This is a genomic window from Arthrobacter sp. PM3, from assembly GCF_003352915.1.
In the GTDB taxonomy this organism is placed as follows: Bacteria; Actinomycetota; Actinomycetes; order Actinomycetales; family Micrococcaceae; genus Arthrobacter.
In genome coordinates, this window is the sequence record NZ_CP022314.1 from 1,433,999 (window position 1) to 1,549,341 (window position 115,343).

Annotated in this window: 102 protein-coding genes, 5 tRNA genes and 1 riboswitch (2 of these 108 running past the window's edge); of the genes, 46 read left to right on the top strand and 61 right to left on the bottom strand. The window is 66.4% G+C overall.

Annotation, left to right across the window (positions count from 1 at the left end):
• The 3 genes in view from yidD to rpmH are tightly spaced (at most 41 nt apart) and all read right to left on the bottom strand, a layout consistent with a single transcriptional unit that may run on beyond the window.
• Positions 1–304, bottom strand: the 5' portion of a protein-coding gene (gene yidD / locus CFN17_RS06605) for a membrane protein insertion efficiency factor YidD (protein ID WP_395926454.1). 107 nt of this gene lie to the left of the window's left edge; the window shows 304 of its 411 coding nt (coding positions 1–304); its start codon is at positions 302–304; its stop codon lies beyond the left edge, outside the window.
• Complete coding sequence (gene rnpA / locus CFN17_RS06610) at positions 297–707, bottom strand: ribonuclease P protein component (protein ID WP_208750603.1); 411 nt, start codon at positions 705–707, stop codon at positions 297–299. The genes yidD and rnpA overlap by 8 nt, the downstream gene beginning before the upstream one ends.
• A 41-nt stretch (positions 708–748) precedes the next feature.
• Positions 749–886: a 50S ribosomal protein L34 gene (gene rpmH, locus CFN17_RS06615; RefSeq protein WP_003800212.1), complete on the bottom strand. Its 138-nt coding sequence runs from the start codon at positions 884–886 to the stop codon at positions 749–751.
• 448 nt (positions 887–1,334) lie between these two features.
• Here rpmH and dnaA point away from each other — a divergent pair, with 448 nt between their 5' ends.
• The 11 genes from dnaA to CFN17_RS06665 all read left to right on the top strand — a co-directional run bounded on the left by dnaA (position 1,335) and on the right by CFN17_RS06665 (position 13,751).
• Entirely contained in the window at positions 1,335–2,756 is a 1,422-nt protein-coding gene (gene dnaA / locus CFN17_RS06620; protein ID WP_208750604.1) for a chromosomal replication initiator protein DnaA, read from the top strand.
• Between the two features lie 607 nt (positions 2,757–3,363).
• Positions 3,364–4,488: a DNA polymerase III subunit beta gene (dnaN, locus tag CFN17_RS06625; RefSeq protein ID WP_208750607.1), complete on the top strand. Its 1,125-nt coding sequence runs from the start codon at positions 3,364–3,366 to the stop codon at positions 4,486–4,488.
• A gap of 102 nt (positions 4,489–4,590) precedes the next feature.
• The gene (gene gnd, locus CFN17_RS06630; RefSeq protein ID WP_208750609.1) at positions 4,591–5,475 is read left to right on the top strand and encodes a phosphogluconate dehydrogenase (NAD(+)-dependent, decarboxylating); all 885 of its coding nucleotides are present in this window, start codon (positions 4,591–4,593) and stop codon (positions 5,473–5,475) included.
• 26 nt (positions 5,476–5,501) lie between these two features.
• Positions 5,502–6,707 (top strand): DNA replication/repair protein RecF, encoded by a 1,206-nt coding sequence (gene recF, locus CFN17_RS06635; RefSeq protein WP_208750611.1) that lies wholly within the window; start codon positions 5,502–5,504, stop codon positions 6,705–6,707.
• A complete protein-coding gene (locus CFN17_RS06640) occupies positions 6,704–7,264 on the top strand; it encodes a DUF721 domain-containing protein (protein WP_208750613.1) in 561 nt (186 codons plus the stop codon). Before recF ends, CFN17_RS06640 begins: the two co-directional genes overlap by 4 nt.
• A 449-nt stretch (positions 7,265–7,713) precedes the next feature.
• Positions 7,714–9,801 (top strand): DNA topoisomerase (ATP-hydrolyzing) subunit B, encoded by a 2,088-nt coding sequence (gyrB, locus tag CFN17_RS06645; protein WP_208750615.1) that lies wholly within the window; start codon positions 7,714–7,716, stop codon positions 9,799–9,801.
• A 59-nt stretch (positions 9,802–9,860) separates the two neighbouring features.
• The gene (gene gyrA, locus CFN17_RS06650) at positions 9,861–12,608 is read left to right on the top strand and encodes a DNA gyrase subunit A (RefSeq protein WP_208750617.1); all 2,748 of its coding nucleotides are present in this window, start codon (positions 9,861–9,863) and stop codon (positions 12,606–12,608) included.
• Entirely contained in the window at positions 12,605–13,237 is a 633-nt protein-coding gene (locus tag CFN17_RS06655; RefSeq protein ID WP_208750618.1) for a DUF3566 domain-containing protein, read from the top strand. Before gyrA ends, CFN17_RS06655 begins: the two co-directional genes overlap by 4 nt.
• A gap of 108 nt (positions 13,238–13,345) precedes the next feature.
• Positions 13,346–13,419, top strand: a tRNA-Ile gene (locus CFN17_RS06660).
• A 68-nt stretch (positions 13,420–13,487) separates the two neighbouring features.
• Positions 13,488–13,604 (top strand): DLW-39 family protein, encoded by a 117-nt coding sequence (locus CFN17_RS19805; protein ID WP_222612663.1) that lies wholly within the window; start codon positions 13,488–13,490, stop codon positions 13,602–13,604.
• Between the two features lie 71 nt (positions 13,605–13,675).
• Positions 13,676–13,751, top strand: a tRNA-Ala gene (locus tag CFN17_RS06665).
• A 42-nt stretch (positions 13,752–13,793) separates the two neighbouring features.
• Here the strand turns inward: CFN17_RS06665 and CFN17_RS06670 are convergent.
• Entirely contained in the window at positions 13,794–14,162 is a 369-nt protein-coding gene (locus tag CFN17_RS06670; protein ID WP_208750625.1) for a cupin domain-containing protein, read from the bottom strand.
• 129 nt (positions 14,163–14,291) lie between these two features.
• Here CFN17_RS06670 and CFN17_RS06675 point away from each other — a divergent pair, with 129 nt between their 5' ends.
• Entirely contained in the window at positions 14,292–15,236 is a 945-nt protein-coding gene (locus CFN17_RS06675) for a DMT family transporter (protein WP_208750632.1), read from the top strand.
• 24 nt (positions 15,237–15,260) lie between these two features.
• On the opposite strand, the gene CFN17_RS06680 is transcribed toward CFN17_RS06675, so the two are convergent.
• Together CFN17_RS06680 and CFN17_RS06685 are read right to left on the bottom strand one after the other, a co-directional pair.
• Positions 15,261–16,133 carry a glycosyltransferase family 2 protein gene (locus CFN17_RS06680; protein WP_208750633.1) on the bottom strand — a complete coding sequence of 291 codons (873 nt, stop codon included), beginning with the start codon at positions 16,131–16,133 and terminating at the stop codon, positions 15,261–15,263.
• A 211-nt stretch (positions 16,134–16,344) separates the two neighbouring features.
• The gene (locus tag CFN17_RS06685) at positions 16,345–17,295 is read right to left on the bottom strand and encodes a hypothetical protein (protein WP_208750634.1); all 951 of its coding nucleotides are present in this window, start codon (positions 17,293–17,295) and stop codon (positions 16,345–16,347) included.
• A gap of 154 nt (positions 17,296–17,449) precedes the next feature.
• Here CFN17_RS06685 and CFN17_RS06690 point away from each other — a divergent pair, with 154 nt between their 5' ends.
• Both CFN17_RS06690 and CFN17_RS06695 read left to right on the top strand, forming a co-directional pair.
• On the top strand, positions 17,450–17,995 hold the full coding sequence (locus tag CFN17_RS06690) for a peptidylprolyl isomerase (RefSeq protein ID WP_208750635.1): 546 nt from the start codon (positions 17,450–17,452) through the stop codon (positions 17,993–17,995).
• Positions 17,996–18,004: 9 nt separating this feature from the next.
• Complete coding sequence (locus CFN17_RS06695) at positions 18,005–18,871, top strand: rhomboid family intramembrane serine protease (RefSeq protein WP_208750637.1); 867 nt, start codon at positions 18,005–18,007, stop codon at positions 18,869–18,871.
• 1,038 nt (positions 18,872–19,909) lie between these two features.
• Here CFN17_RS06695 and CFN17_RS06700 read toward each other — a convergent pair.
• From CFN17_RS06700 to CFN17_RS06710, 3 genes are all read right to left on the bottom strand, one after another.
• A complete protein-coding gene (locus tag CFN17_RS06700; RefSeq protein WP_395926467.1) occupies positions 19,910–20,839 on the bottom strand; it encodes an NAD-dependent epimerase/dehydratase family protein in 930 nt (309 codons plus the stop codon).
• Positions 20,840–20,914: 75 nt separating this feature from the next.
• Entirely contained in the window at positions 20,915–21,520 is a 606-nt protein-coding gene (locus CFN17_RS06705; protein WP_208750640.1) for a DNA-3-methyladenine glycosylase I, read from the bottom strand.
• Between the two features lie 19 nt (positions 21,521–21,539).
• Positions 21,540–21,791, bottom strand: a complete 252-nt coding sequence (locus CFN17_RS06710) for a cell division protein CrgA (protein WP_208750641.1) — start codon at positions 21,789–21,791, stop codon at positions 21,540–21,542.
• A 69-nt stretch (positions 21,792–21,860) separates the two neighbouring features.
• Here CFN17_RS06710 and CFN17_RS06715 point away from each other — a divergent pair, with 69 nt between their 5' ends.
• Together CFN17_RS06715 and CFN17_RS06720 are read left to right on the top strand one after the other, a co-directional pair.
• Positions 21,861–22,721, top strand: a complete 861-nt coding sequence (locus CFN17_RS06715) for a class E sortase (protein WP_208750642.1) — start codon at positions 21,861–21,863, stop codon at positions 22,719–22,721.
• 173 nt (positions 22,722–22,894) lie between these two features.
• Entirely contained in the window at positions 22,895–23,536 is a 642-nt protein-coding gene (locus CFN17_RS06720) for an aminodeoxychorismate/anthranilate synthase component II (protein ID WP_208750643.1), read from the top strand.
• Between the two features lie 67 nt (positions 23,537–23,603).
• Here CFN17_RS06720 and pknB read toward each other — a convergent pair whose 3' ends face one another.
• The 7 genes from pknB to CFN17_RS06755 are packed head-to-tail and all read right to left on the bottom strand — an operon-like array spanning position 23,604 to position 33,366.
• Entirely contained in the window at positions 23,604–25,595 is a 1,992-nt protein-coding gene (gene pknB, locus CFN17_RS06725) for a Stk1 family PASTA domain-containing Ser/Thr kinase (RefSeq protein ID WP_208750644.1), read from the bottom strand.
• A 6-nt stretch (positions 25,596–25,601) separates the two neighbouring features.
• Positions 25,602–27,437, bottom strand: a complete 1,836-nt coding sequence (locus CFN17_RS06730) for a protein kinase domain-containing protein (protein ID WP_208750645.1) — start codon at positions 27,435–27,437, stop codon at positions 25,602–25,604.
• A complete protein-coding gene (locus tag CFN17_RS06735) occupies positions 27,434–28,891 on the bottom strand; it encodes a penicillin-binding protein 2 (RefSeq protein WP_208750646.1) in 1,458 nt (485 codons plus the stop codon). The genes CFN17_RS06730 and CFN17_RS06735 overlap by 4 nt, the downstream gene beginning before the upstream one ends.
• Positions 28,888–30,327, bottom strand: coding sequence for an FtsW/RodA/SpoVE family cell cycle protein (locus tag CFN17_RS06740; RefSeq protein ID WP_208750647.1), 1,440 nt, complete (start codon positions 30,325–30,327; stop codon positions 28,888–28,890). Before CFN17_RS06740 ends, CFN17_RS06735 begins: the two co-directional genes overlap by 4 nt.
• The gene (locus CFN17_RS06745; RefSeq protein ID WP_208750648.1) at positions 30,324–32,135 is read right to left on the bottom strand and encodes a PP2C family serine/threonine-protein phosphatase; all 1,812 of its coding nucleotides are present in this window, start codon (positions 32,133–32,135) and stop codon (positions 30,324–30,326) included. Before CFN17_RS06745 ends, CFN17_RS06740 begins: the two co-directional genes overlap by 4 nt.
• A 2-nt stretch (positions 32,136–32,137) precedes the next feature.
• Positions 32,138–32,620: an FHA domain-containing protein gene (locus CFN17_RS06750; RefSeq protein WP_208750650.1), complete on the bottom strand. Its 483-nt coding sequence runs from the start codon at positions 32,618–32,620 to the stop codon at positions 32,138–32,140.
• Complete coding sequence (locus tag CFN17_RS06755; RefSeq protein WP_208750651.1) at positions 32,617–33,366, bottom strand: DUF3662 and FHA domain-containing protein; 750 nt, start codon at positions 33,364–33,366, stop codon at positions 32,617–32,619. Before CFN17_RS06755 ends, CFN17_RS06750 begins: the two co-directional genes overlap by 4 nt.
• 383 nt (positions 33,367–33,749) lie before the next feature.
• On the opposite strand from CFN17_RS06755, the gene CFN17_RS06760 reads away from it, so the two are divergent.
• The 5 genes from CFN17_RS06760 (at position 33,750) to CFN17_RS06780 (ending at position 37,620) form a co-directional block, all read left to right on the top strand.
• A tRNA-Leu gene (locus CFN17_RS06760) sits at positions 33,750–33,832 on the top strand.
• A 196-nt stretch (positions 33,833–34,028) separates the two neighbouring features.
• A complete protein-coding gene (locus CFN17_RS06765) occupies positions 34,029–35,105 on the top strand; it encodes an ABC transporter substrate-binding protein (protein ID WP_208750653.1) in 1,077 nt (358 codons plus the stop codon).
• A 25-nt stretch (positions 35,106–35,130) separates the two neighbouring features.
• Positions 35,131–35,973, top strand: coding sequence for an ABC transporter ATP-binding protein (locus tag CFN17_RS06770; RefSeq protein WP_208750655.1), 843 nt, complete (start codon positions 35,131–35,133; stop codon positions 35,971–35,973).
• Positions 35,960–36,805: an ABC transporter permease gene (locus CFN17_RS06775; RefSeq protein ID WP_261792394.1), complete on the top strand. Its 846-nt coding sequence runs from the start codon at positions 35,960–35,962 to the stop codon at positions 36,803–36,805. The genes CFN17_RS06770 and CFN17_RS06775 overlap by 14 nt, the downstream gene beginning before the upstream one ends.
• Positions 36,802–37,620 carry an ABC transporter permease gene (locus tag CFN17_RS06780; protein WP_208750659.1) on the top strand — a complete coding sequence of 273 codons (819 nt, stop codon included), beginning with the start codon at positions 36,802–36,804 and terminating at the stop codon, positions 37,618–37,620. The genes CFN17_RS06775 and CFN17_RS06780 overlap by 4 nt, the downstream gene beginning before the upstream one ends.
• 11 nt (positions 37,621–37,631) lie before the next feature.
• On the opposite strand, the gene CFN17_RS06785 is transcribed toward CFN17_RS06780, so the two are convergent.
• Positions 37,632–38,324, bottom strand: a complete 693-nt coding sequence (locus CFN17_RS06785; protein ID WP_208750661.1) for a TetR/AcrR family transcriptional regulator — start codon at positions 38,322–38,324, stop codon at positions 37,632–37,634.
• 179 nt (positions 38,325–38,503) lie between these two features.
• Between CFN17_RS06785 and CFN17_RS06790 the strand changes: the two genes are divergently transcribed.
• The 4 genes from CFN17_RS06790 to CFN17_RS06805 all read left to right on the top strand — a co-directional run bounded on the left by CFN17_RS06790 (position 38,504) and on the right by CFN17_RS06805 (position 43,036).
• Positions 38,504–39,892 carry an NAD(P)/FAD-dependent oxidoreductase gene (locus CFN17_RS06790; RefSeq protein WP_208750663.1) on the top strand — a complete coding sequence of 463 codons (1,389 nt, stop codon included), beginning with the start codon at positions 38,504–38,506 and terminating at the stop codon, positions 39,890–39,892.
• Between the two features lie 58 nt (positions 39,893–39,950).
• Positions 39,951–40,889, top strand: coding sequence for a universal stress protein (locus CFN17_RS06795; protein WP_208750664.1), 939 nt, complete (start codon positions 39,951–39,953; stop codon positions 40,887–40,889).
• A gap of 14 nt (positions 40,890–40,903) precedes the next feature.
• Positions 40,904–42,436, top strand: a complete 1,533-nt coding sequence (locus CFN17_RS06800) for an APC family permease (protein WP_208751377.1) — start codon at positions 40,904–40,906, stop codon at positions 42,434–42,436.
• Between the two features lie 117 nt (positions 42,437–42,553).
• A complete protein-coding gene (locus CFN17_RS06805; protein WP_208750665.1) occupies positions 42,554–43,036 on the top strand; it encodes a pyridoxamine 5'-phosphate oxidase family protein in 483 nt (160 codons plus the stop codon).
• Here CFN17_RS06805 and CFN17_RS06810 read toward each other — a convergent pair whose 3' ends face one another.
• Together CFN17_RS06810 and CFN17_RS06815 are read right to left on the bottom strand one after the other, a co-directional pair.
• Positions 43,037–43,675, bottom strand: coding sequence for an NADPH-dependent F420 reductase (locus tag CFN17_RS06810; RefSeq protein ID WP_208750666.1), 639 nt, complete (start codon positions 43,673–43,675; stop codon positions 43,037–43,039).
• 48 nt (positions 43,676–43,723) lie between these two features.
• Entirely contained in the window at positions 43,724–44,359 is a 636-nt protein-coding gene (locus CFN17_RS06815) for a hypothetical protein (RefSeq protein WP_208750667.1), read from the bottom strand.
• A 141-nt stretch (positions 44,360–44,500) separates the two neighbouring features.
• Between CFN17_RS06815 and CFN17_RS06820 the strand changes: the two genes are divergently transcribed.
• The 7 genes from CFN17_RS06820 to CFN17_RS06850 all read left to right on the top strand — a co-directional run bounded on the left by CFN17_RS06820 (position 44,501) and on the right by CFN17_RS06850 (position 53,935).
• Complete coding sequence (locus tag CFN17_RS06820; RefSeq protein WP_208750668.1) at positions 44,501–44,878, top strand: VOC family protein; 378 nt, start codon at positions 44,501–44,503, stop codon at positions 44,876–44,878.
• A gap of 58 nt (positions 44,879–44,936) precedes the next feature.
• Positions 44,937–46,433, top strand: coding sequence for a class I SAM-dependent DNA methyltransferase (locus CFN17_RS06825; RefSeq protein WP_208750670.1), 1,497 nt, complete (start codon positions 44,937–44,939; stop codon positions 46,431–46,433).
• Complete coding sequence (locus CFN17_RS06830; RefSeq protein ID WP_208750672.1) at positions 46,430–47,596, top strand: restriction endonuclease subunit S; 1,167 nt, start codon at positions 46,430–46,432, stop codon at positions 47,594–47,596. Before CFN17_RS06825 ends, CFN17_RS06830 begins: the two co-directional genes overlap by 4 nt.
• Positions 47,596–48,531 (top strand): restriction endonuclease, encoded by a 936-nt coding sequence (locus CFN17_RS06835; protein ID WP_208750673.1) that lies wholly within the window; start codon positions 47,596–47,598, stop codon positions 48,529–48,531. Before CFN17_RS06830 ends, CFN17_RS06835 begins: the two co-directional genes overlap by 1 nt.
• 3 nt (positions 48,532–48,534) lie before the next feature.
• The gene (locus CFN17_RS06840; protein WP_208750674.1) at positions 48,535–49,422 is read left to right on the top strand and encodes a HipA domain-containing protein; all 888 of its coding nucleotides are present in this window, start codon (positions 48,535–48,537) and stop codon (positions 49,420–49,422) included.
• 239 nt (positions 49,423–49,661) lie between these two features.
• Complete coding sequence (locus CFN17_RS06845; protein ID WP_208750675.1) at positions 49,662–50,132, top strand: HIRAN domain-containing protein; 471 nt, start codon at positions 49,662–49,664, stop codon at positions 50,130–50,132.
• A gap of 401 nt (positions 50,133–50,533) precedes the next feature.
• Complete coding sequence (locus CFN17_RS06850; protein WP_208750677.1) at positions 50,534–53,935, top strand: DEAD/DEAH box helicase family protein; 3,402 nt, start codon at positions 50,534–50,536, stop codon at positions 53,933–53,935.
• 53 nt (positions 53,936–53,988) lie between these two features.
• On the opposite strand, the gene CFN17_RS06855 is transcribed toward CFN17_RS06850, so the two are convergent.
• Positions 53,989–54,393 (bottom strand): DUF5997 family protein, encoded by a 405-nt coding sequence (locus tag CFN17_RS06855; protein WP_208750679.1) that lies wholly within the window; start codon positions 54,391–54,393, stop codon positions 53,989–53,991.
• A 90-nt stretch (positions 54,394–54,483) separates the two neighbouring features.
• Here CFN17_RS06855 and CFN17_RS06860 point away from each other — a divergent pair, with 90 nt between their 5' ends.
• Positions 54,484–55,224, top strand: coding sequence for a LysR family transcriptional regulator substrate-binding protein (locus CFN17_RS06860; RefSeq protein WP_208750681.1), 741 nt, complete (start codon positions 54,484–54,486; stop codon positions 55,222–55,224).
• A gap of 228 nt (positions 55,225–55,452) precedes the next feature.
• Positions 55,453–57,159, top strand: a complete 1,707-nt coding sequence (locus CFN17_RS06865; RefSeq protein WP_208750683.1) for an HNH endonuclease signature motif containing protein — start codon at positions 55,453–55,455, stop codon at positions 57,157–57,159.
• Positions 57,160–57,210: 51 nt separating this feature from the next.
• Here CFN17_RS06865 and CFN17_RS06870 read toward each other — a convergent pair whose 3' ends face one another.
• On the bottom strand, positions 57,211–58,101 hold the full coding sequence (locus CFN17_RS06870) for a helix-turn-helix transcriptional regulator (protein WP_208750685.1): 891 nt from the start codon (positions 58,099–58,101) through the stop codon (positions 57,211–57,213).
• A gap of 134 nt (positions 58,102–58,235) precedes the next feature.
• On the opposite strand from CFN17_RS06870, the gene CFN17_RS06875 reads away from it, so the two are divergent.
• From CFN17_RS06875 to CFN17_RS06890, 4 genes are all read left to right on the top strand, one after another.
• The gene (locus CFN17_RS06875; protein WP_208750686.1) at positions 58,236–59,480 is read left to right on the top strand and encodes an MFS transporter; all 1,245 of its coding nucleotides are present in this window, start codon (positions 58,236–58,238) and stop codon (positions 59,478–59,480) included.
• Positions 59,481–59,587: 107 nt separating this feature from the next.
• Positions 59,588–60,106, top strand: a complete 519-nt coding sequence (locus tag CFN17_RS06880) for a DUF2087 domain-containing protein (RefSeq protein WP_208750687.1) — start codon at positions 59,588–59,590, stop codon at positions 60,104–60,106.
• 301 nt (positions 60,107–60,407) lie between these two features.
• The gene (locus CFN17_RS06885) at positions 60,408–61,166 is read left to right on the top strand and encodes a cutinase family protein (RefSeq protein WP_208750688.1); all 759 of its coding nucleotides are present in this window, start codon (positions 60,408–60,410) and stop codon (positions 61,164–61,166) included.
• 134 nt (positions 61,167–61,300) lie between these two features.
• Entirely contained in the window at positions 61,301–62,113 is an 813-nt protein-coding gene (locus tag CFN17_RS06890; RefSeq protein WP_208750689.1) for a hypothetical protein, read from the top strand.
• A gap of 180 nt (positions 62,114–62,293) precedes the next feature.
• On the opposite strand, the gene nrdF is transcribed toward CFN17_RS06890, so the two are convergent.
• From nrdF to CFN17_RS06935, 9 genes are all read right to left on the bottom strand, one after another.
• Positions 62,294–63,268, bottom strand: a complete 975-nt coding sequence (gene nrdF / locus CFN17_RS06895; RefSeq protein ID WP_018761532.1) for a class 1b ribonucleoside-diphosphate reductase subunit beta — start codon at positions 63,266–63,268, stop codon at positions 62,294–62,296.
• A 91-nt stretch (positions 63,269–63,359) separates the two neighbouring features.
• Positions 63,360–65,480, bottom strand: coding sequence for a class 1b ribonucleoside-diphosphate reductase subunit alpha (gene nrdE, locus CFN17_RS06900; RefSeq protein ID WP_208751378.1), 2,121 nt, complete (start codon positions 65,478–65,480; stop codon positions 63,360–63,362).
• A 68-nt stretch (positions 65,481–65,548) separates the two neighbouring features.
• Complete coding sequence (gene nrdI / locus CFN17_RS06905) at positions 65,549–65,956, bottom strand: class Ib ribonucleoside-diphosphate reductase assembly flavoprotein NrdI (RefSeq protein WP_261792445.1); 408 nt, start codon at positions 65,954–65,956, stop codon at positions 65,549–65,551.
• A 234-nt stretch (positions 65,957–66,190) separates the two neighbouring features.
• Positions 66,191–66,436 carry a glutaredoxin-like protein NrdH gene (gene nrdH / locus CFN17_RS06910; RefSeq protein WP_018773329.1) on the bottom strand — a complete coding sequence of 82 codons (246 nt, stop codon included), beginning with the start codon at positions 66,434–66,436 and terminating at the stop codon, positions 66,191–66,193.
• Between the two features lie 423 nt (positions 66,437–66,859).
• The gene (locus CFN17_RS06915) at positions 66,860–68,083 is read right to left on the bottom strand and encodes a cyclopropane-fatty-acyl-phospholipid synthase family protein (protein WP_222612679.1); all 1,224 of its coding nucleotides are present in this window, start codon (positions 68,081–68,083) and stop codon (positions 66,860–66,862) included.
• A gap of 95 nt (positions 68,084–68,178) precedes the next feature.
• Positions 68,179–69,678 (bottom strand): class I SAM-dependent methyltransferase, encoded by a 1,500-nt coding sequence (locus tag CFN17_RS06920; RefSeq protein WP_395926490.1) that lies wholly within the window; start codon positions 69,676–69,678, stop codon positions 68,179–68,181.
• Positions 69,675–70,421 carry a DUF1365 domain-containing protein gene (locus CFN17_RS06925; RefSeq protein ID WP_208750692.1) on the bottom strand — a complete coding sequence of 249 codons (747 nt, stop codon included), beginning with the start codon at positions 70,419–70,421 and terminating at the stop codon, positions 69,675–69,677. The genes CFN17_RS06920 and CFN17_RS06925 overlap by 4 nt, the downstream gene beginning before the upstream one ends.
• Positions 70,418–71,788: an NAD(P)/FAD-dependent oxidoreductase gene (locus tag CFN17_RS06930; protein ID WP_261792395.1), complete on the bottom strand. Its 1,371-nt coding sequence runs from the start codon at positions 71,786–71,788 to the stop codon at positions 70,418–70,420. The genes CFN17_RS06925 and CFN17_RS06930 overlap by 4 nt, the downstream gene beginning before the upstream one ends.
• A gap of 198 nt (positions 71,789–71,986) precedes the next feature.
• Positions 71,987–72,556: a dihydrofolate reductase family protein gene (locus tag CFN17_RS06935; protein WP_208750695.1), complete on the bottom strand. Its 570-nt coding sequence runs from the start codon at positions 72,554–72,556 to the stop codon at positions 71,987–71,989.
• A gap of 206 nt (positions 72,557–72,762) precedes the next feature.
• Here CFN17_RS06935 and CFN17_RS06940 point away from each other — a divergent pair, with 206 nt between their 5' ends.
• Positions 72,763–73,683, top strand: coding sequence for a LysR family transcriptional regulator (locus tag CFN17_RS06940; RefSeq protein ID WP_208750696.1), 921 nt, complete (start codon positions 72,763–72,765; stop codon positions 73,681–73,683).
• 50 nt (positions 73,684–73,733) lie between these two features.
• The gene (locus CFN17_RS06945; RefSeq protein ID WP_208750697.1) at positions 73,734–73,955 is read left to right on the top strand and encodes a hypothetical protein; all 222 of its coding nucleotides are present in this window, start codon (positions 73,734–73,736) and stop codon (positions 73,953–73,955) included.
• A gap of 26 nt (positions 73,956–73,981) precedes the next feature.
• Here the strand turns inward: CFN17_RS06945 and CFN17_RS06950 are convergent, their stop codons facing one another.
• Positions 73,982–75,391 (bottom strand): aldehyde dehydrogenase family protein, encoded by a 1,410-nt coding sequence (locus CFN17_RS06950; RefSeq protein WP_208750698.1) that lies wholly within the window; start codon positions 75,389–75,391, stop codon positions 73,982–73,984.
• A gap of 98 nt (positions 75,392–75,489) precedes the next feature.
• Here CFN17_RS06950 and CFN17_RS06955 point away from each other — a divergent pair, with 98 nt between their 5' ends.
• The gene (locus CFN17_RS06955) at positions 75,490–75,996 is read left to right on the top strand and encodes a DUF2004 domain-containing protein (RefSeq protein ID WP_208750700.1); all 507 of its coding nucleotides are present in this window, start codon (positions 75,490–75,492) and stop codon (positions 75,994–75,996) included.
• Positions 75,997–76,104: 108 nt separating this feature from the next.
• Here CFN17_RS06955 and metE read toward each other — a convergent pair whose 3' ends face one another.
• Positions 76,105–78,450, bottom strand: a complete 2,346-nt coding sequence (gene metE, locus CFN17_RS06960) for a 5-methyltetrahydropteroyltriglutamate--homocysteine S-methyltransferase (protein WP_208750703.1) — start codon at positions 78,448–78,450, stop codon at positions 76,105–76,107.
• A gap of 61 nt (positions 78,451–78,511) precedes the next feature.
• Complete coding sequence (locus CFN17_RS06965) at positions 78,512–79,489, bottom strand: methylenetetrahydrofolate reductase (protein WP_208750704.1); 978 nt, start codon at positions 79,487–79,489, stop codon at positions 78,512–78,514.
• A gap of 427 nt (positions 79,490–79,916) precedes the next feature.
• On the opposite strand from CFN17_RS06965, the gene CFN17_RS06970 reads away from it, so the two are divergent.
• Complete coding sequence (locus tag CFN17_RS06970) at positions 79,917–80,120, top strand: hypothetical protein (protein WP_208750707.1); 204 nt, start codon at positions 79,917–79,919, stop codon at positions 80,118–80,120.
• A gap of 41 nt (positions 80,121–80,161) precedes the next feature.
• Here the strand turns inward: CFN17_RS06970 and CFN17_RS06975 are convergent, their stop codons facing one another.
• From CFN17_RS06975 to CFN17_RS07070, 20 genes are all read right to left on the bottom strand, one after another.
• Positions 80,162–81,364, bottom strand: a complete 1,203-nt coding sequence (locus CFN17_RS06975; protein WP_208750709.1) for an ROK family transcriptional regulator — start codon at positions 81,362–81,364, stop codon at positions 80,162–80,164.
• 163 nt (positions 81,365–81,527) lie between these two features.
• Positions 81,528–82,730 carry a class I SAM-dependent methyltransferase gene (locus CFN17_RS06980; protein WP_208750711.1) on the bottom strand — a complete coding sequence of 401 codons (1,203 nt, stop codon included), beginning with the start codon at positions 82,728–82,730 and terminating at the stop codon, positions 81,528–81,530.
• A 58-nt stretch (positions 82,731–82,788) separates the two neighbouring features.
• On the bottom strand, positions 82,789–83,880 hold the full coding sequence (locus CFN17_RS06985) for an NAD(P)/FAD-dependent oxidoreductase (protein ID WP_261792396.1): 1,092 nt from the start codon (positions 83,878–83,880) through the stop codon (positions 82,789–82,791).
• A 50-nt stretch (positions 83,881–83,930) separates the two neighbouring features.
• Entirely contained in the window at positions 83,931–84,284 is a 354-nt protein-coding gene (locus CFN17_RS06990) for a zinc ribbon domain-containing protein YjdM (RefSeq protein ID WP_208750714.1), read from the bottom strand.
• An 80-nt stretch (positions 84,285–84,364) separates the two neighbouring features.
• Positions 84,365–85,159 (bottom strand): amino acid ABC transporter ATP-binding protein, encoded by a 795-nt coding sequence (locus tag CFN17_RS06995; protein WP_315968661.1) that lies wholly within the window; start codon positions 85,157–85,159, stop codon positions 84,365–84,367.
• A complete protein-coding gene (locus CFN17_RS07000) occupies positions 85,146–85,811 on the bottom strand; it encodes an amino acid ABC transporter permease (protein WP_208750715.1) in 666 nt (221 codons plus the stop codon). Before CFN17_RS07000 ends, CFN17_RS06995 begins: the two co-directional genes overlap by 14 nt.
• A gap of 36 nt (positions 85,812–85,847) precedes the next feature.
• Positions 85,848–86,669 (bottom strand): amino acid ABC transporter substrate-binding protein, encoded by an 822-nt coding sequence (locus tag CFN17_RS07005; protein WP_208750716.1) that lies wholly within the window; start codon positions 86,667–86,669, stop codon positions 85,848–85,850.
• A gap of 239 nt (positions 86,670–86,908) precedes the next feature.
• A tRNA-Ala gene (locus CFN17_RS07010) sits at positions 86,909–86,984 on the bottom strand.
• 209 nt (positions 86,985–87,193) lie between these two features.
• A tRNA-Ala gene (locus CFN17_RS07015) sits at positions 87,194–87,266 on the bottom strand.
• 162 nt (positions 87,267–87,428) lie between these two features.
• Positions 87,429–87,830 (bottom strand): ribosome silencing factor, encoded by a 402-nt coding sequence (gene rsfS, locus CFN17_RS07020; protein ID WP_208750717.1) that lies wholly within the window; start codon positions 87,828–87,830, stop codon positions 87,429–87,431.
• Between the two features lie 126 nt (positions 87,831–87,956).
• Positions 87,957–89,165, bottom strand: coding sequence for a hypothetical protein (locus CFN17_RS07025; RefSeq protein ID WP_208750718.1), 1,209 nt, complete (start codon positions 89,163–89,165; stop codon positions 87,957–87,959).
• A gap of 7 nt (positions 89,166–89,172) precedes the next feature.
• The gene (nadD, locus tag CFN17_RS07030; protein WP_261792446.1) at positions 89,173–89,811 is read right to left on the bottom strand and encodes a nicotinate-nucleotide adenylyltransferase; all 639 of its coding nucleotides are present in this window, start codon (positions 89,809–89,811) and stop codon (positions 89,173–89,175) included.
• A gap of 41 nt (positions 89,812–89,852) precedes the next feature.
• Positions 89,853–90,092: a hypothetical protein gene (locus tag CFN17_RS07035; RefSeq protein ID WP_208750720.1), complete on the bottom strand. Its 240-nt coding sequence runs from the start codon at positions 90,090–90,092 to the stop codon at positions 89,853–89,855.
• An 80-nt stretch (positions 90,093–90,172) separates the two neighbouring features.
• Positions 90,173–91,558 (bottom strand): glutamate-5-semialdehyde dehydrogenase, encoded by a 1,386-nt coding sequence (locus CFN17_RS07040; RefSeq protein ID WP_208750721.1) that lies wholly within the window; start codon positions 91,556–91,558, stop codon positions 90,173–90,175.
• 26 nt (positions 91,559–91,584) lie between these two features.
• A complete protein-coding gene (proB, locus tag CFN17_RS07045) occupies positions 91,585–92,772 on the bottom strand; it encodes a glutamate 5-kinase (RefSeq protein ID WP_261792397.1) in 1,188 nt (395 codons plus the stop codon).
• On the bottom strand, positions 92,762–94,351 hold the full coding sequence (gene obgE / locus CFN17_RS07050) for a GTPase ObgE (protein ID WP_208750722.1): 1,590 nt from the start codon (positions 94,349–94,351) through the stop codon (positions 92,762–92,764). Before obgE ends, proB begins: the two co-directional genes overlap by 11 nt.
• Before the next feature lie 116 nt (positions 94,352–94,467).
• Complete coding sequence (gene rpmA / locus CFN17_RS07055) at positions 94,468–94,731, bottom strand: 50S ribosomal protein L27 (RefSeq protein WP_009372867.1); 264 nt, start codon at positions 94,729–94,731, stop codon at positions 94,468–94,470.
• Between the two features lie 60 nt (positions 94,732–94,791).
• Positions 94,792–95,100 (bottom strand): 50S ribosomal protein L21, encoded by a 309-nt coding sequence (gene rplU / locus CFN17_RS07060; protein ID WP_090953333.1) that lies wholly within the window; start codon positions 95,098–95,100, stop codon positions 94,792–94,794.
• Between the two features lie 386 nt (positions 95,101–95,486).
• Positions 95,487–97,109, bottom strand: coding sequence for a bifunctional hydroxymethylpyrimidine kinase/phosphomethylpyrimidine kinase (locus CFN17_RS07065; protein ID WP_395926508.1), 1,623 nt, complete (start codon positions 97,107–97,109; stop codon positions 95,487–95,489).
• Positions 97,101–97,198: riboswitch (TPP riboswitch) on the bottom strand. (Overlaps the previous gene by 9 nt.)
• A 114-nt stretch (positions 97,199–97,312) precedes the next feature.
• Positions 97,313–100,576, bottom strand: a complete 3,264-nt coding sequence (locus CFN17_RS07070; protein WP_208750724.1) for an Rne/Rng family ribonuclease — start codon at positions 100,574–100,576, stop codon at positions 97,313–97,315.
• 477 nt (positions 100,577–101,053) lie between these two features.
• Between CFN17_RS07070 and CFN17_RS07075 the strand changes: the two genes are divergently transcribed.
• Complete coding sequence (locus CFN17_RS07075; RefSeq protein WP_208750725.1) at positions 101,054–101,725, top strand: vitamin K epoxide reductase family protein; 672 nt, start codon at positions 101,054–101,056, stop codon at positions 101,723–101,725.
• Positions 101,726–101,815: 90 nt separating this feature from the next.
• Here the strand turns inward: CFN17_RS07075 and ndk are convergent, their stop codons facing one another.
• From ndk to ileS, 4 genes are read right to left on the bottom strand one after another with little or no spacing between them, the layout of a single operon-like run.
• Positions 101,816–102,229 carry a nucleoside-diphosphate kinase gene (ndk, locus tag CFN17_RS07080; RefSeq protein ID WP_208750726.1) on the bottom strand — a complete coding sequence of 138 codons (414 nt, stop codon included), beginning with the start codon at positions 102,227–102,229 and terminating at the stop codon, positions 101,816–101,818.
• Between the two features lie 38 nt (positions 102,230–102,267).
• Positions 102,268–102,711, bottom strand: coding sequence for a DUF4233 domain-containing protein (locus CFN17_RS07085; RefSeq protein WP_208750727.1), 444 nt, complete (start codon positions 102,709–102,711; stop codon positions 102,268–102,270).
• 3 nt (positions 102,712–102,714) lie between these two features.
• Entirely contained in the window at positions 102,715–104,085 is a 1,371-nt protein-coding gene (locus CFN17_RS07090) for a folylpolyglutamate synthase/dihydrofolate synthase family protein (RefSeq protein WP_208750728.1), read from the bottom strand.
• A gap of 3 nt (positions 104,086–104,088) precedes the next feature.
• Positions 104,089–107,454, bottom strand: coding sequence for an isoleucine--tRNA ligase (gene ileS, locus CFN17_RS07095; RefSeq protein WP_208750729.1), 3,366 nt, complete (start codon positions 107,452–107,454; stop codon positions 104,089–104,091).
• Between the two features lie 353 nt (positions 107,455–107,807).
• Here ileS and CFN17_RS07100 point away from each other — a divergent pair, with 353 nt between their 5' ends.
• Positions 107,808–108,836: an endonuclease/exonuclease/phosphatase family protein gene (locus CFN17_RS07100; RefSeq protein ID WP_208750730.1), complete on the top strand. Its 1,029-nt coding sequence runs from the start codon at positions 107,808–107,810 to the stop codon at positions 108,834–108,836.
• Here CFN17_RS07100 and CFN17_RS07105 read toward each other — a convergent pair.
• Positions 108,833–109,621: an SDR family oxidoreductase gene (locus CFN17_RS07105; RefSeq protein WP_208750731.1), complete on the bottom strand. Its 789-nt coding sequence runs from the start codon at positions 109,619–109,621 to the stop codon at positions 108,833–108,835. The genes CFN17_RS07100 and CFN17_RS07105 overlap by 4 nt on opposite strands.
• A gap of 201 nt (positions 109,622–109,822) precedes the next feature.
• On the opposite strand from CFN17_RS07105, the gene valS reads away from it, so the two are divergent.
• Positions 109,823–112,441, top strand: coding sequence for a valine--tRNA ligase (gene valS / locus CFN17_RS07110; protein ID WP_208750732.1), 2,619 nt, complete (start codon positions 109,823–109,825; stop codon positions 112,439–112,441).
• 92 nt (positions 112,442–112,533) lie between these two features.
• On the opposite strand, the gene CFN17_RS07115 is transcribed toward valS, so the two are convergent.
• On the bottom strand, positions 112,534–112,827 hold the full coding sequence (locus CFN17_RS07115) for a putative quinol monooxygenase (protein ID WP_208750733.1): 294 nt from the start codon (positions 112,825–112,827) through the stop codon (positions 112,534–112,536).
• 256 nt (positions 112,828–113,083) lie between these two features.
• Between CFN17_RS07115 and CFN17_RS07120 the strand changes: the two genes are divergently transcribed.
• On the top strand, positions 113,084–113,557 hold the full coding sequence (locus CFN17_RS07120) for a DUF6325 family protein (protein ID WP_208750734.1): 474 nt from the start codon (positions 113,084–113,086) through the stop codon (positions 113,555–113,557).
• A 613-nt stretch (positions 113,558–114,170) separates the two neighbouring features.
• Here the strand turns inward: CFN17_RS07120 and CFN17_RS07125 are convergent.
• Together CFN17_RS07125 and clpX are read right to left on the bottom strand one after the other, a co-directional pair.
• Complete coding sequence (locus CFN17_RS07125; RefSeq protein ID WP_261792398.1) at positions 114,171–114,788, bottom strand: DsbA family protein; 618 nt, start codon at positions 114,786–114,788, stop codon at positions 114,171–114,173.
• A gap of 84 nt (positions 114,789–114,872) precedes the next feature.
• Positions 114,873–115,343 carry the 3' end of an ATP-dependent Clp protease ATP-binding subunit ClpX gene (clpX, locus tag CFN17_RS07130; protein ID WP_208750736.1) on the bottom strand. The gene runs 819 nt beyond the window's last position, so 471 of the gene's 1,290 nt are visible here — the last part of the coding sequence; its start codon lies off the right edge, out of view; the stop codon is at positions 114,873–114,875.

Consider the following 115,343-nt stretch of genomic DNA (forward strand, 5'->3'; position numbering starts at 1 on the left):
CGGCGGGGACATGGTCCACTCCGCCGGCATTCCATGGGTGGCAGTGCAACAGGCGCCTGACAGCCAGCCAGCTTCCCTTCACGGCACCATGTACTGTTATCGCCTCCAGGGCGTAAGCCGAACAGCTGGGGAAAAAGCGGCACACCTGGCCGTAAAGCGGCGAGACCACCTTGCGGTAGGCCATCAGCAGCACAATGAGGATATTGCGGGGCAGGTTCCAGACCACGCTGCCCAGCCGGCGCAGGGCCGGCCCGAGAGCCTCAATGCTCAGGCGGGGGACGACGGCGGCAGTTGAGTTACGCACGCGGGGTCCCTTCCTGTGTTGTCTCGTTAGAACCTGGTGAAGCAGCCGGGGGAAGTCGATTGCCCAGCCGCTTCATGGTTGCCTCCAAAGCGGCATCGTAGTCGGCAAGCAACTGCTCCCAGCTGGCCCCTGCGGCAGCGGGCAAGGCCCGGACCACGATAGCGAACCCGAGGCCGTATTTCTGCAACGACAATGCACCGGCTTCTCTCAGTCTCCTCTTAACGAGGTTCCTGACAACAGCGTTCCCTACACTTTTGGAAACGATGAATCCGATCCGGCTTGGTTCATCGGCAGCGAGAGCTGCCGTATATAACACTACGTTCCGGCGTCCATTGCGGACACCGGAACGTACAGTTGTTGAAAAATCGGTTGATGTCCGCAGACGGTTCCTGGTGGCTAGCACCGCTAAACTCGCACAGGGATTTGAACCGACGAGTCAGTTATTTAGGCCGACAGTTCGGTGCGGCCCTTGCCACGACGGGCTGCCAGGATGGCGCGGCCGGCACGGGTACGCATACGAAGGCGGAAGCCGTGCTTCTTGGCTCGACGGCGGTTATTCGGCTGAAAAGTCCGCTTGCTCACGTTAGTTACTCCAGTGGATCAAAGGTGCGCCCACCCGATCAAGGGGAAGAACTGGCCGACGCTAAGTTTTGTGTGTGCCGCTGCTCCGACCCGCACGACGCGGGGCATCGGGGGGTTCAAATGAAAGCGAAAAGCGGACACAAAGGACTTCACAACGTTAGGCCAAATCCGCCATGTGAGTCAAACCGGCGGGCTTTCCCCAGCTGTGGCTAACCTGCCCGCCGGCCTGTGGATGAGCCCGGTCACAGGGCCCGTTTGAGAACCACAACGGTGTAATTATCCACAGGACTCAACCCAGCTATCTTCTGGCGTTTTCATCCCCTACAGTGTCTCAGTAACCCCTTATCCACGGACTGTGCATAACCCTGTGGATTGAGCCGGTCCGATGCGCTGCTCCGGACCGCCAGGATGCACGTAATGCAGGCCAGCAAGTTTGAGGAACCGATTGATGACAGTAGACGAAGCCAACCAAGCCAACACTGTCGGAAGTTCCTGGCGGCGGGTAGTGAGCCTTCTGGAGAACGACCACCGTGTTTCTCCCCGGCAGCGCGGCTTCGTCATCCTTGCTCAGGCGCAGGGCCTGATCGGTTCGACCCTTCTGGTGGCAGTCCCCAACGAGCTCACCCGCGAAGTCCTGCAGACCCAGGTCAAGGAAGCCCTTGACGACGCCCTGCGGAGTGTTTTCTCCGACGAGATCCGCTGCGCGATCGACGTCGACACCGATCTGGTGCCGCTGCACACCGAGCCCGAGCCCGCCGTCGAACTTTCGCTTGCCGCCGATCCTGCCGTGGAATCCAAGCCCCAGCCGATGCTGCCGAGCACCTCGCACGAATTTGGCCGCCTCAACCCGAAGTACGTCTTCGACACCTTCGTGATCGGTTCCTCCAACCGGTTCGCCCATGCGGCAGCCGTAGCTGTGGCAGAGGCGCCGGCGAAGGCGTACAACCCGCTGTTCATCTACGGTGACTCCGGCCTGGGCAAGACCCACCTGCTCCACGCGATCGGCCACTACGCACGCCGGCTCTACAGCGGAATCCGGGTCCGGTACGTCAATTCCGAAGAATTCACCAACGACTTCATCAACTCCATCCGCGACGATGAAGGCACCAGCTTCAAGACCACGTACCGCAACGTGGACGTGCTGCTGATTGACGACATCCAGTTCCTGGCGGGCAAGGACCGCACGCTGGAGGAGTTCTTCCACACGTTCAATGCCCTGCACAACAACAACAAGCAGGTGGTCATCACCTCGGACCAGCCGCCGAAGCTGCTCGCGGGTTTCGAGGACCGGATGAAGTCGCGCTTCGAGTGGGGGCTGCTGACGGACATCCAGCCGCCCGAACTGGAAACCCGTATCGCCATCCTCCGGAAGAAGGCCCTCAGCGAAGGGCTTTCCGCCCCGGACGATGCCCTCGAATACATCGCCTCAAAAATTTCCAGCAACATCCGCGAACTTGAGGGTGCCCTCATCCGCGTCACGGCCTTCGCCAGCCTGAACCGGCAGCCGGTGGATGTGGCCCTGGCGGAGATGGTGCTCAAGGACCTCATCACCGACGACGGCGCCCAGGAAATCACGTCGGCCCAGATCCTCACGCAGACGGCCGATTACTTCAAGCTCAGCATGGAAGAGCTCTGCAGCAAGTCGCGCACCCGCACGCTCGTGACCGCACGGCAGATCGCGATGTACCTGTGCCGGGAGCTCACGGACATGTCGCTGCCGAAGATCGGCCAGGAACTGGGCGGCCGCGATCACACCACGGTGATCCACGCTGACCGCAAGATCCGCGAACTCATGGCCGAGCGCCGGGTCATCTACAACCAGGTGACCGAGCTGACCAACCGGATCAAGCAGCAGCAGCGCAATTCCTGAGCTGATTCCTGGGCTGATTCCTGTCCCGACCGTCGCGCACTCTTACCTTATTAACAGGGGCCTGTGGACAAGCCTGTGGATACTTAAGGGGACAACCGCGGTTAATGGGCTTAAAACCCTTAAGCCGCCTGTGGATCGGCGAAAACGCCGAAAATGTTGTCCCCATCCACACCCTGTTTAAAACCTGCGCCGCCCACAGTCCATGAACAGGGCTTAACCGCGGAATCGCACCGCAGGAGCGAGTTATCCACAGTTTCCACAGCAGTTATTAACACTACTAATCCCAAAAAATGAAAATCCCTCAAACAACAATCTCCCTCCCGCGTCCAGCCAGCCCCTGGCCCGTTCCGGGCCGGCGCCGGAGAACGGGCGGGCAAACCACACTCGTGTAAGCCGGGGATGGGAGAAATACTCACCTTGGGGCTAAGCTGTCTGCAGTGCGTCCGTCCCGGACATCTTTTGTGGTTCCCACCGGGCCACGGGCCCGGGGTGGGCGGGCGATTTCCCTGTTGACGGAGTCCGGCAGCTATGCCGGGGTCCGCGCCAGCTTGGGAAATTTTCAGCGATTTTCAGCACAGACAGCAGCAATGAAAGGCGGCACCCTTCCGTGAAGTTCAGAGTCGAACGGGACGTCCTGGCAGAAGCCGTGACATGGACCGCCCGGTCGTTGTCTCCGCGGCCGCCCGTTCCCGTCCTTTCAGGCCTGCTCCTGAAGGCTGAAGCCGGTACCGTCAGCCTGTCGAGTTTTGATTACGAGACCTCCGCCAGGCTTGAAATCCCTGCCGACATCAGCGCCGAGGGCACCATCCTGGTCTCGGGGCGCCTCCTCGCGGACATCTGCCGCAGCCTGCCTTCGGCCCCTGTCGAGGTTGAAACCGACGGCAACAAGGTGACTCTCACCTGCCGCCGAAGCAGCTTCCACCTGGCCACGATGCCCGAGGCCGAATACCCGCCCCTGCCTGCCCTGCCCACCATCAGCGGCACAGTTCCCGGCGATTCCTTCGCCCAGGCGGTGTCCCAGGTGATCATCGCGGCCAGCAAGGACGACACCCTGCCGATCCTCACCGGCGTGCGCATGGAGATCGAAGACGATCTCATCACCCTCCTCGCCACCGACCGCTACCGCCTCGCCATGCGCGAAGTCCCCTGGAAGCCCGCCACTCCGGGCATCTCCACCAGCGCCTTGGTCAAGGCCAAGACACTCAACGAGGTTGCGAAAACCCTCGGCAGCAGCGGCGACATCAACATCGCCCTCGCCGACGACGACAGCCGGCTTATCGGATTCGAGAGCGGTGGCAGGACCACCACCTCCCTGCTGGTGGACGGCGACTACCCCAAGATCCGCTCGCTGTTCCCGGACTCAACCCCGATCCACGCCACCGTGCAGACCCAGGAGCTGGTCGAGGCCGTACGCCGCGTCTCGCTCGTGGCCGAACGGAACACCCCGGTCCGGCTCGCCTTCACCCAGGGCCAGCTGCACCTGGATGCCGGCACCGGCGAGGACGCCCAGGCCTCCGAAGAGCTCGAAGCCCAGCTCTCCGGCGAGGACATCACCGTCGCCTTCAACCCGCACTACCTGATCGAGGGCCTGAGCGTGATCGAAACCAAGTTTGTGCGCTTCTCGTTCACCACCGCGCCCAAGCCGGCCATGATCACGGCCCAGCAGGACGCCGACGGCGAGGACAAGGGCGACTACCGCTACCTCGTCATGCCCGTCCGGCTGCCCAACTAGCCAGCAGCTAAGGCCGTTCCCAGTCCTGGGGACGGCCCCGGCCGCCAGCCGGTTGGGTGGGGCCACCCCGGAAGCATCCCAGCGCAGAAAAGAGTTCATACCGTGCACATCGGACTGATCGGCCTTGGAAAAATGGGCTTCAACATGCGTGAACGCCTGCGCAACGGCGGGATCGAGGTCACCGGTTTCGACCGCAACCCGGACGTCACCGACGTCGCGACCGTGGACGAACTCATCTCCGCCGTCCCGGCACCGCGGATCATCTGGGTCATGGTCCCCGCCGGTGACATCACCGATGCCGTGGTCACCGAGCTCGGCAACAAGCTCGACGCCGGTGACCTCGTGATCGACGGCGGCAACTCGCGGTTCACCGAAGACCAGAAGCATGGCGCCGCGCTGGCCGAGAAGGGCATCCGGTTCGCCGATTGCGGCGTCTCCGGCGGGGTCTGGGGCCTGCAGAACGGCTACGGCCTCATGGCAGGCGGCGCAGCCGCGGACATCGAACGTGCCCTCCCTGTTTTCGACGCGCTCCGTCCCGCCGGCGAACGTGCCGACAGTTTCGTGCACGTGGGCGGTATCGGCGCAGGGCACTACGCCAAGATGGTGCACAACGGGATCGAATACGGCCTGATGCAGGCCTACGCGGAAGGCTACGAACTCCTGGCCGCGAAGGACATCGTCGCCGATCTTCCCGGAACGTTCCGCGCCTGGCAGAAGGGCACCGTCGTCCGCTCCTGGCTCCTGGACCTCATGGTGAAGGCCCTCGACGAGGATCCCGGACTTGAGTCGATCTCCGACTACGTCGAGGACTCGGGTGAAGGCCGCTGGACCGTGGAAGAAGCGATCGCAAACGCCGTACCCGCGCCGGCCATCACCGCGGCCCTCTTCGCCAGGTTCTCCTCCCGCGAGGACAACTCCCCGGCCATGAAGATGGTGTCCGCGCTGCGCCACCAGTTCGGCGGCCACGCGACCCGGCCGGCCAAGTAATCCTGCCCTGAGGTCCTGAATCCCGCGTGTACCTAGAAAAGCTTTCGCTCACTGATTTCCGCAGTTATGCCCAGGTCGACCTGAACTTTGAGCCCGGCGTCACCGTCCTGGTGGGGTCCAACGGGATCGGCAAAACCAACCTGATGGAAGCGATCGGGTACCTGGCAACGCTGAGCTCGCACCGGGTCAGCACGGACGCGCCGCTGTTGCGCTTCGGCACCGAACGGGCGATGATCCGGGCCAGGCTGGTCCGCGGCGAGCAGGCCACTGTTCTTGAACTGGAAATCAACGCGGGCAGGGCCAACCGCGGACGGATCAACCGCAGCAATCCGGTCCGGGCCCGGGACCTGCTCGGTATCTGCCAGACCGTCCTGTTCGCACCGGAGGATCTGGCCCTGGTCAAGGGCGACCCGTCCAACCGCCGCCGCTTCCTGGACGAACTCCTGGTCAGCCTCATGCCGCGCCATGCCGCGACCCGGAGCGATTACGACCGCGTCCTGAAGCAGCGCAACGCCCTGCTCAAGTCGGGTCGGGCCGGAAAATTCAGCGCCGGCCATGAGGCGACGCTCGATGTCTGGGACCAGCACATGGCGCGGGCCGGAGCCGAACTGCTGCACGCGCGGCTGGAACTTGTGGAGCTCCTGCAGCCGCACCTGAAAAACGCCTATGCCCAGCTCACCGACGGCTCCAAGGAGGCCCGCGCGGTGTACCGGTCCACGCTGCAGGACATCCTCGACGACGACGGCGCCAGCACCGGCGCCGGCACCGGCGTCAGCACGGCGGTCCCGTCCGAGGACCTGCGCGCGCTTTCAGTGGAGCAGCTCACCGACCGGTACATCCAGGCCTTTGCCGCGGCGCGCCGCAAGGAACTGGAACGGGGCATCTCCCTGGTGGGCCCGCACCGTGACGAACTGGAGCTCGTGCTCGGGTCGGCCCCGGCCAAGGGCTACGCCTCGCACGGGGAGACGTGGTCCATGTGCCTGTCCCTGCGGCTGGCGTCCTACTACGTCATGCTCGACGACGCCCGCACCGGCGGCTCCCCGCCGATCCTGATCCTGGACGACGTCTTTGCCGAGCTTGACGTGCAGCGGCGGCGTAAACTGGCCGCAATAGTATCCGGCGCCGAGCAAGTGCTGGTCACTGCCGCCGTCGAGGAAGACATCCCGGCGGAACTGACCGGACGGCGGGTGAAGGTCATCCCGGGAGGAATCGATGAGCAGGACAATCGATGAATGAGGAGACCGGCGGCGGCCTGCAGCCGGGCCGCGAGCCCGACGAGATCGATGCGGCCCAGGCCGCCCTCAACCGGATGCGCGAGGCGGCAGCGGCCCGCGGCGAGATCCGGCGCGCGGTCCCGCGGTCCGGAACCGGCGCCCGGAAACCCGCCGGCAGCGCACGGGGAACCCGCGGGTTCTCGCAATTCCACGGCACCGGCAGGGATCCGCTGGGCCTGGGCAAGGTGGTGGGGCGCCTGGTGGCCGAACGCGGCTGGACCTCGCCCGTCGCCGTCGGCTCCGTCATGGCCCAGTGGCCGGCCCTGGTGGGACCGGAAATCTCCGCCCACTGCACGCCTGAGAGTTTCACGGACACCACCTTGCATGTCCGGACGGATTCGACGGCGTGGGCGACCCAGTTGCGGTTGCTCAGCGGCAGCCTGCTGGAAAAGTTCCGCACCGAACTCGGTGACGGCGTTGTCACCAGCATCCAGGTGCTCGGGCCGGCCGCCCCGAGCTGGCGCAAGGGCCTCCGGACAGTCAACGGCCGCGGGCCGCGGGACACCTACGGGTAGCCCCGGCATACCCGCCGGCCCCGCGCCCGCCCGGCTCCAGCAGCCATAACGGCGCACCGGATATGAAGCAGTTCTTGCAAAAACCCTTGAAAATTCCGCAAGCGGCGTGTAGGGCGCTTGAACGCCCGGGAGCCGTATAGGCACCCTAGGGCTGGGCCCCGAAAGCCTTGCAGGGGGAGCCAGCGGCCTCCCAGCGGCAGTTTCCGGCGCGTTTGGCCGCGGGGAATGCGGGTTTGGGTCCGCTAACACGATAGAATTGTGGTAGATAACTGGGCGCCGGTGAAACGTTGACTGAGTCCGTTTCCGACGCCATTCGGGCGTGCGGCGGACGGAGTCCCGCAGTCAGCGGCGAAACCGGCGCCGCCAGTGACGTGCCTGTTGGCAGGAGCCCTTTCCACGGAAGAGGCAAGGGCCGGCCTTCAACGAACATAGAGGAGTCGAAAGCGCCTGTGGCTAACGACAATGCAGAGATCCCGGCAGTGGAAGACGACACGGTAGGGGCGCCCGAAACGGCCCCGTCCGGGACGCCGACACCGCGCGAATACGGCGCCAGCGACATCACGGTCCTCGAAGGCCTTGAAGCGGTTCGGAAGCGACCGGGCATGTACATCGGTTCCACCGGACCCCGCGGTCTCCACCATCTCGTCTATGAAGTGGTGGACAACTCTGTCGACGAGGCTCTGGCAGGGTACTGCACCCACATCGAAATCGTGCTGCAGGCCGATGGCGGCGTCAAAGTGGTGGACAACGGCCGCGGCATTCCGGTCGACATGCACCCGACGGAGCACAAACCCACGGTCGAGGTCGTCATGACCATCCTGCACGCCGGCGGCAAGTTCGGCGGCGGCGGCTACGCGGTCTCCGGCGGCCTGCACGGCGTCGGCATCTCCGTGGTCAATGCGCTCTCCAGCAGGGTCGAGACCGAGGTCCGCCGGCAGGGCCACGTCTGGCGGATGTCTTTCGCCGACGGGGGCAAGCCGCAGGGCAGCCTGGTCCAGGGCGAGGAAACCACGGAGACCGGCACCACCCAGACGTTTTACCCGGACGGCAGCATCTTCGAGACCACGGAGTTCGACTTCGAGACGCTCCGGGCCCGCTTCCAGCAGATGGCGTTCCTGAACAAGGGCCTGCGCATCACGCTGACCGATGAGCGCCACTCCGCGGCGGAGGCGTCCGAAGACGCCGACCTCGACCTCGATGCGGTGGTAACCGAGGGCGAAGTCCCCGCCGAATTCCACACCGTGGTTTACCAGTACGACGATGGCCTGCTGGACTACGTCCGGCACCTGAACTCCGGCAAAAAGGTCGATGTGGTCCACGAGGACGTCATCGCCTTCGAAACCGAGGACACGGAGCGGCACATTGCCCTGGAAATGGCGATGCAGTGGACCAACGCCTATTCCGAGAGCGTGCACACGTACGCCAACACCATCAACACGCATGAGGGCGGCACCCACGAAGAAGGCTTCCGCGCCGCGATGACGTCGCTGATCAACCGCTACGCGCGGGAGAAGAACATCATCAAGGAAAAGGACGACAACCTCACCGGTGACGACATCCGCGAAGGCCTGACGGCCGTCATTTCCGTCAAACTCTCCGAACCCCAGTTCGAGGGCCAGACCAAGACCAAGCTGGGGAACTCCGAGGTCAAGGGCTTTGTCCAGCGCGTTGTCACCGACGGCCTGGGCGACTGGCTCGAGCGTAACCCCGGACCTGCCAGGGACGTGATCCGCAAAGCCATTTCTGCCGCCCAGGCCCGCATGGCCGCGCGGAAAGCCCGCGACAACGCCCGCCGCAAGAGCCCGCTCGAGTCCTTCGGCATGCCCGGCAAGCTCTCCGACTGCTCCTCCAAGAACCCGGAGAAGTGCGAGGTCTACATCGTGGAGGGTGACTCGGCCGGCGGCTCGGCCAAGCGCGGCCGCAACCCCGAGACCCAAGCCATCCTGCCGCTCCGCGGCAAGATCCTGAACGTGGAACGGGCACGCCTGGACAAGGCCCTCGGCAACGCAGAGGTCCAGTCCATGATCACGGCCTTCGGCACCGGCATCGGCGAGGACTTCGACCTCGCCAAACTGCGGTACCACAAGATCGTCCTCATGGCCGACGCCGACGTCGACGGCCAGCACATCACCACCCTGCTGATGACGCTGCTGTTCCGCTACATGCGGCCGCTGATCGAAAACGGCTTCGTGTACCTCGCCCAGCCGCCGCTGTACCGGATCAAGTGGTCCAACGCCCCGCACGACTACGTCTACAGCGACCGTGAACGCGACGCAAAGCTGCTCTCCGGCCAGGCCGCCGGCCGCCGGATCCCGAAGGACAACGGCATCCAGCGCTACAAGGGCCTCGGCGAGATGGACTACACCGAACTGTGGGACACCACCATGGACCCCGAACACCGGACCCTCCTGCAGGTCACGATGGACGACGCCCTGGCGGCGGACCAGATCTTCTCCGTCCTGATGGGCGAGGACGTCGAATCGCGCCGAAACTTCATTCAACAGAACGCCAAGGACGTGCGGTTCCTGGATATCTAGCGGCAAACGCCCCCTAATATTCCAGAGCTGATATATACCTGAAACGGAAAATATAGACTATGAGTGACGAAACACCCGAGGTGCCGGCCGGCTCCGAGCCCGTCCTTGAAGGCGAAATCCTGGACACCGACGTGCTGACCGACCGGGTCGAGCAGGTGGACCTGCAGACCGAAATGCAGCGCTCCTACCTCGACTACGCCATGGCCGTGATCGTCGGCCGTGCCCTGCCGGACGTCCGCGACGGCCTCAAGCCGGTCCACCGCCGAGTGCTGTACGCGATGTTCGACGGCGGCTACCGCCCGGACCGCTCGTTCAACAAGTGCGCCCGCGTGGTGGGCGAGGTCATGGGCCAGTACCACCCGCACGGCGACACCGCGATCTACGACGCTCTGGTCCGCCTCATCCAGGACTGGACCATGCGCTACCCGCTGGCGCTCGGCCAGGGCAACTTCGGCTCGCCCGGCAACGACGGTGCCGCCGCCCCGCGGTACACCGAAACCAAGATGGCGCCGCTGGCCATGGAAATGGTCCGGGACATCGACGAGGAAACGGTCGATTTCCAGGACAACTACGACGGCAAGAACCAGGAGCCGACCATCCTGCCGGCCAGGTTCCCCAACCTGCTGGTCAACGGTTCCTCGGGCATCGCCGTCGGCATGGCCACCAACATCCCGCCGCACAACCTCCGCGAAGTCGCCGACGGCGTTCAGTGGTACCTCGCGAACCCGACGGCCAGCCGCGAGGAGTTGCTCGAGGAGCTCCTGCTGCGGATCAAGGGACCCGATTTCCCGACCGGCGCCACCATCCTTGGCCACAAGGGAATCGAAGACGCCTACCGCACCGGCCGCGGCTCCATCACAATGCGTGCGGTGGTCAATGTCGAGGAACTCCAGGGCCGGACGTGCCTGGTGGTCACAGAACTGCCGTACCAGGCCAACCCGGACAACCTGGCGATCAAGATCGCCGAGCTCGTCCGCGATGGCAAGATTTCCGGCATCGCCGACCTCCGCGACGAGACCTCGGGCCGCACCGGCCAGCGCCTGGTGATCGTGCTCAAGCGCGACGCTGTGGCCAAGGTGGTGCTCAACAACCTCTACAAGCACACCCAGCTGCAGGACAACTTCGCTGCCAACATGCTCGCGATCGTCGACGGCGTGCCGCGCACGCTCAGCCTCGACGCGTTCATCCGCCACTGGGTCACGCACCAGATGGACGTCATCGCCCGGCGCACACGCTACCGCCTGCGCAAGGCCGAGGAAGAAGCACACATCCTCCGCGCCCTCCTGAAGGCCCTGGACATGCTCGATGAGGTCATCGCCCTCATCCGCGCGTCCAGCACCACGGAGGCCGCCCGCGACGGCCTCATGGAGCTGCTGGACATCGATGAGGGGCAGGCCCGGGCCATCCTGGACATGCAGCTGCGCCGGCTCGCTGCACTGGAACGCCAGAAGATCCAGGACCGGCATGCCGAACTTGAGGCACTGATCGCCGAATACAACGCCATCTTGGCTTCAGAGCAGCGCCAGCGCGAGATCATCAGCACCGAGCTGGGCGAAATCGTGGCCAAGCACGGGGATGACCGGCGCACCAAGATCCTCATGGGCTTCGATGCGGACATGTCCATCGAAGACCTGATCCCCGAAGAGGAAATGGTCGTCACCATCACCCGCGGCGGCTACGTCAAGCGGACCCGCAGCGACAACTACCGTTCCCAGCAGCGCGGCGGCAAGGGCATCAAGGGTGCCCAGCTGCGCGGGGATGACGTTGTGGAGCACTTCTTCGTCACCACCACGCACCACTGGCTCCTGTTCTTCACCAACCTTGGACGCGTGTACCGGGCCAAGGCCTACGAGCTCGCCGAGGCCGGACGGGACGCCAAGGGCCAGCACGTGGCCAACCTGCTGGCCTTCCAGCCGGATGAACACATTGCCCAGGTGCTGGACCTGCGGGACTACCAGCATGCGCCGTATCTGGTGCTGGCCACCAAGCGCGGCCTGGTCAAGAAGACCCGGCTGGAGGACTACGACACCAACCGGTCCGCCGGCGTGATCGCCATCAACCTGCGCGACGGCGACGAACTCGTCTCCGCCCAGCTGGTCTCCGAAACCGATGACCTCATGCTGGTTTCCCGCAAGGGCCAGTCCGTGCGCTTTACCGCCACCGACGATGCCTTGCGCCCCATGGGCCGCGCCACTTCGGGCGTGACCGGCATGAAGTTCCGTGAAGACGACGAGCTGCTCGCCGCCGACGTCGTGAAGGAAGGCTCGTTCGTCTTCATCGTCACCGAAGGCGGTTTCGCCAAACGGACCGCGGTGGAGGAATACCGGCTCCAGGGCCGCGGCGGCCTTGGCATCAAGGTCGGCAAGTACCAGGAGGAGCGCGGTCATCTCGTCGGCGCGCTCATTGTCCAGGAAGAGGACGAAGTCCTGGTGGTCATGGAGGGCGGCAAGGTGGTGCGCTCCTCTGTGAGCGGTGTGCCGGCCAAGGGCCGCGACACCATGGGCGTGATCTTTGCCAAGCCGGACAAGAACGACCGCATCATCGCCGTGGCCCGTAACAGCGAACGCGGGCTGGAAGGCGACGATTCTGCCGAAGGCCAGGAAGCAAGCGACGAGGCCGCCGAAGGTACGGCCGAGGCAGGCGAGGGCGTTCAAACTCGGGCTTCCTCGCCGGATGACGTAACGTTGGCTGGAGATAGCGGACCGCAGGACGGGTCCGCAACGGCACAATCAGTACCGGCCCCGGAGTCAGATGAGTCATCAGGCAATGCCGAGCTGGACGAAGACAACACCGGAGGTAACGAGTGAGTAATTCCGACTCATATCCCAACCCGAGCAGCGGCGCACCGGGCGGAGTGCGGCAACCCGCCGCCGCGCCGCGGGTAGGCGCTCCCTCGCGTCCGCAGCAGCGTCCGGGGGTCTCGGGCGCCTCCGCCGGTACCGGCCAGCGTCCGCCGGCCCCCGGCCAGCGCCCCGCCGCGCCGGGACAGCGTCCTGCCGTTCCCGGCCAGCGCCCTGCCCAGTCCGGCGGGCAGAACACTGCGGGCCTGGTCAAGCCTGCCCCCAAGGCGAAGGTCCGCCGCGCCAGGCTGCTGGTCAGCAAGGTGGACCCCTGGTCCGTTCTGAAGATGGCATTCCTGCTCTCCGTGGCCCTGGGCATCGTCACCGTCGTGGCGGCAATCGTCCTCTGGACCGTCCTGGACCTGACTGGCATCTTTGACCAGGTGGACAGCCTGCTGGGAACCCTGGCGGGCACCGAGGGCGGCGGCTTCGAACTGAAGAAGGTGGCCTCCCTGGGCCAGGTGGCCTCGTTCGCCACCATCATCGCCGTCATCAACGTGGTGCTGCTGACGGCGCTGTCCATGCTGTCAGCGGTGCTGTACAACATCGCCGCGACGCTCGTGGGCGGCATCGGCGTGACCCTCACGGACGACTAAAACCCGGCCATGTCCGCGGAATTCCCCGGAATTCCGCGGAGAAATGCCTCGATTTGAGATCGGGCCGGGATGTGCTGTAAAGTCATATCTCGGCCCGATGAGGCATCGGGGCGTATAGCTCAGGCGGTTAGAGCGCTTCGCTGATAACGAAGAGGTCCCAGGTTCAAGTCCTGGTACGCCCACGGAACCTGTACTGGTTCTACGGAGGAAAGTGAAGGTCCGTCCACGACGGAACCGGAACGGAGTGCGTGTGAAGAAGTTGCTGGTTATCGCAGCTACGGTCGCAGGCGTGTTCCTCTACAGAAAAGTACAGGAATCCGAAGCCCGGAAAGTTCTCTGGAGCAACTCAACCGACACGGTTGATTAGCCCGGAGCCTTGGGTCGGAAGCCGGAAAGCGGCAGCCGAACCTAGGGTATGATAGTCGGGTTGCTTCTTATGGGGGCATGGCGCAATTGGTAGCGCACCTGCTTTGCAAGCAGGGGGTTCGGGGTTCGAGTCCCCGTGCCTCCACCATAGGAAAAGTCCCGGATCGCGAAACGCGGTCCGGGACTTTTTTCATTCTTTCGGTTTGGCGTAGTCCGCCATCCCCTGCCAGTCGATGAACACATAAGGCTCATCGCCGAGCACCCAGGCATCGTGACCCGGCGGGATGACGCCGAAGTCGCCCGGCCCGAATTCCAGCTCCTCGCCGTCGTCCATAACCACTTTGATGCGACCGGAAATCGTGTAGCCGGTGTGGCTGGCCTGGCAGCTGTCCGTCTTGGCGATCGGTTTGACGTGATCGGACCATTTCCAGCCCGGCAGGAACGTGGCCCGGCCAACGGGGCCGGCCTCGAGATTGACGAGCTCCACCTGACCCATACCGTCGGCAACAGGACGTGTTTCTTCCGGATCGTCCAGGCTCTTGCGGATCATTGACGCCATGATGGTCTCCTTCTTCGATGATGGTGATACCGGAATGTGAGACCGCAGTTTAAGCGTGGCACCGCGGTATTCGCCGGTCAAGGATCAGCACCCTCAGGGCCATTGACATCCGCCCACTAGTGTTGGACCGTGACCTTTTTACTCGCCGCCGTTGGAGTACTGGGCGTGGCGTCCTCCGGACCCCTTATTGCCGCCACTCTCGGCGCCACGTCCGTCAGTGCACTCGCCATCGCCTTCTGGCGCAACGCGATCGGCTCCGTCGTCATGGCCGGTCCTGTGCTGGTGCGCGACGCACGCCAGTTCGGACGCGTGACCGGGGCTGAATTCCGATGGTCCCTCGCCGCTGCGGTGGCCCTGGCATTGCACTTTGCCTGCTTCATCAGCTCCCTGCAGCTGACGTCCGTCGCGGCCGCGACGGCACTCGTGTGCCTGCAATCGGGCTGGATCGCGGTGTTCCAGCTTTTCCGGGGCGTCCGGCACCGCTGGCCCGTGCTCGTGGGACTGGGAATCGCGTTCGGCGGCGTCGTGACCATCACCGGCTTTGATATGGGCACCTCGCCCGAGGCGCTCCTCGGCGATCTCCTGGCGGTGGCCGGCGGGGCCCTGGCGGGCATCTACACGCTCGCCGGAGGCAAAGCCCGGCAGAGCATGGGGACCGGCGTCTACACGACGCTCTGCTACGGCATGTGCGCCGCGATCGTGGCCGGCATGGCGCTGCTGGCCGGTCAGCCGCTGGCAGGGTTCGAGGCCGCCGGCTGGCTGGGGATTCTCGCTATCACCGTCTGCGCCCAGCTCGTGGGCCACACGGCGTTCAACCACCTGCTGGCGACGATGAGCCCGTTGCTCGTGTCCATGATCATCCTGCTGGAAATCCCGGGTGCGGCGCTCCTGGCTGCCGCATTCCTGGCAGAGACGCTCCCGGTCGGGACCTATGCGGGGCTGGCGATGATCCTGGTGGGACTCGCCGTCGTCGTCCTGGGGCAGCGGAGGTCGCGCACCGTCCGCGGCGGCGCAGTGGCACCGGGTGCGGAGGGACCCGGTACGGAGCGGCTGATAGAGCTCGGCACCGATTAGTCGCGGCACCAACCGACTGCGTGGCTACTGGCCGCCCCGTCGGGCCGGCTGGGCCGTGTTGACCGTGTGGATGGCGCGGAGAAGCTTGGCCGGGAAGTAGACGGAGAAGAACACCACCATGGGGGCTTTCAGCGCCATCTTCTTAACGTTGTGGGCCTTGTAGGTGCGGTCAAAGCGCGTCACGTAGTAGCGGTAGTCCCGGGGCGAGTCCTCCAGCCGCCGGGCCGACATCCCCGAGATCATCTGGGGCCAGTACTGGATCCTGAGGTCGTGGTCGGCCAGGTGCAGCGAGAGGTCGATGTCCTCGTGCATTTCGTCGCGTTCGTCCCGGCAGGTGTCGGCGCGGATGGTCTCCCAGGCCGAGCGGCGCAGGGCCATGTTGGAGCCGAAGAGGAAGTGGTACTGGTGTTTGGCGAGCCTGAGCATCAGCTGCCGCATTTTGTCGTCCGCCTTGAGCCCGAACCGGCGCATCGGCATGTCGTAATAGACTACGGGCCCGGTCGCCGCGTGGACCGACTCGTCCGCGAAGGCCTTCTGCACCTGCTCCACCCAGTCCGGCTCGAGCACGGAGTCAGCGTCGATGCGGCCGAGGATGTCGCCGGTGGCGTGGTCGAGGCCGAAATTGCGGGTCGGAATCAGCCCCTGGTCGCGGTCCTGGCTGAGCAGGATGATGGGACTTTCCGGATACTCCAGCTGCATCTGCCGCACGATCTGTGCCGTGCGGTCCTTGGACATGTTGTCCACCACGATGATTTCGTGGGCCGGCACCGACTGGTACACCGCGGCAATGAGGCACTGCCGGATAACGCTTTCCTCGTTGTAGGCCGGGATCACCACAGAAACAGCCGGCGGCGGAGCAGTAAGCAAGGCGTCCTGGGGTGATCTGTGCGGTGACATCACCACCAACTTAGCATCCGGGCCGCCGTCGAAACCGGGCTGCGGCGCGGCATGACGCGCCGGCGGGCCAGCCAGGCATGGCGCCCGGGCACGCAGGGCGGCAACAGCGGCCGGGCACAACAAAGGGAGGGCTCCCGCCGTGGCGGAATCCCTCCCTCGTCGGATCCGGTGTCTGACCCTGTACCTGCTCGGACCGGCGTTCCGGCCGGTACTACTGGCCGGGCTTGTTGGCGCCGTTGTTCAGGTTGGACGCGATGTTGCGGACGGCAGTCTTGGCATCGGTGGCAACCTTGGAAGCGGCTTTCGTCGCGTCGTCGGCCGCGTCCTTGGCAGCATCCGCAGCGTCGTCGGCCGCGTCAGCCGCGGTGTCGGCTGCCGCGTCCGCTGCGGCGACGGCGGCGGCACCGGCCTTATCGGCGGTGTCCTTGAGGGTCTCGCTGACACCCGAGGGCGCCGGGGCCGGCGTCACGGGCGTCGGAACCTTCCACGGGTCCTCCACCGGCTTGGATGCCCTCCAGGCAGCGACGCCGGCAGCTACCGCAGCGGCGAGGATGCCGAAGATGAGCAGCCCGCGGTGCTTGTGCTTGGGCTTCTGCGGCTTGCCGAGCTTGGCGCTGGCGGTCTTGGAGGCCTCGCTGGCGACAGCCTTGATGTTCTTGCCGGCGACATGGGCCTGCTCCTGGACGCTGCGGACCACACCGGAGTCGACAAGCTTCTGTGCCACGGCGTCCACGTGCGCCGGAGCGTTTTCCAGCGTGCGGTGGACAGCCTCCGAAGCGTGCCCGAGCTGGTCGGAGAGCCGGGGAAGGTATTCGACAACCACCCGGTCACGTGCGTTGGCGATCACCGGGGCCGCCTTGTCCACAGCTTCGTGCAGGCGCGGTGCTGCGCCCTCGGCGGCGTCGGTGATCTTGGGCGCAAGGTGGGCCAGGCTGTCCTGGAGGCGGGGGGTGACAGTGGCGACGCTGCCGGCCAGGGTGTGGGCGGCAGTCTTGAGCCCCTCCTGGATCTTGGGAGAAGCGGTGTCCAGTCCATACTGCAACCGGGGAACGGCCCAATTCACGGCCGCTTCAACCCGCGGGGCCGCCCAATCCTTGGCGGTGTCCACCCCGCTGCTGACTGTCTGCTCCAGATCACGGGCAATACGATCCGATTTCTTCACAACTACCTCCCGATTAATGTGACGGTCTGCTGTTAGCCTACGTGTCTAGGAACGCACCGGCTATTCTTCAGGCCGAATTCCAGTGGATTTCACCCAGCGCGGAACTGACTCCGGTGCCCCCGCCGCCCGGACCCGTCATGGAAGAATAGGGCCTATGACTGCCAACGCAACCGCTAAAGCCACCATCCACACGAGCCTCGGCGACATCGTCGTCAACCTCTTCGGCAACCACACGCCCAAGACCGTCGACAACTTCGTCGGGCTCGCCACCGGTGAGAAGGCCTGGACCCACCCCGAGACCGGCGAGGACAAGACGGGCACGCCGCTCTACGACGGCACCATCTTCCACCGCATCATCAAGGACTTCATGATCCAGGCCGGCGATCCCCTGGGCCGCGGCACCGGCGGACCGGGCTACCGGTTCGACGACGAAATCCACCCGGAGCTGACCTTCAACGAGCCGTACAAGCTGGCCATGGCCAACGCCGGCATCCAGATGGGCCGCGGCACCAACGGCTCGCAGTTCTTCATCACCACCGTCCCCACGGGATGGCTGCAGGGCAAGCACAGCATCTTCGGCGAAGTGGCCGATGAAGACTCCAAGAAGGTCGTCGACGCCATCGAAGGCGTCCGCACCGGCATGGGTGACCGCCCGGTCGAGGACGTCACCATCAACAGCATCGACATCGAAAAGCTCTAATCCCACACCATGAGCTACGGAGTTCCGGCGGCAGAGCCGTCCGCGGAGGTCCCGGTCTGCCCCAGGCACCCGGACCGGCCAGCCTATGTGCGCTGCCAGCGATGCGGGCGCCCTGCGTGCCCCGATTGCCAGCGGGCGGCCGCCGTCGGATTCCAATGCGTTGACTGCGTCAACGAAACCAAACGCACGACGCCGGCCGTCCGGACTGTCTATGGCGGCGCCGTCACGACCGGCAAACCCGTGGTCACCTTCACGATCATCGGCCTGTGCGCCCTTGTCTATGCGCTGCAGTGGATAGTCCCCAACGACGGCATCTACCAGCAACTGGCCTACGCCCCCGCCTTCACGGATACCGAGCCGTGGCGGATGCTCACCTCGGCATTCCTGCACTCGCAGGGATTCCTGCTTCACATCGTCCTGAACATGTATACGTTGTGGATTTTCGGCCAGATCCTTGAACCGCTGCTGGGCCACGCCCGCTTTCTGGTCATCTATCTGCTCTCGGCCGTCGGCGGATCGGCCGGCTTCCTCCTGCTGACCCCGGTTTATCCGGTGAACGGGCCGGTGGGCCTCGTGGGAGCCTCAGGCGCCATCTTCGGCCTGTTCGGCGCCCTGCTGGTGGTCCAGCGGCAACGCGGCGGCGATATCCGCCAACTTCTGGTGCTGATCGCCATCAACGGCGTCATCGGTTTCATGGTCCCCCAGATCGCGTGGCAGGCCCATCTCGGCGGCCTCGTCACCGGCGTACTAAGTGCCGCCGTCATCGCCTACACCCCTCGTGGCCCCCGGCAGACCCTGGTGCAGGTTCTTGGCCTGGCCGGCGTCTTGGTGCTGGTTATCGTCGCATCCGCCGTACGGATGGCCAGCGCCGCCTAGTTCGGCCTGCCCCCTCGCCGTCGGCGCGCACCCCGCCCTGCGCGTGCCTCTCCCTCTCCCTCGCCGTCGGCGGGCTTCTCCGTCCGGGGCTACTTCGACACGAAAACACTGCTCCCTGGCCCTTCATCGCCGCCTCAGTGCCGCAAAGCCGCCCCGGACGGCGCCCGACTTCCTCCCCTGCCCGCGGGAGCGCAACGGCAGTCCGCTTACCCGAGGGCAAACCGGCCCGGCCGTCGGTGGTTTCTGCTGCAGCGGGCGGAAGTTTTCCACAAGCGTTTTCCACAGTGTTAATAACTTACAGGCATGTAGTTCCGGGCGGCGTACCCGATCTGACCGCCACGACGGGCGATTTTCGACGTCGCCCGAGCCGACTTCGGTCGGATGTCCACACCTGTGGATAACTTCTGTGGGTTCTTCTGTTAGTAAGTGGACAACTTGGCGGTCTCGAAGTTCGTATCCAACGGGCACGACGCCGGCAGTGCCCCGCCATCAACCGTCTGACCGCTGCCGCAAGGAGAGTACCCCGCAGCGCCCGGTGGGGGGCGCGGTCAGGCGGGGCACGTTTCAACAAGGTTATTCACAGTGTTAATAACTCGGCACTCCCGGTACCGGGCGGGAAGTTTTCCGGCTCATGGCCCGTCAGCGGGGATTGCCACATGGTTTCCCCGACGTTTATCCCCAGCTGTGGATAACTTGTGGGTAGCGGGGTGTTACTAAGTGGATAACTCTCCGGCTGCCTCTGACGATGTCTGTGGAACCAGGGGTTGTACCGCGAACCGATCATCCAAGCATCAATCTTCGCTCGAAAACCCGAGGGTGGCACTTTTCCACAGGGAATCCACACTGTTAATAACTTACAGAGGTGTAATTCAGCCGAGGCCCGAGGCGGACCCGCCTGCCGGAAACCCGTTATTGGCCTCTGACCAGCGCTTTAACCTCTCAGGAGACTGGAAATGGTTGGAACTTATGAACATTGTGGATAAGTTTCCCCAGACTTGTGCACAGCTGTGGAAAAGCTCGGCAGGGGAACTGGTGTCCCTAACCAGGGCTGGTTTGGGCCTGGACCCATTCCACTTCATCGGCCAGCAGTTCCAGACTGGTCCCGGCCGGTTTGTATCCCAGATCCCGGGACGCAGTGGTGTCCAGGGTCATTGCTGTCCGCCACGGGTGCTGCCCGCGGTTGGACGTAGTCGGGACCAGCTCGATTGTTCCGCTCCATGCGAGTTGAGCAGCAATGGCCTGCACAATTTGCACCGCTGAAGGGGTGTCCGGATCGGCGGCGTTCAGGATGCGGGCCCCGGGGTGGGCCGCGAGAGTCTCGATCAGGGCGGCGGCATTGGCGGCTGCGCTGAGATGGTCGATAGTTTCCGGGTCGGCCAGCTCTATGGTCGGCTCTCCACGGAGCATGTGCTCAACGATGCCTTGTGTGCGGGCCTGTCGGGCCCAACGGCCGTGGACTTTCGAGGGTCGGATTACGGTCACCGGCAGGCCGGAGTCGAGTGCTGCAAGCTCAGCGGCGACCTTGCAGGGTGCGTATCCCTCCCGGCTGTAGGGGCTGACATCGTCTCCGGCCGGCGGAAGCGTAGGGGCGTCCTCGCAGATAGGCTGCTCAAACCGGGGAGACTCGTCACTGTTGACATGCCTGCCCGCCCTGTCGGCGTAGACAGCTCGGCTCGACACCAACACCGGGCAGGTCACTGACGCCATTACCGGAAGAATGGCCCTGACGTCTGCAGCCGTATATGCGGTGAGATCGACCAGCAGATCCGCACCGCCGCCTAGGAGCCCCTCAATTCCTGCGCTGTTGCTGCGCTCGATCTGGTGGAAGCGTACCCCTGCCTCCAAGAGCTCGACAGGCATTCGCGAACCATCGCGGCCTGTCACATCCACGTTCCACCCTGCTTTGGCGAGCCGCAACGCGGTCATGCCGCCCATGGCTCCCGTGCCGCCTAACAGAACCGCCCGCACTGTCTCCCCCTCGACCTCGAAACACGTCCACGCCAGCTAGCGCGCTTCGCGCTTCACAACTTATGGGCAGCGGTGCTAGTGCGGCCAGACTCCCGACGTTCCTCGCCGGTGGCTGTCCAGCAGATGGGTGTCGACCATGCCGATGGCTTCCATGAGCGCGAACATGGTGGTGGGTCCGACGAACGCGAAGCCCTTCTTCCGGAGCGCCTTGGACAATGCGATGGATTCGGCGGAGGTGGTGGGGATCTGGTCGAGGGAGCCGGGCCGGGGTGTGGCGGCCGGCTGGAAGGCCCAGACGAAGTCAACCAGGCCGCCGTCGTCCCTCAACGCCAGGGTGGCACGCGCATTGGTGATGGCCGCCTGGATCTTGAGCCGGTTCCGGACGATGCCGGCATCGAGCATGAGCCGTTCGACGTCGGCGTCGGTGAAGGAGGCCACGGTTTCCGGGTGGAAGTCCTTGAAAGCGGCACGGAACGCGGGACGCTTGCGCAGAATTGTCGCCCACGACAATCCGGCCTGGAACCCCTCGAGGCTGATGCGTTCGTAGAGGCCCTGTTCATCCCGGACGGGCATCCCCCACTCGGTGTCGTAGTACTCACGCAGCATCGGATCCACTGCGGCCCACGCAGGCCGCGCCAGTCCGTCGTCGCCAACAATTGAGCCGCTTACTGCCTGGGTCATCTCGAGTCCGGGGCGCGGGTCAGGAACGCCAGCGCGTGGTCATGAGGAACCCGATGATCGCGATTCCAAACCCGGCGACGATGTTCCACGAGCCCCACGCCTGGACCGGGAAGGCGCCCTCGGTGATGTAGAACGTGATGATCCACAGCAGCCCGATGATCATCAGGCCGAACATGACGGGCTTGAACCAGACCGGATTGGGCTTGTAGGCCGCAGCAGTAGTCTGCGGGGCCACAGTGTGAGTCCTCTTGCGCGGCTTCGAGACGGGCACTGATCCTCCTTGGCGGTCCGGAACAAAAGCGGCTTGATATCCTGCCGGAAAGGATCCGGGGCGGGCAGCATGCTCTTGGTCAAGTTCGAATTCTTTATCGCAGCCAATTCTAGCTGTAGTTCAGGCCACACCGGTGACCCCGCAATCGCCCACGAGGAGAACCCCGCAGTGCCGCAGTTGGAACAGGGATCCGGCCGGTCGGACCACCCGCGCGGGCCCGTTGTACGCAGCGCGCAGATCATCGGGGAGCTGCTCCTGACGGCCGGCGTCATTCTCCTGCTTTTCGTGGCGTGGCAGTTGTGGTGGACCAACGTGGATTCGGATTTCCGGCAGCGTGCCGCCGTCAGAACCTTTGCCCGCCAGAGTGCGCCGGTCGCGCCGGCGGCCACTCCCGCGGCGGAGTACGGGCCCGCGGCCGTAGCACCCGAACCGGCCGAGGGCGCGACGATCGGCATCCTGTACGTCCCCCGCTTCGGCGCCGGGTACATGCGTCCCGTTGTCCAGGGAACCACTCCGGCACTGCTGGACACCCTGGGAATCGGGCATTACGAAGGCACTGCCATGCCGGGGGCCGCGGGAAACTTCGCCGTGGCGGGCCACCGCCAGACCCACGGGGCAGTCCTGGACAATATCGACTCCCTGGTTCCGGGGGACCGAATCTACGTCCAGACCCGCGAGGGCTACTATGTCTACGTGTTCCGGAACAGCCAGATCGTCCTCCCCGCGCGGACGGACGTGCTGTTGCCGGTGCCGTCCCGGCCGGGAGCCGTGCCCACGGAGCGCTACCTGACCATGACCACCTGTAACCCGCGGTTCGGGTCCGGGGAACGCTTTGTCGCCTATGCCTTGCTGGAGAGCTGGCAGCCCGTCTCGGCGGGCCCGCCGGCTGAGATCGCTGCCCAGGCGGCCCGTGCGGCCGGGGAGGGCTAGAGTCACATGTATGGCTGGCTTTTCCGCCGCCTTCCGGGTCCACTGTGGTTCAGGATTGTGACGGCGCTGGTGCTTGCAGCCGGAGCACTGGTATTGATGGTTCAGTTCCTTTTTCCCTGGATGGCGCAGTTCACCCAGTTCACAGATTCTACGATCGGTTCAGCAAGGCACCCATGAGCACAACCAAGATCCTCGTCGTCGACAACTACGACAGCTTTGTCTACACCCTGGTGGGCTATCTCCAGGAGCTCGGCGCGGAGACCACCGTGGTCCGCAATGACGACGTCACTCTCGCCGAGGCCGTCGAAATGGCCGAGGCGCGCGACGGCGTCCTCATCTCGCCCGGCCCGGGGAATCCGGCCGAGGCCGGCGTCTGCATCGAGCTGATCAAGTGGTGCGGCAGCCACGACAAGCCCATGCTGGGTGTTTGCCTGGGCCACCAGGCGCTGGCGGAGGCGTACGGGGGAACCGTGACGCATGCGCCCGAGCTGATGCACGGCAAGACATCCCTGGTCGAACACCACGGGACCAGTGTGTTCGCGGGACTCCAGTCCCCTCTCACGGCCACCCGCTACCACTCACTGGCCGCTGTCCGCGAGACCATTCCCGAGGTCCTGGAGATCACCGCGGAAACGGCGTCCGGCGTGGTGATGGGCCTGCAGCACCGCACGGCGCCGCTGTGCGGTGTCCAGTTCCACCCGGAATCCGTCCTGACCGAGGGCGGCTACCAGATGCTGGGCAACTGGCTGGAGTCGCTGGGCATGGCTGGCGCCGCCGAGCGTGCCGCGGACCTGAGCCCGCTGATCAAGCACTGAAACTGATCAAGCACTGAATCTGATCCGGCACTGAATCTGATCGGGTACTGACCTGATCGGTCCCCGCCTACGGGAACAGCCCGTTCAGGACCGCGTCCTCTTTGGACCCGGTCTTGGACGGGCTCGGCGTGGGCGACGGCGAGGGGGCCGGTGCTGGTGCCGGTGCTTTGGCCACGGTCACGTTAATGGTGCTGCCCTGCTCAACCAGCGAATCCGCGGCGTCGCTCTGGCCCGTCACCTTGCCCGGAGTGACCTGCGAATTCTCCACCTCGGTGACGTTGATTTTCAGGCCCTGGGCCGTCAGGGCGGCCTCAGCCTCGGTCACCGGCAGCCCGATCAGCTGCGGCACCGCAACCTTTCCGGTGGACACCACGATTTCGACGGCGTCTCCGACGTCCACGAGCTGGCCCGGGGCCGGATTAGTGGTGATGACGATACCCACCGGGACGGTGGGGCTGTTGGACGTCTTGGTGGTCAGGGCACCCGTCAGCCCCTTCTGGTGCAGGAGATCGCGGGCTGCCGCCTCCGTGCGCCCGGGCAGGTCCGTCGGGATGGTGACGGCGCTGGGGCCCTCGGAGATGTTCAGGATGATGTCCGAGTTGGCGTCCACGGAGCTTCCCGACGACGGCACCGTACCAATGGCGGTGCCCTTCGGGATGGTCTCGTGCTGCAGCCGCTTCAGCTGCGGTTTGAATCCGGCGTTGTAGAGCTTCTGCAGCGCCTCTGACTCCGTCAGCGAGGTCACGGTGGGTACCAGGACCTTGGTTGCCTGCGGCGGGGCCTGGTTCATGAGGTTGTAAAGCCACAGGCCGCCCCCGGCCAGCACCAGCAGGGTCAGGACCACGAGGGTCGCGATCCACGTGCGCCGCCGCGACTTCTGCAGCGGCGTTCGTTCGCGTTCGGCCGGCAGCAGCAGGGGCAAGCTGCCGGTGTCCCCGGTGCCGTAAAGCTCGCTGCCGTCGGGTTCGGTGCCGTCGGACGCCTGCAGGTGGCCGTCGTCGGGCATCTCCTCGGCGGGCCGCAGCCGGCCGGTGGGCACGTCGTCGAGGAACTTGGCCCCGGTCAGCGAAAACGCGGCCGTGGGAGCCAAGGGGTCGTGCCGGGGTACGGCGTTGGTGGGATCGGTGGGAGCCTCGCTGGGCGCCGGCGCGGCCACGGAGACACCGCTTCGCGCGGCCCGCAGGGCGCGACGGAACGCGGCTGCGTCCTGGAAGCGGTCCGCACGGTTCTTTTGCAGGGCCTTCATCAGCACGCTGTCCAGCGCTGCCGACACCTCGGGATTGAGGCTGCTGGCCGGTTCCGGGATCTCACGGACGTGCTGGTAGGCCACGGAGACGGGGCTTTCGCCGATGAACGGCGGCCGGCCCGTCAGCATCTCATACAGAAGGCATCCGGCGGAGTACAAATCGCTCCGGGCATCGACGGCCTCACCGCGGGCCTGCTCCGGCGACAGGTACTGGGCGGTCCCCACGACGGCCTGCGTCTGCGTCATGGTGGCCGACGAGTCAGCCATGGCGCGGGCGATCCCGAAGTCCATCACCTTGACGCTGTTGGAGTCCGGGCAGAACATCACGTTGGCGGGCTTGATGTCGCGGTGCACGATCCCGGCCTTGTGGCTGTAGTCGAGCGCCGACAGCACACCCAGGGTGAAGTCGATGGCCTGATCGATGCTGACATCCTTGGCCCGGATCAGGTCCCGGATGGTCTTGCCGGACACGAATTCCATCACAATGTACGGCACCCGGACGCTGTCGTCGTGGTCACCGGGGACCGCGTGGTCCCCGGTGTCGAAGACAGCCACGATCGAGGGGTGGTTGAGCGCGGCGACCGCTTGGGCCTCGCGTTTGAACCGGGCCTGGAACTGCGGATCCCGGGCCAGGTCCGGGCGCAGCAGCTTGACGGCCACAGTGCGTCCCAGCCGGGTGTCGACACCGCGGAACACGTCTGCCATGCCGCCGCGGCCGATCAGCTCACCCAGCTCATAGCGTCCGCTGAGGACTCGCTGCGTGTTCACAGGGTGGTCCTCCCTGTGCGCCGGTGTGCGGGGTGTATTGGTCATGGCGGCTTACGGTGCTGACTTGGTAGGTGAAGGAGTGTCAGCCGGTGCCTTGGCCAGGTGGTAGGTCACCACGCTGCCGGCGGGAACTTTGCTGCCGGAAGCAGGGTCGGAGCTCACGAACGTTCCCGGATCCTGCTTCTTGTTCGTGGGATTCACGTCCGAACCCTTGGCCCAGCGCAGGCCGGCATCCTGGATGGCCTGCTGGACCTCGGCCTCGCTCGCGCCGGCGGAAATCGACGGTACGGCCACCATCTCCGGGCCCTTTGAGTAGCTCACGGTGATGGTCGTCCCGGGCTGGACCGGACCTGAGGGGTCGATGTTGGTGACTGTTCCCGGGGTCGCGTCATTGAACACTTCGACGCCGGTGACCTGCAGCCCCTTCCCGACCAATTCGCTACGGACGTCGCTGAACTGCCTGCCGAGGTAGGCATCCGGGATCAGGTTGATGGCAGCCGGGGTGGTCTCCGTGGGGGTGGCGGAGCTGGCGGTGGGGGTCGGCGTCTCGGAAGGTGACGCCGTCGACGCCGAGGGCGTGGGGCTGCCCGGCTTCGTGCTGCTGGACGTGGCGGCGGTCGTCGCCGGAGCCTTGGCGGGAAAGAGGCTGCCGGCCTGGCTGATGACGATACCGGCCAGGGCGAACACCACCAGCAGGATCAGGGCAATCAGCGGCCAGGTCCACGGGCTGCGTTTGCGGCGCTGCGGCTCCTCCTCCGGCTCCTCGTCGTATTCGTCCTCCTCCGGTGCCCAGCTGCGTTCGGCGGCCAGGGCATCGGCGCGGTTGAGCGCGTTGCGTGCGCCGTAGCCGCTGGCAGCCGCCGCACCGGCCGCGAGACCGGCCGCCGCTCCGGCACCGGCCGCGCCGACGACGGGCAGTGCGGAGGTCGCCGACGTCGACTTGTCCTGGGCGGCGCTGGCGCCCAGGACGCTGGTAGCGGCGGTGGGGACGTCGACCGGGGCCGTGATGGGGCCGGTTGCGGCGTCAAAAAGCAGCATTCCGGGAACTGCCGCGTGTGCTGCAGCAATGTCGCCGTTGCGGATCGCTTCCGCCGCTTCGGACAGCTTGATGGCATCCGCGGGGCGGTTCTTCGGGTCCTTGGCCAGCATGGACATCAGCAGGGCGCGGACCGGCCGCGGAAGCGTTTCGGGCAGCGGCGGCGGCGCGTCGTTGACCTGGGCCAGGGCGATGGCAATCTGCGATTCCCCGGAGAAGGGCCGGTGGCCGGTGAGGCATTCGTAGCCGATCACGCCGAGCGAGTAGATGTCCGAGGCGCCGGTGGCCGTCTGCCCCGTGGCCTGTTCCGGGGCCAGATACTGGGCGGTGCCCATCACCTGCCCGGTCTGGGTCAGCGGAACCTGGTCGGCCAGGCGGGCAATACCGAAGTCGGTGACCTTGACGCGGCCGTCCGGAGTGATGAGCAGGTTGCCCGGCTTGACGTCGCGGTGCACCAGGCCCTGGGCGTGGGCCACGGCGAGGGCACGCGCGGTCTGCGCCATGATCGAGAGGGTCCGGTCCGGGGAGAGCACCTGCTCGTGTTCGATGATGCTGCTCAGCGGCTGCCCCGGCACCAGTTCCATCACCAGGTAGGCCGAGCCCTCTTCCTCGCCGTAGTCGAAGACATTGGCGATGCCCACATGGTTCAGAAGCGCAGTATGGCGTGCCTCGGCGCGGAACCGCTGCAGGAACCCGGGATCGCCGGTGTATTCCTCCTTGAGCACCTTGATGGCGACGATGCGGCCAAGGATCAGGTCTTTGGCTTTCCAGACTTCTCCCATGCCGCCGATCGCAATGCGCGTGGTCAGCTGGAACCTGCCGCCGAGGGTGATTCCCGAAGTAGGCCTCACTTATTCAACACCGCCTCAAAAATCTTCTTCGCGTTCGGACTGGTTAGGTTTGCGCCGGTGGTGATGTCCACGCCTTCCATGACGATGGTGACAGCCACCTGCGGATCATTCGCCGGGGCAAACCCGGTGAACCAAGAGTTGTTCAGGCCGTTGCCGAGCTCCGCGGTGCCGGTCTTGCCGGCCACCTGGACACCGGGCACGGCCGCCCGCTTGGCGATGCCGTCGTCGACCACGCTGACCATCCACTCGTTGATCTGCCGCGCGATCTCCGGCGTCGTGGAGGTGCGCAGCGCCTGCGGCTTCGGTTCGCTGATGACCCGCAGGTCGGGAGCGCGCACGGTCTTGATCAGGTTCGGTTGCATCTGCACGCCGTCGTTGGCAATCGCCGCGGTCATTGTGTTGATCTGCAGCGGGGTGGCCCGGACATCGCGCTGGCCGATCGAGGACTGTGCCAGCCCGGCGTCGTCCAGCGGATCGCTCGGGAAGAAGCTCGGGGCGCTGTCCAGCTTCAGCTGGTCGCCGAAGTCCTGCCCGAAGCCGAACTTCGAGGCCTCGTCGCCGATGGCCTTCTGCCCCAGGTCCAGGGCGATGCTGGCGAACGGCGTGTTGCAGGACTGCTGCAGGGCAAACGCGAACGACGCCGTCGTGCGGGTATAGCAGTTGCCGCCGGCATAGTTGGGGAGCTTGTAGTCGATGCCGGGGAACGACATCTCCGCCGGGTTGGGCAGGGAGCTGTCCTTGTTGTACTTGCCCGATTTGAGCGCGGCCGAGGTGTCGATGAGCTTGAAGACCGATCCCGGAGCCAGCAGCTCGCCCGTGGGCCCGCTGACGTTCTGGTTCAGGTTGATCCCCGGGATCTGGTTCAGCTCGTTGTAGTTGGCCTGCTCGGCGGCCGCGTCCTGGGTGGCGATGAGATTCGGGTCGTAGGACGGTTTGGACACCATGGCCAGGATGGCGCCGGTCTTCGGGTTGGTCACCACGATGGAGCCGCGCTGGCCGTCCGGGATGAGGTCATAGGCCAACTTCTGGATCTGGGGGTCCAGGGTCAGCTCCACGGAGGCGCCCTTGGGCTGGTTGCCGAGGAACAACTGACCGACCCGGTCCAGGAACTGCTGGTCCGAGCTGCCGGCCAGGACGTCGTTCATCGATTTTTCGAGTCCGGTGAGGCCGTAGTTCTTCGAGAAGTATCCGGTCACGCCCGCGTAGAGTTCCGGCTGCGAGTAGGTCCGCTGGAACTTGCAGCTCTCCGTGGCAGGCACGGACTCCGCCACCGGGGTGCCGCCGACAATGATGGCGCCGCGGTCATTGCAGTAGTTCTGCAGGATGGCGCGCCGGTTCCAGGCGTTGGCCTTGAGCTCGTCGGCTCCGACCACCTGAACGTAGCTGAGCGCGCCGAAGATCAGCACGAACATCGCGATCGCGGCGATCCAGGAATTTCGGATGGCCTGGTTCATAGCTGCTTCACCGCCTCGGTGGGTGCGTCGGTACTGGTTCGGGGGACGGGGGCCTTGGCCGGCATTGCCGGGGCGTTCTTGTTGCCGGGCTCCTGGCCCGGCGGCAACGGCGTTGTGTCTACCGGTCCGCGCGCCGTGTGAGAGATCATGAGCAACAGGCCGACGATGATCCAGTTGGCCAGCAACGAGGACCCGCCGGCGGCCAGGAACGGCGTGGTGAGGCCGGTGAGCGGGATCAGGCGCGTGACGCCGCCGATCACCACGAAGCACTGCAGCGCGATCGCGAAGGAGAGCCCGGTCGCCAGCAGCTTGCCGAAGGCGTCGCGGGTGCCCAGTGCGGCCCGGAAGCCGCGGGTGAACAGCAGCAGGTACATCAGGACGATCGCAAAGACGCCGATAAGGCCGAGTTCCTCACCGAAGGAAGCGATGATCATGTCGCTGTTGGCGAAGGGGACAAGGTTGGGACGGCCCTGGCCCAGGCCGGTGCCGACCAGCCCGCCGTTGGCCATGCCGAACAGGCCCTCGACAATTTGCAGGCTGCCGCCGAATTGCCGGCCGTAGACCTCCTCGGTGAACGCGTTGAGCCAGCCGTCGATCCGCAGGGCGACGTGCGAGAACACCCGGGCGGCCACGAAGCCACCTACCACGATCAGGACCAGGCCGATGATGACCCAGCTGATGCGGCTGGTCGCGACGTAGATCATGACGAGGAACAGGCCGAAGAACAGGATCGAGGAGCCGAGGTCGCGCTGGAAGACCAACACGCCGATGCTCACCAGCCAGGCGGTGATCATGGGGCCCATGTCCTTGAACCGCGGGAACTGCACGGGGCCGATCTTGCGGCCCGCCAGCAGGATGAGGTCCCTGTTAGAGGACAGATACCCGGCAAAGAAGATCGCCAGCGTGATCTTGGCGATTTCACCCGGCTGGAAGGTCATGGAGCCGATCTTGATCCAGACGCTGGCGCCGAGGACCTCACCGGCCGAGATGCCGGGCACCAGCGGCAGGATGAGGAGCACGGCGCTGACGGCCAGGGAAATGTAGGTGAAACGGCGCAGGATGCGGTGGTCCTTGAGGAACCAGATCACCGCGATGGCGACTGCCATGGCCACCAGGGTCCAGCGCAACTGGTTGTTGCCGGTGTCCTCACCCACCCGGTCCAGCCGGTGGATCATGGCCAGGCCCAGCCCGTTGAGGGCGACCACCAGCGGAAGTATTACCGGATCGGCATATTTAGCCCGGATCCGCAGCACGACGTGGAATGCGAGGGCAGCGGCGGCCAGGAGGCCGGACTGGAACCAGAAGTCGGTGTCGAACGCTTTTTGGCGGTCCACGCCGACCAGGGCCTGGGCGCCGATTCCGACGGCGAGGGCCAGGAGGAGCAGGGCGAGTTCCACGTTGCGTCGCGGCTTGGGCACGGAGTCGATGGGCGTCATTTGGCCCCTTCGCAATTCGTTGTCGGGGTGGCGGACGGCGTCGGCTTGGCCGCTCCCGGTGCGGCGGTGGCACCGGGTGACGCCGTGGACCCCGGTGAGGCGGTGGCACCGGCTTTCGCCGTGGAGCCCGGTGTCGCCGTCGGCGACGGCGTGAGGCATTCATCGGCCGGGGCAGTGGTACCGGTCCGCTCAAGGTTCTTGACGATCCGCTGCGCGTCGTAGAGATCGCGGGCGGGCACGGTCTGGCGCACCCGCTGTTGCGAAAATTCGGGAAGATCGGACATCTTGATATCGGTCACCGCTTCGAGGGTGGAAAGCTGGATGGGCCCGAGCCGCTGCGAGACCCCATTGAAGATGGCGACGTGCTGATCGTGCTCGCCGATGTAGTAGCGGGTCTGGGTCCAGGCATAGCCGAGCCACAGTCCGACGGCCAGCAGCGCGACGATGGCGGCGGCAATGGACACGGTGAGCCACCGGCGCGGCCGCCCGGAGGGTTTGATTTCCTCGGCGTCCTCGCGGGCCTGTTCCGACTTGTGGGTCAGGACGGTGGCCGCGCGGCGGGCCACGGTGCGTCCTGCGATGGACGGGATGGACCCTGATTCGGCGGCTGCGGCGGCGGCTCCGACGAGTTCGTGGGGACGGCTGGCGAGTTCTTCGCGCAGGACTTCAGCCGAGAGATGTTCACCCAGATGCGGGTCGGTGGTGGTTTCGGGCTCCTTGGCGGCGTCCGCCGTGCCCGCCTCCTTGCCGTCGCCCGGGAATTTTGCGCCCGGCCCATCCTGGCTCAGGGACGCAGAAGCGGCGGTGGGGGCAGCAGCCGCGGACCGGCCAGCGGAACCGGTGGCGCCGGCGTCGTTCTTGTCCTTCGGCGCACCGGAGGACCTCGCCGCACCAAGGGTGCTACCGGCCGAGGACGCCGGCCCTGACCCCGAGCCCGGCCCCGATGCCGAAGCGGCGGCCGGTGCTGATGCCGTGGTGGTCCCCGGCAAGGGGACGACGTCGACGGCGGCGGTGCTGACGTCGTCGGGAGTCTGCTCGGCGATGTCCAGCATGACCACCGTGACGTTGTCCGGGGCGCCGGCCTCGAGGGTCAGCTCAACGAGGAGGTCGGCGCACTCCTTCAGGTCCTTCGTTTCGCGGACCGTCCGCTCCACGACGTGGCCGGCCACGTAGTTCAAACCGTCAGAGCACAGCAGCCAGCGTTCCCCGGGCTGGACGGCCAGGGTATCGAGGTCCAGTTCGGGGCTGGCGTCGACGTCGCCCAGCACGCGCATGAGGACGTTCTTGTGCGGATGCGATTCCGCCTCTTCCGGGCGGAGCCGGCCTTCGTCGATGAGCCGCTGGACAAACGTGTGGTCGACGCTGACCTGTTCGAACTCGTCGTTGCGCAGGCGGTAAGCGCGTGAGTCGCCGATATGGGCGAAGTGCAGCTTGCCCTCGGCGAGCAGCAGCGCCGTGACCGTGGTGCCCATCCCGGCGAGCTTGGGATTGATGTGCACCAGCTCGGACAGCAGGGAGTTGGCCGTCTGGATTTCGTCGGCGAGGACGGTGCCGGCGTCGCCGACGTATTCATCATGGTCAAGGTGGATCATGTCCAGGACGGTTGCCGCCGAGGCAACATCACCGCCGGCATGGCCGCCCATGCCGTCGGCAACGACGGCCAAATGCCGGCCGACGTACGCGGAGTCGTCGTTCTTGGCACGCACGCGGCCGACGTCGGAGCGCGCGGCGTAGCGCATGATGAGGGGCCGCTTCGGGGCGGTTGACTTGCCGTCGGCCCTGTCTGCGGGAGAATCCGGGGCAGCCACGGCTACGGCCTCAATTCAATGACCGTCTTGCCGATTCTCACGGGGACGCCCAGCTCCACCGGGAGTGCCCGGGTCAGCTGCTGGTCTGCCAGGTATGTGCCATTGGTGGAGCCGAGGTCCTCGATGAACCAGCGGCTGCCTTGTGGAAACAGGCGGGCGTGGCGGCCCGACGCATAGTCGTCTTCCAGGACGAGGGTGGCTTCCTGCGCCCGGCCCAGGAGGATCGGGCTTGCGGCCAGGGGGATGGTGGTGCCCTTGAGCGGGCCCTCGGTCACGACGAGCTGCCGGGCCTGCTGCTTGACGGGCGGGGGAGGGGGCTCGGCGAGGGACGGGTTCTTGCGTACCTGGCGAGCGGTGGGAGCTCCGGCCGCCGCCTTGCGGCCGATCATCAGATCGCGCCGCATGGCAGAGACGATGCCGAAGATCATCAGCCAGAGAAGAATAAGGAACCCGAAACGCAGGGCCGTGATGGTTAGTTCGCTCATGCGCGGCCGCCTGGGGTGGCGGGCAGTAGGCGGAAGATGATTTTGGTCCGTCCCATCGTGATCGTGGCGCCGTCAGTAAGCTCCGCGCTGCCCACGACCTTCTGGCCGTTGACATAACTGCCGTTCGTGGAGCCCAGATCGATTGCCTGGGCGGTGCCCGGCCCGGTCCGGATTTCCAGGTGGCGGCGCGAAACACCGGTGTCGTCAATGAGGATGTCCGCTTCCGAGGACCGTCCCAGGACGATCGATGGAGCGTTGAGAGAGTAGCGCTGGCCGTCGATGTCCAGCACGGGCTGAAGCTGCGAAGGCTGGCGGGCCGGAGCCGCCGGCACATTTCCGTGCACTCCCTGCCGGGACGGCACGGACGGTGCGGAGGCTTTCTCGGTCCGCGAAGCGATATCGAAACTTCCGGCGCGTTGTTCGTCGTCGCGGCGGAAGCTGATCCGGACCGGTCCCTGCAGGGTGTAGCCCTGACTGCGGACGTGGTTGATGACGACGTCGCACAGTTCTTCGGCCAGCGGCGTTCCCCATTCCTGGGCACGCCGGAAATCATCGCTGCTGAGAAGCACGTCAAACACATTGGGCGCCAGCGTGCGGCCCGCGGCGATGGTGATGGCCTTGTTGTCCACTTCGCTGCGGAGGCGGCTGGCGATTTCGACGGGCTCGACCTGGGCACGGGAACCGGTGGAGAAGACTCCGCGGACGGCCTTTTCGATGCCGCGCTCGACTTTGTCCAGCAATCCCATGGTCCCTCTCCTTTCCTGATGGCTGCGGGGCAGCGTTCGTTCCGGAACTCAGTTTCCAACGTTTGCGAGCCCGCTGTCCGCGGACACTCTTACATCAGATACTACTTGGACAGTCTGGGAATGCCCTCAATGGGCGACGCCGGCCGGGCGCCGGAAGAAGCCGGGAAAACGTCCTGACGTGCGCGGACATCACCGCGCCGCGGCCTGGCGTGCGGCCCTCGCGGGGTGGATTAACAGGTCTTGAACAGTGCGAAAAGCAGGCGTAGTGGCGGCCCTGCCGGCTCGATTAGTGTTTTCGCGCAGTTGTCCGTTATGCTTGATCTCGCTGCTTTTACGAGGCGGACGGTCCGGGAATCCGGTCCCTGCCAGGTGAAAGAAGTTGCGCGCGAGTGGCGGAACGGCAGACGCGCTGGCTTCAGGTGCCAGTGTCCGAAAGGGCGTGGGGGTTCAAATCCCCCCTCGCGCACGCAATGTAAAGAACCCCGGTCTTCGGACCGGGGTTCTTTTGTTTAACCCGCACCTCTCCCGTCATCTAACCGAGAGTTAACTTCACCGAAACGGGAAAGCGCGGATTCCTGAAACAACCGTTTCCTAGGGTCAGTGCCAGGCGGCCCCGCGGGGGCCGCTTTTCATCTGACCACCTCCCGATTTGGAGAAGTAGAATGACGGCTTTTGGTTCGGAATTGCGCCCCACCCGCCGGATGCTGCTGGCAGGGATATCGTCGGCGGCGCTCGTGGCCCTCACAGGCTGCGGTGGCGGGACCAATGCCGCAACCTCGCCGGCGAGCGGCACGGCCGAAGACCTTGGCACGCTGGAGGTCCAGTTGTCCTGGCTGAAGAACGCGGAATTCGCCGGTGAGTATTTTGCCGACAGCAAGGGCTATTACAAGGACGCGGGCTTCACGGCCGTCAACCTGATTGCCGGCGGCCCGGGCGGCGCTTCGGCAGAAACCATGGTTCTCTCCGGCAAAGCCCTGGTAGGCACGTCCTCGCCCGTGGGAGTGGCTCCCGTAGTGCTGAATGAGGGCGCGCCGTTAAAGATCATCGGCTCCACGTACCAGAAGAACCCATTCACCATCGTGTCCCTTGCCGGGAAGCCGATTACGGCTCCTGGAGACCTCGTCGGCAGGAAGATCGGGGTGCAGGCGGGCGTCAACGAGACGCTGTTTGATGCCCTCCTTGAGGTCAACAAGATTGATCCGTCCGCGGTCACGAAGGTTCCTGTACAGTACGACCCCCAGCCGTTGCTGAATGGTGACGTTGAAGGGTTCTTCGCGTACCTGACCAACGAGGTCCTGACCCTCGAGCTGGGGGGACACAAGACGGCCGTGCTGCCGTTCGCGGACAACGGCCTGCCCTTCATCGCTGAAAGCTTCGTGGTCACGGAAGATTCCATCCAGAACAAGCGGAAAGAATTGAAAGCCTTCCTGGTAGCCACCATCAAGGGCTGGAAAGACGCGTTGGCGGACCCGGCGGAATCAGCCAGGCTCGCGGTGGAGGTTTACGGCAAGGAACTCGGCCTCACCCTCGACAAGGAAAAGGCCCAAGCCGAGGCACAGAACAGCAAGCTCGTTGCCACTCAGGACACGAAGAGCAACGGACTGTTCTCGATTTCCAAAGAGCTCATGGACAGGAACATCGAGATCCTCAAGCTCGCCGGCTACGACACCACCGCCGAGAAGATCTTCGACACGAGCCTCCTCGAAGAGGTTTATGCCGAAAACCCGACCCTGAAGTAACCCGGCCCGGAGGTGAGCAGGACATATGACTGATCTAAGCACCGCCGCCGTCGCCCATGGCATGTTGTCCGGAACCGGGATTTCGCTCAGCCGGCTGGGCAAGAGCTTCAGCATGGGCCGCAGAAATGTCGTGGCGTTGGAAGATGCCAACCTGATGACCTCGAAGGGAACGTTCCTGTCCCTGCTGGGGCCCTCAGGATGCGGCAAATCGACCATTCTGCGAATACTGGCCGGCCTGGAAACTCCCACGGCCGGTCAGGTCACCGTGGACGGCCATACGCCGGCGGAGCTGCGAACCCGCCATGAGCTCGGTATCGCCTTCCAGGATCCGGCCCTCCTGCCATGGCGAAGCGTGGTCTCCAACATCCGCCTGCCTTTCGAAGTGGCGGGCTTGCCGGTTGACCATGCGATGGTGGACGAACTCGTGGGGCTGATCGGCCTCAGGGGGTTCGAAAAGGCCAAACCTGCGCAGCTCTCCGGCGGAATGCGGCAGCGGGTCTCCATTGCCAGGGCGCTGGCCCTCAAACCGTCGGTGCTCCTGTTGGACGAACCGTTCGGTGCCCTGGATGACATGACGCGCCAGCGGCTCAACCTTGAACTGCTGCGGATCTGGACAGAGAAGCCGGCCACCACCCTCATGGTCACGCATGGCATCGCGGAGGCGATGTTTCTCTCCGACGTCGTGGCCGTCATGAGTGCACGGCCCGGCAGGATCAAGGAGGTCATCACCGTTGACCTGCCCAGGCCAAGGACGCCGGAGATGATGAGGACGCCGGAGTTCCATGCCCTGTGCGACAGGGCGTCGGATCTGCTGTTTGGTGACGCCGGAGCGGCGCTTGGGGAAGGGGCGTCCATTGACGAGGACTGACGCGAAGACAGCGACAACCTCCCGGCCGCTCCCGCAGTGGGCGGCGGCCGGGATCGGCGTGGCTGCCACGGTTGCGGTCTGGTGGCTGGCCGCCGGAACTGTGCTGGCCGGCGTGGGAGCCGCAGCCGACGGTTCGGGCGGCGCCGTGCCCACACCGGCCGCGGTTCTCGGCCAACTGGCGAGGGACGGCATCGGCTTCTACTGGCCCAACCTTGTCGTCACGGTCACGGAGGCCTCCACAGGCTATTTCTGGGGCAACGTTGCAGCCCTCCTGCTCGCCGGCAGCGTACTTGTGATGCCGGGTCTTGAACGGCTGGTCACCCAACTGGCCGTCATCAGCTACTGCCTGCCGATTGTGGCTATCGGACCGCTGGCGTTCATCGTGATTGGATCCCCGGCGCGCGGCCAAGCATCGGGAACGGCAGTGCTGCTGGCCGGCATCTCCGTCTTCTTCACTACCGTGGTGGGAGCCCTGTCGGCGCTTAGGAGCGCAGACAAGTCAAGCCTGGATGTCGTTACCGTCTACGGCGGCGGCCGGTTCCAGCAGTTGATCAAGGTGCAGCTCATTTCGGCGCTGCCGGGGATCCTTAATGCGCTCAAGATCGCCGTTCCAGCCGCCGTGCTGGGCGCGATCCTGGGCGAATATGTGGGCGGGGTGGACCGCGGGGTCGGCCCTGCGCTGGTCAATGCGCAACAGAACCTGGAAATTTCCCGGGCCTGGGGGGTGGCGCTGGTCGCCGGGCTCCTGGCCGGCGCGGGCTACGTCGTCTTTGCCGTCATCGCAAGGTTCGTCGCGCCTTGGTCTGCAGGACACCGGGGGGCCGCACGATGAGGACCCGGGCACCGGGCCTCGCCGCCTTCAAAAGCCTCATTCGCGCAGTCCTGGGGTTGCTCGTCTCGCTGTCAATGGTGCTGCTGCTGTGGGTGGCGCTGCTGAAACTCTTCAACATCTCGCCTTACGTGGGCAAGGGCCCACTGGATGTCTTCAACTACCTCTTTACCGCTCCGGCATCAGCCGGCAACCGGCAGGCCGTCCTGCAGAACCTCGGCCAGACCATGATTGACGCCTTTTTCGGGTTTGCCGCCGGGATGGTGGGGGCTGTGGCGGTCGCTGGTGTTTTCGTCCTCTTCCGCGGGGTGGAGCAGGCTTTGATGCCGGTCGCCATGCTGCTGCGGTCCGTGCCGCTGGTCGCCTTAGCGCCCATCATCATCCTCATTTTCGGACGGCAGGAACCGGCCGTGGCCGCCATCGGCGGGATCGTGGTGCTGTTTCCAGCCCTCGTGACAATCGTCTTCGGGCTTCGCTCCGCATCGCCGGCAATGCTGGAGGTCATTGACGTCTACGGCGGCTCCCGGTGGACAGCCCTCATGAAGGTGGCTTTGCCCGCATCCCTCCCGGCCTTCTTCACCGCCGTCAAAGTCTCCGTTCCGGGAGCGGTCACGGGGGCGCTGCTCGCCGAATGGCTAGCCACCGGCAACGGGATCGGTTACGCGATCATCTCTGCCGTCTCGCGTGCCAGGAACAACGAGGTCTGGGCGTCGGTTGTGGTGATCACGCTGGTTTCGATCATCCTGTACTCGATCGTGGCGCTCCTCGAAGACGCCATGCTGAGGAGGTCCGGGCAGGGGGCGGCGACGGCGGCCTGACCGCCGGCCCGCTACGCCGTCCGGAGCGCCCCGAGTCCGGCCATGAGGGCCTCGAGCCCCAGGCTGAAGGCGACGTCGGCCGGCTTGTCCTGGCTTTCCTCGGCCAGGAGTTCGACGGCGGAGGTGAAATAGGGGGTGGACGCGGCCATGCTGCCCGAATCGAAGATGTCCGCCGGTGCCGTGACGTCGTAGGCCGACCCGAAGATGAAGGACTCCAGGGCAACGATGGCCGGGATGATCCGTCCCTGCGGGAACCCGGCGCGGTGGAAGCCCGCGCTGACGGCCTCGTACATCGCCAGCGTCTTGGGGGCATCGGCCACGGGCAGGACGGCGATGACGGGAATCAGCGGCGTGTGCTTGGAGAAAACGTCACGGTAGCTCCAGGCCCAGTCCCGCACAGCCTGCTCCCAGGGCCCGGACTCGAAGGCGGCGACGTCCACGAATGAGGTCAGGTGGTCCTGGACCAGGACCAGCACATCCCGCTTGGAGGAGACGTGGTTGTACAGCGCGGAGGGCGCCACGTTGAGGGTCCGCGCCAGGGCGGCCATGGTGAAGCCGTCGTACCCGCTCTTGCCGATCAGTTGCAGGGCTGCCGCCGTGATGCCGGCCTGGTCCAGCACGGCCGCAGCCGGCCGGCCCACGCGGCGGCGCGGCTTGGCGGGCGGGCCTTGCGGATCGGCAGGGGCGCTGGTTGTTGCCGTCATTCCGGGCCTTTCGTCTGGCTCTGCGGGCCGGTTCGTTGGTTCTTCCATTCTGCCCCAACTTTACGGCCGGAATTCTTTCCTAAAGGCTCTTCCCCGATGCGGCGGGAAGGTCTATCATTCTAAATGAACGGCATTCATTTAGTGGTCCGCATCACTCAAGCGGCCACGGAGAGGACACCATGCTGGAACTTGATCGCGACGTCGTCATCGTCGGAGCGGGCCCCTCCGGGCTCACGGCAGCCCGGGAACTGAAGAAGGCCGGCCTGAGCGTCGCCGTGCTCGAGGCACGCGACCGCGTGGGCGGCCGGACCTGGACCGACACCGTTGACGGGGCCGTGCTCGAAATCGGCGGACAGTGGGTTTCGCCGGACCAGACGGCGCTCCTGGCCCTCCTGGAGGACCTTGGACTTCAGACCTTTTCCCGCTACCGGGAGGGCAAGTCCGTCTACATCGGCGCGGACGGCAAGCGCACGCTGTACACGGGCGAGACCTTCCCCGTCAGCGAAACCACCGCCGCCGAAATGGACAAGCTCACGGCCCTGCTGGACTCGCTCGCCGCGGAGATCGGCGCCGAGGAGCCGTGGGCCCACCCCAAGGCGCGCGAGCTGGACACCATTTCCTTCCACCACTGGCTGCGGCAGAATTCGGCAGATGAGGAAGCCTGCAACAACATCGGCCTGTTCATCGCCGGCGGCATGCTCACCAAGCCGGCCCACGCCTTCTCCGCCCTGCAGGCAGTCCTGATGGCCGCCTCCGCCGGGTCCTTCACCAACCTCACGGATGAAGACTTCATCCTGGACAAGCGGGTTATCGGCGGGATGCAGCAGGTGTCGCTGCTGCAGGCAGCCGAACTCGGCGACGACGTCGTCCTCGACAGCCCGGTCCGCACCATCCGGTGGGCCGAAGACGCGAGCGGCGCGCACCGCGTCACCGCCGTCTCCGAACGGGCGGTCGTGAACGCCCGCTTCGTCATCATGGCCGTGCCGCCGAACCTTTACTCCCGGGTCTCCTTCGACCCGCCGCTGCCCCGCCGGCAGCACCAGATGCACCAGCACCAGTCGCTCGGCCTGGTCATCAAGGTCCACGCCGTCTACAGCACGCCGTTCTGGCGCGAGGACGGGCTCTCCGGAACAGCGTTCGGCGCCGGCGCGCTCGTGCAGGAGGTCTACGACAACACCAACCACGAAGATCCGCGCGGCACGCTGGTCGGGTTCGTCTCGGACGAAAAGGCCGACGCCATGTTCGAACTCAGCGCCGAGGACCGCCGCCGCGCGATCCTCGAATCGATCGCCTCCTTCCTTGGGCCGAAGGCGCTCGAGCCCGAGGTCTACTTCGAATCCGACTGGGGTTCGGAGGAATGGACCCGAGGCGCCTACGCCGCCAGTTACGACCTCGGCGGCCTGCACCGGTACGGCCAGGACCAGCTGAAGCCGGTCGGCCCCATCTACTGGTCCTCCTCGGACCTTGCCGCCGAGGGCTACCAGCACGTCGACGGTGCCGTCCGGATGGGCCAGGCGACGGCGGCCCGGATCGTCGCCGCGGCGGACCGGGCGTCCGTCGCCCCCTAGAAAAACCAGTCAGCAATAGCCCGGCAGTTCAGGGCAACGAAGAAAGGACGATGGCCAGATGCGTTACGTAGTGGGGTACTCAGCCGATGCCAGGGGCCATGATGCGGTCAATCTGGCCATCGCCCTCGCCCGCGGCCGAGGGGCCAGCCTTGACCTTGTGGTGGCGGTTCCCGAGGTACAGCAGTTCGGGGCCGCCCACGCACCCAGAGTCGGATTCGAAAGCGTTCTCCACGAACAGGCCCAGGAGTGGCTCGACGAGGCCAGGGCCCTGGTTCCCGCCGACGTCCCGGCCGCGGTCCACATCCGCACCGGCGACTCCGACGCCCACGCGCTGATTCAGGCCGCGGAGGAACTGGGCGCCGACCTGCTCATCATCGGCGCGGCCAACAACGGACTCTTCAAACGGTTCACCATCGGGTCTGTGGCCAGCGCCCTGCTTCACGCCTCCACTGTTCCGGTGGCGCTGGCGCCCCATGGCTACCACCGCCGGGACGCGCTGACCCGGATCAGCTGCGGGCTCGGCACCCGGGCGGGCGCCGAGAAGCTGCTCGACTTCGCCCTCGGCATGGCGACCAACCGCGAGGTTCCGCTGCGGGTCGTCTCACTTCTGGCGCTCGACGGCGGCGCCGAGGCCGACGCCGAAAAGGCCGCCGCGGCGGCCCGGGAATATGCCGAGAAACACCTCGCCGCGGCCCTCCCGGCCGGCGGCCCGGAGAAGGGTGAACCGGAGGTCCGGGCGGAAGCGAAGACGGAGGTCGTCGTCGCCCATGGCCGCAGTATCGAGGAAGCGGTGGACCGGCTGGACTGGGAGGACGGCGAGGTCCTGCTGATCGGGTCCAGCCGCCTTGCCAAGAGCCGGTCCATCTTCCTCGGCAGCACCGCCAACCGCATTCTGCGCGCACTGCCGGTGCCGATGATCGTCGTCCCCAGCGACTATGAACTCAAGCAGCTGACCGATTCCACGTCGGCTGACACTTCCCGAGAGGCACAGAAATGAGCACCGAACGCGCGATGCCGAAGGCGTCGCCCTCCGGACAACAGGCCGGACAGCACACCGGCGAGAAACACGGGCTGAGCGAGAAGGGCCTGAAGGCCGGATCGGTGGGGCTGATTGGCGCCGTCGTCATCGGCATCTCCTGCATCGCACCCGCCTACACCCTCACGGCGGCTCTCGGCCCCACGGTTTCCGAGGTCGGCGTGCAGCTGCCTGCGGTCTTCCTGGTGGGCTTCATTCCCATGCTGCTGGTGGCGCTCGGCTACCGCGAGCTGAACAACGCGATGCCCGACGCCGGCACCTCCTTCACGTGGGCGTCCCGGGCCTTCGGCCCGTGGCTTGGCTGGATGGGGGGCTGGGGGCTGATCGCGGCGACCATCATTGTGCTCTCCAACCTGGCCGCCGTCGCGGTGGACTTCTTCTACCTGATGCTGGCGCAGCTGTTCGGGAAGCCGGAGCTCGCCGACCTCACCACCAACCTGCCCCTGAACATCGCCACGACGCTGGTGTTCATAGCCCTTGCGTGCTGGATCTCCTACCGCGGCATGGAAACCACCAAGTCGGTCCAGTACGTGCTGGTCGGCTTCCAGATGCTGGTCCTGGGCTGGTTTGCCGTCGCGGCCTTCAGCCATGTGGCCAACGGAACGGCCTTTGACGCCACCGCCATCCAGCCGGAGTGGTTCAACCCGTTCGCCGTGGAGTCGTTCTCGGCCTTCGCGGCCGGCGTTTCACTGTCCATCTTCATCTACTGGGGCTGGGACGTCACGCTGACCATGAACGAGGAGACCAAGAATCCGGAAAAGACCCCCGGCCGTGCCGCCACCGTCACGGTGCTGGTCATTGTGATCATCTACATGACGGTCGCCCTGGCCACCCTTGCCTACGCCGGGATCGGCACCACCGGGCTCGGGGCCGGGAACCCGGAGAACCAGGGCAGCATTTTCGCCGTCCTTGCCGGCCCGGTGATGGGTCCGTTCGCGATCCTGATGTCCCTGGCCATCCTCAGCAGCTCGGCGGCGTCCCTGCAGTCCACCTTCGTCTCGCCGGCACGCACGCTGCTGTCCATGGGCCACTACAAGGCGCTCCCGGCACAGTTCAGTCGGATCAGCCCCACGCACAAGTCACCGAGCTACGCCACGATCGCCTCGGCCGTCGCGGCCGCTGCGTTCTATGTCATCACCCGCACGACCTCGGAGAACGCGCTGTGGGACACCATCACCGCACTGGGCATGATGATCTGCTTCTACTACGGCATCACCGCCCTGGCCTGCGTCTGGTTCTTCCGTGCCGAGGCATTCAGCGGCGCGCGGGCCTTCTTCTTCAAGTTCCTGGCACCCCTGCTCGGCGGCGTCATGCTGCTGGTCATGTTCTTCAAGACGGCCTATGACTCCATGGATCCGGCCTATGGTTCCGGCTCTTCGGTTGGCGGCCTGGGCCTGGTGTTCATCCTCGGCATGGGCGTCATCCTGCTGGGCGTGGTGATCATGTTGGTGATGGCCAAGATGCGCCCCGAGTTCTTCAAGGGCAAGGTTCTCTCCCGCGGAGCCTGAACCCGCGGTGCGTTTCGGGAGGGTCCCCGTCCGCCAGGCAGTGGAAAGTAAGCACGCTTACTAATAGGCTGTCCGGAGGGGGACCTTCCTCCGTTGGAACGAGAACGAGGTGAGAGCATGTCGGATGCCGAAAGCATCAGCAAAGTCACGGACATCATCAACGATTCGCACATCGGAATGTTCACCACCATCAACGAATCCGGTGCACTCGTCAGCCGGCCGCTGGCCGTCCAGGAAGTCATGGACGACGGCGACATGTGGTTTTTCACATCGGCAGGCACGTCGCAGGTGGCCCACGTCCGCGCCAATCCGGCGGTGAACGTATCCTTCGGCAGGCGCACCGAGTGGGTCTCGGTGGCCGGTACGGCCGAAGTGGTGAACGACCGGCAGCAGATCCATGACAGATGGAACCAGGTGGTGGAGGCCTGGTTCCCGGACGGCCCGGACACCCCGGGCGTGGTGCTGCTGCGCGTCGACTCGGACTCCGCCGAGTACTGGACCAGCCCGGGCGGCACGGCGGCCACGGTACTGCAGTGGATCAAGTCGAAAGTCACCAGCAGCCGGATGAGTGTCGGCGAAAGTGGAACTGTCGAGTTGTAGCTAGTCGATGATCTTCAGGCCGGTGCCCCAGTTGAAGTTGGGGTACGCGGGGTTGACCTGCAGCGCCATGACCAGCAGCATGAACCCCTCGAGTTCACGGGCATGGCGCAGGCTGCCCACGTGGATCGGACGCAATCCGGCCGCCGCGGCGAACGCTGCGACTTCGTTGCGGGCCTGTTCGGAGTCCGAGGCGATGAAGACATCCAGCGGCATGCCGCCGGTGGTCCCGGCGGCCAGTGTTCCGGCGAAGGTCGTGTTGAAGGCTTTCACCACCCGTGCGCCCGGCAACAGCGCGGCGATTTCTTCGGCGGCCGATGTCTCAGGGCCGACCACGAGCGAGTCAAAGGTCTCCGTGTCGATCGGATTGCTGATCTCCACCACGGTCTTGCCGCTGAGCGTGTCGCCGAAGTGCATGGCCACCTCCTTGGCCGGGCCGAAGTAGAGGGCCAGGACGACGATATCGCCGTCGGGAACCTCGCTCAGGCCGCCGGAGGTGCAGGTGCCGCCAAGTTCAGCAGCGAGCTTGGCGGCATTTTCCGGCGTCCGGTCCAGCACCTGGACAGACCGTCCGGCGGCGACGGCGCGGGTGCCGATCGCCCGGGCCATGTTGCCGCTGCCGATGATCGTGATGTCAGTCATGGTGGTTCCTTCCAAGGTTGCCGGGGCCTGCCCGGGGCATTGCGGGAATCAGTGGTGGGCGTGGTCCGGTCCGGACAGCGCCGCGGGGCTGACGCCGGCCGCGCGTTCGGCGGCGGTCAGGGCATGTTCCAGCCGTTCCACGGCTGGGGCGTAGGCGGGGTCGGCAGAGGTTCGGACCGTACCGCCGAATCCCTCGGCGGCCTTGATGGCCCGGATCAGGGCGGCCGTTTCCGGCTGCCGGGGATCGCTCATCGCCGGGTAGTCAATCGAATAGCGCGGATCGAGTTCGTAGCGCTGCCACCTGGCCAGGGCGCTGCGGTGCCGCTCGGCCGCGGCCTCGTTCAAGACCCGGGTGGTCCGGGCCGTCCGGCGTGCCGCCTGCCGGCCAAGCAGCCGCGGTGTTGCCGCCCAGGCCGCCAGTCCTGTCCCGGCCGCCAGGATCCCGAGTGCCAGCCCGGCCCACGGCCACGTGAATGAGGCAAGGACGACGCCGGGCACCACCACGGCAAGGCCGGCAAAAACGTCCCAGAAGGCGCCGTCCGCGCCTTCCGACACGCCGTCGTCGTCAGCCACCAGGTGCTTGCGGGCAAAGAAGGCCGAAACGAACGCCGCACCCGCCACCACAACGGCGAGGGCCAGGAACTGCCAGAACGCGAGGGCACCGGACTGTGAGAGCGACGTCATTGCACACCTCCGGCGGAACCGTCCCGGGCGGCCGCTGTTCCGCTAGTTCCATTGGAATCCCTTGCGGCCGGGCCGTCAATGGCAGCCGCGCCGGCCGCGTCGTGGTTCCGTCTCGGATGCCCGCGGCGTAGCCTTGGGGCCATGCGACTGAAAATGTGCAGCATCCACGTCAAGGATCCGGCCTCGGCCCACGAGTTCTACACCGGCGTTTTGGGCTTCGACACGCTGATGGCAATGCCGGAACACAACCTCTACATCATCAAGGATCCGGACGGTGCCGGCGGCGCCGGACTGCTGCTGGAGCCCAGCGACAACCCGATCGGCGCGGCCTACATGAACGCCTGCCATGACGCCGGTTTGCCGGCGATCGTGTTCGGCGTGCCCGACGTGCGGGCCGAATATGAGCGGCTGGCCGCCAAGGGTGTCATGTTCCAGGGGGAACCGTCCGAGGGGCCCGCCGGGACCAGCGTGGTGCTCGATGACGGGTGCGGGAACTTCGTCCAGCTGCACCAGGACTAACGGGCCGGGCGTCGGGCACCCGGCGCGCGGCGTCGTCCCTGCCCAGTAAGCTCGATGCGTGATTACCGGCGAAATCAAGTCCCAAGTCGACAAGGTCTGGAATACGTTCTGGAGCGGTGGCATCTCCAACCCGCTGGAGGTGATTGAGCAAATCACCTATCTGCTCTTCCTCAAGAGGCTGGATGAGCGCCATATCCTGCAGGAGAAGAAGGCCAATCTCTTGGGTCAGCCGATGGAGGACGCCGTCTTCCCCGCGGGGAACGATCCGAAAGGCCGGCCGTACGCCGACCTGCGCTGGAGCCGGTTCAAGAATTTCGCCAAGGACGAGATGTTCACCGTGTTCTCGGAGTCTGTCTTCCCGTTCCTCCGCAATGAGCTGCCCAAGATGGCCAATGGTGAGGAGTCCACCTACAGCCACCACATGCGGGATGCCCAGTTCAAGATCCCCAACGCCGGTGTTCTGCAGCAGGTGGTCGATGTCATCGACGGCATCAACATGGACGGCCGGGACACCAAGGGCGATCTCTACGAGTACATGCTGTCCAAGCTGGCGTCGGCCGGCACCAACGGTCAGTTCCGCACGCCGCGGCACATCATCGACCTCATGGTGGACATGACGGCGCCCAAGCCGTTGGAAGCGATCTGCGATCCGGCGTCCGGCACCTGTGGTTTCCTGGTCCAGGCGGGGGAGCACCTGCGCAAGAACCATCCGACGCTGCTGACCCATGCGGAGTCGAACAAGTTCTTCCACAATGACCAGTTCCACGGCTTCGACTTCGACAACACCATGCTCCGGATCGGCTCCATGAACATGCTGCTGCACGGCGTGGAGAACCCGGACATCGCCCACCGCGACTCCCTCGCCAACCTGCACAGCAGCGAGGAGGAGAAGTACGACGTCATCCTCGCCAACCCGCCGTTCGCGGGCAGCCTGGATTACGACAACGTGGCCAAGGACCTGCTGGCCCTGGTGAAGACGAAGAAGACCGAGCTGCTGTTCCTGGCGCTGTTTATCCGTCTCCTGAAGAACGGCGGCCGTGCCGCGGTGGTTGTCCCCGACGGCGTGCTATTCGGCTCCAGCAAGGCTCACAAGGAACTGCGGAAGATGATCGTCGAGGGCCACAAGCTCGACGCCGTGGTCAAGCTCCCGTCCGGGGTCTTCAAGCCCTATGCCGGAGTGTCCACCGCCATCCTGTTCTTCACCAAGACCAACTCCGGCGGCACGGACAACGTCTGGTTCTACGACGTCCGCTCGGACGGCTTCTCGCTGGACGACAAGCGCACCCCGCTCGGCTCGTCCGACCTCCCCGATGTCCTCACCCGCTGGAAGGAACGCACGACGTCGGAACTCACCCGGGCGCGGACGGAGCAGTCGTTCTGTGTGTCGCTGGCGGAGATCTCGGCGAATGACTACGACCTGTCCCTGAATCGGTATCGGGAGATCGAGCACGAAGTCGTCGATCATGCGGCACCGACGGACATTCTTGCAGCACTGGACGCGCTTGAAGGCGAGATTACACAGGGGATGGCTGAACTGCGGGAGCTGCTGAAGTGAAGAAGGTTCGGCTTGGCGACGTAGCAGCGATTGAGCGCAAGGGAATAAGCCCGGACGAGATCTCGGACGGAACGACGTATGTGGGGCTCGAGAACATCATGTCGGGAGGCAGGTTCGTTGGAGTCGCTCCCGTCTCCAACGGGGAGCTGGCAAGCACGAAATTCAAATTTGAAGACGAACACATCCTCTACGGCAAGCTTCGGCCCTATCTTGCCAAAATTGCGGTGCCGACATTTGCGGGAATCTGCAGTACCGATATTTTGCCGATACGAGTCGGCGCACATGCCGACAGGATGTATGTCACGCACTACCTGCGTCAGCAGGAAGTAGTAGATCAAGTCAATTCCATGGCGACAGGAGCAAACCTCCCCCGTATAAGTCCCAAGTCTTTGGAATCTGTCGAACTGCCTCTCCCGCCGCTCGACGAGCAGCGCCGCATCGCGGCGATCCTGGACAAGGCCGACGCGCTGCGCATCAAACGCCGCCAAGCCCTCGCCCACCTGGACACCCTCACCCAGTCGATCTTCCACTCCATGTTCGGCGAACCTCCCACTTCATGGCGGGAGACAGCCATCGAGGATCTGGTAGACAAAGGCGACGGATCAATCCGGACTGGCCCGTTTGGCAGCCAACTTCTGACAAGTGAGTTCACTGACAAGGGTGTGGCTGTTCTTGGAATCGACAACGCCGTCTCCAACGAGTTCGCCTGGCGCGAGAGGCGCTTCATCTCCTTCGAAAAATACAGCGCGCTCAAACGTTACACGGTGAAACCCGGCGATCTACTCGTCACCATCATGGGCACTCTAGGCCGTTGCGCAGTCGTGCCCGCCGACATTCCCTTGGCAATCAACACAAAGCATCTATGCTGCATCACAGTGGATCCGGCGCAGGTCATTCCGGAATGGCTACATGCGTACTTCCTTAGATCTGACTCTGCGGCGGTGTATCTGAGGCAAACGACTAAAGGCGCAATAATGGGCGGCCTCAATATGGGCATCATCAAAAAAATGCCGGTGAAACTTCCTCCGCTAGAACTCCAACAGACTTTCGCAGCCCGCGTTGCCGCCGTCGAACGCTTGAAGGAAACCCACCGCAAGCATCTCAGCGAACTGGACATGCTCTTCGCCTCCCTCCAGCACCGCGCGTTCAAAGGAGAACTGTGATGACCGAGGCTCCTGAGCAGGACGGCATCCCCAAATGGCACGGGTTCATGACTCCCATCCTCCGGGTCCTGTCAGATGGGCAAGCCCGTACCCGGACAGAGCTCACCAAACAGGCGATGGACGCTGCGAGACTGCCCGAGGAACTGCGCGCGGTTCGCCTGGGTTCGGGAGGCCTCAAGGCAAAAGGACGCGTGGGCTGGGCGATCTCGCACCTGATCGCTGCCACCGCCCTAGCCCGGCCGGATAACGCCCTCTACGTCATTACTGACGTTGGGCATCAACTCCTGACAAGGTATCCCGATGGTTTGGCGCAGGCGCAGTTGCGCGAAGTGGAGGCCTACCGTCGGCATCAGGCAGAAGTGCGGGCCGCGCGTCGAGAGACTTCCCCGTCGCCGGAAATCGAAATTCTGGACGAAGACGCCGACCCGACCGACGTCATTGAAGCCGCCATCGACCGGATTCACGCCGAAACGGGATCGTCCCTGCTGAGCCGCATCCTCGCCAGCTCACCGGAGTTCTTTGAGCATGCGGTCGTGGATCTGCTGCTGAAGATGGGCTACGGGGGAGCTGAGCAGCGCGGCCGACGCATCGGCGGTTCCGGCGACGGAGGGGTCGACGGTGTCGTTGATCAGGACGCTCTCGGCCTTGACCGGGTCTACATCCAAGCCAAGCGGTACAGCGCGGACAACACCGTCGGCAGGGAAGCCATTCAAGCCTTCGTGGGAGCTCTTCATGGAGTCTCCGCTTCCAAGGGCGTCTTCATCACCACCAGCCGGTTCTCGCAAGGCGCCAAAGACTACGCAGCCAACATCCCTACCCGCACAATCCTGATCGACGGTACGCGCCTTGTAAACCTCATGATCAAGTACCGTGTGGGTGTACAGGTGAAACAGAGCTACGACGTCGTGGAACTGGACGAGGACTTCTTCGAGTAGCGGATGGATGAGCTGAGCGATTTCGTTGATCTGAGCCTCTGGACTCCCTACCAGGACGAGCCTGCGGGTGAGAACGAGAAGACGTGGTTCCGGGACAGCGATGGGGGACTGTGGATATTCAAGCGGAACCGTCCCCACCGGAGTCCCAACGAGCACGCTACTGAGTTCATCGCAAGTCGTCTGGCCGAGATGCTGGGAGTTCCTGCCGCTACCGTCAGGTTGGCCCGGGTTGGCGACCACATCGGCTGCATATCGAAGGACGTAAAGTCGGACGCGCGGAACCAACTGGATTCGGGGTCGCTCTTCCTATCGGAAATCGTGCCCGATTTCGACCCGAGGGACCGGCACTCCCGCGGCCACTCGCTGGAGAACATTGCCAGGGTGCTGCTTAACGTTGCTCCGCCCATCGGCCATGAAGCGCAAGACCTTTCTGCTGCCGGATGGTTCGCCGGGTTCCTGGTTCTTGACGCTCTGATCGGAAACCAGGACCGGCACAGCGAGAACTGGAGCATCGAGATAACCCCGGATGGGACCTATCATCTGGCGCCCTCGTACGATCACGCAACCAGCCTTGGCATTGTTCAAAGGAACCCGGAAAAACTGAATCGGCTGGTAAACGACCCAGGCGCCATCCGACAATTTGCGGCCAAGGCAACCGGCGGTCGGTTCGAGGGAATGGCGAAGGTGCCGCTCGTGGACGTTGCTTCGCAATTTTGTTTGGATGTGGGACCCGCTGTCACCACCCATTGGGCATCCGCAATAGCGGGGCTGGATATTGGTGCCGCCGCGGAAATCGTGGCCAGAGGTAAAATGTCGTCTCCAAGCGATACGTTGGCCCTGGAACTAATTCGCATCAACAAGGAAAGGCTCGTGACATGTCTTCGCTCGTGACCGATCCTCGTCCCGTCGCTGTTCAGAATGGAGACGCCGCCCTCCTCGTAGCATGGCAACATCCGGAGACGCGCCGGTACCGCCTCCTGGGGCGTGCAGTAGCCTCGGACGACGGTTATCACTTCGAGTACTTTGCAGCCATGCAGTCCGAGCCCGACTTCCGCCCGATTCCCGGGTTCTCGGATCCACACAAGACGTACACATCGAAAGTACTGTTTCCACTTTTGTCCGGACGCATCATGAGCACTAGCCGGCCTGACCGCTCCGAATGGCTGCAGCGGCTCGAATTGGACGACGACGCGGCACCGTTCGAAATCCTGGGGCACTCCTTCGGAAAGCGGGTTGCAGACACCTACGAGTTCTTTGATGAGCCGGAAATCGACCTGCTCCAAGGAACCCTGACGTTCGTGGTACCCGTCCACGGGCTTCGGTACATGACATCCGCAGCGCAGGAGTACGTCGATCGTTCACTCACGAAGGGGGATTCTTTGGACGCTGTCGCTGAACCCGAAAACGCCGCCGACTCCCGTGCAGTTGGGCTGTGGGCCGGGGCCCACAAAATCGGGTTTGTCCCGGCGCCCGTCCTAGACTACGTCGGCATGCTCGCCAAGTCCGGAACGTTTTCGGCCCGCGTTGTGCGCCGGAATCCGAAATCGGAGGGCTCCCACACTCGAGTGGTCACGCAATTGGTGTGGCGCCAGGACTCCTGACCCAACCGGTACTGGGGAGGTCCGTGAATGATGTCTGACGCCGTACGGCAACACTGCCAAAGTCGGCGTACGGCGACATCTTGGAAAGTCGCCGTACGCCGACAGGAGCCGTAATGTACACAGTCCGTGAGGCTGGGCCGCTGGTTCGCGAACTCCGCGAGGAGCGAGAATGGTCGCAGGCGGAACGGGGACGCCGTGCGCGACCGGGAGACGGGAAAGTCCGGTGGTGACCCGGGCCCTCGACGTGGATGGGTTGCCTGCCGAAAGTCGCCGACGCTACGGCGGCCAACATCCGGAAGCTGCCCCTGGTCCGCAGTGCGGACGTAGCTTAGAACGCAACTATCCGTCCGGCGTGGTTGACTGATCCACAGAACATCGTGACGTAGGAGCGGAGAGGCTGCATGGGGGCAGACAATAGCAATTTCGGGTTCATGCTGGCCGAATGGCCGGAGCTGGCACAACATGCCCGGCGCGCCGAGCAGTTTGCCCGTATCGATCCCCGCGCCTCCATGTTCTACGCCCGGTACACCGCCGAACGCCTGGTGGAGTGGCTATACAAGGTGGAGCCCGCGCTGGCCCTGCCATACAAGGACGACCTCAACGCGCTCCTCAACGAACCCACCTTCAAAAACCTTGTGGGCGGCGTTATCGGCAATAAGTTCACCATCATCCGCAAGGCCGGAAACAACGCGGTCCACAACCCGGCCAACCCCACCATCCTGGGCGCCGAGCTCGTCCTCAAAGAACTGCACCACGTCTGCTACTGGCTTGCCCGGAACTACGGCAAGAACGGCTGCCAGCTGCCGCCGTCGTTGGCGTTCGACGCCGGTCTCCTGGCTCCGGTGCCCAAAGCGGCGGCCCCGCAGCAATCACCGGAACAGCTTCAGCGGCTGGAATCAGAACTCAAGGCCAAAGACGAGGCCCTGGCGACAGCCGCCGCAGCCAACGATGACCTCGCAGCACAGCTGCAGCAGCTCCAAGCCGAGATCGCCGCCGCCAAGAAGCAGAACCAGGCTGTCCCGGACGATCACGACTACGACGAGGCGCTGACCCGCAAACACCTCATCGATCTGGACCTCAACGAGGCCGGCTGGCCGCTCAGCAACCCCGAAGACCGCGAGTTCCCGGTGGACACCATGCCCACCGCGTCGGGGGCACTCACCGGCACGGGTTTCATCGACTACGTTCTGTGGGGTGACGACGGTTTGCCGTTAGCCGTAGTCGAAGCCAAACGAACCACCAAGGACCCGCACGTCGGCAAGCAGCAGGCCAAGCTGTACGCCGACTGCCTGGAACGCCGCTACGGACGCCGCCCGGTCATCTACTACACCTCCGGCTATGAGACGTGGATCTGGGACGACTCGATGTATCCCGAACGCAGGGTCCAGGGATTCCATACCAAGGACCAGCTCCAGCTTCTGGTGGACCGCCGGAACAGCCGGAAACCGCTCGCTGAACAGGCCATCGACAACACGATCGTCGAACGCGCCTACCAGCACACCGCCATCCGCGCCGTGACCGAAGCCTACGAAACCCAGCACGAACGCAAGGCACTCGTGGTGATGGCGACCGGAACCGGCAAGACGCGCACCGTCGTCGCGCTGGCCAAACTGCTGCAGGAAGCCAACTGGGCCAAGCGGGTGCTGTTCCTCGCCGACCGCACGGCGCTGGTGAGGCAGGCAGCCAACGCGTTCAAGACCCACCTGCCCGGTTCCGGGCCGGTCATCCTCGGCTCCGGCGAGGAGGCTGAGAGCCGCATCCACGTCGCCACCTATCCGACCATGATGAACCTCATCAACAAGACCGCCGGCCAGCTGGGCCAGCGGCGCTTCGGCATCGGCCACTACGACCTCATTGTCATCGACGAGGCACACCGCTCCGTCTACCAGAAGTACCGGGCGATCTTCGAGTACTTCGACTCTCTGTTGATCGGCCTCACAGCCACGCCGCAGTCGGAGGTGGACCGAAACACCTACAGCCTCTTCGACATCGAGGACAACGTCCCGACCTTCGCGTACGGCCTGAACGACGCCATCGACGCTGGCTTCCTGGTCCCTCCGCGCGTGGTGCCGGTTCCGCTCAAGTTCCCCTACGAAGGCATCCGCTACGACGACCTCAGCGACGCCGAAAAGGAACAATGGGACGAACTGGAGTGGAACGAGGACGGCGAGATACCCGACGAAATTGACCCCGCCGTCGTGAACTCCTGGCTGTTCAACACCGATACCGTCGACAAGGCCCTTGAAGTGCTCATGACGCACGGGCACAAGGTGGCCGGCGGGGACCGGCTAGGAAAGACCATCATCTTCGCCAAGAACAGCCGGCACGCGGAGTTCATCGCCAAGCGATTCGACCACCACTATCCACAGTTCAAAGGCCACTTTGCCCGGGTGGTCACGTACCAGGTCAACTACGCCCAGACCCTGATCGACGATTTCTCAAAGAGCGACAGCAACCCGCATATTGCTATCTCCGTGGACATGCTGGACACGGGCGTCGATGTCCCCGAGGCCGTCAACCTGGTGTTCTTCAAGATGGTCCGGTCCAAGACCAAGTTCTGGCAAATGGTGGGCCGCGGCACCCGGCTGTGCCCCGACCTGTTCGGCCCGGGCCAGGACAAACAGGACTTCCTGATCTTCGACCTGTGCCGCAACGCCGAGTACTTCAACGCCGGAATGCCCGGGAACGAAGGCACCGTGGCTAAATCGCTGGCCGAAATCACGTTCGCCACCCGAGCCAAAATCCTGCGCGCGGCCGCTGACCTGTCCTGGGCTCCAGGCGACGGTTACGTGGAAGGGCTGCGATCAGCACTCCGGCACACCATCGACAGGCTTCCGCGCGATAACTTCCTGGTGAAACCGGCCCGGCAATGGGTGGACCGGTTTGCCGAAGACCAGACCTGGGCAGGGCTCTCCGGTGAAGACTTCGATGCCCTGGAACACGATCTCGCCCGCGTGGCCAGCATTGGGGCCCTTCCCGACACCGAAGAGGCCAAACGCTTCGACTGCACCATGTACCAGGCGCAGCTGGCAGCACTGACGGATCCGGCGAGTCTTGTTAGTTTCCGGAGGAAGATCCAGTCCGTGGCAGCAGCCCTGCATGACCAGCCCAACGTTCCGGCCATCGCCGCGAAGATGGTCCTGCTCGAGACCGTGCTTGACGACGGCGAGTGGGAGTCCGTGTCACCGGAATGGCTGGAGTCCATCCGCGTCCAGTTGCGGGACCTGGTGCACCTGATCGAGAAGCGCAAGCGGAACGTGGTGTACTCCAACTTCCAGGACGCGCTCGGAGAACTTGAAGAGATCGAGCTGGCCGGGGCCAGTACCGGCTTCATGGACTTCAGCCGGTACCGGGACAAGACGCGGCTGTACCTGGCCGATTATCAGGACCATGCGACCATTCAGCGGCTGAGGCGGAACAGGCAGTTGACCGATCAGGACCTTGAGGAGCTGGGTCGCATCCTGGCGGAAAGCGGCGTGGGCACCCCCGTGGACCTGGAACGGGCGGGAACGGACGGTCTTGGGTTGTTCGTCCGCTCGTTAGTGGGCCTTGACCGGGACGCCGTGGAGGAGGCCCTCGCGGAGTTCATTTCGGATACCGCCCTCACCGCGTCCCAGCTGGACTTCCTTCAACTCCTGGTCAACCAGCTCACCGAGAACGGTGTGGTCAAGCCTGATGCGCTGTTCAAATCGCCGTACAGCGAGCTCGCCCCCAGCGGGCCTGATGAGCTCTTCGGTGAGGAGCGCGCAGTCCGGCTGATCCGCACGCTCCGGGCGATCGAAAGCAGTGCCCGGGTGGGTTGAGCTGGCCCGCGGGCTCCGGTCGGGAAGGTAGCCGGAGAAGCAGGCGTCAACCGCTACTCGGCGCGGGCGCGGGACTTCTTCGCATCCTTTTTGGCGGCCTCGTCCTTGACCCGCTGGGCCTCGGCGCGGACGGCGGCGTGGGTGGCGCGCTCGGCGACCAGCCAGGCCGGGGGAGCCTGCAGCAGCGCGGTGATTTCCGCCGTCGTCAATGCTTCCTCAACACCGCCGCGGGCCAGGCCGCTGATGGAGACGTTGAGCTTCTGGGCCACCACGGGGCGCGGGTGCGGGCCGTTGCGGCGCAGCTCCGCCAGCCATTCCGGCGGGTTGGCCTGGAGTTCGGCGAATTCTGCACGGGTGATGGCCGAATCCTGGAACTCCTGGGGTGTCGCCGGCAGGTAGATGCCCAACTTCTTGGCAACAGTTGCCGGTTTCATGGACTGGGAGTTCGCAGAGGTCATGGTCCAAGGGTATCCGGCCAAAGCGCCGCGGGGCACCATGCCGGCTTCCCGCACCGGAACGGAAACCTGCGGTGGCGGTACTGTGAACGTGTGTCCGCCACAGAAGAAACACCTTCCACCCCCGCACCGTCCGAACCCGCGCGTGAGCTGCGCTTCGCGTATGTCTCCGGCGTGACGCCAGGAAAATGGATCCGGCGTTGGGAGGAGCGGATGCCGGACGTGCCGTTGCACTCCTTCATGGCCGACGACGACGCGCAGCTCACTGTGCTCCGCGACGGTTCCGCCGATCTCAGCTTCGTCCGGCTTCCGGTGGAGCGCGAGGGACTCAGTGTCATCCCGCTGTATGAGGAACAGCCCGTGGTGGTGGCCGCCAAGGGACACGAGATCTCCGTGTTCGAGGAAGTGGACCTGGCGGACCTGTCGCAGGAGACGTTCCTGGACGTGGGCGAACTCGGCGGCCCCGAGACGGCCCTGCAGGTAGTGGCCTCCGGCGCCGGGCTCGTGATCCTGCCGATGTCCGTGGCCCGGCACTTCAACGTCAAGGACACCGTGGCGCGGAAGCTCATTGGGACCCCCGGCACGGAGATCGCCCTTGCCTGGCCCAGCGACGCCACCGACGAAGTGATCGAGGAATTCATCGGGATTGTCCGCGGACGCACCGCAGCGAGCTCCCGGCAGCCCTCGGCGCAGCAGGAAAAACCCAAGCGCGAACCCAAACCGGACCGGCGGGGGACCGGATCGGGGGCCAAGAAACCCAAGGTGGCGCAGCGGTACGCGCCGAATCCGGACAAAGGACGCGGCCGGGGATCCCGGAAAAAGGGCAAACGCTAGTCCCGCCGGCAGGCGACGACGCATCTTGGACGCGGTGCAACCTGATCCCGTTGGACCGGCTCAATGTCACACGGACGATTAGGACTGGCCACGTTCCCTCGACGACCCCTTCCCGGGCCTCAGCGATTGGCTCCTACGGCGCTGAGCCGCAGCCCGATCCGTTCGTCTTGGCAGTGCCGCATCTACCGGTCGCGCCAAAATGTCAGACCCTCTTGCGAGACTGTGGGCATGGACAGCAGAGCAGCTTGGAGCGCGGAGAGCGGGGAGGCCCTGGCGGCCGTTGCCGCGTCTGTTGCCGCGCTGGCTGCCCTCGCCGGCGGGGGCGCCGGGGACGGCCAGGCTGCTGCGTTGGAGAGCGCTGATCCGTTGCGGGATTTCGCGGATGGTTGCCTGGATGGGTTGGCGTTGGTGGCGCGGGTGGAGGCCGGGATGGCGGCGTTGAAGGTCCGCCTGGCCGCCGACTACGTGCAGGCCGCCGGGTACCTGGCCGGCCCGGCGGCATCGGCGCGGGAGGCGACGGCCCGGGAGATGGCCGTGGTCGCGGAGGTCGCGGGCGTCCTGACCGTGAGCGAACGCTCCGCCTCGGCGTTGCTGTCGGACGCGCTGGCATTGGTCTCGTCGTTGCCGTTGACGTTGGCGGCGTTGCAGGCCGGGGAGCTGTCCTGGCAGCATGCCCGGATCATGGTCGAGGAGTCCGCGAACCTGGACCGGGCGGGGGCGGCCGGGCTGGAGGCGCATTTCCTGGACCCCGCCGCGCCGGACCCGGCGCGGGGCTGCCCGGCCGGGGACCTGGCCCCGGGCCGGTTCCGGGCCAAGGCGCGCACCTGGCGCGAACGCCACCACCCGGAGAGCATCGAGGCCCGCCACGCCACGGGGGTGGCGGAGCGGCGGGTGGAGTTTGTCCCGGACCGGGACGGCATGGCCTGGCTCTCGGCCCGGCTCCCGGCCGATACTGCCGCGGGGATCTGGGAACGGACCACCGCCGCGGCCCGGGCGCTGCAGGGCCCGGGCGAGTNCCGGACCCTGGCCCAGCTCCGCGCCGACGTCACCGCCACCTGGCTCCTCACCACCAACCCCGGCACGGGCGGCGGGACGGGCGCGGGAAGCGATGCCGCCGTCCCCGCCGGCAACACTGGCGGCGATGGAATGACCCGGGCCGCCGGCGTAGGCGGCGCCGGCACCGGAAACGCGGGAGTCGCCGGTGCGGGCGGGTGCGGGGGTGTTCCGTCGCCGCGGGCGCAGGTCCTGGTCACGGTCCCGGTGATGGCTTTGCTCGGGGTCACGGAGGAACCGGCCATGCTGGACGGGTACGGGCCGGTCCCGCCCTCGATGGCCCGCCGGCTGGTCGCCGACGGCGCCAATTCGTTCCACCGGGTCCTGGTCGACCCCCGCGACGGGGCGCCGCTGGANATCGGGCGTACCAGTTACCGGGTCACGAAGGCGATGCGGCAATGGCTGCGGCTGCGCGACGGCAGATGCCCGTTCCCCGGCTGTAACAACCCGTCGCTGGATAACGAGGCCGACCACCTGCTGGCCTGGGCCGACGGCGGCGGCACCGGGGTGGCGAATCTGGCCCAGCCCTGCCCGAAACACCACCGGCTCAAACACAACTCCACCTGGACACCCGGCGGCGCGAGCGGTGAGAGTCCGCCGGGCTGGACCTCACCGTCCGGACGCCACTACGCCAGCGAACACCCCGACTGGGAACCACCCCGCTGGCCCGAAAATCTCCTGCGCGCAGATCCATTCCCGGACCCCGGCCCGGACCCCGACGCCGCCCTGCCCCAGGACCCCTTCCCCGAATGGGAACACTTCACCGACTGGGAACACTTCACCGCCGGGCATCCATGGCCTCCGGCGGACACAGACAATTGGGACGAGCCTCCGCCTCTCGATGAGCCCTGGCCCGAATCGACTATCTATCAAGCCGCCTGACCGGCCAATTGGGTGCCGCGTCAGCGCGGACCTCCCGGCGGAAAACGGTTCCTAGGTGCTGGAAGCTGTCTTCTGCGTGGTTGCCGCCCAGCTGGTCAGCACTTTGATGTTCTCCTCATGCACGGTTCCGGGTTCTGCAGTGTAGATGTTGAGGGTGCGGGCCGCCCTGGTGGGGTTCGACAGCTCGGCCGACTGATACGTCAGCTCGATGAAGCCGACGACGGGATGCTGCAGCCGCTTGACCCCTTCATGAAGCGAACGGACGTCGTGCGACGCCCACATGGTTCGGAATTCGGCACTCAGGGTTGAGAGTTCGCCGACGAGTTCCCTCAGGGCACGGTCACCGGGCTCCCGGCCCGCTTCGGCGCGTAGCAAGGCGACGGTAGCGGCGGCGCCGCCTTCCCAATCGATGAAATAGTCCCGGGCAACTGGATCGAGGAAATGGAACCTGGCGAAGTTGGCCTGTCCGTTGACGGTGGTGTCGCTTGCAAACATCGGCGCATGGAGGGCCCGGCCCAGCGGGTTGGTGGCGAGGACATCCAACCGGCCGTTGCGCAGGAACACGGCGGACATCGTAACGGAATCGATCATCCACTGCACCGGTCCCGCAACGGCGGCTTCTTTTCGTCCCACGGGCTGCCGCCCTGCTGGTCGCGCTGCTTTAGCAAGATCGAACAAGTAGCCGCGCTCCTCATCGTTGAGCTGCAGGGCACGGGCAACGGATCCGAGCACGTCCTCGGAGACGCCGCTGATGTGGCCCTTTTCGAGCCGGGTGTACCACTCGATGCTCACCCCGGAGAGGACGGCGACCTCTTCGCGTCGCAGCCCGGGCACACGGCGGCGGGTGCCGGCGGGCAGGCCGACCTGCTCCGGGCTGAGCCTGGCCCGACGGCTGGCCAGGAAGTCCCGGATGTCGGCGCGGTTGTCACTCGGATTGTCCATCGTTCCACCATATCCCCCGGCTGGGCCCGTTGAGGGGGGAGAGTTTGTACCCCCATAAACGCGACCTTCCGGGCCGTCTAAGGGGCTGGTCGGATGGATGGCAGATCCACTTCCGGCCCCAGAGGAGATACTGCATGCAAGCGACCGCACCGGCTGTGACTTCGGCTGCCCGATCCAACGCAAGCGGGCAGCCGCCCGCCCGGCTTCCATTCGTGGTTTACGTGCTGGCGCTGGGGACTTTCCTGATGCTCACGAGCGAATTCGTGGTGGCCGGGATTCTTCCGCAAATTGCGGAAAGCCTGCAGGTGGGGGTCGCCCAAGCCGGCTTGCTGATCACGGTGTTCGCGATCGGAATGGTGGTGGGTGCGCCTTCGATGGCGTTGCTGACCCTTCGGTTATCGAAGCGCGTGACCTTGATCCTGGCACTCGTCGTGTTCGTCGTCGGGCATGTCGTCGTCGCCCTGGGACCGGACTTCACCGTGCTCGTGGCAGCCCGGTTCGGCACCGCACTGGCGACGGGTGCTTTCTGGGCGGTCGCCGCTGTCGTGGCGACGCGCGCCGCGGGCCCGGCGTCCGGTGCGCGCGCTGTCGGGGTTGTGGGCGCCGGCGGTGCACTGGCCACCGTCCTCGGTGTGCCGCTCGGCGCGTTCGTTGCGCAACTCGTCGGCTGGCGCGGCACCTTCTGGACGCTGGCGGCCGCCGCCGCGGTAGCCACCTTGCTGATCGCCCGCTTCGTTCCACGCGAGGCGCCTGCGATGCAACCGGCGTCGATCCGTTCTGAACTGGGCGGGCTCCGGTCGGCCCGACTGTGGCTGGCACTGGCTGCCTGCAGTACAACCTGCGGAGGCGTGCTCGCCGCCTACTCCTACATCGCTCCAATACTCACCGACCATGCTGGCCTGCCTGAGGCGCAGGTGCCGCTGGTGCTCACGGGATTCGGCGTCGGATCAGTCGTCGGCACGCTCCTCTGCGGCCGCTACGGCGACGCACACCCGGCCATGATAACCATCGTCACCCCGGCCGTGACCACCGTCCTCCTGCTGGCGATCACTTTGGTCTCCGGTTCGCCGTGGCTGACCGGCGCTCTAGTGGTACTGCTGGGCCTGTTCGGCCTTAGCGCCAACAGTGTGCTGATTCACCTCGCGGTCCGTTTCGCCGGGACCGCCGCAACGCTCGGATCCGCGCTCAGCGTCTCCGCGTTCAACCTCGGCACCGCCATCGGCAGCGCCGTCGCCGGTGCCGCCCTGCTGACGCCTCTGGGCATCTCCGGCCCGCCCATGGTTGGAACGGCCATCGTCGCGTTGACCCTGCTCCCCACCGTTGCCCTCGCGCTCAAGGGGCGCCGCCGCGCGACGACCCAAGAAAGCGCGACGGCGTAGTTCCCACCGGTGCGTGCGGGAGACTACGCTTTTGCCTGCTGGCGCAGGCACTTGCCAACCAGGCACAGATTGGCCAGGGTGGCAGGGCACATGGTGAGGACGGCACGGTGACCAGAGAGACGAGACTCAGCGGACCGCACTGGCGGCGGGTGGTGGCAACGCTTGCTGACACCGACGCACGAACCGTCTACGCGCAAGTCGTGCTCGGCGTCGGGCTCCCGGACGTCCTTCCTGGTCTGAACGACCAGCGGCGAGCCCGGGCCATCGCCGCCCTGATTGAGTCCGGGCTCGTCGAACGGAGGGCCGACAACGAACTGGAGGCGCCTGAGGCGATCTTCCGCGAGCTTCTCAAGCAACAACCCCGCCGGCAGGCGCAGACCGGACTGGATCGCTTCATGCGCCTGGGCAAAATCGAAAGGTATCCGGCCAACTTGAAGGAGCGGCGGGAACTCCTCGCGTGGATTGTCAGCGACGCAATCGAACCGGGAGAACGCCTTACGGAAAGACAGGTCAATGAACGGCTTCTCAGTTATTCCGACGACGTCGTGATGCTGCGCCGCTACATGGTCGACTTCGGTCTGCTGGAACGCACGCCCTCGGGCTCCTCGTACTCGCGGCCCCAATGATGGATCCCTGCGGCCCGGGCCCGCGTTCGCAACCTTGACTTTGTGAAGACGCCGTGCCCAATATCGTCACGGGAGGGCCATCCTTTTGGCCTGGTCCCTCTGTTTCGTTGCGGTCGCGGCCGTCTCATTTACCCGGGGTTTAGATTGCTCCCGAAGGAGCCCCAGGAGAGAGTCCTCACTGATGCAGGTCCGTACATCTCCGCTTCGCGGCGCATCCCAAGGACGCCGCAGATTCAAGGTGCACCCGACACGATATCAACCAGGCCACAGGTCACTGAGGTTGACGGCATGGCTGGTCGCGATGGTGTTCGCCACCGCTACTGCTTCGGCGGCGCCAGCACATGCCGCCCAGCCGCCGGACGGATGCGCGCAGGTACGCGTTGTCGCGGCCAGAGGCTCGGGGCAAAACCCGTTCACTGCCAACAGCGGTATGGGGCCGGAAGTAGAGACGTTCTTCTCATCGCTGAAAGCCCAATTGCCCGGTGTTGACGTCCGGTACTGGGCAGACCCGTATCCTGCCGTTGCCGTTTCGTCTTTTGCGTATGCACCGGGCTACAAGGGTTCCCGCTATAGCGCCAGCGTCCAGCAAGGCGAACTTCTCGCGGACCGATACGTCCACGACCACCTCAATGGCTGCCCGTCGGAACATCTGGTGATAGCCGGGTACTCCCAGGGCGCTCATGTCCTGCACGACATCTGGAACAAATACGCAGGCAACGGGGGTCTCGACAAGCTGCGTGGGCGCTTGGACGGACTTGTGCTGTTTGCTGATCCGCTTTTCGATGCTTCACAGCGAAACCCGGTTCCCGACTACAGCCTGGACATCGGCACCTTCACGCAGTCCAACCACGGCGGAATTCTGGGATCCAACGCGGTTGTATGGACTCCTCAACAAGAGACAACCCATTTCATGCATTCCTACTGCCGGGGCGGCGATCCGGTATGTGACGCCGTCGGCTGGAACGTGGGAATCCATACGTCTTACGTTAATGGCGGGATTCCCCAGGGGGCTGCAGAGTCCTTGTCGAGGTGGCTCAGCGGGCACTACTTCCACTCTTAGGCCGGGCCCAGGGACTCCGGCCTCATAGCACCCTGTGATCAGCGTCTCAAATAAGTCGGCCCGCAAGCGGGAACCCGGCGACGGCAGGTAAAGTTATCTATTCGTAACATTCCCTGACTGAAATGCGTAAGACTATGCCTGCAGACTCCGCAACCGACGACAAACCGAAACCGTTCCTCGGACTCAATGGCCCCCAGACGATTGGCTCGGCTTTGGCCGCAGTGACCTCCGCACTCGTGGGATCATTCCTGGGCGTTGCCGGGACGCTCATTGGCGCCGCGCTTGGCTCTGTCATCGCCACGGTGGGCGCCGCTCTCTACGCCCGGACGCTCAGTTCGGCTGCCACCGTGGCGATGAAGAATATCCCGCAGCGGCGCAGGGGCAGACTGCCCGCGGACGACGCGCTGGCCGCTGTCGCTGCCGGCGAGAGCGACGAACCCCCGGCCAAACGCGTGAGGAGGCCGATGACCCCCAAGACTTGGATCAGAGTCGGGGCCGTCAGTGCTGCCGCCTTCGTCGTCGCGATGGTCGGTCTCACGGCGGTCGAATTCGGCACCCATAAGCCCATCTCCAGCCTTATGTCGTCGACATCGAGCGCGAACGGTACGACCGGACAGACGACGCTGGGCGCCGCGTTCAGCGGCAATCAGACCGCCCCGGACAAGACAGACAAACCGGCTGCAGACCCGAAGGACGTGCCTGAACAAGTCGGGGATAGCACCAAGGGTCAGGGTGGCCAGACAACGGACGTTAGCCCCAGCCCTGATGCCGGGGACGGCGGCTCGACAGGAATTCAAGGGCCGGGAGCCGCCCAGTCGAACCCCACGACGCCAGCGGACCTCACGCCCGCAACCGAACAGAGCCCGACGCCGGCCCCCGAGCCTGCACAGACCCTGAATCCGGACGTATCCCCGACTTCAGGAGCAACCGAGCAGCCCGCACCGTGATGACGAATCCGGATTCAGGAACGACAGGAATGTCGGTACCGGTCGGAAACTGAGCCGAAGTTGGATAGACAGTCGGTCCGGCCGCCGTCCATAGATCTGACCGAACGCAACGACCCCGCACGCTTCTGCGTGCGGGGTCGTTTCGGCTTTCAAGAGCCAGGGCAGCGACGACAGAGAGACCTAGAAGTCCCAGTCCTCATCTTCCGTATTGACGGCCTTGCCGATCACATACGACGAACCCGACCCCGAGAAGAAGTCGTGGTTCTCATCAGCGTTCGGCGACAGGGCCGACAGGATGGCCGGGTTCACGTCCGTGACGGAGGCCGGGAACATGGCCTCGTAGCCGAGGTTCATGAGTGCCTTGTTGGCGTTGTAGTGCAGGAACTTCTTGACGTCCTCGGCCAGGCCGACGCCGTCGTAGAGGTCGTGCGTGTACTGGACCTCGTTCTCGTACAGCTCGAACAGCAGCTCGAAGGTGTAGTCCTTGATTTCCTGGCGCTTCTCCTCGGAAACCTTCTCCAGGCCCTTCTGGAACTTGTAGCCGATGTAGTAGCCGTGCACGGCCTCGTCGCGGATGATCAGGCGGATCAGGTCGGCCGTGTTCGTCAGCTTGGCCCGCGAGGACCAGTACATCGGCAGGTAGAAGCCGGAGTAGAACAGGAAGCTCTCCAGCAGCGTCGAGGCCACCTTGCGCTTGAGGGGGTCGTCGCCCTGGTAGTAGTCCATGACGATCTGGGCCTTCTTCTGAAGGTTCTCGTTCTCGGTGGACCAGCGGAACGCCTCGTCGATCTCCTTGGTGGAGGCCAGCGTGGAGAAGATGGAGGAGTAGCTCTTGGCGTGCACGGACTCCATGAACGCGATGTTCGTGTAGACGGCCTCTTCGTGCGGGGTGAGGGCGTCCGGAATCAGCGAGACGGCGCCGACGGTGCCCTGGATGGTGTCCAGGAGGGTGAGGCCGGTGAACACGCGCATGGTGAGCTGCTGCTCGGCCGGGGTCAGGGTGTTCCACGACTGCACGTCGTTGGACAGCGGCACCTTCTCCGGCAGCCAGAAGTTGTTGACCAGGCGGTTCCAGACATCCACGTCCTTGTCATCCTGGATGCGGTTCCAGTTGATCGCCTCGACGTGGCTAAGCAGCTTGACCTTCTCGGTCATGTCATCCCCTCAATGTTGGGTTAGTTCTCTAGTTAAAGCGTACGACGGCGGGCGGGCACCCGCCGTCGTACTCGCATGCCTCAGTCGGAGGCTAGAGCATGCAGCTGACGCAGCCCTCCACCTCGGTCCCTTCCAGCGCGAGCTGGCGGAGACGGATGTAGTAGATGGTCTTGATGCCCTTCTTCCAGGCGTAGATCTGGGCCTTGTTGATGTCGCGCGTGGTGGCGGTGTCCTTGAAGAACAGGGTCAGGGACAGGCCCTGGTCCACGTGCTGCGTGGCGGCGGCGTAGGTGTCGATAACCTTCTCGTAGCCGATCTCATAGGCGTCCTGGTAGTACTCCAGGTTGTCGTTGGTCAGGTACGGCGCCGGGTAGTACACGCGGCCCAGTTTGCCTTCCTTGCGGATCTCGATCTTGGACGCCACCGGGTGGATCGAGGAGGTGGAGTTGTTGATGTAGGAGATCGAGCCGGTCGGCGGGACAGCCTGCAGGTTCTGGTTGTAGATGCCGTGCTCCATGACGGATGCCTTCAGCTCACGCCAGTCATCCTGGGTGGGGATGTGGATGTTCTTGAAAAGCTCGGCGACCTTGGCCGTCTGCGGCACCCATTCCTGCTCGGTGTACTTGTCGAAGAACTCGCCGGAGGCGTACTTGGACTTCTCGAAGCCGCCGAAGGTCTGGCCGGTCTGGATGGCCAGCAGGTTGGAGGCGCGGACCGCGTGGAACACCACCGAGTAGAAGTAGATGTTGGTGAAGTCCAGGCCCTCTTCGGAACCGTAGTGGACCCGCTCGCGGGCCAGGTAGCCGTGCAGGTTCATCTGGCCCAAGCCAATGGCGTGGCTCTGGTCGTTGCCGCGGGCGATCGAGGGCACCGAGGTGATGTTGGACATGTCCGAGACAGCCGAGAGGGACCGGATGGCCGTCTCGATGGTCAGACCGAAGTCCGGTGAGTCCATGGTCTTGGCGATGTTCAGCGAGCCCAGGTTGCAGGAGATGTCCTTGCCCGTGTGGTCGTAGGACAGGTCATCGTGGTACGTCGTGGGCTGGGAAACCTGGAGGATCTCCGAGCACAGGTTGGACATGATGATCTTGCCGTCAATCGGGTTCTCCCGGTTCACGGTGTCCTCGAACATGATGTACGGGTAGCCGGACTCGAACTGGATCTCGGCGAGGGTCTGGAAGAACTCGCGCGCCTTGATCTTGGTCTTCTTGATCCGGGAATCGTCCACCATCTCGTAGTACTTCTCGGTGACCGAGACGTCGGAGAACGGCATCCCGTAGACCTTTTCGACGTCGTACGGGGAGAACAGGTACATGTCCTCGTCCCGCTTGGCGAGCTCGAAGGTGATGTCCGGGATCACGACGCCGAGCGAGAGGGTCTTGATGCGGATTTTCTCGTCCGCGTTCTCGCGCTTGGTGTCCAGGAAGCGGTAGATGTCCGGGTGGTGCGCGTGCAGGTACACGGCGCCGGCGCCCTGGCGGGCACCGAGCTGGTTGGCGTAGGAGAAGCTGTCTTCGAGGAGCTTCATCACGGGGATGACGCCGGAGGACTGGTTCTCGATCTGCTTGATCGGCGCGCCGACCTCACGGATGTTCGTCAGCGCGAACGCGACGCCGCCGCCGCGCTTGGACAGCTGCAGGGCCGAGTTGATGGAACGGCCGATCGACTCCATGTTGTCTTCGATGCGCAGCAGGAAGCAGGAGACCAGCTCGCCGCGCTGCTTCTTGCCGGCGTTCAGGAACGTCGGGGTGGCCGGCTGGAAGCGGCCCTCGATGATCTCGTCGACCATCTGGGTGGCAAGCTTCTCGTCGCCGCGGGCCAGGTGCAGGGCCACCATGCAGACGCGGTCCTCGTAGCGCTCCAGGAAGCGCTTTCCGTCGAACGTCTTCAGCGTGTAGGAGGTGTAGAACTTGAACGCGCCGAGGAAGGTCTCGAAGCGGAACTTCTTCTTGTACGCGCGGTTGAAGAGCTCGCGGATGAAGTTCATCGTGTACTGGTCGAGGGTCTCGCGCTCGTAGTACTCGTTCTTCACGAGGTAGTCGAGCTTTTCCTCGAGGTCGTGGAAAAACACGGTGTTGTTGTTCACGTGCTGCAGGAAGTACTGGTGCGCGGCCTCGCGGTCGGCCTCAAACTGGATCTCGCCGCTGGGTCCGTAGAGGTTCAGCATGGCATTGAGCTCGTGGTAGCCCAGACCCTTGTAGGCGGCCGGCATCTCGGGCTTCTGCTTAAGTTCGACGGCGGCACCGGTGTTGGTGCCCGTGGGCAGGCCCCCGCCTTCGGTCACTGCTTTGTCTGCGACAGTCGTGTCCAAAACTCTTCCAATCCTTCTTGTACACGGGAGACGTCTTCCGGCGTGCCCATGAGTTCGAACCTGTATAGGTGGGGGACGTTGCATTTTGCGGCGATGATGTCCCCCGCCATGCAGTAGTTATCCCCGAAATTCGTGTTGCCCGCTCCGATCACGCCGCGGACCAGCGCCCGGTTGCCCGGGTTGTTCAAGAACCTGATGACCTGCTTCGGGACCGATCCCTCTCCCCCGGTGCCGCCGTAGGTCGGCACCACCAGCACGTAGGGCTCGCATGCCTCCAGCGGAGCGTCCCTCAGGTAGAGAGGGATCCTGGCGGCCTCGACGCCCAGTTTTGCAACGAAGCGTGCGGTGTTCTCGGATGTGGAGGAAAAGTAGATCAGCCGGCTGTGTGTCTGTTCCGGAGACGCCTGTTCCGGGGCCGCCGTGCTGACCGCTTCCCCACCGTCAGCCCGGGCAACTGCCCGATCCTTGCTTGCCAGGTTCTCCGTAGTTGCCAGTTTTTTGGTTGCCGCCGGGCCTTTGGTTGCTGCCCGGCTCTCAGTGGTTGTGAGTGCAGCCATAGGGCTCACCTCGTCTGCCGGGAAATCCCGCCCGGCGGCGGGTTCCGGGGCGTTTCAGGCTACAGCGACGGCGGCAGCCTGCGCCAGTTCTTCAATCTTGTCCGGGCGGAAGCCGGACCAGTGGTCCTGGTCGGTAACGACGACCGGGGCCTGCATGTAGCCCAGGGACTTCAGGCGCTCGAGGGCTTCCGCGTCCTGGGAAATGTCGACGCTCTGGTAGGCGATGCCCTTCTTGTCCAGAGCGCGGTAGGTCGCGTTGCACTGAACGCAGGCCGGCTTCGTGTAAACCGTAACGGTCATGGTCTTAGTCCCCTTAGTTGAAAATCATTTCGGAGCGCTTCCCCGGCTCCGACTGTCCCGCGTTCATGCTCTGCTGGAACTGTATGTCGATACTACATGTAGTGCAAGAGCCTCGCGTGGACCCCAAGATGATGTATTACAAGTATGTCATTTAACCCACCGTTAATCCACAGGAGGGGGCCCTCCAAATGTCCGGAATTACGCCGGTTTGGCGGACGAAATCCACACCCTGTGGAGTAGTTAGCCACATTAATCACCCCCGCGTGTCGCACCGCAGACGGCGTGTCGCGGACATCTTCCGGGGTCTGTTTGGTGGCGCGAAACACTGCATCTGGTGTCCGGCCACACGAAAAGGAGGCGGGCACTTGTGTGCCCGCCTCCTGATGGCGTGATCCTTCTAACAGACGGGGGGTGTCCCGGCGTCTAAGCCGGCGCCGGCCGGCTGCACAGGATCTGGTCGACCCCCATCCGGCCCTCCGCGAAGCTGCGCAGCGCGCCGACGAGGTAGAGCCGCCAGACGCGGGCGATCTCCTCCCCCATCATCCCGACGGCGGCGTCGTGGTTTTCCTCAAACCGGGCGTACCAGGCTTCCAGCGTGCGGACATAATCGCGGCGCATGCCCTGCACGCCTTCGATCTCCAGGCCGGCATCCTCGAGGAAGCCCAGCGTCTCCCCCACCGGGCGCATGTGCATGTCCGGGGCGATGAAGGACTCGATGAACGGACCGCCGCCGGGGTGCCGGCCGTGGCGGGACATCTGCTGCAACAGGACCCGGCCGCCGGGCTTGACGTTGTTGAACAGGCCGGCGGCGTAGACGGGGTAGTTGCGCTGGCCGACGTGCTCACCCATCTCAAGGGAGGCGACGGCGTCGAACGGCCCGTCCGGGATTTCGCGGTAGTCCTGGACCCGGATTTCCACCTGCCCTTCCAGCCCGCGCTCCTTGATGCGGGCGTCGATGAACGCCTTCTGCTGGACGGAGAGGGTGACGCCGACGACGTCGACGCCATAGTGCTGTGCCGCGTGCAGGCTCAGCGACCCCCAACCGCAGCCGACGTCCAGCATGCGCATGCCCGGCTGCAGGCCGACCTTCCGGCACACCAGGTCCAGTTTGTCCCGCTGGGCGTCCTCCAGCCCGTATCCGGGTGAGGTGTCCGTCCAGTACCCGCAGGAGTAAGCCATCTGCGGGTCCAGGATCAGGGCGTAGAAGTCGTTGCTGAGGTCGTAGTGGTGGCTGATGGCCGCCCGGTCCCGGAGCAGGCTGTGCAGCCGGCCGGTCACCTTCGCCTGGCTGGCCGGCGGCTGCGGCGGGGCACCCAGGGCGCCGGCGGATTTGGCGATCCGGGCGACGCCGGCCAGGAGGGCGGGCGTCGGGCGGATTCCGGAGAGGCCGCGGTCCCGGACCACGCGCCACAGGTGTTCCAGCGCGGCGTTGAGGTCGCCGTCGACGTCGAGTTCCCCGGTGACGTACGCCTGCGCGGCACCCAGCTCCCCGGGTGCCCACAGCAGCCGGCGTATGGCAGCCGGCGAGTTCAGCCGGACCACCGGCGCGCCAGACGGGCCGGCCTCGCTGCCGTCCCAGACGATCAGGCGGACCGGAAGTTCGCCCCCGACGACGGGCCGCAGGACCTCGGCGATCAGTCCGGCCAGCGGGCCGGCGCCGGCCTGGTTCCCGGCGCCGGATTGGTTCCCGGCCCTCACCGGGGTGGTGGCGGTCCCGGCGGTGTTTCCGGTCTGCTGTGCCGTCACTGGGCGGCCCCCTTCGAACCTGCGGTCTTTGATCCAACACTCTTTGAACCGGCAGAGTCGAGCACGATCTGCTGGACGTCGAGGTATCCGGTCTCAAAGCCGGCCCGGGAGTAGCACAGGTAGAACAGCCACATCCGCTGGAACACCGCGTCGAAGCCCATGGACTCAACCTCCGCGGCGCGGGCCATGAACCGTTCCGACCAAAGCCGCAGCGTCTGTGCGTAGTGCTCCCCCATGGCCAGGCGTTCGCGGACCCGCAGCCCGGTCTGTTTCTCGGTGATGTCCTCGATGGCCCGGACGGAAGGAATGACGCCGCCCGGGAAGATGTACTTGTGCACCCACGTGTAGCTCGTGCGGGTGGCCATGAGCCGGTCGTGGGCGATCGTGATGGCCTGGATGGCCACCTTGCCGCCGGGGGCCAGGACCCGCTCGATCGTCTGGAAGTACGTGGCCCAGTATTCGAATCCCACGGCCTCGATCATTTCGACGGAGACGACGGCGTCGTACTCACCCTCGACGGCGCGGTAGTCCTTGAGGTCGATCGTGACGGCGTCCGTGTAGCCGGCATCGGCGACGCGCTTGCGGGCGAGGTCCTGCTGTTCACTGGAGAGCGTCACGGAGTACACGGTGGCGCCCCGGGCCGCGGCCCGCAGCGCGAGTTCGCCCCAGCCGGTGCCGATTTCCAGGACCCGGGTGCCCTCTTTCACGCCGGCCTTGTCCAGCAGGCGGTCAATCTTGGCCTGCTGGGCGGCCGCAAGGCCGTCCCAGGCCACAGTCCGCAGGGCGTCGCCGCTGTCCGGGAACAACGCGCTGGAGTACGTCATGGTGCTGTCCAGGAACGACGCGAAGAGTTCGTTGGAGAGGTCGTAGTGCCGGGAAATGTTCGAGCGCGTGTTCTTCTCGGTGTTGCGTTCCCGGCGCGGCTGGCGCGGCAGGTAGAGGCCGCGCAGCTTCTGCAGCGGCTCCGGCACGAGCGTCCCCACGCGGGCGGCGAAGACTTCCATGACGGCGGTGAGGTCGTCGGCGTCCCAGTCCCCGGCCATGTAGGACTCGCCCAGGCCGATCAGTCCGCCGTCGCCGAGCCGGGCGGCGAAGGCCTCCGGCCGGTTGATGGTCATGACCGGGTAGGCGGCCGCAGGGTCGGCGCAGACGCCGCGTTCCAGCGCGGCCCTGCCCTGCGGGGTGATGCCCGCCGCCTTGCCCAGAACAGTGCCGTCCGGGTAGCGGACTTCCAGCGGGAGGGTCCGAACTGCCGCCTTGAAGATGGCTTCCGCGACGCGCCCGGCCACCCGGGCCTTGAGGGTCGAGGGCACGGTGGCGATGCTGGGCCAGATGGCGGCGTCGATGGTGGCGGGCGGGCGGGGCACCGTGTACGGCACGGTGTACGCCACTGTGCCGTTCGCGGTCCTGCCGTTACCGGTACCGCTGTTTTCGGTGCTGACGGCGTTGCCCTGTGGCCGTCCCGTACCGGCTCCGGTCGCTTCGGTCATTGTCACTGAACTGCCTCCTGTGCGGGGTGGTCTGGTCTTTTGATAATGGGCAGGCGGCGGGCCCACAGCTTGATGCCCTGCCAGCGGATCTGTGCGGCGACGCGCAAGGGCGCCAGGGGAACGGCGAGCGCCGCGGCCAGGATGTTCCGCGGGGTCGCTCCGTGCCGGACGCCGTCCAGGGTGGCGACGAAGGGCCGGTGGCCTTCGCGCTCCAGGACGATCGAGACGGCGAGCCGGTCCCCGGGTTCGGGGAGCTTCATGCGGTACTCGCCGTCGACGTCGTTGAAGGGCGAGACGTAGAACGCCTTCGGAACGCGGGCGCGGCCGCTGCTGTCCGTTTCGAGGAGGTAGCAGTGCCGTTCGCCGTAGGTGTTGTGGACCTCGGCGACGACGCAGCGGAGCTTGCCGGCGGCGTCGTGGCACCAGAAGACGCTGAGCGGGTTGAACACGTGCCCGAACACCCGGGCGCTGGCCAGCATGGTGATGCGGCCGCCGTCGAGGCCAATTCCTTGGAGGTCGAGGTACCGTTCCACGTTGCCGCGCAGCGTGCCGTCCGGGTCGCCGAGGTGGTCGCTGACGCGGAAGCCGGCCAGCGGCCGGAGCAGGCGCGGCAGTTCCGGGAGGTGGTCGACGTCCACGTACCAGCTGTAGCTGCGGTACGTGAAGGCGTTGTGCAGCGGTGTGCGCCGTACATGCGAGATCTCCGTGCGGTAGATGGCCGGAGGCCGGGGTGCCGTGGGAGTGCTCATGGCGCCTCCGCGGCGGCCGGCTGGAGGTCCGGGTCGACGGCGGCCGGGCCGGCGGACTGGTCCCAGTGGCGGCCCAGCCGGGCGGCGGCCTTGAGTCCGGACAGGGCGCCGTCTTCGTGGAATCCCCAGCCGTGGTAGGCACCGGCGAACGCCAGGCGGCCGTCACCCAGGCCCAGGATCCGTTCCTGGGCTTTCAGTGAGTCGGGTGTGTACTGCGGGTGTTCATAGACCATGCGGTCCAGGACCGTGGCGTCGTCGATCAGTTCGGATTCGCCGAGGCTGACGATGTACCGGCCCCCGTCGACGGGCTCCAGCCGCTGCAGCCTGGTCATGTCGTAACTGACCAGGACCCTGTCCGGGCGGGCGTCGCAGGACGGCAGGCGGTAGTTCCAGGAGGCCTGCGCCCGGGGGCTGGCCGGCAGCACGGTGGCGTCGCGGTGGAAAAGCGTCCTGTTCACCGAATAGGGCATGCCGCCCAGGGCTTCTTTCTCATCGGGCGAGGCGTCGGCGAGCATGCGCAGGGCCTGGTCCGGGTGGGTGGCGATCACGACTGCGTCGAAGCGTTCCGTCCGGCTCCCTGCACCGGACGCGGATGCGACGTCCACGCCATCGGCGTGCCGCAGCACCGAGGTGACGGGGCTGGCCGGCCGGACATCGGGCAGGGTGGCGGCCACCTTGTCCACGTAGCTGCGCGAACCGCCCGTGACGGTCCGCCACTGCGGCGACCCCTTGACACCGAGCAGGCCGTGGTGGCCCAGGAAGGTGAAGAGGTAGCGGGCGGGGTAGGCCAGGGCGGTGTTGGGGTCGCAGGACCAGACGGCGCTGACCACGGGGGTCATGAAGTGCGAGACGAAGTAGCTGCTGAACTTCTCGCGGGCCAGGAAGTCCCCGAGGGTGGGCTCCTGCCCGCCGGTGCCGGGCTGTGCCAGCAGGGCGCGGGCCCGGCGGTGGAAGCGGGTAACCTCCAGGAGCAGCCGCAAGTAGCGGCCGCGCAGGAGGGTGGACGGCCTGGGAATGATGCCGCTCGCATTCGGACGCGCGCCGGCGTATTCCAGCCCGCAGCCGTCGCAGCGGACGGACATGCTCATTTCCGAGTCCTGGGTTTGGATGCCGAGCTCACCGAAGAGCCGTAGAAGGGTCGGGTAGGTCCGCTCGTTGTGGACGATGAAGCCTGTGTCCACGGCCAGGGCAGGGCCGCCGGACTGCGGCACCTCGTGGGTGTGGGCGTGGCCGCCAAGCCGGGCGTCGGCTTCGAAAAGTGTCACCCGATCCTGCCGGTTGAGCACATACGCGGCCGTCAGCCCTGCCACCCCGCTGCCGATCACGGCCACCCGCCGCCCTGCCGGAATCCCTGCTGCTTGCGTCACTGCTCTGCTCCTGTTGTCTGGCCGGAATCGTCTTATGGGCGATTCGTCGCCGTGGGGCGGACGGATGAGTAGGAATCCCGGAACTTTGTCTTCGGATTCTTCCGCATGCGCACGTCCGCGCCGCGCAGACATTCCGGACGGTGACGCCCGGCCGGGCGGTGGGCAGGGTGGATGCACTTCTTCGGCTGTGAGGAGCGCTCAGCGCCTCGTCTCGTACCGGGTCATCACCACGCCGCCGGGAAACGTCTTCGTCTCCACCAGGTCCAGGTTCACCCAGCTGTCCACGGCAGTGAAGAACGGGGTGCCGCCGCCCACCAGGACCGGATGGGTGACCAGCACGTATTCGTCGATCAGCCCGGCCCGCATGGCCGCCCGGGCGAGCGTTGCGCCACCGATGCTCATCGGGCCGCCGTCCCCGTCCCGGTCCTTGAGCCGGGTGATCTCGGCAATCGCGTCGCCACTGACCAGGCGGGCATTCCAGTCGACCTTGTCGATCGTCGAGGAGAACACCACCTTCGGCGTGTCCCGCCAATTGTGCGCGAAGTCAATCTCGGCTGGGGTGGCGTTGGGCTGCTGGTCGCCGGTGGGCCAGTAGGAGCTCATGGTCTCCCACAGCTTGCGCCCGTACAGCGAGAGGCCGATCGCCCGCTCCTGGTCGAGCCACCACTGGAAGAGTTCCTCGCTCGGCGCGCTCCAGCCGATGTCGTCACCGGCCGCGGCGATGTAGTTATCGAGGGTCAGGTTCATACCGTAGATCAGCTTCCGCATGGCGCCAGCCTTTCGTGAGTCGGTCCAGGGGTTATAGCCCAGCACGCCGCGGGAATCTCCGCAATGCCCCAGGGAGCCGCTGAGGGCTTCGAGCCCTAAAGCCGCTACGGGCAGGGGCACAGCGTTCCGGCCGGGCCGGATATGCCACAATGAAGCGGGATTTCCGGTCCCGCCACCGTGGACAGCTACCAGGCGAAGGGCAGCCCTTGATCAACCCCGTCCATCTGCGGACCCTCGTGGAAGTGATCCGGCTCGGATCGTTTGCGGCCGCCGCGGCACGGCTCGGCTACACAGCCTCGGCCGTGTCCCAGCAAATGTCCGCCCTGGAACGGGACACCGGCGTGACCTTGTTCCAGCGGGCGGCGCGGAGCATCCAGCCGACGGAAGCCGCCGTCGTCATGACGCGGCACGCGGCTAAGGTGCTCACTGATATCGAGGCGCTCATGGCCGCCGCGTCCCGGGCGCAGGAGAGCACCAGCCAGGAGCTGCGGCTGGGCATCTTCCCCAGCCTGGCCACGTATGTGCTGCCGCCGATCCTGCGGAATCCGGCGTGGAAGAAGCTCGGGATCGACCTGCGCGTCTCGGTCGCCGAACCCGCCCAGACCATCCAGGGACTGCGGACCGGAGGCGAACTCGACGTCGCCCTGGTGTACCAGGTGGGGCAGTCCGGCCTGGCGTGGCCGCACACCATCAACCGGCAGTGGATCGGCGACGACGACTTCCGGGTGGTGCTGCCGGCCGCGTGGGGCATGGGCACGGATTCGAAGGTGGCCGCGCACCACCTCTCCGACATGCCGTGGATCATGCACCACCCGGGCACGTCGGATGCCACGGTGATCGAGCGGCTCTTTGCCAGCTGCAACCTGCACCCGCGCGTGGTGGCCTACAGCGATGATTTCCACGCGAGCGTGGAGATGGCGGCCGCGGGGCTTGGTGCGGCGCTCGTCCCCGAGCTCGCCCTGCTGCACCGTCCCGCCGGCGTCGTGGTCCTCGATGTTCCGGAGATCCGGCTGGCCCGCAACATCTTCGCGCTGCTGATCAATGAGAAGCAGACCGCCCAGGTCCAGTTGTTTGTGGAGCTTCTGGCCGAGACGATGCACAAGATCGGCACCGCGCGCACGGACTGAGCGGGCCGCAGGGGGTTCCCATCGGCAGCCCGATCGATGAGGATGAGTCCATGAGCCGAACCTATTCAGCGTCCCGTCCCGTGGCCTCCGACAACCCCGAGGAGGTGGCCGCCGCCGTCCGCGCGGCCACAGAGGAGCTCCGCGAAACCCTCCGCGGGCACGGCATCGAGGCAAGCTTTGAGGACATTGCCCTCCTCGGACACACTGAATCCTGGGACGACGAAGGCCAGCGCTGGGTCAACGTCGACTGGGACAGCGAGCCCGCCGGGTAGCTGTGCTTTGCTAGCACGGCGACGCCTCAGCGGGTCCCGGACCGCTTCCGTGGCTGCCGCCGGACCGGCGCCACCAGCGCGTTGATGATCCCCTGTTTGGTCCGGGTATACGGCGGGTAGATCACCTCCAGGGTGTCCGGCCACAGCGGTTTGTCCAGCGTGGGACGTTCATGCGAGAACGTCCGCAGGGAGTGTTCGCCATGGTATGCGCCCATCCCGCTGCCGCCCACACCGCCGAACGGCAGGCCGGGAACCATCAGGTGCGCGGCGGGAATGTCGAAGCACAGCGCCCCGGATGCGGTCCGTTCGGCGAAGGCCCGGCGGGTGGGCGCGTCCTTGCTGAAGACGTACAGGGCCAGCGGTTTGGCGCGGGCGTTGATCCGTTCGATGGCGTCCTCGACCCCGTGCACCGGGACCAGGGGCAGCAGCGGCCCGAAGATTTCCTCCTCCATGACCGCGTCCCCCGGCTTCGGCCGGAGCAGGGTGGGCGCGAAGTAGCGGCTCGCGGCGTCGCGTTCTCCCCCGTACACCACTGTGCTAGCGTCGGCCAGCGCCGCGAGCCGGGCAAAGTGGCGGTCATCGACAATCCGGCCGTAGGACGTGCTCGTGGCCGGATCGGGGCCGAAGAGGGCCCTTGTGGCTGTGACGAGTTCGCGCTGCAGCGGTTCCAGCACGTCCCCGGCTGCAAGGACATAATCGGGCGCCACACAGGTCTGGCCGGCATTCATGAACCGGCCCCAGGCGATCCGTTTGGCCGCTGCGGCGAGGTCCGTGGACGCGTCCACGTAGGCCGGGGACTTGCCGCCAAGCTCCAGCGTGATGGGGGTCAGGTGCTCCGCCGCTGCGCGCATCACCACCTTGGCGGCGGCCTCCCCGCCGGTGAAGAAGATGTGGTCAAAGCGTTCGGCCAGCAGCGCGGCGGTCTCAGGGATGCCGCCCTCGACCACTTCCGCGGCGCCGGCCAGGTACTCGGGAACCCAGCGGGCCAGGGCCGCCGAAGTGGCCGGGGCGTGTTCGCTTGGTTTAAGCACCGCGGTGTTCCCGGCGGCCAGGGCCCCGGCCAGCGGGCTGAGCATCAGCTGCAGCGGGTAGTTCCAGGGGCTGATCACCAGGACGACGCCCAGGGGCGTGTATTCGGTCCAGGCGCGCGCCGGTTGCACGGCGAGCGGCACCGGCACGGGCCGCGGCCGCAGCCACGACGCCAGATGCCGTTCCAGGTGCGCCACTTCGGCGGTGACGAACCCGATCTCCGTCATTTGGGCCTCGGTGTTGTGCTTGCCCAGGTCCCGCCCGAGGGCGTCGGCAAAGTCCGCGCGCCGCTCCACCAGCATGCGCCGGAGGCTGCGCAGCTGCGCCAGCCGCCATGCCTGCGGTCGGGTGGTTCCGGCGTCGAACACGGCCCGCGCGCGGGCGACGGAGGAGGTGACTGTCTGCATCCGAACAATCTACCGTCCAGTAGCCGGTCTTCCGGTGTGTCCCGGATAAAACCATGCCAACGCTGGAATGGTCCGGTTTTCAGGACTATGTTGAAGATATGAACAAGGTAGCGAGCAAGCACTTCGGCGAGGTCGAGCTCAACCACGGAAGGGATCATAATCTGACCGCCACGCATGAACTGGCGGGCCAGACCGTGGAGCTTGACCTTAATGTCAACGCGCATGACCATTTCGACGAGGCTGCCATGCACAAAGTTGACTACCGCTTGCGCTTCCTGCCCGAACTCGTGGACCAGGTCCGCGAAATGATCGCCGAGGAACTGTCCCAGGAGGGCACGAGCCCGCAGGAATACCGGCACTTCCACTGCAACGCGATCAAGGACGAGCACCTCCGGAAGGTCTTCGGCGTCGAGGACAAGAGCCAGCTCACCGACGAAGTCTTCCTCAAAGCCCTCAAACTCGGCCACGTGGGCATCTATCCGGGCCAGCCGGAACGCTACTTCGTCCTGGACTTCACCCTGGGGCAGCACTTCACCGACGAGGTCCTGGTGGCCTCGGCCGACGAGGACGGCGTCGTGGACGACGAGATCCTCTGGGAGTCCTGACCCGCTGTTCTGACGCCCGCTGTCCGAGACACTGCAGAACGCACGACGCCGGCAGGCCACCCTGTGAGGGTGACCGGCCGGCGTCGTTAATCCAGCTGCGGCTGCCTGCTACTTGGCTGCCTCCAGCAGGTCGGCGCGGACCGTCCTGGTGGCCGTGACCAGGTTGCGCAGGGACTCTTCGGTCTCGGCGTAGCCGCGGGTCTTCAGGCCGCAGTCCGGGTTGACCCAGAGCTGGCGGGACGGGACGTGCTTGACGGCGGTGCTGAGCAGCTCGGTGACTTCCTGCTCGCCCGGGACGCGCGGCGAGTGGATGTCGTAGACGCCCGGACCGACACCGCGGCCGAAGCCGTGGGCCTCGAGGTCGTGCACGACCTCCATGCGGGAGCGGGCGGCCTCGATCGAGGTGACGTCGGCGTCCAGGCCGTCGATCGCGTCGATGATGGCGCCGAACTCGGAGTAGCACAGGTGCGTGTGGATCTGGGTGGCGTCCGCGGCACCGGCCGTTGCGAGGCGGAAGGACTTCACGGACCAGTCCAGGTAGGCGGCCTGGTCGGCCTTGCGCAGCGGGAGGAGCTCGCGCAGGGCGGGCTCGTCGACCTGGATGACCTTGATGCCGGCGGCTTCGAGGTCGGCGATCTCGTCGCGCAGGGCCAAGCCGACCTGGTTGGCGGTCTCGCCGAGCGGCTGGTCGTCACGGACGAAGGACCAGGCCAGGATGGTGACCGGGCCGGTGAGCATGCCCTTCATCGGCTTGCTGGTCAGGGACTGGGCGTATTCTGCCCAGGCCACCGTGATGGGGGCGCTGCGGGTGACATCGCCCCACAGGATGGACGGCCGGGTGCAGCGCGAGCCGTACGACTGGACCCAGCCGTGCACCGTGACGTCGAAGCCTTCGAGGTTCTCGGCGAAGTACTGGACCATGTCGTTGCGCTCGGGCTCGCCGTGGACCAGGACGTCGAAGCCGAGGTTTTCCTGCAGGTCCACGACACGCTTGATCTCGTCCTTCATGAGCTGCTCGTACTGCTCGTTGGTGAGATCGCCCCTGTTGTTGCGGGCACGGGCCGAACGGATTTCCGATGTCTGCGGGAAGGAGCCGATGGTGGTGGTGGGCAGCGGCGGCAGGTGCAGCGCATCTTCCTGGGCTGCTTCGCGGACCGCGTAGGCGGAACGGTTGAAGTCGGCGTCGGTCAGGGCCGCGGTGCGGGCCCGGACGTCGGCTCGACGGACGCCCTCGGCCTCGGCGCGGGAGGCGATGACCCGGGTGGCCTCGTCGATGGCCGGCTGGACATCCCTTGCCTGAACCCCGGCGGCATCGGTCAGCAGGCCGGCCAGGGTGACGACTTCGACGGCCTTCTGGTCGGCGAAGGCCAGCCAACTGCGCAGCTGCTCGGACAGCTGGACTTCCTCGTCGACGTCGTGCGGGACGTGCTGCGTGGAGGTGGAGGTGCTGATGGCCAGCTTGGCGACGGACGCCTGCAGGTCCGCGATCTTCCGCGCGGAAGCTGCGAGGTCGTTGCGCCAGATGTTGTGGCCGTCCACGACGCCGGCGACGAGGGTCTTGTTGCCCAGCGCGGCCAGGGCGGCGGCGGAGGGGACCTCGCCCTTGAACACGTCCAGGTGCAGGGCGTCGATGCCGGTCGCGGCGAGGGTGCCGAGCTGGCCGTCGAGCGCTCCGTAGGGGGTGGAGACGAACAGCTGCGGGCGCCGGGCTGCGGCGGAGAGGACCTCGTAGGAGCGGGCGACGGCGGCCTGGATTTCCCCGGCCGGGGTGTCCTGGTCCACCACGAGGGCGGGCTCGTCGAGCTGGACCCAGCCGGCCCCGGCGGCGGCGAGCTGCTCCAGCAGGGCGGTGTAGACCGGGAGGACGTCCTCGAGGCGGGACAGCGGGCTGAAGCCGGCCGGGGCGTCGTCGGAAGCCTTGCTCAGCAGCAGGAACGTGACCGGGCCGACGATGTACGGGCGGGTCTGGACACCGTTGGCGAGGGCGTAGGCAAATTCCTCGACGATCCGGGTGGAGGTCAGCGAGAAGTTGGTTTCCGGGCCGATTTCCGGCACGAGGTAATGGTAGTTGGTGTCGAACCACTTGGTCATTTCCAGCGGCTGCTGGTCCTTGGTGCCGCGGGCCAGGGTGAAGTAGCCGTCGATGTCCAGCCGGCCCTCGGCGTTGAGGAGGTTGCCGAAGCGGGCCGGCACGGCGCCGAGGTGGGCCGCGGCGTCGAGGACCTGGTCGTAGTAGGAGAAGGTGCCGGGAACGGCGGCGGCTTCGGTGAGGCCGAGTTCCTGGAGGCGCTTGGCGGTGCCGAGCTGGATTTCCTTGGCGGCGGCGTCCAGGGCTGCGGCGTCGATCTTGCCGGCCCAGTAGGCTTCGACGGCCTTCTTGAGTTCGCGGCGGCGGCCGATGCGCGGGTAGCCCAGGATCGAGGCGGACGGGAAGGGGGTGAGGTTTTCAGGCATGGCAAAGTCCTTGGAGTTGGCGGTGGAGAAGAAGAAGAAGAAGAAGAAGAAGTTGGGTGGGTCAGCTGGCGAGCTGGCCGGCCGTTGCCGCGCTGGGGGCCGGGCGCCGCTGGGCGCCGTGCCGGTGCGGCCGGGGCAGTGCGAGTTTGTCCAGCACGTCCAGGGCGGCGGCGTGTTCATTGAAGGTGTAGAGGTGGATGCCGGGGGCGCCGGCATCCAGGGCGGCGTTGGCCAGGTCCACGGTGGCGCGGACGCCGATCCGGGTCCGCTCGGCGTCGGTATCGGCGGCCGCGAGGCGGTCGATGAGTTCCGGTGCCGGTTCCACGCCGGTCAGTTCGCCGAGCCGGGCGAGCCGGCGCAGGCTGATCAGCGGCATGACACCCGGGATGATCGGGATGGTCACCCCGGCCCGGCGTGCCCGGGTCAGGAGGTCCGCGTACTGCTCGGCGTGGAAGAAGACCTGGGTGATGGCGAAGTCGGCGCCGGAGCGCTGCTTAGCCAGCAGGACCTCGATGTCGTGCGCCTCACTGGGCGATTCCGGGTGCCGGGCCGGGTAGGCGGCGACGCCGACGGCGACCTTCCCGGCGCACAGCAGTGCAGACCGGCGCTGCTCCACCCGGCGGATGAGCTCGATCAGGTCCTGGGCGTACCGCAGGGATCCCGGCGGCGGGGTGGCGCCGTCCTTGGGCTGGTCGCCGCGCAGGGCGAGGATGCCGCGGACGCCGACGTCGAGCAGTTCGCCGATGATTTCCGCCAGTTCCTGCGGGGAATTCCCCACGCAGGTCAGGTGGGCCAGCGGCCGCAGCGTTGTCTCCTGGACCAGCCGGTTGATGAGCTCGACGGCGGTGCCGCGGTTGGAACCGCTGGCGCCGTAGGTGACGGACACATAGTCCGGGTCCGTGGCTTCGAGTTCGCCGATGGTGGTCCAGAGGGACTCGGCGGCGGCGGCTGAGCGCGGCGGGAACAGTTCATAGGACAGCGCGACGGGGGCCGCGCCGGCCAGGTTGGGATGGGTGTCGATAAGGCTTGGTGGTGACATTTGCGTCCTTGGCTGTGAACACTGCCGGCCGTGCCCGGGTAACGGGACCTGCCGGAAATGATGTGAGTTTGGGGAACACGGAGGGAACTCCAGCAGGACGCAGTCGCGACTGTTACGCCTGATACGAAGTTGTCCGTGAGCAAATGTCAGGCCCACATGGGGGCACCCACACCCTCCTGGGCCGGCGGTGGAATTCTTCCAAGGCCGGCTTTCTGCGGAGGATCGCTGACACGTTACTGAGGTAACTTGTATAGAACTCTAGAGGCCCGGCGCGGGGGCCTTCAAGTCGGCTCCGAATTAAGACGCACCTTTACGGCTGTTTTTATTTACCGGCAGAATAATGTTCGCCGGTAGGGCCGTTTCCGTTGGCGCGCGGCGCGGGCCCGCGGCCCTCCCCATCCGTCCGGCGCAGGACTATCCTTTTGCCATGATTCAGCTTCCAGCCAGTTACCAGGAGTATCTCGCCGGCAAGAGCGAGAGTTTCATCAACACCGTCCGGCCCGTACTTATGCAGTCGGCTGCGGACAAGGAGCACGGGGTGCGGGTCTCCTACAACCGGGGCCCCACCGGCCATCAGGCCCATCTGGATGAGACTATTCCGTTCGGGACGGTCATCGAAGACATTGACTGACGGTTGGCCGGCCCGGCTGTGACACCGGCCCGGCCATGGCGTCAGCCTTCCAGGAGCAGCCGCTGCGAGCGCGGAGCCAGGGTGTGCTCCAGGACCAGGCATGCCGCCCCGACGGCCCCGACGTCGTCCCCGACGCCTGTGCCCACGACCTCAACGCCGTGGATTGCCCGGGCGGCGCTGTTCGCGTCGATCAGCGCCGGGATCCGGTCAAGGTAGGCTGCCGACAGGCACGTCCAGAACGGGCCGCCGAAGACCACGCGGTCCACGTCCAGGGCGTTGGTGACGACGGAGACGGCCCGGGCCACGAGGACGGCGGAGCGGCCAATGATTTCCATGGCCTGGGCGTTGCCGCCGTAGGCGAGCTCGCACAATTGCGCGAAGCGCTCCTGGACCGCCGGCGCGCTCAGCTCCCGGCCCGGACCGTCCAGCACCCCGGCCGCCTCGGCCTGCGCCACGAGGACCTGCGGTATCGCGGAGACCTTCACGCAGCCGCGCTGCCCGCAGTCGCAGAGAGCCCCGTCCGGGTCCACGATGATATGCCCGATTTCCCCCGCGTTGCCCGAGGTTCCGCGGATGACCTCGTCATTGAGGACAATGCCACAGCCGATCCCGGTTCCCATGTACATGAAGACAAAACTGCCCTCGCCGCTCGGGCCGCCGGCCCAGGTTTCGGCCACGGCAGCACTGGTCACGTCCTTGTCCATCAGGGTGGACAGGCCGGTGGCGTCAGCCAGGGCGTCCCGCAGCCCCACGTGGTCCCAGCCCGGCAGCAGGGGCGGATCCACCACCGCGCCCTCGGTGAGGTCGATGGGACCCGGTGAGGCCACCCCGAGACCGGCGATCCGTGCCGGGTCCACGCCGGAGTCGGCGATGAGGTTCCTGATCTCGGCAGCGATGGTGTCGATGACGGCCCGCGGGTCGGTGCCGGGCGGCGTGGCGATGCTCGAGTGCCGGACCACGGCACCCAGCAGGTCCAGCACGACAAAGGTCACCACTGCCGGGTCCAGGTGGACGCCCACCGCGTACATCCCGCCGGGGTTGAGCCGGAGCATGGTCCGCGGCTTGCCCGGGCCGGTCCCTTCCTTGCCGGCTTCAACGATCAGGTGCTGGTCCAGCAGGCGCCGGGAAATGTTGGAGATGGTCTGCGGCGAGAGCCCGACGATCTGCGCGAGTTCGACCCGGCTCAGGCCGGCCGGAGCCCGCCTGATGGCGTCAAGGATGACCGTGAGGTTGAAATCGCCCATCTTCGGGAGGTTGGTCCCCCGCCTCGGCGAGGGTTGCCGGATCTCGGTCACAGATACCTCAAAACGTCATTGGCCCAATACAGCAGTTGTCAGAATCGTACGTTACGTGCAGGCGCGCGCCCACACATCCGCTTTTCGGATTAAATGTTTCAGCCGTGCCGTTTCACCCCGGCGGACGCCGGGTACTCGCCGTCACCGTGAACTTCGGGTTCCTGCCGGCCTCGCGTGTCGGACCGATCAGGCGTTCGAGTGCCGGCCGGTAGTGCAGGTGGCTGTTGTACACGGTCCACAGCTCCCCGCCGGGAGCGAGCACCCTGCCGGCGGCTTCGATCAGTTTGATCCCCGCGCCGGCGTGGACGGCGGACTCCAGGTGGAAGGGCGGGTTGAGCAGGATCAGGTCCGCGCTGGCATCCGGCAGGGTGCTCATGGCGTCGTCCTGGAGGACCTCGATCCGGCCGTCCAGGCCGTTGGCCCGCGCCGTGGCGAGGGCTGAGTCGACGGCGGCCGCGGACCGGTCCGTGGCTGTGACGCGGGTGCCGGGGTTGGCGCGGGCGTACATGGCGGCGAGGATCCCTGTGCCGCAGCCGAGGTCGACGGCGTGGGCCGCGTGCGGCATCCGGGGCAGGAACTCCAGCAGGTACCTGGTCCCGATGTCCAGCCCGGTGCCGGCGAAGACGGCGCCGCGGGCACAGACCGCCAGCCCCAGTTCGCTGTTCATGCCGGTGACCGGGAAGGGTGGCGCGGCCGGAACGGCCTTGGGGCTCCTGGCCAGCAGAATCCGTGATTTCTGCCGCGCCAGCTGGGGCTGGACGACGTCGAAATAGCGCCCCAGCACCGTGTTCATTCCCAGGCTCATATGTTTGACGCGGCCGCCGGCCAGCAGCACGACGCCGGGTGCCGCGTGGCGGGCGACGGCGTCGGCGATTTCTTCCAGTTCCGCAAGGGAACGCGGCAATTGCAGCAGGACGACGGCGGCGCCCTCCAGCAGCGCGGCGCCCAGCGGGAGCTGCTCAAAACCGCCTTGGATTTCCAGCGCCCCGGCGTTGGCCCGCAGCGCCCGTGCTCCGGTGATCAGGTCCTGGTGGACCCGGACGCCGTGCGTCCCCGCGAAGGAGCCCAGCGCCAGTGCCCCGAGTGTCAGGGCGCCGTACCGGTCCCCCACCACCGCGAGCCGCGCTCCCGGCGGCAGCTGGCCGGCGTTATGCATTTCAAGGGCCGTGTCCAACAGGAGCCGGTCCGTGGCGTCCCACGCCTGCAGGTTGGCGGCCTCGACGTCCGGGAACCGCCGCAGCCGGGCAAAGAGGGAATCGATCTGGGTGTCCGCCACGTGCGTTTTCTGCCGCCGTTCTTCTCGGGCTTGGGTCATGGGTTCAGGTGTTGTGTCCGGTGTCCGGCCCCGGAGTGCTGCACTGCAACGTTCCACGTTATCCCGAAGCGGCCAGCAGGGTGGCAATTCCCGCGACGGCGGCCCGGCCGGCCCGGTTGGCGCCGATGGTGGAGGAGGACGGCCCGTAGCCGACCAGGTGGACCCTCGGTTCGGCTGCCACCTGGGTGTTGTTCATTGCGATCCCGCCGCCCGGTCCGCGCAGGTGCAGCGGGGCGAGGTGTTCGAGTTCGGCCCGGAAACCGGTGGCCCAAAGGATCACGTCCGCAGCCAGGAAGCCGCCGTCGTCCAACCGGACGCCGTCCGGCCCGATGGCGGTGAACATGGGATGCCTGTCCAGGACGCCGCGTTCTGCGGCCGCGCGCAGGGCCGGCGTCCGGATCAGGCCGGTCGCGGAGACGACGCTTTGCGGCGGCAGGCCCTGGCGCACCCGTTCCTCCACCAGGGCGACGGCGTCGTGACCGGCCTGCCGGTCAAAGGGCGCCTCACGCCAGACCGGTTCCCGGCGGGTGAACCACGTGGTGCCGGTGACCCGGGAGATCTCATCAAGCAGCCCGACGGCGGAGATGCCCCCGCCGACCACGATCACGTGCTGCCCGCGAAACTCGTCCGCGGAGACGTAGTCCGCGACGTGCAGTTGCCGGCCGCGGAAGCTGGCCTGGCCCGGGTAAATGGGCCAGAACGGCCGGGTCCAGGTGCCGGTGGCGTTGATGAGGGCGCGGGCGGACCATTCGCCGCGGCTGGTTGCGATGCTCAGCCGGCCGACGGGATCGGCGTCGTCCCGGCTCACGGACCGAACCTTCACGGGCCGTTCGATGGCGAGCCCAAGGTCGTGTTCGTACCCGCCGAAGTAGCGGGTGAGGAAGGTCGAGCTGGCCTCGGCCGGGTCCACGGCCGGCTGGGGCAGGCCGGGGAGGTCGCTGATACCGTTCACCGTGGCCATGAGCAGGCTCTTCCAGCGGTGGCGCCAGGCCCCGCCGGGGCCGTCCTCGGCGTCAAGCACGATGTACGACCCCGCGGGGATGCCGTCCCGCGCCGCGGTGGCCCCCGCTGCGGCCGCCTGTGCCGGGACAAAGCCGCGGCGTTGCAGGTGGTAGGCCGCCGACAGGCCGGCCTGCCCGGCGCCGACCACGACGACGTCGGCCGTGCGCGGCGTCCCGGGGGAAATGATCCGGTCTCCGGTCAGATCTTCTTGACGACGCTGGACTTGAGCTGCATGGGGCCGACGCCGTCCACTTTGCAGTCGATGTCGTGGTCGCCGACGCCGTCGACGAGGCGGATGCCGCGGACCTTCGTGCCGACCTTGATGACCGTGGAGCTGCCCTTGATCTTCAGGTCCTTGACGACCGTGACGGTGTCGCCGTCGGCGAGCACATTGCCGACCGCGTCCTTGATGACGGCGGCCACCGGGAGCCCGGCGTCCGCGTCGGTGGCCGGCGCCCACTCGTGCGCGCACTCAGGGCAGACCAGCAGCGCCCCCATCTCGTAGGTGTATTCGCTGGAGCATTCGGGGCAGGGAGGCAGGGACTCGTTCACGTCCCCAAGTTTAGTCGTCCCTGGCGGCCGCCGGACGCCGAGTCAGTCGGCGCGGGCGGGACGCCTTGGAGCGGGTTGCCTCAGAACGGGTTGAGCAGCCGGTCCACGAACTGCCGCGTGCGTTCCTCCCGAGGATCGCGCAGCACGGTGTCTGGGTGGCCGCGTTCGACCACCACGCCGCCGTCCATGAAGATCACTTCGTCGGCCACCTCGCGGGCGAACGCGAGCTCGTGGGTGACCACCACCATCGTCCAGCCTTCATCCGCGAGCTCTTTGATGACGGTCAGGACCTCGCCCACCAGCTCCGGGTCCAGCGCCGACGTCGGCTCGTCGAAGAGCAGCAGCTGCGGACGCAGGGCCAGCGCCCGCACGATGCCCACCCGCTGCTGCTGGCCGCCGGAGAGCTCGAACGGGTAGCTGTCCTCCTTGTCGGCGAGCCCGACGCGGGCCAGCAGCTCCCGGGCGTCCCGGCTGGCCTCGGCCTTGGGCCGCTTCTGGACCTGGACCGGGCCTTCGATCACGTTCTCCAGCACAGTCTTGTGCGGGAAGAGATTGTAGTGCTGGAACACCATGGCGCTGCGGTCCCGGAGGGCGGACAGCTGCTTTTTCGCCGTCGGCGTGGAAAAGTCGACGGTCAGTTGCCCCGCGAACTCAGCAACGCCGGCGTCGGGCACTTCGAGGCCGTTCAGGCACCGCAGGACCGTCGTCTTGCCCGATCCGGACGGCCCGATCAACGTCACCACTTCGCCGCGGCGGACGTCGAGGTCGATGGATTTGAGCACTTCGTGGTCGCCAAACGCCTTGCGAAGGCCCCTGACGCTCAGCAGCGTGTCTGCGGAACCGGCGTTCGGGTCCCCGGTCTCAGTGGGCGACATAGCGGTCCAATCTCTTCTCCAACGCGGACTGTCCGCCGGCGAGGACAAGACAGATGATCCAGTAGATCACTGCCGCCTCCAGGTACAACAGCATGAATTCCTGGCTGAAGGCCGCCACCTGCTGCGCCACACGGAACAGTTCAGTGACGAGGATCAGCGACGCAAGGGACGTGTCCTTGACCAGGCTGATGAAGGTGTTGGACAGCGGCGGGACCGAGACCCGGGCCGCCTGCGGAAGGATGATCCGCACCAGGGTCTGCCGGCGCGACATCCCGATGGTGTGGCCGGCCTCCCACTGTCCCTTGGGAACGGACAGGATGGCTGCCCGGATGACCTCCGCGGCGTACCCGCCGACGTTCAGGGAGAACGCGATGATGGCGCTGGGCCAGGGACTGATGGTGATGCCTACCGAAGGCAGACCGTAGAAGATGACAAACAGCTGGACCAGGAGCGGGGTGCCGCGGATGACGGAGATGTAGATCCGCGCGGCGCCGGAGACCAGGCGGTTGCGGCTTAGCCGCATGAGGGCCACCAGCAGGGCCAGCAGGAGGCCCAGGCTGAAGGAGGCCAGCGCCAGCGGAATGGTGCCGGTGACCGCACCGGTCAGCAGCGGACCCAGGGACGACCACACGAGTTCCCAGTTGATGGTCATGCCCGGCCCCGGTCTTCCTGAGCTGTTCGCACGGCGCTACTTCGAGACGTCGGCGTCGAAGTACTTCCCGGAAATCTTCGCCAGGGTGCCGTCGGCCGCGAGCTCGCCGAGGGCCTTGTCGATGGCCTCGGTCAGGCTGGTGGATCCCTTGCGCAGGGCAAAGGCGCTCAGTGATTTGTCTGTGGTCTCGGCGGCGATCTTGATGCTGTCGTCGTGGGCTGTCTTCTGCGAGTCCAGGTACGTCAGTTTGTCGTTGATCGTGGCATCGACACGGCCCTGCTTGAGCAACGTGACCGCCTGCGCCCACCCCTCCACGGCTTCGACGTTCGCGCCGCTCTGCTGGGCCAGCTTGTACCAGTTGCTCGTCAGGGACTGCGCCGCGGTCTTGCCCTGCAGGCTGTCGAAGGAGGTGATGGTGTTGTTGTCTGCTTTGGTGACGATCACGCCGGTGCTCACCGTGTACGGAGTGGAGAAATCGTATTTGGCCTTGCGTTCGTCCGTGATGGAGATCTGGTTGGCAACGACGTCGAAGCGCTTGGCATCGAGGCCAGCAAAGATGGCGTCGAACTGCGTTTCCTGGAAGACCGGCTTGACGCCAAGCTTTCCGGCCACGGCGTCGATGATCTCCACATCGTAACCAGTCAGTTCCCCGTTGCCGTTGGCGTGGAACGAGAAAGGCTTGTAGGTGCCTTCGGTGCCGACCTTGAGCACACCGGCGCTCTTGACGTCGCTGAGGGAAGTGTCGGCGCCGGCCGCCGGGGAAGAACTGGCCGGCGCGGTGGAGGCAGATCCGCAGCCCGCGAGGGCGAGCCCTGCCGCTGCGATGAGGCCGATAACGGAGAGTCCTGTGCGCTTCATGATGGTCCTTAGTCGTGGAGACGGAACTGGCCTTCCGGCCCAGCCGCAGGGCGGCCGTCTTCTAGCGACGATAGCAAGGTCCTGCTCAGGGCGGAGAGCCTAAATGACAGTTTGTTACGCCGGGGAATGAGACGGCCTTGACGGACGCCTCCTGCGGTGGCCCAGGGACCCCGCGGCCGCGATGCGCACCCGGCCGGGCACAAAAAAGGGAACCACCGATACCGGTGGTTCCCTTTCGTTGGTGGAGCTGAGGGGACTCGAACCCCTGACCCCCTGCATGCCATGCAGGTGCGCTACCAGCTGCGCCACAGCCCCTTATTTGCCGGGAAGTTTCGTTCTCCCTGAAGCAACCTGAATAGCCTAAACCACAATTGCCGTTCGCGCCAATCGGCCAGCCGGACCGTGTCATGTGGCATGTTGTGGCCGCTGACCCGGCGTTTGCTGCAGGCCTCTCCCGGCCCGGAACTCATGTTCCGGGCATAAAAAAATCCGCCGGAATCTTTCGATTCCGGCGGATTCTCCGGTGGAGCTGAGGGGACTCGAACCCCTGACCCCCTGCATGCCATGCAGGTGCGCTACCAGCTGCGCCACAGCCCCGAATTTTCGCTGCTTCGGCCCGTCAGCTGACGCATCAGGCCCCGATTCTTGTTCGGATTTCTCCGAAGCAACTCAAATATCTTAGACCAGCCCGGGCGAAAATTCCAAATCGGGCATATTTGGCTCAGGACAGCCTCCGGCGGGGCGGTCCGTGCGTGGCTGCTACTCCGTGTCGGTGCCTGCGCCCGCCTTGGCGGACGCGTCGTCGCCGAGCTGGAGATCAACGACGGGGCAGTCCTTCCAGAGCCGCTCGAGGGCGTAGAAGACGCGGTCTTCCTCGTGCTGGACGTGGATCACGACGTCGGAGTAGTCCAGGAGCACCCAGCGTCCTCCGGAGCGGCCCTCGCGGCGCACGGGCTTCTGCTCGAACTTCGCGAGCTCGTCCTCGATGCCGTCGACGATGGCATTGACCTGGCGTTCGCTCGGGGCCGAGGCGATGAGGAAGACGTCGGCCAGGGCCAGCCGTTCGCTCACGTCCAGGGCCACGATGTCCTCGGCGAGTTTCTCCGAGGCAGCGCGGGCTGCGTGGCGGGCGGTGGTGATGGATGAATCGGTTGCAGTCACGGGACTCCTTGTAGTGATGAAAATTCTTGTGTCGGCAAGTTGTGGCGGATACCGGTGCCCGGCTCCGGGGTCATGGGCTCCGAGGTCACTGGTTCCAGTGCCATTGGCCCGACGGCGGCGCTCGGCCTAGCGGGCCAGCCCGGTGACGATGAGCGTGATGCCGGCAATGAGTGCGACGACACCCAGGGCCAGGACGCCCAGCTGGAGCAGGCGCAGCCGGCGTGCCCGGCCCAGTCCCGCGGTGGCGGCGTCCAGGGGATCCAGCCCGTAGGCGGAATTCGCGGCAACGGGTTCTCCTCCGACGAAGTTCTCGTCGGCCTCCCCCGGGGCGTTCGGCACTGCAGTGGCCGGCCGCGCCGTCCCGGCCTTGGCGGCAGCCTCCGCCCGGGCGAGGACCCCACCCCGTCCGGCGGCAGGCGCTGCGGCCCGCTGACGGGACAGCCCGGGGCGGCGGAGCCCGGGTTTGCGCGGCGCATCCACCCGGGGACCCGGGTTGGTGACCACGGGCACGTACGACGTGGCAGGGCGCTTCATGACGGGCCGCTCCACGCCGGGAACCTTCTCAAACTCCAGGGGTGTGACCATGGCCAGGTTGTTGGCCGTGGTGGGATCGTTGCGCGGTGCGGCGGGCTGGCTGTTTTGTTCCGCGAGCTTCTGCTTCGCTGCGGCACGGCGGTTCAGCACCGCGGCGCGTTCAGCGAGGGCAATCTGCTCGGCGAGGACCGCCGGATCAACGGCGTCGGGATCGGTGGCGGCGATGTGCTCCAGCTTGGCCACCTGGTTGCGGGCCTGCTCGGCGAGGAGCTCCCGCGCGGCCAGCGCCTGTTCCACCGTCATGCCTTCGGGTGCCGGGCCTTGCTCTCCGACGGCCTGTCCGGTGCCCTGCTTCCGGCCGGCATCCTTAGCCGCTGAATCCTGGCCCGCGTCAGCCTGTGCGGCATCGTTGGTGGCGGGCGCAACCACCGGGTTGGCCCGGGTGCGCGGCGAGGCCGGGACGATGGTGTTGGCCTGCGTGGCGGGGGCGGTTTCGGTCGCGAGCTGCAGGAGCCGCAGCTGCCGGCGCGTGGGCGGTCCTCCCTGCGCCAGGTGCCCTTCCTTCTCCGCCAGCTCCTTGATGGTGCGCAGCGCGGCGCGGTCCCGGGCGCGGACCTGCGAGGACCGCTCGGCGCCGCGTACCGAGTCCACCGGGGCGTCGGCCGCGCGGCGGTTCTGGCCGGCGGGGTCGGCCGCCGTCTCGGTCCCGGCTGACTGTTCCGGTGCCGCAGTGTCCAGGCGTTCATCTCTGGCCTGCCGCAGTTCGCGGCGGCTGCGGATGGGAGGCTGTTCCTGACTCATGGCAAACTCATTCAGTGCTGGCTGGTTGGGTTATCTCAAGGGCGGGATCATGCGGTGCGGGGTCGGCGTCGGGACGGGTGTCGTACAGGCCGTACTTTGCGATGTACTGGACCACGCCGTCCGGAACGAGGTACCAGACGGGGTTGCCCTCGGCCACCCGGGTGCGGCAGTCCGTGGAGGAAATCGCCATGGCCGGAACCTCCAGGAGGCTGACGTCCTTGCGGCCCATGCCGTCCAGGACATGCCCGGGCCGGGTGACGCCCACGAAGTGCGCCAGCGACCACAGCTCATCAATGTCCTTCCAGGACAAGATCTGCGCCAGGGCGTCCGCGCCGGTGATGAAGAAGAGATCGGCGTCGGGGCGCAGCGTGCGGAGGTCGCGCAGGGTGTCGATGGTGTAGGTCGGGCCCGGACGGTCCACGTCCACCCTGCTGACGGTGAACCGGGGGTTCGAGGCCGTGGCAATGACCGTCATGAGGTACCGGTGCTCGGCCTCACTGACCTTCTTGGCGCTCTTCTGCCAGGGCTCGCCTGTGGGGACGAACACGACTTCGTCGAGGTCGAATTTGGCCGCGACCTCACTGGCCGCGACGAGGTGTCCGTGATGGATGGGGTCGAACGTGCCGCCCATCACACCCAGACGCAGGCGGCGCTCGGCGCCGCGCTGCCTCCTGGTGGCGGAAATAATTAGTGACCCTGGCCGTGATCGTGCTTGTTAGGGTGCTGGCGGTGCGGATCCGCGTGCTCTTCCACGACTGCGTGGCGCTTGCCCAGGTTGGAGTAGGACAGCGTGATCAGCAGCAGGACCACCAGAATGGCGAACATGGTACCGCCAATGACAAACGGCGGTGCGATGAGCGGCGCGAGTTCCTCGTGGCCTGATTCGCCAGCGGCGGCGACGAAAGTGGCGATCTGCTGCGACAGCATGTTCTCCCCTAAAGAGTTCAAAAGGTGACGACGGCGGAGGTGTCCGCCGTTCCGGTCTTCCGTTCCATGTTACAGGGTTGCTAACCCCGGATCTGGCCCTCGCCCTGCACGATCCACTTGGTGGTGGTCAGTTCCGTCAGCCCCATGGGGCCCCGGGCATGGAGCTTCTGGGTGGAGATCCCCACCTCGGCGCCGAGGCCGAGTTCCCCGCCGTCGGTGAAGCGGGTGGAGGCGTTCACAATCACGGCCGCCGAATCGATCTCGGCGATGAAGCGCTCCGCGTTGGCGAGGTCGTTGGTCAGGATCGCCTCGGTGTGGCCGGTGGACCACTTGCGGATGTGCCGCACCGCCTCGTCCAGGCTGTCCACCATGGCCACGGCCAGGTCCAGGTCCATGTATTCGGTGGCCCAGTCCTCCTCTGTGGCGGGCACGGAGTCGATGGACGCCGGCAGGGCGGCGCGGATGCGCTGGTCAGCGTGCAGGGTGACCCCGGCGGAGTGCAGGGCGGCCGCGACGGCGGGCAGGACAGTCGACTTGGAGTGCACCAGGAGGGTTTCCACCGTGTTGCAGACGCTGGGCCGCTGGGTCTTGGCGTTGAGCAGGATGTCGACGGCCATGTCCTCGCTGGCGGACGCGTCGAGGAAGATGTGGACGTTGCCTTCGCCGGTCTCGATGACCGGGACGGAGGAGTTGGTCACGACGGCCTGGATGAGTTCGCGGCCGCCGCGGGGAATGAGGACGTCGACCCGGCCGCGGGCCCGCATGAGCGCGTTGGCGCCGTCGCGGCCGTACTGGTCCACGGTCTGGACGGCGTCGGCGGGCAGGCCCACCGATTCCAGGGCGTCCCGGAGGATCGTGACGAGGGCGGAATTGGTCGCGGCGGCGGCGGTTCCGCCGCGCAGGATCACGGCGTTTCCGCTCTTCAGGGCCAGGCCGGCGATATCGACGGTGACGTTGGGACGGGCCTCGTAGATCGCGGCCACGACGCCCATGGGGACGTTGACTTGGCGGAGGCGCAGCCCGTTGGGCAGGGTTTGGCCGCGCACCACGTTCCCGACCGGATCGGGCAGGGTGGCGAGGTTCTCCAGGGCAGCGGCGAGGGCTGTGATGCGTGCGTCGTTCAGGGTCAGGCGGTCCAGGAGGGCCGTGCTGGTGCCGTTGGCGCGGCCGGCCGCGATGTCCTTGGCGTTGGCGGCGAGGATCTGGCTCTTGTGCTCCAGCAGCGCCTTGCCGATGGCGCGCAGGCCACGGTCCTTCCAGGCCCGGTTGGCGTGCGCCATCTTGCGGGACGCATGGCGCGAGCGGTCGGCGATGGCGTGGACGGCGGCTTCGACGTCGGCCGCCACTGCTTCAGGTGCCGGACCCGGCGATCCGAACCCCTGGGCGGGCACAGTGCCGCCGGCAGCGGCAGCATCGGAGGGTGCGTTGTCGGCGGGCACGGCAGCGGAAGTCAGGGCCTCAGTCATAGGTCCAGTTTAGGCGAGCAGGAGTCCTAGACCAGCACCAGATCGTCAACATGAACAACTTCGCGGTCATAGCCCCGGCCCAGTGCCTTGCCGAGCTCACGGGTGGAACGACCGAGCATTTGGGGCAGCTCGGCGGCGGAATAGTTCACCAGTCCGCGCGCGATGACGGTGTGGTCGGGGGAAACCATCTCCACGGCGTCACCGGCCTCGAAGTGGCCGTGCACCGCGGCGATCCCGGCCGGCAGCAGCGAGGTGTGGCGGTCGCGGACGGCCTTGACGGCGCCGTCGTCGAGCACCAGTGTGCCTTGGACGGACGCCAGGTGGGCGAGCCACAGGAGCCGGATCGGCTTGCGTGCGCCGTTGACGGAGAACCACGTTCCCACGTCCTCCCCCGCCAGTGCCGCCGCCGCGTTGGGCGTGGACGTCACGAGGGCGTGGATGCCGGAGCCGGCGGCGATGCCGGCGGCTTCGACCTTGGTCGCCATGCCGCCGGTACCCACGCCGGCTTTGCCGGCGCTTCCGATCGACACGCCGTCGAGGTCGTGGGGGCCGGAGACGTGCGGAATCCGTTTGGCACCGTGCGACGGCGGACCATCGTAGAGGGAGTCGACGTCGGACAGCAGCACGAGCGCGTCGGCCCGGACCAGGTGGGCCACGAGGGCGGCGAGCCGGTCGTTGTCGCCGAAGCGGATTTCGTGGGTGGCGACGGTGTCGTTTTCGTTGACCACCGGGACCACACCAAGGTTCAGGAGCCGGTCCAGTGCACGGAACGCGTTGGTGTGCTGGCTGCGGCGCATGAAGTCATCGGCGGTCAGGAGTACCTGGCTGACGGTGACCCCGTGCGCGCCGAACGCGTGCGTGTACCGCGCCATGAGGAGGCCCTGGCCCACGCTGGCGGCCGCCTGCTGGGTGGCGAGGTCGCGCGGGCGTTTCTCGAGTCCCAGCGGGGCCAGGCCGGCGGCGATCGCACCGGAGGACACCAGGATGATTTCCGCGCCGGCGTTGCGCTTGTGCGCCAGGGCGTCGGCGAGGTTTGTCACGGCCTCTTCCGAGATTCCGCCCCTGATCGACGTCAGGGACGACGATCCCACCTTGACGACGATCCGGCGGGCCCCGGAAAGCGCCGAGCGGTCCGGGGCCGGCAGCTCGTGCGCCTTCAGGGTGTGGGCGGCGGCCGGCCGGGAACGGTGCTCGACGACGGTCTTACTCGTCATCGGCTTCGCCCAGTCCACTCTCCTTCAGCGGCTGCCGGGCGCGGCGGCCGCTGACGGACTCGGTCCAGATGCCGGCCTTGCGCTCCGCTTCGAGCTCGGCACGGGCTGCGGCTTTGGCCTCGCGGCGCTCCTGCTGTTCCTCGCGCTTCTGGCCGCGCGTCGGGCGGTCGCCGATGTCGGCGAAGCGCACGTCGGTGCCGCGCGGCGAGGCGAGCAGTTCGGCGCCGGCCATCATGGTCGGCTCCCAGTCGAAGACGACGCCGTCGTCCTCGCCGATCACCACGGTGTCGCCCGGCTTGGCGCCCTGCTTGAAGAGTTCGGTTTCGACGCCGAGCTTCGCGAGGCGGTCGGCGAGGTAGCCGATCGCTTCCTCGTTGGTGAAGTCGGTCTGCTTGACCCAGCGCACAGGCTTGTCGCCGAGGACACGGAAGAGCGGTTCGAGGTTCTTCTCCTCGCGTCGGATGGTGAAGCCGGTTTCGTTGACGGCGCGCGGGCGCAGCACCGGAGCGTGCACCTTCGGCGGGGTGGCGGCGACGGCGTCGCGGGCATTCTTGACGATCTCGGCCATGGCGAAGCCCAGCTGGCGCAGGCCTTCGTGGCTCGTCGCGGAGATCTCGAAGACCTTGTAGCCGCGGGATTCCAGTTCGGGGCGGACGAACTCGGCCATGTCCTTGCCATCCGGCAGGTCCACCTTGTTCAGGGCCACCAGGCGGGGGCGGTGGTTCAGCGGAACCACTTCGCCGTCGCTGCCGGCGTAGCTCATGTCCACGGCGTACTTCTCGAGCTCGGCCTCGATGATGGCGAGGTCGGAGAGCGGATCACGGTCCGATTCCAGCGTTCCGCAGTCCAGCACGTGCACCAGTGCGGCGCAGCGCTCCACGTGCCGCAGGAAGTTGTGGCCCAGGCCCTTGCCCTCGCTGGCGCCCTCGATCAGGCCCGGGACGTCAGCGATCGTGAAGCGCACGTCCCCGGCCTGGACGACGCCCAGATTGGGGATGAGGGTGGTGAAGGGGTAATCGGCGATCTTGGGCCGCGCTGCGGACATCGCCGCGATGAGGCTTGACTTGCCGGCGGAGGGGAAACCGACCAGGGCGATGTCGGCGATGGTCTTCAGTTCCAGGACGATGTCGCTGGATTCGCCTTCGATGCCGAGCAGCGCGAAGCCCGGGGCGCGCCGCTTCTGCGAGGACAGCGCGGCGTTGCCGAGGCCACCAATGCCGCCGGCGGCAGCAACGTATTCGGCGCCTTCGCCAACGAGGTCGGCCAGGACTTCGCCGGACTTGGACTTCACCACGGTGCCCTCGGGAACCGGGAGGATCAGGGTCTCGCCGTTCTTGCCGCCGCGCCAGTCACCCATGCCGGGACCGCCGTTGGTCGCGTGCCGGTGCGGGGCGTGGTGGTAGTCCAGGAGGGTGGTGGTCTGCGGGTCGACCCGCAGGATGACGTCGCCGCCGTTGCCGCCGTTGCCGCCGTCGGGACCGCCGAGGGGCTTGAACTTCTCCCGGTGCACGGAAACGCAGCCGTGGCCGCCGCTACCGCCGGATACGTGCAGTACTACCCGGTCTACAAAGCTGGCCACGTGGATCTCCTCAGTGCTGTTCCCCGGGGCCCAAGAAGGCCCCAGTTGATTGTAATGCGGTTAAAACACCGGTGGAGCGGACCTACTGGCCCGCCCCACCGACTTGGAACTTGTTGTTACTCTGCAGCTGCTGCAGCCACGATGTTCACAACGCGACGACCGCGGCGGGTGCCGAACTCGACGGCGCCGGGGGTCAGGGCGAACAGGGTGTCGTCGCCGCCGCGGCCCACGCCTGCACCCGGGTGGAAGTGGGTGCCGCGCTGGCGGACGATGATCTCGCCTGCGGAAACTACCTGGCCGCCGAAGCGCTTGACGCCGAGGTACTGAGCGTTGGAGTCACGACCGTTGCGGGTGGAACTCGCGCCTTTTTTATGTGCCATGTGAAATGCCTGCCTTTAAATTCTGGGGAATCTGTTGAAAACCTGAACAGTAACGGGAGGTTACTTGATACCGGTGATCTTGACCTTGGTCAGTTCCTGACGGTGACCCTGGCGCTTCTTGTAGCCGGTCTTGTTCTTGAACTTCTGGATGACGATCTTCGGACCACGGAGGTCTTCGAGGATCTCAGCCGTAACGGTTACCTTGGCCAGGTCCGCAGCAGCGGACGTGACCTTCTCGCCGTCAACCAGGAGCAGTGCGGGCAGCTCAATGGTGCTGCCGGCGCCACCGGCGACGCGGTTCAGGGTAACGAAGTCTCCAACGGAAACCTTCTCTTGGCGGCCGCCTGCGCGGACAATCGCGTACACCACTTGGGGGACTCACTTCTCTCGACGTTTATTACTAGATTTGCGTGCGGAACCTGGGACCAAAGTTTTTGGACCGGCTCACGCTGTGCCTCAACGCCGGTGGATTCCCCGGGGGAACCCATGAGCTATCCCCGCGACTGATCCATTTGGAGTTCCAAAGCGGACAGTTCTCAGGGGTATAACCCAAGTGTTGGCGTAAGCACCGAAGATCTAGAATACGCTAATTTCGCCTTCGGCCGCAAATGAGGCTGGTTCCGGCGGGTAGTCCGTGATAAGCACCACAATGTCCGGCTCAGTGGCCTTAAGCCCTGTGCCCTCTAACCTGTGGTGCCGCAACGACTGCCGGAACCGTGCCCCACCATCGTACCGGCTGCGGGGCGCCGGCCGGGTCAGGCGTGGAGCCTCGGCGCGTCGAAGAACTGCACTTCATAGCGCGAGGACTGCCGGAACGCCAAGGCCATGGCCTCCCGTTCGCCGGCGGAGGCCCGCCGGGCCGCCGCGTCAGTGAACGCGATGGCCTGCCGGGTCGCGGCGGCGAAGTCCTCGTCGGCGTAGGTCCGCAGCCAGTCGGCGTAGGGGTGCGCCTCCGGGGCGCCCCCGGCCAGGAACTCCGCGTGCAGGGTGGCGCCGACCTCGGCGTAGAGCCAGAAGCACGGCAGGGCCGCCGCCACGAGCACCCCGTAGCTGCCGGACACAGACGCGGCCAGCAAGTGGTCCACGTAGGACTTCGTGACCGGTCCCAGTGCGGCCTGTGCGGGGCGGGTGCTGAGCCAGGAACGGTGCAGCTCGGACTCCACTTCGAGGCACGTCTGCGCAGAGCGGGCCCAGAACAGCTGCTCGGCCTCGGTCGGAGCGATCGCGGCGGCTCGGGCCAGGACCCGGGCGTAGCCATTGAGGTAGATGGCGTCCTGGGCCAGGTAGTAGGCGAACTCGTGCTCGGGCAGCGTGCCCTCGGCGAGTCCGCGGATGAAGTCCAGGGCGTAGATGGCGTCGAGGTCGGCTGAGGCCCCGGCACGCAGGGCCGCGGCGAACTCGCCCTCAGCCGGTCCCATGCTTGCTGCGCGGCCCTGCACGTGGTGGAAGTGATGGACCGGACCGTTCCCTGTGCCGACGTCCAGGACCGTGGCTTCGCGGAGCGCGCCGAGCAGCCACGGCTTGACCTCCCGCAGCGACTGCTCCCAGTCCCCCGTCCTGGCTTGCACCGTCGCCATGGCCGAGGACAGGGAGCATCCGGTGCCGTGGCTGTTGGTCGTGGCGATCCGCTCCCCCGGCACCACCACGGTCTCCTGGCCCAGCAGGCCCCCGGTGTTGACCAGCGCGTCCGGGCAGCCCTCCCCGGCCGGTGCGGCGCCGTCGTTGTGGTCGCCGTCGTCCTTGGTGCTGCCGGCGAGGTGCCCGCCCTTCACCAGCACCGTGGTGCCGGTCAGCGCAGCCAGGCGTTTGCCCTGGGCCAGGGCCTCGGCCCAGTCCCCCGCGACCGGTTCCTTGAGCAGGATGGCGAGTTCGGCAAGGTTCGGCGTGATGAGGTCCGCCAGCGGCAGGAGTGACTGCAGGGCCGCCTCGGCCGATTCCTGCAGGAGGCGGTCACCGCTGGTGGCAACCATCACCGGATCCAGGACCACGACGGCGGGGCGCACCTTCTCCAGCCAGGTGCCCACGGCATCGATCACCGCGGCGTCGCCCAGCATGCCGATTTTGACCGCGTCGATGCCGATGTCATCGCTGATGGCGTCCAGCTGCGCGGTGAGGAACCCGGCCGGAGGTACATGCACGGCCCGCACGCCGCGCGTGTTCTGCGCCGTCAGGGCCGTGATGGCCGCCATGCCGTAGCCGCCGTGGGCCGCGATGCTCTTCAGGTCGGCCTGGATCCCGGCCCCGCCGGAAGGATCGGAGCCGGCGATGGCCAGCACGCGCGGAACGCGGACGGGCTCGGACGGCTGAAACCCTGGGCGAGGCCCGGACGACAGAGAATCAGCGGGCAAAAAACCGGACTGTTTCAAGGGTGAGGTCATGTCAGACATCCCTTCGCCGGTGCTAACCGGACAGGTTCAACGGGTCTGGATCTCAGCCGGCCGAATGCGCGGCACCCCGTGTCAGGGTTCCAGCCTAACCGCTGACCCGGGCCGGGCCAGTTAACGGCAGGACGGGCCCGGGCCGGAGCGGACGTATTGTTACGCCTGCTCCGGCCCGGGCCCGCCGGGTCAGTGCTGAGGTTTTACAGCTCCGATGCCGGGACGCCGACGCCGAGGATGATCGGCTCGCTGCCGGCCGGGACAACCGGCCGGGCCGCGGGCGCCTTCGCCTCGTGGACCGAGCCGGCCGCAGCATGCCCGGTTGCCTCGTGGTGCTCCACCGAGGTCTCGTTGGCTGCGCCCTGGGCGCGGCTGGCGCTCCGGTTGCGGCGGCCGCGGCGGGCACGCGGTGCCGTGGTTTCCGCAGCACGCGCTGCCGGCGCGGCCTCGTCCTGCTTGGCAGCCTCGGGTTCGTCCTGCTTGGCTGCCTCGGCCTCGCCCAGGTTGGCGAAGGCTTCGGTCAGCAGATCCAGGCTCAGCGCCGGGGCCGGGGTGTCGTCGGCGTGCTCAACAAATGGCAGCGCAACCTGCTCACCGCCGAAGGTCAGCACGGCGGCAGGCCGGGCGGGGGCTTCACCGGGAGCTTCGCCAGATGCTTCCCCGGCGGCGGCTTCAACCTCGGCGAGCTTCCTGACGGCGTCGACGGCGGCCTGGCGGGCCCCCGCTTCGCTGGCCGCGGCAGCTTCCCCGTCGTGCAGGTGGGCGGCGTGGGCCGCGGCGGCGACCTTCGCCAGCGCGGCGCGGGTGGCTTCGGCCTTGGCGTGGCTTTCGGCCTCGGTCGGCTCGGGGTGGGCGGCGGCCGGTGCGGACGGAGCGGACTCCGGGCCCTGGCCCCGGCCGCGGCGGCGGCTCTTGCGCTCGGTGCGGGCGGCAGGCTGGGCCTCGGTCCGCGGGACGTAGTGCTCCGCCGCGACCGTGTTGGCGCGCCGGTGCTCGACCGGTTCGTCGTGGGTGACGACGCCGCGTCCGGCGCAGGCTTCACACTGTTCGCCGAAGACTTCCAGCAGCCCGGTGCCCATCCGTTTGCGGGTCATCTGCACGAGGCCCAGCGAAGTCACCTCGGCCACCTGGTGCTTGGTCCGGTCCCGGCCCAGGCATTCCACCAGGCGGCGGAGCACGAGGTCGCGGTTGGATTCGAGCACCATGTCGATGAAGTCGATCACGATGATGCCGCCGATGTCGCGCAGGCGCAGCTGCCGGACGACTTCCTCGGCCGCTTCGAGGTTGTTCTTGGTGACAGTTTCCTCAAGGTTGCCGCCGGAGCCGGTGAACTTGCCGGTGTTGACGTCCACCACGGTCATGGCTTCGGTACGGTCGATCACCAGGGAACCGCCCGAGGGCAGGAAGACCTTGCGGTCCAGCGCCTTGTGAATCTGCTCGTCGATGCGCCAGGCCGCGAAGATGTCCGTGTCCTTGGTCCACTTCTCGAGCCGGCCCACCAGGTCCGGTGCCACGTAGGTCACGTAGGCCTCGATGGTGTCCCAGGCCTCCTCGCCGGAGACAATCAGCTTGGAGAAGTCCTCGTTGAAGACGTCACGGACCACCTTGATGGTCAGGTCAGGCTCGCCGTAGAGGAGCTCGGGGGCCAGGATCTTCGAGGACGTCGACTGGTTCTCGATGCCTTCCCACTGTGCGCGGAGGCGGTTGATGTCGTGCGTCAGTTCTTCCTCGGACGCGCCCTCGGCCGCGGTGCGGACAATGACGCCCGCGTCCTCGGGCAGGCGGTCTTTGAGGATCCGCTTGAGGCGGTTGCGTTCGACGTCGGGCAACTTGCGGGAGATGCCGGTCATGGAGCCGCCGGGCACGTACACCAGGTAGCGGCCCGGCAGCGAGATCTGGCTGGTGAGCCGGGCGCCCTTGTGGCCGACCGGGTCCTTGGTGACCTGGACCAGGACGGAGTCGCCGGACTTGAGCGCGTTCTCGATCCGCCGCTGCTTGCCCTCGAGGTTGACGGCGTCCCAGTTGACTTCGCCGGCGTACAGGACGGCGTTGCGGCCGCGTCCGATGTCCACGAATGCAGCTTCCATGGAGGGCAGCACATTCTGGACCTTGCCCAGGTAGACGTTGCCGATCAGGGAGTCCTGCTGGGTCTTGGACACGAAGTGCTCGGCCAGGACGCCGTCTTCGAGGACGCCGATCTGGATTCTGTCGTCGCGCTGGCGGACGATCATCTGCCGGTCCACGGATTCGCGGCGGGCCAGGAACTCGGCCTCCGTGATGACGGTGCGGCGGCGGCCTGTGTCGCGGGATTCGCGGCGGCGCTGCTTCTTGGCCTCGAGCCGGGTGGAACCCTTGACCGAGGTGACCCGGTTGCTGGCCGGGGCTTCGCTGATCGCGCGGGGCGCACGCACCCGGGTGACCGTGTTGGGCGGATCGTCGTCCCCGCCGCCGGTCAGTTCCAGGTCCTGGTCGCCGCGGCGGCGGCGACGACGGCGGCGCGAGGTCACCCCGTCCTCGAGCGCCACGTCCTGGCCTTCGTCGCCTTCTTCGTCGGTGCCTTCACCTTCGGTGCCGGACTCGGCGGCGGTACGACTGCGACCGCGCCGGCCGCGGCTGCGGCGGCGACGGCGGCTGCCGGCGTCCTCGTCCTCGTCGGCTTCCTCTTCTTCGGTTTCGGCGGCCGCCGGGGCCGGGCGCACCACAGTGCTGAGGTCGGGGGCCTGGAAGATCACGGACGTCAGCGCACCAGGCTCCAGGAACAGCGACGAGGCCGGGCGTTCCGTCGGTTCCTCGGACCGCGCCTCGGCGGCCGCCGGCTCGGCGGGAGCTTCGGCGGGGGCTTCTTCAGCGGCGGCCGCCGCGGCGGGGGCGGTCTCCACGGGTGCCGCTTCGGCCGGAGCTTCAGCGGGCGCTGCTGCGCTTGCCTCGGCTGTGGCGGCTTCGGCCGGGGCCTCCCCTGCGGGGGCCGCTGCGGGTGTCTCTGCCGCCGCTTCGGCTTTGGGGGCGGCCTTGGCCCGGGTGGCCCGGCGCCGGACCGGCTTCTCGGCGACGGCAGGCTCGGCGGCTGCAGGGGCAACCTCGGCTGCACCGGCGGGAACGCCGGCGTCGGCTTCCTCGGCGAACGCAGGCAGTGGTTCCGGCGCGGTCACCGGCTTGCGGGCACGGGTGCGCCGTGCCGGCGCCTTGGCCTTGCTCTCTGGGGCAGCAGCGCTTTCAGGGGCGGCATCAGTCGTTCCGGCCGCTTCCGAAGCGGGGAGGGGCTCATCCGACTCAGCAGCGGCTGCCAGGGCCGCCGCCTCAGCGACGGCCTCCGCGGCCGCCGCGGCGTCCACCTTTGCGACGGGCGCCTTGCGCCGGGTCCGGACCGCCCTCTTCGGCGCTGCCGGAGCCTCGGTTTCGGCCGTTTCAGCATTTTCCCCGGCAACTGCTCGTTCTTCGTTACCGGCTACAACCTGGTCATTATCCATATGTGGCGACACTCCTGCCCCTGATGCGCCGCCACATCCGGCGCCCGTTGGGGCAAATATGCGTCAACACCCGCGGGCATTGACAGAAGTCAATTGGGTACCCTCAGGTTCGCACCGACAGTGGGGTGCGGCAGCCCTGGAGGGCCGGCGAGATTGTTGTGGAACCCGTTGACCCAAACGTCACAACCAGGTGCCGTCCAATGGCATTGCGGGACAGCCGGAACCATGAGGATCCGCAGCTCCCTGCTCATCATTGGCGGTCTTGAAACAAAATCGCCGGACCGGAATCCGGATGTGGATCGGGTTCCAGCCACGATCATTGTCTCACAGGAGCCGTCAAAGCTGGCGTAGGCCGGGCTGGAAGTGCGCCGGCGGCTACGTTACGAGGTGGCCGGTACTCTGCGGTTCCGTCCAGTCTGCGGCGTTACAATCAGGCCAGAAGCACACGGTCAAAACGATCAAAAGGACACACATTCCATGCCCGAGATTTCCAGCACGTCCGGCGACGCGACCGTGCATCTTCCGGACGCCGGCACGGCCTCCGCGGACCGTCCCCTTCCCGCGATGACCCGTGACCGCCCGTTCGCCTGGCTACTGCTGATCACCGGCGTGGTCGGCTGGCTCGCCTCCGGCGCCCTGGTCCTGGAGAAACTGGAAGTCCTGAAGAACCCGAACCACGTCACGATCTGCGATGTGAATCCGTGGATTTCCTGCGGCCAGGTGATGCAGACGCCGCAAAGTTCCGTGTTCGGATTCCCGAACATGTTCATCGGCATCGTCGCGTTCGCGGTGATCATCACCACAGCCATGGGCCTGCTGGCCGGCGCCAAATTCTCCCGCTGGTACTGGCTGGGGCTTCAGACGGGCGTCACGCTGGGCTTCGTCTTCGTCGTCTGGCTGTGGTCCCAGGCTCTCTATTCCATCCACATCCTCTGCCCGTTCTGCATGATCGTCTGGGCCGCCATGATCCCGCTGTTCGTCTGGGTGACGGTCCGCAACATCACCCACGGCGTGATCGCGCTTCCCGCGGGACCCACCAAGGTCCTGGGCGACTCCGGCTGGATCATCGTCGCCCTGCTGTACGTGGGCGTCATCGCCTCGATCTTCTTCGCCTTCATCCAGGTCTTCATCGGGACGTCCGGCTACTAAAAGCAGCACCTACGCGAAAAGCCGGGGCTGGTGTTCGGAATCGAACACCAGCCCCGGCTTTTTTGCGCCGCCACCGCGGCCGGCGGAACCTTAGAACCAGATCTTGATCTCACGCTCGGCGGATTCCGCTGAATCCGAGCCGTGGACCAGGTTCTGCTGCACGGCCAGGCCCCAGTCGCGGCCGAAGTCGCCGCGGATGGTGCCGGGTGCCGCCGTCGTCGGGTCCGTGGTGCCGGCGAGGGAGCGGAAGCCCTCGATCACGCGGTGGCCTTCGAAGATCGCGGCGACCACCGGGCCGCTGAGCATGAACTCAACCAGCGGCTCGTAGAACGGCTTGCCGACGTGCTCCTCGTAGTGCTGCTCCAGCAGTTCGCGGCTCGCGTCGACTTTTTTGAGCTCGGCCAGGGTGTAGCCCTTGGCTTCGATCCGGGCCAGGATGGCGCCGGAGAGGTTGCGGGCGACGCCGTCGGGCTTGATCAGGACGAGGGTGCGCTCAATGCTCACAGCTGCTCCAATGTGTTGGGGTGGGGTTCGGACTAAGTCTAGTTGGTCTGCTCTTCGGGGTGGGCGGCTTCCCATTCGGCCTGCTCGCGCTCCCGCTGGGCGGCTTCCCGGTCAATCCGGATCCCGGTGCGGATGCCGTACCACCAGGCCACGGCGAAGAGGCCGCCGACCACATACATGGCGGGTTCCACGAGGCCGGCAAGGATCAGGACGAGCTGCAGGACCCAGCCGAGGGCCACCCCCCACGGTTTCGTGAGCACCGCGCAGGTGAAGATGTACAGCAGGCACAGGCCGATCCCCACGGGGAAGACGACGGTGGCCGGAATCTCGTTCCGGTGCAGCCCGAAGACGGCCAGCATCCCGAAGAGGACCACGAATGCTTCCAGCAGCAGGACCGTGGAGGCGAACAGGACCTTGGTGGAGCGCCGCTTTTTGGGCATGCCCGGGCGCCATTCGCGCTGGGCTTTGGTCAGTTTGGCCATCGTTTACGAGTCCGCCTTTCCGAGCAGGATCCGGGCATCGGCGACAAGTGTGATCGAACCGGTCACGAGGACCCCGCCGGCGGGCTCGTTGTCGGCGTCGGCGCGTTCCACGGCCCATTCGAGGGCGTCGTCGAGTTTTTCGGCCACGTGGATGTTTTCCTCGCCGAACCCGAGATCGAGGGCGATCTCGGCGAGCTCCTCGGCCGGCACGGCCCGGGGCGAGTTGGACTGGGTGAAGCAGTATTCGGTGGCGAGTGCGCCCAGGGACTCCTTGAGCTGGCGGAGGATCTCCTCGGCGTCCTTTTCCTTCAGGACGCCCACCACCACCACGAGCTTGGTGAAGTTGAACGCCTCGTGGATGGCTTCGGCGGAAACCCTGATGCCCGCGGGGTTGTGGGCGGCGTCCACCAGGATCGTCGGTGAGTTGCGGACCACCTCGAGCCGGCCCGGGGACGTGACGGTGGCGAAGGCCTCCTGCAGGATTTCAGTGTCGATCGCCTTTTCACCGCCGAAGAACGCTTCGAGCGCGGCAATCGCGACGGCGGCGTTCTCGGCCTGGTGCGCGCCGTGCAGCGGCACCAGCAGGTCCTCGTAGCGGCCGGCGAGGCCCTGGATGGTGACCATCTGGCCGCCGACGGCGACCGTGCGGGACTCCACGCCGAACTCCACGCCCTCGAAGCGGAACGGCACGTTGACTTCCCGGGCCTTCTCGAGCAGGACCTGGGCCGCGTCCACCGGCTGCGCCGCGCTGACCAGGAAGCCGCCGGGCTTGATGATGCCGGCCTTCTCGTAGGCGATGTCCCCGGTGGTGTCGCCCAGGAGCTCCGTGTGGTCCAGGGAGATCGGCGTGACCACGGAGACCTGGCCGTCGCCGACGTTTGTGGCGTCGGTGATGCCGCCCAGGCCCACTTCGATCACGGCGACGTTGACCGGCTGGTCCGCGAAGATCGCGAAGCCCAGGATGGTCAGGCACTCGAAGTAGGTCAGGCGCGGCTGGCCCTCAGCTTCGAGTTCACTGTCCACGATCTGCAGGTACGGCCGGATCTCGTCCCAGATGCGCACGAAAGTCTCATCCGGCACCGGCGCGCCGTCGATACTGATCCGTTCGGTGACCTTGGACAGGTGCGGGCTTGTGTAGCGGCCGGTGCTCAGGCCGTGGGCGCGCAGCCCGGCCTCGATCATCCGGGCCGTGGAGGTTTTGCCGTTGGTGCCGGTGACGTGGATGATCGGGAACGCCTTGTTCGGCTCCCCCAGGATCTCCATCGCGCGGAACAGCGGGGCAAGCCGCGGTTCCATCTTGTTTTCCGGCGCCCGGCCCAGGAGTTCGGCGTAGACGCTTTCCACGGAGAATTCGTCGGTCGGTTCGAATGACATGGTTCACGCCCCTACTTCTGCGGTGGTCTTCGCAACACTGACCTGCGGTTCCTTGACGTCGGCCGGGACAGTGTCCAGCCGGACCGTCAGGGTCTCGGCGGTGACGAGCTCCTCGTTGGCCAGCAGGGCGTCGATGATCTCCGGCGTCGCGGTGACGGTGGTGTGGATCCGGTCGCTGACGTTGAGCCCGGCGTCCTTGCGGGCCTGCTGGATGGCGCGGACCATGTCGCGGGCCGCTCCTTCGGCCTCAAGCTCCGGGGTGACCTCGGTGTTGAGGACCACGAACCCGCCGCCGGGCAGCACGGCGGCAGCCCGGGAACCGGCGCCTTCCGCGGTTTCGGCCACGACCGTTTCGAGGGTGTATTCGTGCGGCTCGAGTTCGAGTCCGCCGGCGGTGACCGTGCCCTCGCCGCTGACAGACCAGTCGCCGGACTTCGAGGCCTTGATGGCCTGCTGCACATTCTTGCCCAGGCGCGGACCGGCGGCGCGGGCGTTGACCACGAGCTTCTGCTCAATGCCGAACTCCTCCGGGGAGGCGGTGTCGGCGTCGAGCACGCGAACGGCACGCAGGTTCAGTTCATCGGCGACGACGGCGGCGAAGCCTTCCAGCGCCGCAGCCCCGGGCGCCACGACGGTGAGCTCCTGCAGCGGCAGGCGCACACGCAGGTTCGCGGCCTTGCGCAGCGAGGAGCCGGTGGAACAGATCTGCTGCACCCGGTCCATCGCCTCGACCAGGTCCGGGTTGGCCGGGAACAGGTCCGCGTCCGGCCAGTCGGCCAGGTGCACCGAGCGTCCGCCGGTGAGGCCGCGCCAGATTTCCTCGGTGACCAGCGGCAGGAGCGGGGCCGCGACCCGGCAGACGGTTTCGAGCGCCGTGTAGAGGGCGTCGAAGGCGTCGGCGTTCTCGTCGAAGAAACGCTGGCGGCTCCGACGGACATACCAGTTGGTGAGCATGTCCAGGTAGCCGCGGAGCTCGTCGCAGGCCCCGGAGATGTCGTAGCTGTCCAGCTGGGCGGTCATGTGCCGGACGAGGTCGCCCGTGTTCGCCATCAGGTACGTATCCAGGGTGTCGGCGTAGCCGTCGTAGCGCAGCTTCGCGTCATAGCCGGCCGCTTGTCCTGCTGCAGCGTTAGCCGCGTTGGTGTACAGCGTGAAGAAGCTGTACACGTTCCACAGCGGCAGGATGACCTGGCGGACGCCGTCGCGGATGCCCTGCTCGGTGACCACAAGGTTGCCGCCGCGCAGGATCGGGCTGGACATCAGGAACCAGCGCATGGCGTCGGAACCGTCACGGTCCAGGACCTCGGAGACGTCCGGGTAGTTGCGCAGGCTCTTGGACATCTTCTGCCCGTCCGAGCCCAGGACGATGCCGTGGCTGATGACGTTGCGGAAGGCCGGGCGGTCGAACAGCGCGGTGGAAAGGATGTGCAGCATGTAGAACCAGCCGCGGGTCTGGCCGATGTACTCGACGATGAAGTCCGCCGGGTTGTGGGTGTCGAACCATTCCTCGTTCTGGAACGGGTAGTGCACCTGGCCGTAGGGCATGGAGCCGGAGTCGAACCAGACGTCCAGGACATCCTCGACGCGGCGCATCACCGACTGGCCCTCTTCCGGGGTGCGGGGGTCATCCGGGTTCGGGCGGGTCAGCTCGTCGATGAAAGGCCGGTGCAGGTCCACCTGGCCGTCGTTGTTCAGCGGCAGCCGGCCGAAGTCGGCCTCGATCTCGGCCAGGGAACCGTAGACGTCGGTGCGCGGGTAGTCCGGGTCCGTGGACTGCCACACGGGGATGGGGCTGCCCCAGTAGCGGTTGCGGCTGATGGACCAGTCCCGGGCGTTGGCGAGCCACTTGCCGAACTGGCCGTCCTTGACGTTGCCAGGGATCCAGTTGATCTCCTGGTTGAGTTCGGACATGCGGTCTTTGAACTTGGTGACCTCGACGTACCAGGAGGACACGGCGCGGTAGATCAGCGGGTTGCGGCAGCGCCAGCAGTGCGGGTAGCTGTGCTCGTAGCTGGCCTGGCGGACCAGCCGGCCCTGGGCGCGCAGCGCCTGGGTGATGGGCTTGTTGGCCTCGAACACCTGCAGCCCGGCGATCCCGGCCAGCGGGCCGTGGCTGAACAGGGGCAGGAACTTCGCGCCCTCGTCGACGGAGAGGACCACGGGGATGCCGGCCTCTTCACAGACCTTCTGGTCGTCCTCGCCGTAGGCGGGAGCCTGGTGGACGATGCCGGTGCCGTCGGTGGTGGTGACGTAGTCGGCCACGAGGAAACGCCAGGCGTTCTCGGTGCCGTACTTTTCGGCGTCGTGGAAGTAGTCCCAGAGCGGCTCGTAGCTGAGCCCCTCGAGCTCGGCGCCGGCGTGCCGGGAGGTGACGGCAGCCTCGGCGGCGGCCACGCCCTCGGCGCCGTCGCCGTAGCCGAGGTCCTTGGCGTAGGCGCCCAGGAGGTCCGCGGCCAGCAGGAAGGACCCCGTGACCGGGGCGTCGGCCGCGGCGGCCTTAATCCCGTTCGGGCCGGCCGGCAGGACCACGTAGCTGATCTCCGGGCCGACGGCGAGCGCAGCGTTGGTGGGCAGCGTCCAGGGCGTGGTGGTCCAGGCGAGCGCCTGCACCCCGGCGAGTTGCCGGGACAGCCCGGATTCGCCGGCCGTGATGGGGAAGGTGACCGTGACGGTCTGGTCCTGGCGGTTCTTGTAGACGTCGTCGTCCATGCGCAGCTCATGGTTGGACAGCGGCGTCTCGTCCTTCCAGCAGTACGGCAGGACGCGGTAGCCGTTGTAGGTCAGACCCTTTTCGTGCAGCTGCTTGAAGGCCCACAGCACGGACTCCATGTACTCGACGTTGAGCGTCTTGTAGTCGTTGTCGAAGTCCACCCAGCGCGCCTGGCGGGTGACGTAGCTCTTCCACTCGTCGGCGTACTTCATCACGGAGGCACGGCAGGCGTCGTTGAACTTGTCGATCCCCATGGCCTCGATCTGGGTCTTGTCCGTCATGCCCAGCTGCTTCATGGCTTCCAGCTCGGCGGGCAGGCCGTGGGTGTCCCAGCCGAAGCGGCGCTCGACGCGGCGTCCGCGCTGGGTCTGGTACCGGCCCACGAGGTCCTTGGCGTAGCCGGTCAGGAGGTGGCCGTAGTGCGGCAGGCCGTTGGCGAAGGGCGGCCCGTCGTAGAACACGAATTCGTTGCTGCCGCGCTTTCCGCCAGGAAGATCAGAATCCCGCTGGTCGATGCTCGCCTGGAAGGTGCCGTCCTGGTCCCAGTACTTGAGGATGCGCTCCTCGATCTCCGGGAATTTGACGGAAGCGGACACTCCGGCGGAGGAGGAACTGCTGGCGTCGGAGGGTGCGGCTGAAGCCTTGGGGTAATGGGTCATCTCGACATCCTGGGTTGAGCGGCGAACACATGTATTCATTCAGGATGCGAGGACGGCCCCTGCGTTGTCTTTCGACACCGCGGGCACCGCGGTACCACCTCACTTACCGGTACCGGATGCGTATCTTTTCGAAAAACCATTCGAGAAAGTGGTGCACCGGCGTCGGCCGCTCATTACTGCTGTGACGGGCTTACCCGTCCGGTTCTACTGGCCCGGCTTGCGCTGCTGGTCGCCGCCGCATGCGAGGGTGTTCTTCCGGAAGCTCCCCGGTGATGGCCGGATCAACGCTGCTACGTCGATGTTACCCGAAAAAAGCCGTTGCCGAACGGCATCCGGGGCCTAGACTCAGGAGCATGTCAGGACCAGGCCCGGGCCGCAGCGGCCGGATTCCGCCCCCGCCGCGACGGGCCACGGCGTGGCTCGTCCTCGCACTGCTCGCCGCGGCCCCGGTGGCGGTGCTCTCTGTCTTCCGGGCGGTCCCGGGTGCGTGGCCACGGCTGGTGGTCCAGCTCCTGTCCTTCACGCCCTGGCTCGCGGTCCCCGCCGCCGCCGGGGTCGCCTTCGCGTCGTTGAGCCGGCGCGCCTGGCTGTTCGCGACGACGACGGCGCTGCTGGCCCTGCAGCTGTTCTGGATCTTCGCGCCGGGCCTGGCCCGTTCGGCGCCGGGCGCAGCGACCCGGCGGGTGGAGCTGAAGGTGATGAACATCAACGCATTGCATGGTGAGGCGGATGCGGCCGCGATCGTCCGGCTGGTCCGGGACAACGGCATCGGGCTCCTGGCCGTGGAGGAACACACACCCGCCCTGGAGGAGCGGCTGGACGCCGCGGGACTGGCGGGCCTGCTGCCCCACCGGGTCAGCCGTCCCGCCGCCCGCGCCTCCGGCACCGCGGTTTTCTCCGTCCACCCCTTGGAGCTGACGGGGATGGTGCCGGATTCCCAGTTCGTCATGCCGACGGTCCGGCTCCGGCCCGTCCTCGGGGACGGGTCCGCGACCGTGGAGGTAACTGTCGTGCACGCCAAGCCGCCGGTGGATGCCGGCGTCACGCGGTGGCGGCAGGACCTCGCCGCGCTGGGCAAGGTGGCCGCCCGCCCCGGGAACGTGGTGCTGATCGGCGATTTCAATGCCACCTACGATCACGCCGAGTTCCGCCAGCTGCTGGCTGGAGACGGCGGTCGGCCGCTGGCGGACGTCGGCGTTGCGGCCGGGTCGCGGCTGATCCCCACCTGGCCCATGGACGGCCTGCCGCTGCCGGGCATCACGATCGACCACATCGTCACCAGCACTGAGATCCAGGGCAGCGCCTACGCGGTGCACCAGGTGCCGGGCACGGACCACGCCGCTGTCGTGGCCACTCTCAGCATCCCGGCGGACGCCGGCTAGCCCTTCCGGATCATCTTGAAATTGGAGGCCTGGGCCACCGGGCGGATCACGATCTCGTCCAGGTTGACGTGATGCGGGAGGGCGACGGCGTAGCGGACCACGTCCGCGACGTCCGCGGCGGTCAGCGGCTTCTCGACGCCGGCGTAGACCTTGGCGGCCGCGTCCCGGTCCCCGAGCCGGTTCAGCGCGAACTCCTCCGTCTGGACCAGGCCGGGGGCCACCTCAATGACCCGGACGTTGTGCTCGGCCTCTTCAAGCCGCAGGGCGCCGGTCAGGGCGTGCTGGGCGAACTTGGCCGCGTTGTAGCCGCCGCCGCCCTCATAGGCCGCCAGGCCGGCCGTCGACGTGAGGTTCAGGACCGTGCCCTCGCCGCAGGCCCGCAGCATGGGCAGGAACGCACGGATCAGCTTCATGCTGCCCAGCACGTTGACCTGGTACATCCACTCCCAGTCCCCGGTCTTGGCCTCGGCCACCTTGTCGGCGCCCCGGGCGCCGCCGGCGATGTTGATCAGGGTGTCGATGCCGCCGGCCCGGGTCACCTCATCGAGCAGCCTGGCGATGTCGGCGTCGTCGGTCACGTCCGCCGGAAGCGCGACGGCGCCGGTCTCGGCGGCGAGCGCATCGAGCCGGTCGGCACGGCGGGCCACCGCGAACACGGTCCAGCCTTCCTTGCGCAGGGCGCGCACGGTGGCTTCGCCGATGCCGGTGCTGGCGCCGGTCACTACTGCCGCTTTGGCTGCTGTTGTTGTATTTGCAGTTCCTGCGTTGTGGGTTCCCTCAGTCATGACACCACCCTAACGGCAAGCCCGAGGCGCCCGCGCGGGCCGCCGTCGTCGTCCGCGGGGCGTCCCGGACGCGCTTGATCACGAAGCTTCCGGCCGTGTTGGGCCCGGAATTGTCCCGGAATTGTCCCGGAATTGTCCCGGAATTGTCCCGTTGAGTATGCTCCTGCAGGTCGGCGCCGCCTGCCATGGAAGAATTGACCCATGGCTGAAGACACGCAGGGTACAGACACGCCCACCACCGCCCCCATCAACGTTCCGGACAAGCCCGCCCTCGAGGGGCTGGAAGCCGCCCTCACCCGGCGCTGGCTTGACGAAGGGACCTACAAGTTCAATCCGGACACCACCCGGGAACAGGTCTACTCGATCGACACTCCCCCGCCGACGGCGTCGGGTTCCCTCCACGTCGGACACATGTTCTCCTACACGCAGACCGACGTCCTGGCCCGCTACCAGCGCATGACCGGCAAGAACGTCTTCTACCCCATGGGCTGGGACGACAACGGCCTGCCCACCGAGCGCCGCGTCCAGAACTACTACGGCGTGCGCTGCGATCCGGCGATCGCCTACGACGCCGGTTACCGTCCCCCGGCCGAGCCCGCCAAGAACCAGCGCGACTTCGATGTGATCTCCCGCAGGAACTTCATCGAGCTGTGCGAAGAGCTCGCGGTCGAGGACGAGAAGGTCTTCGAGCACCTCTTCCGGACCCTGGGCCTGTCGGTGGACTGGAACCTGACCTACCGGACCATTGATGACAAGTCCCGCGCGATTTCCCAGCGCGCCTTCCTGGCCAACCTGGGCTCTGGGGACGCCTACATGGCCGAGGCGCCCACCCTGTGGGATGTCACGTTCCGCACCGCGGTGGCCCAGGCCGAGCTGGAGGACCGCGAGGTCGCCGGCGCCTACTACCGTTACCCGTTCTTCACCGCCGACGGCGAGAAGATCTTCATCGAGACCACCCGCCCCGAACTGCTGGCCGCGTGCGCCGCGCTGGTGGCAAACCCCGACGACGAGCGGTACCGCCCGCTGTTCGGCAAGAAGGTCACCTCTCCCCTGTTCGGCGTCGAGGTGGAGGTCAAGGCCCACCCGCTCGCCAAGGCCGACAAGGGCTCGGGCATCGCCATGGTCTGCACCTTCGGCGACCTCACCGACGTCACCTGGTGGCGTGAACTGCAGCTGCCCACCCGCGCGATCGTGGGCCGCGACGGCCGCATCATCGGCGACACTCCGGACTGGATCACCACCGAAGCAGGCCGTGGCGCGTTCGCCGCGATCGCCGGCAAGACCGTCTTCAGCGCCAAGGAGGCCGTGGTGGAGCTCCTCGCTGCGGCGGACCTGCTGGACGGCGAGCCGAAGAAGATCATGCACCCGGTGAACTTCTTCGAGAAGGGTGACAAGCCCCTCGAGGTCGTGACCTCCCGCCAGTGGTACATCCGCAACGGCGGCCGGGAAGAGGACCGCCGCGAGCGCCTGATCGGCCGCGGCAACGAGATCGAGTTCCACCCGTCCTTCATGCGTTCCCGCTACGAGAACTGGATTTCCGGGCTCAACGGCGACTGGCTGGTCTCCCGCCAGCGCTTCTTCGGCGTGCCCGTGCCGGTCTGGTACCCGCTGGACGCCGACGGCAACCCCGACTACGACGCCCCGATCCTGCCCGCGGACGCCCAGCTGCCCGTGGACCCGGCCGCCGACGCCGCACCCGGCTACGAGGAAGCCCAGCGCGACGTGCCGGGCGGCTTCACGGGCGACGCCGACGTCCTGGACACGTGGGCCACGTCCTCCCTGACCCCGCAGATCGTGGGCGGCTGGAGCACCGACGAGGCACTCTTCGCCAAGGTCTACCCCTTCGACGTGCGGCCGCAGGGCCACGACATCATCCGGACCTGGCTGTTCTCCTCCGCCGTGCGCGCGGACGCACTGCAGAAGACCGCGCCGTGGAAGCACGCCGCGATCTCCGGCTGGATCCTGGACCCGGACCGCAAGAAGATGTCCAAGTCCAAGGGCAACGTCATTGTTCCCACCGATGTGCTGGAGGAGTACGGCTCCGACGCCGTGCGCTATTGGGCCGCCTCGGCCCGGCTCGGGGCGGACACGGCGTACGAGATCGCCCAGATGAAGATCGGCCGCCGCCTGGCCATCAAGCTGCTGAACGCCTCCAAGTTCGTGCTGAACCTGGGCGCCACCGAGGACTCTGTGGCGTCCGGCGACCTGTCCGTGCTGAGCAACCCCCTGGACCGGGCCGTCCTGGCCCAGCTTGCCGACGTCGTCCAGCAGGCCACCAAGGCGTTCGAGGGCTACGACTATGCCCGGGCGCTGCAGATCACGGAGAGCTTCTTCTGGAACTTCACCGACGACTACGTGGAGCTCATCAAGGACCGCGCGTACGGCGCCGCCGGCGAGGAGCAGCAAGCGTCCGTCCTGGCCGCCCTCGCGACGAGCCTGGATACGCTCCTGCGGCTCTTCGCACCGTTCCTGCCGTTCGCCACGGAGGAAGTCTGGAGCTGGTGGCGCGCGGGGTCGGTGCACCGGGCCCAGTGGCCGGCCGCGGTGGAGGTCGACGGCGACACGACGCTCCTGGCGACGGTCGGCACCGCCCTCAGCGGCATCCGCAAGGCCAAGTCCGAAGCCAAGGTCAAGCAGCGCACCGAGGTGCTCTCGGCCGCAATCACGGCGCCGGAAGGGATCATCACCCAGCTCAAGGCCGGCCTGGCGGACCTGAAGGCCGCGGCCAACGCGCGGGAGATCGCGCTTGTGGCCGGCGAAGGTGAACTGGCCGTCAGTGATGTGGTGCTGGCAGCTCCCGAGGAGCCCGCCCAGGCGTAGTCTCCGGCGGAAGCACTAGAAGGGGCCCCCGGTCCGGTTCGGGGAAGCAGTTCTGATCCGGACCGGGGGCCCCTTCGGCGTGTCAGGGAGGCTCAGATTTCGAAGGACGTCCCGAAGTGTGTCAGCACCGGCGGGGCTGCCAGGAGCTCTCCCAATCCGCTTGCGCCGTCGCCTGCCCGCCAGGCGCGATAGGCGGCGTCGTGTTCCATCGACACCCACTGTTCGACCACCAGAAAGTGCGCCGGATCATTGCTGTCAACCAGCACGTCGACGCCGAGGCAGCCGTCAAAGTCACGCGTATCGGAGGGAATGTCGCGGAGCACCGCCGGCGCCGTGGGCAAGGCCTCCGCTTTAAGGGTCAGGTCAAGGTGGGCTGTAACGGGCATGGCACTCCAATGTTCGCAGGTGGGCACAGGACAAAACCGGGCGGGATGCCCGGAGATCATGGCACCGGAGCCGCTGCCCTGTCACTGGAAGCAACAGCCGGGCCGCCGGGCTTGTTCCTTCGGCCCTGAACCCGTGCGGGTCGCCGCCGAGGTCACCCGGAGCGGATGAGGCGCCGCACCTCGCCGGGGGCACAGAATGAAGCTGCGGCGGTCCGTCGGATCGCCTTCCACCCAAGAAGACACGGAGGTCATCCGCATGGCTGAGATATTCGATGAACTGGGGCCGGTGGACTGGCTCGTCGTGGAGTTCCCGGGTCCCGACTTCGGCAAGGGCCAGGTCGCCCCGTTCCTGGAGGACCTCGTCCAGCGTGACCTCATCAGGGTGCTCGACATGGTGTTCCTGAGAAAGACCGAGGACGGCACGCTTGAGACGGCCGAGATTTCCGACCTCGACCCGAGCGAGCTCGGCGAACTGCGCACGGCCGAGGCCGAACTGGCCATGGTGCTCTCCGAGCAGGACGTCATGGACCTTGCCGAGACGATCGCACCCGGCCACTCCGCCGCCGTGCTCGTCTGGGAAAACCAGTGGGCGGCCCCGTTCGGCACCGCAGTCCGCAAGGCCGGCGGCCAGCTCGTGGCAAGCGGCCGGATCCCGACCCAAGCTGTCATCGCTGCATTCCAGGCCGACGCCGAAGCCGAGTCCACCGAAGAAACGAAAGAAGGAGCCTGACATGCCGCTGGCAGCACGACGCATGCGCAGGACCGCCGCCGCAGTCGGCGGGGCCGTTGTGGTCGCCCACGGGATCAACCGCCGTGGCGATCGCAGGGAGGACCGCCGGGATGACCGGCGGGACGACCGCGGCGACCGCCGGGACGACCGGCGCGACCGACGCGACTAACCCCGCGGCGGACACCACCGGGGCGGCTCCCGGCAAACACAGGTGCGCATGACCCGTCCAGGTCATGCGCACCGTACACAATTTTTGATCCGACTATTCGCGGGCCTACTCTTGGGCCGCCCTCTTTTGGGCAAAGGGGAAGCCCCATCAGCGTTTTGCCGTTGGTGGGGCTTCGACTTTTCGATTGTCACGTGACGTCTTAGACAATCTGGCGGGATCCTTAGATTTCCAGGTCTTCCTACCTCGTCACTGGTAGCCATCATCTGACTTTGCCGAAGGCTGCGTCGGATAAGTGTCACTGAATCTTTGGTTCCTGCGTCCCAATTCTTTCGAAGTGGGTAAGATCAATTGTGATCCCGGTCACCCCCAAACGCAAGGGGCGGGGAAGAATTACACGTCAGTAATTCTTCCCCTGCCCATTCGGGACGCCGGCGGCGCCGCGGTTTAGTCGAAGACGGGGCTTTCGGTGCGGCTGCGCTTGATTTCGAAGAAGTAGGGGAAGGAAGCCAGGGTCACCGTGGCGTCCCAGAGGCGTCCGGCTTCTTCGCCGCGCGGGATCCTGGTTAGGACCGGGCCAAAGAATGCGGTGCCGTTGAACGCAACCACCGGCGTGCCGACGTCCTGGCCCACGAGCGAGATCCCGGCCTCGTGGCTGGCCCGCAACCGGGCGTCGAATTCCTCCGACTGCCCGGCCGCGGCGAGCCCGGCGGGCAGGCCCGTCTCGGCCAGCGACTTGGCGATGACCTCGTCGATGTCTTTGTTGCCTTCATTGTGGATCTTGGTGCCCATGGCATCGTAGAGCGGCTTGATGTACCCGGTGCCGTGCTGTTCGGCGGCGGCCGTAATGACCCGGACCGGGGCCCAGGCCTTTTGCATGAGTTCCTTGTAGTTCTCGGGCAGCTCGTCCCGGCCCTCGTTGAGCACAGAGAGGCTCATGACGTGCCATTCGGTCGTGATGTCGCGGACGTCTTCCACTTCGCCGATCCAGCGGGAGGTGACCCAGGCGAAGGGGCACATCGGATCGAACCAGAAATCGGCCTTATTAGAAACAGTTTCAGACACAGGCGGTCTCCTCTGGAAATCTTGGGGGCGAAAGTCTTCAGGGCATGGCGCACTCATGGCGCGCCAAGAGGGTGTAGCGGGGAATTAAGCGGATTTATTCCGCCGCTTGGCCACGACGTCGTGGGCGATCATTGTCGGCGGGGCTTTCTTGGCCACGACGTCGGCGGTGATCACGACGCTGGCGATATCGTCACGGCTGGGGAGGTCGAACATGACCGGAAGCAGCACTTCCTCCATGATGGCCCGGAGCCCGCGGGCGCCGGTGCCACGTTCGAGCGCCTGGTCGGCGATCATGTTCAGGGCTTCCTCGTCGAAGACCAGTTCGACGCCGTCGAGCTGGAACATTTTCTGGTACTGCTTGACGAGCGCGTTCTTTGGCGTGGACAGGATCTGGATCAGGGCCGGACGGTCCAGGTTCGAGACGGTCGTGATCACCGGCAGCCGGCCGATGAACTCAGGGATCAGGCCGAACTTGAGCAGGTCCTCCGGCATGACCTCGCCGTAGGAATCCGCAGTGTTCTTGACCTCGTTGAGCGGGGCGCCGAAGCCGATGCC

Bases quoted from the DNA above. Each gene is read 5' to 3' on its own strand.
- dnaA (WP_208750604.1), top strand. From the start codon at position 1,335: ATGACAGTAGACGAAGCCAACCAAGCCAACACTGTCGGAAGTTCCTGG.
- CFN17_RS06640 (WP_208750613.1), top strand. From the start codon at position 6,704: ATGAATGAGGAGACCGGCGGCGGCCTGCAGCCGGGCCGCGAGCCCGAC.
- gyrA (WP_208750617.1), top strand. From the start codon at position 9,861: ATGAGTGACGAAACACCCGAGGTGCCGGCCGGCTCCGAGCCCGTCCTT.
- CFN17_RS06670 (WP_208750625.1), bottom strand. From the start codon at position 14,162: ATGGCGTCAATGATCCGCAAGAGCCTGGACGATCCGGAAGAAACACGT.
- CFN17_RS06680 (WP_208750633.1), bottom strand. From the start codon at position 16,133: ATGTCACCGCACAGATCACCCCAGGACGCCTTGCTTACTGCTCCGCCG.
- CFN17_RS06690 (WP_208750635.1), top strand. From the start codon at position 17,450: ATGACTGCCAACGCAACCGCTAAAGCCACCATCCACACGAGCCTCGGC.
- CFN17_RS06695 (WP_208750637.1), top strand. From the start codon at position 18,005: ATGAGCTACGGAGTTCCGGCGGCAGAGCCGTCCGCGGAGGTCCCGGTC.
- CFN17_RS06705 (WP_208750640.1), bottom strand. From the start codon at position 21,520: ATGACCCAGGCAGTAAGCGGCTCAATTGTTGGCGACGACGGACTGGCG.
- CFN17_RS06715 (WP_208750642.1), top strand. From the start codon at position 21,861: ATGCTCTTGGTCAAGTTCGAATTCTTTATCGCAGCCAATTCTAGCTGT.
- CFN17_RS06720 (WP_208750643.1), top strand. From the start codon at position 22,895: ATGAGCACAACCAAGATCCTCGTCGTCGACAACTACGACAGCTTTGTC.
- pknB (WP_208750644.1), bottom strand. From the start codon at position 25,595: ATGACCAATACACCCCGCACACCGGCGCACAGGGAGGACCACCCTGTG.
- CFN17_RS06735 (WP_208750646.1), bottom strand. From the start codon at position 28,891: ATGAACCAGGCCATCCGAAATTCCTGGATCGCCGCGATCGCGATGTTC.
- CFN17_RS06740 (WP_208750647.1), bottom strand. From the start codon at position 30,327: ATGACGCCCATCGACTCCGTGCCCAAGCCGCGACGCAACGTGGAACTC.
- CFN17_RS06750 (WP_208750650.1), bottom strand. From the start codon at position 32,620: ATGAGCGAACTAACCATCACGGCCCTGCGTTTCGGGTTCCTTATTCTT.
- CFN17_RS06755 (WP_208750651.1), bottom strand. From the start codon at position 33,366: ATGGGATTGCTGGACAAAGTCGAGCGCGGCATCGAAAAGGCCGTCCGC.
- CFN17_RS06765 (WP_208750653.1), top strand. From the start codon at position 34,029: ATGACGGCTTTTGGTTCGGAATTGCGCCCCACCCGCCGGATGCTGCTG.
- CFN17_RS06770 (WP_208750655.1), top strand. From the start codon at position 35,131: ATGACTGATCTAAGCACCGCCGCCGTCGCCCATGGCATGTTGTCCGGA.
- CFN17_RS06780 (WP_208750659.1), top strand. From the start codon at position 36,802: ATGAGGACCCGGGCACCGGGCCTCGCCGCCTTCAAAAGCCTCATTCGC.
- CFN17_RS06785 (WP_208750661.1), bottom strand. From the start codon at position 38,324: ATGACGGCAACAACCAGCGCCCCTGCCGATCCGCAAGGCCCGCCCGCC.
- CFN17_RS06790 (WP_208750663.1), top strand. From the start codon at position 38,504: ATGCTGGAACTTGATCGCGACGTCGTCATCGTCGGAGCGGGCCCCTCC.
- CFN17_RS06795 (WP_208750664.1), top strand. From the start codon at position 39,951: ATGCGTTACGTAGTGGGGTACTCAGCCGATGCCAGGGGCCATGATGCG.
- CFN17_RS06800 (WP_208751377.1), top strand. From the start codon at position 40,904: ATGCCGAAGGCGTCGCCCTCCGGACAACAGGCCGGACAGCACACCGGC.
- CFN17_RS06805 (WP_208750665.1), top strand. From the start codon at position 42,554: ATGTCGGATGCCGAAAGCATCAGCAAAGTCACGGACATCATCAACGAT.
- CFN17_RS06810 (WP_208750666.1), bottom strand. From the start codon at position 43,675: ATGACTGACATCACGATCATCGGCAGCGGCAACATGGCCCGGGCGATC.
- CFN17_RS06815 (WP_208750667.1), bottom strand. From the start codon at position 44,359: ATGACGTCGCTCTCACAGTCCGGTGCCCTCGCGTTCTGGCAGTTCCTG.
- CFN17_RS06820 (WP_208750668.1), top strand. From the start codon at position 44,501: ATGCGACTGAAAATGTGCAGCATCCACGTCAAGGATCCGGCCTCGGCC.
- CFN17_RS06835 (WP_208750673.1), top strand. From the start codon at position 47,596: ATGACCGAGGCTCCTGAGCAGGACGGCATCCCCAAATGGCACGGGTTC.
- CFN17_RS06840 (WP_208750674.1), top strand. From the start codon at position 48,535: ATGGATGAGCTGAGCGATTTCGTTGATCTGAGCCTCTGGACTCCCTAC.
- CFN17_RS06845 (WP_208750675.1), top strand. From the start codon at position 49,662: ATGAGCACTAGCCGGCCTGACCGCTCCGAATGGCTGCAGCGGCTCGAA.
- CFN17_RS06850 (WP_208750677.1), top strand. From the start codon at position 50,534: ATGGGGGCAGACAATAGCAATTTCGGGTTCATGCTGGCCGAATGGCCG.
- CFN17_RS06855 (WP_208750679.1), bottom strand. From the start codon at position 54,393: ATGACCTCTGCGAACTCCCAGTCCATGAAACCGGCAACTGTTGCCAAG.
- CFN17_RS06870 (WP_208750685.1), bottom strand. From the start codon at position 58,101: ATGGACAATCCGAGTGACAACCGCGCCGACATCCGGGACTTCCTGGCC.
- CFN17_RS06875 (WP_208750686.1), top strand. From the start codon at position 58,236: ATGCAAGCGACCGCACCGGCTGTGACTTCGGCTGCCCGATCCAACGCA.
- CFN17_RS06885 (WP_208750688.1), top strand. From the start codon at position 60,408: ATGGTGTTCGCCACCGCTACTGCTTCGGCGGCGCCAGCACATGCCGCC.
- CFN17_RS06890 (WP_208750689.1), top strand. From the start codon at position 61,301: ATGCCTGCAGACTCCGCAACCGACGACAAACCGAAACCGTTCCTCGGA.
- nrdF (WP_018761532.1), bottom strand. From the start codon at position 63,268: ATGACCGAGAAGGTCAAGCTGCTTAGCCACGTCGAGGCGATCAACTGG.
- nrdE (WP_208751378.1), bottom strand. From the start codon at position 65,480: ATGCCGGCCGCCTACAAGGGTCTGGGCTACCACGAGCTCAATGCCATG.
- nrdH (WP_018773329.1), bottom strand. From the start codon at position 66,436: ATGACCGTTACGGTTTACACGAAGCCGGCCTGCGTTCAGTGCAACGCG.
- CFN17_RS06925 (WP_208750692.1), bottom strand. From the start codon at position 70,421: ATGAGCACTCCCACGGCACCCCGGCCTCCGGCCATCTACCGCACGGAG.
- CFN17_RS06935 (WP_208750695.1), bottom strand. From the start codon at position 72,556: ATGCGGAAGCTGATCTACGGTATGAACCTGACCCTCGATAACTACATC.
- CFN17_RS06945 (WP_208750697.1), top strand. From the start codon at position 73,734: ATGAGCCGAACCTATTCAGCGTCCCGTCCCGTGGCCTCCGACAACCCC.
- CFN17_RS06950 (WP_208750698.1), bottom strand. From the start codon at position 75,391: ATGCAGACAGTCACCTCCTCCGTCGCCCGCGCGCGGGCCGTGTTCGAC.
- CFN17_RS06955 (WP_208750700.1), top strand. From the start codon at position 75,490: ATGAACAAGGTAGCGAGCAAGCACTTCGGCGAGGTCGAGCTCAACCAC.
- metE (WP_208750703.1), bottom strand. From the start codon at position 78,450: ATGCCTGAAAACCTCACCCCCTTCCCGTCCGCCTCGATCCTGGGCTAC.
- CFN17_RS06965 (WP_208750704.1), bottom strand. From the start codon at position 79,489: ATGTCACCACCAAGCCTTATCGACACCCATCCCAACCTGGCCGGCGCG.
- CFN17_RS06970 (WP_208750707.1), top strand. From the start codon at position 79,917: ATGATTCAGCTTCCAGCCAGTTACCAGGAGTATCTCGCCGGCAAGAGC.
- CFN17_RS06975 (WP_208750709.1), bottom strand. From the start codon at position 81,364: ATGGGCGATTTCAACCTCACGGTCATCCTTGACGCCATCAGGCGGGCT.
- CFN17_RS06980 (WP_208750711.1), bottom strand. From the start codon at position 82,730: ATGACCCAAGCCCGAGAAGAACGGCGGCAGAAAACGCACGTGGCGGAC.
- CFN17_RS06995 (WP_315968661.1), bottom strand. From the start codon at position 85,159: ATGTCGCCCACTGAGACCGGGGACCCGAACGCCGGTTCCGCAGACACG.
- CFN17_RS07000 (WP_208750715.1), bottom strand. From the start codon at position 85,811: ATGACCATCAACTGGGAACTCGTGTGGTCGTCCCTGGGTCCGCTGCTG.
- CFN17_RS07005 (WP_208750716.1), bottom strand. From the start codon at position 86,669: ATGAAGCGCACAGGACTCTCCGTTATCGGCCTCATCGCAGCGGCAGGG.
- CFN17_RS07025 (WP_208750718.1), bottom strand. From the start codon at position 89,165: ATGAGTCAGGAACAGCCTCCCATCCGCAGCCGCCGCGAACTGCGGCAG.
- CFN17_RS07035 (WP_208750720.1), bottom strand. From the start codon at position 90,092: ATGCTGTCGCAGCAGATCGCCACTTTCGTCGCCGCCGCTGGCGAATCA.
- CFN17_RS07040 (WP_208750721.1), bottom strand. From the start codon at position 91,558: ATGACTGAGGCCCTGACTTCCGCTGCCGTGCCCGCCGACAACGCACCC.
- proB (WP_261792397.1), bottom strand. From the start codon at position 92,772: ATGACGAGTAAGACCGTCGTCGAGCACCGTTCCCGGCCGGCCGCCGCC.
- rpmA (WP_009372867.1), bottom strand. From the start codon at position 94,731: ATGGCACATAAAAAAGGCGCGAGTTCCACCCGCAACGGTCGTGACTCC.
- CFN17_RS07065 (WP_395926508.1), bottom strand. From the start codon at position 97,109: ATGACCTCACCCTTGAAACAGTCCGGTTTTTTGCCCGCTGATTCTCTG.
- CFN17_RS07070 (WP_208750724.1), bottom strand. From the start codon at position 100,576: ATGGATAATGACCAGGTTGTAGCCGGTAACGAAGAACGAGCAGTTGCC.
- CFN17_RS07075 (WP_208750725.1), top strand. From the start codon at position 101,054: ATGCCCGAGATTTCCAGCACGTCCGGCGACGCGACCGTGCATCTTCCG.
- CFN17_RS07085 (WP_208750727.1), bottom strand. From the start codon at position 102,711: ATGGCCAAACTGACCAAAGCCCAGCGCGAATGGCGCCCGGGCATGCCC.
- CFN17_RS07090 (WP_208750728.1), bottom strand. From the start codon at position 104,085: ATGTCATTCGAACCGACCGACGAATTCTCCGTGGAAAGCGTCTACGCC.
- ileS (WP_208750729.1), bottom strand. From the start codon at position 107,454: ATGACCCATTACCCCAAGGCTTCAGCCGCACCCTCCGACGCCAGCAGT.
- CFN17_RS07100 (WP_208750730.1), top strand. From the start codon at position 107,808: ATGTCAGGACCAGGCCCGGGCCGCAGCGGCCGGATTCCGCCCCCGCCG.
- CFN17_RS07105 (WP_208750731.1), bottom strand. From the start codon at position 109,621: ATGACTGAGGGAACCCACAACGCAGGAACTGCAAATACAACAACAGCA.
- valS (WP_208750732.1), top strand. From the start codon at position 109,823: ATGGCTGAAGACACGCAGGGTACAGACACGCCCACCACCGCCCCCATC.
- CFN17_RS07115 (WP_208750733.1), bottom strand. From the start codon at position 112,827: ATGCCCGTTACAGCCCACCTTGACCTGACCCTTAAAGCGGAGGCCTTG.
- CFN17_RS07120 (WP_208750734.1), top strand. From the start codon at position 113,084: ATGGCTGAGATATTCGATGAACTGGGGCCGGTGGACTGGCTCGTCGTG.